This is a genomic window from Enterobacter cloacae complex sp. HYC074_NIDB, from assembly GCF_056673345.1.
Map to the genome: position 1 here is coordinate 803,879 of NZ_CP114214.1, position 115,343 is coordinate 919,221.

General features: G+C 54.9%; 97 protein-coding genes and 4 pseudogenes (2 of these 101 running past the window's edge). 54 read left to right on the plus strand and 47 right to left on the minus strand.

Translation table 11 applies throughout. The features are described 5' to 3' along the window. On the minus strand, nt 1–1,238 hold the 5' portion of the coding sequence (gene sgrR, locus O1724_RS03885; RefSeq protein ID WP_045335533.1) for an HTH-type transcriptional regulator SgrR. The gene continues 418 nt to the left of window position 1, outside the view; the window shows 1,238 of its 1,656 coding nt (coding positions 1–1,238); its start codon is at nt 1,236–1,238; its stop codon lies beyond the left edge, outside the window. A gap of 88 nt (nt 1,239–1,326) precedes the next feature. Between sgrR and sgrT the strand changes: the two genes are divergently transcribed. Continuing rightward, nucleotides 1,327–1,479, plus strand: a complete 153-nt coding sequence (gene sgrT / locus O1724_RS03890; protein ID WP_003856388.1) for a glucose uptake inhibitor SgrT — start codon at nt 1,327–1,329, stop codon at nt 1,477–1,479. 121 nt (nt 1,480–1,600) lie between these two features. Further along, complete coding sequence (locus O1724_RS03895; RefSeq protein WP_003856386.1) at nt 1,601–2,779, plus strand: sugar efflux transporter; 1,179 nt, start codon at nt 1,601–1,603, stop codon at nt 2,777–2,779. 58 nt (nt 2,780–2,837) lie between these two features. Here O1724_RS03895 and leuD read toward each other — a convergent pair whose 3' ends face one another. From leuD to leuL, 5 genes are all read right to left on the minus strand, one after another. Beyond that, complete coding sequence (gene leuD / locus O1724_RS03900) at nt 2,838–3,443, minus strand: 3-isopropylmalate dehydratase small subunit (RefSeq protein WP_023324149.1); 606 nt, start codon at nt 3,441–3,443, stop codon at nt 2,838–2,840. Nucleotides 3,444–3,453: 10 nt separating this feature from the next. Continuing rightward, nucleotides 3,454–4,854 (minus strand): 3-isopropylmalate dehydratase large subunit, encoded by a 1,401-nt coding sequence (leuC, locus tag O1724_RS03905; RefSeq protein ID WP_003856382.1) that lies wholly within the window; start codon nt 4,852–4,854, stop codon nt 3,454–3,456. A gap of 2 nt (nt 4,855–4,856) precedes the next feature. Further along, complete coding sequence (gene leuB, locus O1724_RS03910) at nt 4,857–5,948, minus strand: 3-isopropylmalate dehydrogenase (protein WP_003856380.1); 1,092 nt, start codon at nt 5,946–5,948, stop codon at nt 4,857–4,859. Then, nucleotides 5,948–7,519: a 2-isopropylmalate synthase gene (gene leuA / locus O1724_RS03915; protein WP_023315385.1), complete on the minus strand. Its 1,572-nt coding sequence runs from the start codon at nt 7,517–7,519 to the stop codon at nt 5,948–5,950. Before leuA ends, leuB begins: the two co-directional genes overlap by 1 nt. 91 nt (nt 7,520–7,610) lie before the next feature. Beyond that, entirely contained in the window at nt 7,611–7,697 is an 87-nt protein-coding gene (gene leuL, locus O1724_RS03920; RefSeq protein ID WP_057979999.1) for a leu operon leader peptide, read from the minus strand. A 628-nt stretch (nt 7,698–8,325) separates the two neighbouring features. Here leuL and leuO point away from each other — a divergent pair. From leuO to mutT, 23 genes are all read left to right on the plus strand, one after another. Continuing rightward, on the plus strand, nt 8,326–9,270 hold the full coding sequence (gene leuO / locus O1724_RS03925) for a transcriptional regulator LeuO (protein ID WP_022650390.1): 945 nt from the start codon (nt 8,326–8,328) through the stop codon (nt 9,268–9,270). Nucleotides 9,271–9,646: 376 nt separating this feature from the next. Then, complete coding sequence (gene ilvI / locus O1724_RS03930) at nt 9,647–11,371, plus strand: acetolactate synthase 3 large subunit (protein ID WP_003856373.1); 1,725 nt, start codon at nt 9,647–9,649, stop codon at nt 11,369–11,371. A 1-nt stretch (nt 11,372) separates the two neighbouring features. Beyond that, nucleotides 11,373–11,864, plus strand: coding sequence for an acetolactate synthase small subunit (gene ilvN / locus O1724_RS03935; protein WP_003856371.1), 492 nt, complete (start codon nt 11,373–11,375; stop codon nt 11,862–11,864). 179 nt (nt 11,865–12,043) lie between these two features. Further along, nucleotides 12,044–13,048 (plus strand): catabolite repressor/activator, encoded by a 1,005-nt coding sequence (gene cra / locus O1724_RS03940; RefSeq protein ID WP_003856369.1) that lies wholly within the window; start codon nt 12,044–12,046, stop codon nt 13,046–13,048. Between the two features lie 591 nt (nt 13,049–13,639). Beyond that, a complete protein-coding gene (gene mraZ, locus O1724_RS03945) occupies nt 13,640–14,098 on the plus strand; it encodes a division/cell wall cluster transcriptional repressor MraZ (RefSeq protein ID WP_003856368.1) in 459 nt (152 codons plus the stop codon). 2 nt (nt 14,099–14,100) lie between these two features. Further along, nucleotides 14,101–15,042, plus strand: a complete 942-nt coding sequence (rsmH, locus tag O1724_RS03950; RefSeq protein ID WP_003856366.1) for a 16S rRNA (cytosine(1402)-N(4))-methyltransferase RsmH — start codon at nt 14,101–14,103, stop codon at nt 15,040–15,042. Continuing rightward, nucleotides 15,039–15,404, plus strand: coding sequence for a cell division protein FtsL (ftsL, locus tag O1724_RS03955; protein WP_003856363.1), 366 nt, complete (start codon nt 15,039–15,041; stop codon nt 15,402–15,404). The genes rsmH and ftsL overlap by 4 nt, the downstream gene beginning before the upstream one ends. 15 nt (nt 15,405–15,419) lie before the next feature. Beyond that, nucleotides 15,420–17,186, plus strand: coding sequence for a peptidoglycan glycosyltransferase FtsI (gene ftsI, locus O1724_RS03960; RefSeq protein ID WP_003856361.1), 1,767 nt, complete (start codon nt 15,420–15,422; stop codon nt 17,184–17,186). Next, nucleotides 17,173–18,660 carry a UDP-N-acetylmuramoyl-L-alanyl-D-glutamate--2,6-diaminopimelate ligase gene (gene murE / locus O1724_RS03965; protein ID WP_063944555.1) on the plus strand — a complete coding sequence of 496 codons (1,488 nt, stop codon included), beginning with the start codon at nt 17,173–17,175 and terminating at the stop codon, nt 18,658–18,660. The genes ftsI and murE overlap by 14 nt, the downstream gene beginning before the upstream one ends. Beyond that, nucleotides 18,657–20,015, plus strand: a complete 1,359-nt coding sequence (gene murF / locus O1724_RS03970; protein ID WP_063944554.1) for a UDP-N-acetylmuramoyl-tripeptide--D-alanyl-D-alanine ligase — start codon at nt 18,657–18,659, stop codon at nt 20,013–20,015. The genes murE and murF overlap by 4 nt, the downstream gene beginning before the upstream one ends. Next, nucleotides 20,009–21,091 carry a phospho-N-acetylmuramoyl-pentapeptide-transferase gene (gene mraY, locus O1724_RS03975; protein WP_003856353.1) on the plus strand — a complete coding sequence of 361 codons (1,083 nt, stop codon included), beginning with the start codon at nt 20,009–20,011 and terminating at the stop codon, nt 21,089–21,091. Before murF ends, mraY begins: the two co-directional genes overlap by 7 nt. Before the next feature lie 2 nt (nt 21,092–21,093). Continuing rightward, nucleotides 21,094–22,410: a UDP-N-acetylmuramoyl-L-alanine--D-glutamate ligase gene (murD, locus tag O1724_RS03980; RefSeq protein WP_023315390.1), complete on the plus strand. Its 1,317-nt coding sequence runs from the start codon at nt 21,094–21,096 to the stop codon at nt 22,408–22,410. Continuing rightward, entirely contained in the window at nt 22,410–23,654 is a 1,245-nt protein-coding gene (ftsW, locus tag O1724_RS03985; RefSeq protein WP_006810115.1) for a cell division protein FtsW, read from the plus strand. Before murD ends, ftsW begins: the two co-directional genes overlap by 1 nt. After that, on the plus strand, nt 23,651–24,715 hold the full coding sequence (murG, locus tag O1724_RS03990) for an undecaprenyldiphospho-muramoylpentapeptide beta-N-acetylglucosaminyltransferase (RefSeq protein WP_022650395.1): 1,065 nt from the start codon (nt 23,651–23,653) through the stop codon (nt 24,713–24,715). The genes ftsW and murG overlap by 4 nt, the downstream gene beginning before the upstream one ends. Nucleotides 24,716–24,774: 59 nt before the next feature. Beyond that, nucleotides 24,775–26,250, plus strand: coding sequence for a UDP-N-acetylmuramate--L-alanine ligase (gene murC, locus O1724_RS03995; protein WP_003856345.1), 1,476 nt, complete (start codon nt 24,775–24,777; stop codon nt 26,248–26,250). After that, nucleotides 26,243–27,163: a D-alanine--D-alanine ligase gene (locus O1724_RS04000; protein WP_003856344.1), complete on the plus strand. Its 921-nt coding sequence runs from the start codon at nt 26,243–26,245 to the stop codon at nt 27,161–27,163. Before murC ends, O1724_RS04000 begins: the two co-directional genes overlap by 8 nt. A 1-nt stretch (nt 27,164) precedes the next feature. Continuing rightward, on the plus strand, nt 27,165–28,007 hold the full coding sequence (gene ftsQ, locus O1724_RS04005) for a cell division protein FtsQ (protein WP_003856342.1): 843 nt from the start codon (nt 27,165–27,167) through the stop codon (nt 28,005–28,007). Beyond that, nucleotides 28,004–29,260 (plus strand): cell division protein FtsA, encoded by a 1,257-nt coding sequence (gene ftsA, locus O1724_RS04010; RefSeq protein WP_003856340.1) that lies wholly within the window; start codon nt 28,004–28,006, stop codon nt 29,258–29,260. The genes ftsQ and ftsA overlap by 4 nt, the downstream gene beginning before the upstream one ends. Before the next feature lie 63 nt (nt 29,261–29,323). Beyond that, a complete protein-coding gene (gene ftsZ, locus O1724_RS04015) occupies nt 29,324–30,475 on the plus strand; it encodes a cell division protein FtsZ (RefSeq protein ID WP_003856338.1) in 1,152 nt (383 codons plus the stop codon). Nucleotides 30,476–30,576: 101 nt separating this feature from the next. Continuing rightward, complete coding sequence (gene lpxC / locus O1724_RS04020; protein WP_003856337.1) at nt 30,577–31,494, plus strand: UDP-3-O-acyl-N-acetylglucosamine deacetylase; 918 nt, start codon at nt 30,577–30,579, stop codon at nt 31,492–31,494. A gap of 280 nt (nt 31,495–31,774) precedes the next feature. Next, nucleotides 31,775–32,278, plus strand: coding sequence for a secA translation cis-regulator SecM (gene secM / locus O1724_RS04025; protein WP_032628081.1), 504 nt, complete (start codon nt 31,775–31,777; stop codon nt 32,276–32,278). 58 nt (nt 32,279–32,336) lie between these two features. After that, complete coding sequence (secA, locus tag O1724_RS04030) at nt 32,337–35,042, plus strand: preprotein translocase subunit SecA (RefSeq protein WP_003856335.1); 2,706 nt, start codon at nt 32,337–32,339, stop codon at nt 35,040–35,042. A 57-nt stretch (nt 35,043–35,099) separates the two neighbouring features. Beyond that, nucleotides 35,100–35,492 carry an 8-oxo-dGTP diphosphatase MutT gene (gene mutT, locus O1724_RS04035; RefSeq protein ID WP_003856333.1) on the plus strand — a complete coding sequence of 131 codons (393 nt, stop codon included), beginning with the start codon at nt 35,100–35,102 and terminating at the stop codon, nt 35,490–35,492. A gap of 34 nt (nt 35,493–35,526) precedes the next feature. On the opposite strand, the gene yacG is transcribed toward mutT, so the two are convergent. Genes yacG through coaE form a run of 3 tightly spaced genes read right to left on the minus strand, consistent with a single transcriptional unit; the run spans nt 35,527 to nt 37,094 of the window. After that, nucleotides 35,527–35,721 (minus strand): DNA gyrase inhibitor YacG, encoded by a 195-nt coding sequence (yacG, locus tag O1724_RS04040; RefSeq protein WP_003856332.1) that lies wholly within the window; start codon nt 35,719–35,721, stop codon nt 35,527–35,529. Between the two features lie 9 nt (nt 35,722–35,730). Then, nucleotides 35,731–36,474 (minus strand): cell division protein ZapD, encoded by a 744-nt coding sequence (zapD, locus tag O1724_RS04045; protein ID WP_003856329.1) that lies wholly within the window; start codon nt 36,472–36,474, stop codon nt 35,731–35,733. After that, on the minus strand, nt 36,474–37,094 hold the full coding sequence (gene coaE, locus O1724_RS04050) for a dephospho-CoA kinase (protein ID WP_003856328.1): 621 nt from the start codon (nt 37,092–37,094) through the stop codon (nt 36,474–36,476). Before coaE ends, zapD begins: the two co-directional genes overlap by 1 nt. Before the next feature lie 228 nt (nt 37,095–37,322). On the opposite strand from coaE, the gene O1724_RS04055 reads away from it, so the two are divergent. Further along, complete coding sequence (locus tag O1724_RS04055) at nt 37,323–38,366, plus strand: GMP reductase (RefSeq protein ID WP_126297025.1); 1,044 nt, start codon at nt 37,323–37,325, stop codon at nt 38,364–38,366. 33 nt (nt 38,367–38,399) lie between these two features. Here O1724_RS04055 and hofC read toward each other — a convergent pair whose 3' ends face one another. From hofC to nadC, 4 genes are all read right to left on the minus strand, one after another. Further along, on the minus strand, nt 38,400–39,584 hold the full coding sequence (gene hofC / locus O1724_RS04060) for a protein transport protein HofC (RefSeq protein WP_126297024.1): 1,185 nt from the start codon (nt 39,582–39,584) through the stop codon (nt 38,400–38,402). Further along, nucleotides 39,574–40,953: a type II secretion system protein GspE gene (gene gspE, locus O1724_RS04065; protein WP_126297023.1), complete on the minus strand. Its 1,380-nt coding sequence runs from the start codon at nt 40,951–40,953 to the stop codon at nt 39,574–39,576. The genes hofC and gspE overlap by 11 nt, the downstream gene beginning before the upstream one ends. A 12-nt stretch (nt 40,954–40,965) precedes the next feature. After that, entirely contained in the window at nt 40,966–41,403 is a 438-nt protein-coding gene (gene ppdD / locus O1724_RS04070; RefSeq protein ID WP_023315399.1) for a prepilin peptidase-dependent pilin, read from the minus strand. Nucleotides 41,404–41,576: 173 nt separating this feature from the next. Continuing rightward, complete coding sequence (gene nadC / locus O1724_RS04075) at nt 41,577–42,470, minus strand: carboxylating nicotinate-nucleotide diphosphorylase (protein WP_032608506.1); 894 nt, start codon at nt 42,468–42,470, stop codon at nt 41,577–41,579. Nucleotides 42,471–42,557: 87 nt separating this feature from the next. Between nadC and O1724_RS04080 the strand changes: the two are divergent. Then, nucleotides 42,558–42,803: pseudogene (locus O1724_RS04080) on the plus strand (peptidoglycan recognition protein family protein); the annotation flags it as partial. A gap of 30 nt (nt 42,804–42,833) precedes the next feature. After that, nucleotides 42,834–43,184 (plus strand): annotated as a pseudogene (gene ampE, locus O1724_RS04085) (regulatory signaling modulator protein AmpE); the annotation flags it as partial. An 18-nt stretch (nt 43,185–43,202) separates the two neighbouring features. Here the strand turns inward: ampE and O1724_RS04090 are convergent. From O1724_RS04090 to aroP, 3 genes are all read right to left on the minus strand, one after another. Further along, the gene (locus tag O1724_RS04090; protein WP_126297022.1) at nt 43,203–44,153 is read right to left on the minus strand and encodes a glycoside hydrolase family 43 protein; all 951 of its coding nucleotides are present in this window, start codon (nt 44,151–44,153) and stop codon (nt 43,203–43,205) included. Between the two features lie 10 nt (nt 44,154–44,163). Beyond that, a complete protein-coding gene (locus tag O1724_RS04095; RefSeq protein WP_126297021.1) occupies nt 44,164–45,561 on the minus strand; it encodes a glycoside-pentoside-hexuronide (GPH):cation symporter in 1,398 nt (465 codons plus the stop codon). A gap of 164 nt (nt 45,562–45,725) precedes the next feature. Next, nucleotides 45,726–47,096, minus strand: coding sequence for an aromatic amino acid transporter AroP (gene aroP, locus O1724_RS04100; RefSeq protein ID WP_003856317.1), 1,371 nt, complete (start codon nt 47,094–47,096; stop codon nt 45,726–45,728). Between the two features lie 537 nt (nt 47,097–47,633). On the opposite strand from aroP, the gene pdhR reads away from it, so the two are divergent. The 4 genes from pdhR to lpdA all read left to right on the plus strand — a co-directional run bounded on the left by pdhR (nt 47,634) and on the right by lpdA (nt 54,698). Next, on the plus strand, nt 47,634–48,398 hold the full coding sequence (pdhR, locus tag O1724_RS04105; protein ID WP_006173806.1) for a pyruvate dehydrogenase complex transcriptional repressor PdhR: 765 nt from the start codon (nt 47,634–47,636) through the stop codon (nt 48,396–48,398). Nucleotides 48,399–48,521: 123 nt separating this feature from the next. Beyond that, on the plus strand, nt 48,522–51,185 hold the full coding sequence (aceE, locus tag O1724_RS04110) for a pyruvate dehydrogenase (acetyl-transferring), homodimeric type (RefSeq protein WP_003856315.1): 2,664 nt from the start codon (nt 48,522–48,524) through the stop codon (nt 51,183–51,185). 14 nt (nt 51,186–51,199) lie between these two features. Next, the gene (gene aceF, locus O1724_RS04115) at nt 51,200–53,098 is read left to right on the plus strand and encodes a pyruvate dehydrogenase complex dihydrolipoyllysine-residue acetyltransferase (RefSeq protein WP_023315404.1); all 1,899 of its coding nucleotides are present in this window, start codon (nt 51,200–51,202) and stop codon (nt 53,096–53,098) included. Between the two features lie 175 nt (nt 53,099–53,273). After that, a complete protein-coding gene (gene lpdA / locus O1724_RS04120) occupies nt 53,274–54,698 on the plus strand; it encodes a dihydrolipoyl dehydrogenase (protein ID WP_003856313.1) in 1,425 nt (474 codons plus the stop codon). A 52-nt stretch (nt 54,699–54,750) separates the two neighbouring features. On the opposite strand, the gene O1724_RS04125 is transcribed toward lpdA, so the two are convergent. Beyond that, complete coding sequence (locus O1724_RS04125) at nt 54,751–55,542, minus strand: DUF2950 family protein (RefSeq protein WP_126297020.1); 792 nt, start codon at nt 55,540–55,542, stop codon at nt 54,751–54,753. 10 nt (nt 55,543–55,552) lie between these two features. Beyond that, a complete protein-coding gene (locus tag O1724_RS04130) occupies nt 55,553–57,049 on the minus strand; it encodes a DUF3300 domain-containing protein (protein ID WP_126297019.1) in 1,497 nt (498 codons plus the stop codon). 449 nt (nt 57,050–57,498) lie between these two features. Between O1724_RS04130 and acnB the strand changes: the two genes are divergently transcribed. After that, nucleotides 57,499–60,096, plus strand: coding sequence for a bifunctional aconitate hydratase 2/2-methylisocitrate dehydratase (acnB, locus tag O1724_RS04135; protein WP_479983917.1), 2,598 nt, complete (start codon nt 57,499–57,501; stop codon nt 60,094–60,096). Nucleotides 60,097–60,286: 190 nt separating this feature from the next. Then, entirely contained in the window at nt 60,287–60,649 is a 363-nt protein-coding gene (gene yacL, locus O1724_RS04140) for a protein YacL (protein ID WP_003856309.1), read from the plus strand. A gap of 31 nt (nt 60,650–60,680) precedes the next feature. On the opposite strand, the gene speD is transcribed toward yacL, so the two are convergent. From speD to O1724_RS04155, 3 genes are all read right to left on the minus strand, one after another. Further along, on the minus strand, nt 60,681–61,475 hold the full coding sequence (speD, locus tag O1724_RS04145; RefSeq protein ID WP_126297018.1) for an adenosylmethionine decarboxylase: 795 nt from the start codon (nt 61,473–61,475) through the stop codon (nt 60,681–60,683). After that, nucleotides 61,476–62,345, minus strand: a complete 870-nt coding sequence (gene speE / locus O1724_RS04150; RefSeq protein ID WP_058656383.1) for a polyamine aminopropyltransferase — start codon at nt 62,343–62,345, stop codon at nt 61,476–61,478. 101 nt (nt 62,346–62,446) lie between these two features. Beyond that, on the minus strand, nt 62,447–62,794 hold the full coding sequence (locus O1724_RS04155; protein ID WP_003856306.1) for a YacC family pilotin-like protein: 348 nt from the start codon (nt 62,792–62,794) through the stop codon (nt 62,447–62,449). 145 nt (nt 62,795–62,939) lie between these two features. Between O1724_RS04155 and cueO the strand changes: the two genes are divergently transcribed. Further along, nucleotides 62,940–64,499 (plus strand): multicopper oxidase CueO, encoded by a 1,560-nt coding sequence (gene cueO / locus O1724_RS04160; protein WP_126297017.1) that lies wholly within the window; start codon nt 62,940–62,942, stop codon nt 64,497–64,499. A gap of 87 nt (nt 64,500–64,586) precedes the next feature. Here the strand turns inward: cueO and O1724_RS04165 are convergent, their stop codons facing one another. After that, nucleotides 64,587–66,977, minus strand: coding sequence for a glucose/quinate/shikimate family membrane-bound PQQ-dependent dehydrogenase (locus O1724_RS04165; protein WP_003856304.1), 2,391 nt, complete (start codon nt 66,975–66,977; stop codon nt 64,587–64,589). 206 nt (nt 66,978–67,183) lie between these two features. Between O1724_RS04165 and hpt the strand changes: the two genes are divergently transcribed. Continuing rightward, nucleotides 67,184–67,720 (plus strand): hypoxanthine phosphoribosyltransferase, encoded by a 537-nt coding sequence (gene hpt, locus O1724_RS04170; RefSeq protein ID WP_003856303.1) that lies wholly within the window; start codon nt 67,184–67,186, stop codon nt 67,718–67,720. Between the two features lie 64 nt (nt 67,721–67,784). Here the strand turns inward: hpt and can are convergent, their stop codons facing one another. Continuing rightward, nucleotides 67,785–68,447 carry a carbonate dehydratase gene (gene can, locus O1724_RS04175; RefSeq protein WP_003856301.1) on the minus strand — a complete coding sequence of 221 codons (663 nt, stop codon included), beginning with the start codon at nt 68,445–68,447 and terminating at the stop codon, nt 67,785–67,787. Nucleotides 68,448–68,554: 107 nt separating this feature from the next. On the opposite strand from can, the gene O1724_RS04180 reads away from it, so the two are divergent. The 4 genes from O1724_RS04180 (at nt 68,555) to O1724_RS04195 (ending at nt 72,112) form a co-directional block, all read left to right on the plus strand. Next, nucleotides 68,555–69,481 carry an ABC transporter ATP-binding protein gene (locus O1724_RS04180; protein WP_003856300.1) on the plus strand — a complete coding sequence of 309 codons (927 nt, stop codon included), beginning with the start codon at nt 68,555–68,557 and terminating at the stop codon, nt 69,479–69,481. Then, nucleotides 69,478–70,248 (plus strand): ABC transporter permease, encoded by a 771-nt coding sequence (locus O1724_RS04185; protein WP_003856297.1) that lies wholly within the window; start codon nt 69,478–69,480, stop codon nt 70,246–70,248. Before O1724_RS04180 ends, O1724_RS04185 begins: the two co-directional genes overlap by 4 nt. Nucleotides 70,249–70,360: 112 nt before the next feature. Continuing rightward, nucleotides 70,361–70,801, plus strand: coding sequence for a PTS sugar transporter subunit IIA (locus O1724_RS04190; protein ID WP_479983918.1), 441 nt, complete (start codon nt 70,361–70,363; stop codon nt 70,799–70,801). Between the two features lie 63 nt (nt 70,802–70,864). Continuing rightward, nucleotides 70,865–72,112: a polysaccharide deacetylase family protein gene (locus O1724_RS04195; RefSeq protein WP_032628042.1), complete on the plus strand. Its 1,248-nt coding sequence runs from the start codon at nt 70,865–70,867 to the stop codon at nt 72,110–72,112. 1 nt (nt 72,113) lies between these two features. On the opposite strand, the gene O1724_RS04200 is transcribed toward O1724_RS04195, so the two are convergent. The 16 genes and pseudogenes from O1724_RS04200 to thpR all read right to left on the minus strand — a co-directional run bounded on the left by O1724_RS04200 (nt 72,114) and on the right by thpR (nt 86,329). Beyond that, a complete protein-coding gene (locus O1724_RS04200) occupies nt 72,114–73,187 on the minus strand; it encodes a fimbrial protein StkG (RefSeq protein WP_045336089.1) in 1,074 nt (357 codons plus the stop codon). Between the two features lie 11 nt (nt 73,188–73,198). Then, nucleotides 73,199–73,807 (minus strand): annotated as a pseudogene (locus tag O1724_RS04205) (fimbrial-like protein). Between the two features lie 14 nt (nt 73,808–73,821). Continuing rightward, a complete protein-coding gene (locus O1724_RS04210) occupies nt 73,822–74,385 on the minus strand; it encodes a fimbrial protein (protein ID WP_126297016.1) in 564 nt (187 codons plus the stop codon). Between the two features lie 26 nt (nt 74,386–74,411). Then, the gene (locus O1724_RS04215) at nt 74,412–74,984 is read right to left on the minus strand and encodes a fimbrial protein (protein ID WP_003856288.1); all 573 of its coding nucleotides are present in this window, start codon (nt 74,982–74,984) and stop codon (nt 74,412–74,414) included. A 28-nt stretch (nt 74,985–75,012) separates the two neighbouring features. Continuing rightward, nucleotides 75,013–77,604 (minus strand): annotated as a pseudogene (locus tag O1724_RS04220) (outer membrane usher protein). A 79-nt stretch (nt 77,605–77,683) separates the two neighbouring features. Beyond that, entirely contained in the window at nt 77,684–78,427 is a 744-nt protein-coding gene (locus O1724_RS04225) for a fimbrial chaperone (protein WP_003856286.1), read from the minus strand. Between the two features lie 80 nt (nt 78,428–78,507). Continuing rightward, the gene (locus O1724_RS04230; RefSeq protein ID WP_022650409.1) at nt 78,508–79,116 is read right to left on the minus strand and encodes a fimbrial protein; all 609 of its coding nucleotides are present in this window, start codon (nt 79,114–79,116) and stop codon (nt 78,508–78,510) included. A gap of 276 nt (nt 79,117–79,392) precedes the next feature. Beyond that, nucleotides 79,393–79,773, minus strand: coding sequence for an aspartate 1-decarboxylase (panD, locus tag O1724_RS04235; protein WP_003856284.1), 381 nt, complete (start codon nt 79,771–79,773; stop codon nt 79,393–79,395). A 31-nt stretch (nt 79,774–79,804) separates the two neighbouring features. Further along, nucleotides 79,805–80,656 (minus strand): pantoate--beta-alanine ligase, encoded by an 852-nt coding sequence (gene panC, locus O1724_RS04240; protein ID WP_003856282.1) that lies wholly within the window; start codon nt 80,654–80,656, stop codon nt 79,805–79,807. Between the two features lie 11 nt (nt 80,657–80,667). Continuing rightward, nucleotides 80,668–81,459, minus strand: coding sequence for a 3-methyl-2-oxobutanoate hydroxymethyltransferase (gene panB, locus O1724_RS04245; protein ID WP_126297015.1), 792 nt, complete (start codon nt 81,457–81,459; stop codon nt 80,668–80,670). A gap of 123 nt (nt 81,460–81,582) precedes the next feature. Further along, nucleotides 81,583–82,062 carry a 2-amino-4-hydroxy-6-hydroxymethyldihydropteridine diphosphokinase gene (gene folK, locus O1724_RS04250; protein ID WP_023315424.1) on the minus strand — a complete coding sequence of 160 codons (480 nt, stop codon included), beginning with the start codon at nt 82,060–82,062 and terminating at the stop codon, nt 81,583–81,585. Further along, a complete protein-coding gene (gene pcnB, locus O1724_RS04255; RefSeq protein ID WP_071785222.1) occupies nt 82,059–83,456 on the minus strand; it encodes a polynucleotide adenylyltransferase PcnB in 1,398 nt (465 codons plus the stop codon). The genes folK and pcnB overlap by 4 nt, the downstream gene beginning before the upstream one ends. Nucleotides 83,457–83,498: 42 nt before the next feature. Further along, nucleotides 83,499–84,389, minus strand: coding sequence for a tRNA glutamyl-Q(34) synthetase GluQRS (gluQRS, locus tag O1724_RS04260; protein ID WP_126297014.1), 891 nt, complete (start codon nt 84,387–84,389; stop codon nt 83,499–83,501). A 59-nt stretch (nt 84,390–84,448) separates the two neighbouring features. Beyond that, on the minus strand, nt 84,449–84,904 hold the full coding sequence (gene dksA / locus O1724_RS04265) for an RNA polymerase-binding protein DksA (protein ID WP_001155232.1): 456 nt from the start codon (nt 84,902–84,904) through the stop codon (nt 84,449–84,451). Between the two features lie 176 nt (nt 84,905–85,080). Further along, nucleotides 85,081–85,785 (minus strand): DNA/RNA nuclease SfsA, encoded by a 705-nt coding sequence (sfsA, locus tag O1724_RS04270; RefSeq protein ID WP_126297013.1) that lies wholly within the window; start codon nt 85,783–85,785, stop codon nt 85,081–85,083. Continuing rightward, nucleotides 85,775–86,329 carry an RNA 2',3'-cyclic phosphodiesterase gene (gene thpR, locus O1724_RS04275; RefSeq protein WP_048241380.1) on the minus strand — a complete coding sequence of 185 codons (555 nt, stop codon included), beginning with the start codon at nt 86,327–86,329 and terminating at the stop codon, nt 85,775–85,777. Before thpR ends, sfsA begins: the two co-directional genes overlap by 11 nt. Nucleotides 86,330–86,402: 73 nt before the next feature. On the opposite strand from thpR, the gene hrpB reads away from it, so the two are divergent. From hrpB to fhuB, 6 genes are all read left to right on the plus strand, one after another. Then, entirely contained in the window at nt 86,403–88,832 is a 2,430-nt protein-coding gene (gene hrpB / locus O1724_RS04280) for an ATP-dependent helicase HrpB (RefSeq protein ID WP_479983919.1), read from the plus strand. Nucleotides 88,833–88,976: 144 nt separating this feature from the next. Continuing rightward, entirely contained in the window at nt 88,977–91,502 is a 2,526-nt protein-coding gene (gene mrcB / locus O1724_RS04285) for a bifunctional glycosyl transferase/transpeptidase (protein ID WP_126297011.1), read from the plus strand. Between the two features lie 237 nt (nt 91,503–91,739). After that, entirely contained in the window at nt 91,740–93,989 is a 2,250-nt protein-coding gene (fhuA, locus tag O1724_RS04290) for a ferrichrome porin FhuA (RefSeq protein ID WP_063944548.1), read from the plus strand. Nucleotides 93,990–94,039: 50 nt separating this feature from the next. Next, nucleotides 94,040–94,837: a Fe3+-hydroxamate ABC transporter ATP-binding protein FhuC gene (fhuC, locus tag O1724_RS04295; RefSeq protein WP_003856242.1), complete on the plus strand. Its 798-nt coding sequence runs from the start codon at nt 94,040–94,042 to the stop codon at nt 94,835–94,837. After that, nucleotides 94,837–95,727 carry a Fe(3+)-hydroxamate ABC transporter substrate-binding protein FhuD gene (gene fhuD, locus O1724_RS04300; RefSeq protein ID WP_003856240.1) on the plus strand — a complete coding sequence of 297 codons (891 nt, stop codon included), beginning with the start codon at nt 94,837–94,839 and terminating at the stop codon, nt 95,725–95,727. The genes fhuC and fhuD overlap by 1 nt, the downstream gene beginning before the upstream one ends. Then, entirely contained in the window at nt 95,724–97,706 is a 1,983-nt protein-coding gene (gene fhuB, locus O1724_RS04305) for a Fe(3+)-hydroxamate ABC transporter permease FhuB (protein WP_059356701.1), read from the plus strand. The genes fhuD and fhuB overlap by 4 nt, the downstream gene beginning before the upstream one ends. 93 nt (nt 97,707–97,799) lie before the next feature. On the opposite strand, the gene hemL is transcribed toward fhuB, so the two are convergent. Next, complete coding sequence (gene hemL / locus O1724_RS04310; protein ID WP_003856235.1) at nt 97,800–99,080, minus strand: glutamate-1-semialdehyde 2,1-aminomutase; 1,281 nt, start codon at nt 99,078–99,080, stop codon at nt 97,800–97,802. Between the two features lie 177 nt (nt 99,081–99,257). Here hemL and clcA point away from each other — a divergent pair, with 177 nt between their 5' ends. Beyond that, nucleotides 99,258–100,658, plus strand: a complete 1,401-nt coding sequence (gene clcA, locus O1724_RS04315) for a H(+)/Cl(-) exchange transporter ClcA (RefSeq protein ID WP_045346803.1) — start codon at nt 99,258–99,260, stop codon at nt 100,656–100,658. An 85-nt stretch (nt 100,659–100,743) separates the two neighbouring features. Beyond that, nucleotides 100,744–101,088 (plus strand): iron-sulfur cluster insertion protein ErpA, encoded by a 345-nt coding sequence (erpA, locus tag O1724_RS04320; protein WP_063855427.1) that lies wholly within the window; start codon nt 100,744–100,746, stop codon nt 101,086–101,088. A 58-nt stretch (nt 101,089–101,146) separates the two neighbouring features. On the opposite strand, the gene O1724_RS04325 is transcribed toward erpA, so the two are convergent. The 3 genes from O1724_RS04325 to mtnN are packed head-to-tail and all read right to left on the minus strand — an operon-like array spanning nt 101,147 to nt 103,294. Continuing rightward, the gene (locus tag O1724_RS04325; protein ID WP_003856227.1) at nt 101,147–101,770 is read right to left on the minus strand and encodes a TRIC cation channel family protein; all 624 of its coding nucleotides are present in this window, start codon (nt 101,768–101,770) and stop codon (nt 101,147–101,149) included. Between the two features lie 23 nt (nt 101,771–101,793). Continuing rightward, entirely contained in the window at nt 101,794–102,603 is an 810-nt protein-coding gene (gene btuF / locus O1724_RS04330) for a vitamin B12 ABC transporter substrate-binding protein BtuF (RefSeq protein ID WP_032608538.1), read from the minus strand. After that, nucleotides 102,596–103,294: a 5'-methylthioadenosine/S-adenosylhomocysteine nucleosidase gene (mtnN, locus tag O1724_RS04335; RefSeq protein ID WP_003856223.1), complete on the minus strand. Its 699-nt coding sequence runs from the start codon at nt 103,292–103,294 to the stop codon at nt 102,596–102,598. The genes btuF and mtnN overlap by 8 nt, the downstream gene beginning before the upstream one ends. A gap of 82 nt (nt 103,295–103,376) precedes the next feature. Here mtnN and dgt point away from each other — a divergent pair, with 82 nt between their 5' ends. The 4 genes from dgt to O1724_RS04355 all read left to right on the plus strand — a co-directional run bounded on the left by dgt (nt 103,377) and on the right by O1724_RS04355 (nt 109,050). Continuing rightward, nucleotides 103,377–104,891, plus strand: coding sequence for a dGTPase (gene dgt, locus O1724_RS04340; RefSeq protein ID WP_126297010.1), 1,515 nt, complete (start codon nt 103,377–103,379; stop codon nt 104,889–104,891). A 132-nt stretch (nt 104,892–105,023) separates the two neighbouring features. Next, nucleotides 105,024–106,457, plus strand: coding sequence for a serine endoprotease DegP (degP, locus tag O1724_RS04345; RefSeq protein WP_003856219.1), 1,434 nt, complete (start codon nt 105,024–105,026; stop codon nt 106,455–106,457). A gap of 146 nt (nt 106,458–106,603) precedes the next feature. Then, on the plus strand, nt 106,604–107,761 hold the full coding sequence (locus O1724_RS04350; protein ID WP_003856217.1) for a CdaR family transcriptional regulator: 1,158 nt from the start codon (nt 106,604–106,606) through the stop codon (nt 107,759–107,761). A gap of 197 nt (nt 107,762–107,958) precedes the next feature. Beyond that, nucleotides 107,959–109,050 carry an IS4 family transposase gene (locus tag O1724_RS04355; RefSeq protein ID WP_227661289.1) on the plus strand — a complete coding sequence of 364 codons (1,092 nt, stop codon included), beginning with the start codon at nt 107,959–107,961 and terminating at the stop codon, nt 109,048–109,050. 72 nt (nt 109,051–109,122) lie between these two features. Here O1724_RS04355 and O1724_RS04360 read toward each other — a convergent pair whose 3' ends face one another. The 4 genes from O1724_RS04360 to map form a co-directional block, all read right to left on the minus strand. Continuing rightward, nucleotides 109,123–109,509, minus strand: a complete 387-nt coding sequence (locus tag O1724_RS04360) for a DUF3461 family protein (protein WP_003856216.1) — start codon at nt 109,507–109,509, stop codon at nt 109,123–109,125. 111 nt (nt 109,510–109,620) lie between these two features. Continuing rightward, nucleotides 109,621–110,445, minus strand: coding sequence for a 2,3,4,5-tetrahydropyridine-2,6-dicarboxylate N-succinyltransferase (gene dapD / locus O1724_RS04365; RefSeq protein WP_003856214.1), 825 nt, complete (start codon nt 110,443–110,445; stop codon nt 109,621–109,623). A 32-nt stretch (nt 110,446–110,477) separates the two neighbouring features. Further along, nucleotides 110,478–113,153, minus strand: coding sequence for a bifunctional uridylyltransferase/uridylyl-removing protein GlnD (glnD, locus tag O1724_RS04370; protein WP_003856210.1), 2,676 nt, complete (start codon nt 113,151–113,153; stop codon nt 110,478–110,480). A gap of 62 nt (nt 113,154–113,215) precedes the next feature. After that, entirely contained in the window at nt 113,216–114,010 is a 795-nt protein-coding gene (gene map, locus O1724_RS04375) for a type I methionyl aminopeptidase (protein WP_003856208.1), read from the minus strand. Between the two features lie 321 nt (nt 114,011–114,331). Between map and rpsB the strand changes: the two genes are divergently transcribed. Together rpsB and tsf are read left to right on the plus strand one after the other, a co-directional pair. Beyond that, on the plus strand, nt 114,332–115,057 hold the full coding sequence (rpsB, locus tag O1724_RS04380; protein WP_003856207.1) for a 30S ribosomal protein S2: 726 nt from the start codon (nt 114,332–114,334) through the stop codon (nt 115,055–115,057). A 117-nt stretch (nt 115,058–115,174) separates the two neighbouring features. After that, nucleotides 115,175–115,343: the 5' portion of a translation elongation factor Ts gene (gene tsf, locus O1724_RS04385; RefSeq protein ID WP_003856196.1), read on the plus strand. 683 nt of this gene lie beyond the right edge of the window; the window shows 169 of its 852 coding nt (coding positions 1–169); it begins with the start codon at nt 115,175–115,177; the stop codon falls past the right edge of the window.

The following is a 115,343-nucleotide window of genomic DNA, read 5'->3' on the forward strand; positions in this document are numbered from 1 at the left end:
ATGTGATCGCGATAGTAGCTGAGGGTGATGGTCTCCAGTCCGGCAGGTTTTTCACTGCGCACTGGCTGCGCATGGTGCCAGCGCGGAAGCAGGCCATAGGCCGGGAACCACCAGGTCTGGTATTGCTCCTCTGCGTGATAAATCAGGTTAGCAGGGGCAAGAATATGGCTGATCCACCTGCGTACGTCGTGGTTTGCCCCGCGATGGCTGCGGCTATCAAAGAGCAAGTAGTAGCAGCCCTCCTCCAGGCGGCTTTCGAACGCCTTTTCACCGGCTGTTGGCCCTTCCAGGGTCAGGCCTGCGCTCAGCTCTTCGTTGAGATCCGGTAACACCCAGACGTTCACTTCGTCGATCAACGCCCTGTAGCCAAAGTAATCATCAAAGGCGCGGATCTTCAGCTGATTACTGTTGTTTCGTGTAACGGAGTAGGGGCCCGTACCAATCGGCTGGCTGGAAAAATTGTTCAGGGAGCGCCACTCGGCAGGCAGGATCATTGAGGGGACGTAGCCCAGAAGCCACGGAAGCCATTTGTCCGGCTGCGATAGCTCAATATCCAGCGTCCAGGCCGTTGGGGAGTGGATCCGCGAGATATGCGAATAGAGCGGCAGCGTGCGGGCTCGCTCTAAGGAATCGATAACGTCGCGCATCTCCAGCTCGCGTCCATGGTGGAAATGAATGCCGGGGCGTAAGAAAAAGCGCCAGTGGCGCGGGGAAAGCTGTTGCCAGTGGTGCGCGATATCCGCCTCCAGTTCCCCGTTTTCCTCATTTATTCGCGTCAGGCCGCTGAAGATTTGTCGGGCCATGTGGGTTTCAGAACGCCGTAACGCCGTGCCGGGCAACAGATTTTTCATCGGACGGTAGTAGAGCACCCGCAGAATGTGTCGGCCCTGACGAAAACTGCGTCCGAGATGGGAGACCAGCATTTGGCGCACGGCGGCCTTGTCGCCCACCAGCTGGACCAGCTGATCGATACGGTCCTGCTCCAGCAGATCCTCCGCCCGCTGTTGCTGTAGCGCCAGGCCGGTATAAAGGAAAGTCAGGCGCGAGCGCTTGCCGCGTCCGGCTTCAGCCTCCCAGTTTAGCCAGCCCTGCTGCTGCATGGTGTTGAGGAGGGTACGCATATGACGCCGGGAGCAGTTGAGGAGTTCAGCCAGCTCGTTCAGCGTGGTCTCCTGCGATTGCCCCTCGCAGCACTGCCAGAGGCGGATAAATTGTTGTTGCAGACGACCAGAAGGCATAAAAGGGGAACTCCTGACAAAAAATCAGCAATTTATTAATCCCTATATTAAGCCAATAATCCTTATCGATGAAGCGAGGAGGTAAATTATGAAGAGGTCTACCGCACGTCAGTTTTATCAGCACTATTTTTCAGCGACAAAGGGAGTGTCCTGGCTGGCCCGCCAGTGCGCAGAGCAGCGGCTGAGAATACTGGAAGATCTGATGCAGTGGGACGTTACGAAACCGACCTCTTCTCGCTAACTCGCCTCGATCATGTGTGACTGAGTATTGGTGCTAATCACCCGCCAGCAAAATGTTTTTTGCTGGCTTTTTTCGTTTACTATTTCACCCAATTTCGATTCGCTTTCATAAGGACTTGCGCATGCTCTGGTTGATGACGATGGGGCGACGCCTGAATGGCGTGTACGCCGCTTTTATGCTGGTGGCCTTCATGATGGGCGTAGCCGGCGCGCTACAGGCGCCGACGCTGAGCCTGTTTCTCAGCCGCGAGGTGGGGGCGCAGCCGTTTTGGGTGGGCCTGTTCTACACCGTCAACGCCATTGCCGGGATCCTCGTCAGCCTGTGGCTGGCGAAACGATCCGACAGCCAGGGCGATCGCCGCAAGCTGATCCTCTTTTGTTGCGCAATGGCCGTGGGCAACGCGCTGCTGTTTGCCTTCAACCGCCATTACCTGACGCTCATTACCTGCGGCGTGCTGCTGGCCTCTCTGGCGAACACCGCCATGCCGCAGCTCTTCGCCCTGGCACGGGAGTACGCCGACAACTCGGCGAGGGAAGTGGTGATGTTCAGCTCGGTGATGCGTGCGCAGCTCTCTCTCGCGTGGGTCATCGGTCCCCCGCTGGCGTTCATGCTGGCGCTGAACTACGGCTTCACCACCATGTTTTCCATCGCGGCGGGGATTTTTGTCATCAGCCTGGCGCTGATAGCCTTTGCGCTGCCATCGGTGGCGCGCGTAGAGCAGGTGACGGACAAGCCCATCACGCAGGTGAGCGGCTGGCAGGATAAAAACGTCCGCATGTTGTTTATCGCCTCCACGCTGATGTGGACCTGTAACACCATGTACATCATCGATATGCCGCTGTGGATCAGCAGCGATCTGGGCTTACCGGACAAGCTCGCGGGGATCTTAATGGGCACCGCTGCCGGGCTGGAAATTCCGGCGATGATTCTGGCGGGTTACTACGTCAAACGTTTCGGAAAGCGTCGGATGATGGTTGTCGCCGTGGCGGCTGGGGTGGTGTTCTACGCGGGGCTGATCCTGTTCCATTCGCGTGAAGCTTTGCTGACGTTACAGCTGTTTAACGCGGTATTTATCGGCATCGTTGCCGGGATCGGCATGCTCTGGTTCCAGGATCTTATGCCCGGACGCGCAGGCTCTGCGACCACGCTTTTTACCAACAGTATTTCGACCGGAGTGATCCTGGCGGGGGTGATTCAGGGGGCGCTGGCGCAAAGTTACGGGCATGGCTCAGTTTACTGGGTGATTGCCGCGATTTCGGTGGTTACGCTTGGGCTGACTTGCCGGGTTAAGGATGTCTGATTTTGGAAGGCGGCTTTACGAAACAAATCAATGGCCCGCTTTTTGCGGGCCATTGTCTTTAGCCCATAAACGCAGGCTGTTTTTTCTCGTACGCGGAGATGGCGTCTTCGTGCTGGAGAGTTAAACCAATGCTGTCCAGACCGTTCAGCATGCAGTGGCGACGGAAGGCATCAATGCTGAAGCTGTAGGTTTTATCCCCGGCTTTCACCACCTCCCCTTCCAGATCCACTTCAAACGACATGCCCGGATTTGCCTTAACCAGCGCGAACAATTCATCGACCTGTTCGTCACTCAGCGTCACCGGCAGCAGCTGGTTGTTAAAGCTGTTGCCGTAGAAGATATCCGCGAAGCTTGGGGCGATAACCACCTTAAAGCCGTAGTCGGTCAATGCCCATGGCGCATGTTCACGCGACGATCCGCAGCCAAAGTTTTCCCGCGCCAGCAAAATGGAGGCGCCTTTGTATTCCGGAAAGTTCAGGACGAATTCCGGGTTTGGCACTTCGCCTTTATCGTCGAGGAAGCGCCAGTCGTTGAACAGATGCGCACCAAAACCCGTGCGCGTCACTTTCTGCAAAAACTGCTTAGGAATGATCGCGTCAGTATCGACGTTAGCGGCATCCAGCGGGACAACACGGCCCGTATGTTGGGTAAATTTCTCTGCCATGATTGTCTCCTTATTTCAGGCTGCGAATATCGGCGAAATGACCGGTGACTGCCGCAGCGGCGGCCATTGCCGGGCTGACCAGGTGGGTGCGCCCACCGCGGCCCTGACGGCCTTCAAAGTTACGGTTGCTGGTGGAGGCACATCGCTCGCCCGGATTCAGGCGGTCGTTGTTCATCGCCAGACACATGGAGCAGCCGGGCAGGCGCCATTCGAAGCCTGCTTCGATAAAGATCTTATCCAGACCCTCCGCTTCCGCCTGGGCTTTCACCGGACCGGAGCCCGGCACAACCAGCGCCTGCACGCCCGGCGCCACTTTGCGGCCTTTAGCAATTTCTGCCGCAGCGCGTAAATCTTCAATACGGGAGTTGGTACAGGAGCCGATGAACACTTTATCAATGCTCACGTCGGTCAGCGGTACGCCGGGTTTCAGCCCCATATAGGCCAGCGCCTTTTCCGCACTGGCGCGCTCGACCGGATCGGCGAAGGAAGCCGGGTCAGGAATGCTGTCGTTGACAGAAATCACCTGGCCCGGGTTGGTGCCCCAGGTGACCTGCGGGGCGATCTCTTCCGCCTGTAACGTCACAACGGTATCAAAAATTGCCCCCTCGTCCGTTTTCAGGGTTTTCCAGTACGCTACCGCGTCGTCAAAATTCTGACCTTTCGGCGCATGCAGACGCCCCTTCACATAGTTGAAGGTGGTTTCGTCTGGGGCCACCAGTCCTGCTTTGGCGCCCATCTCAATGGCCATGTTGCACAGGGTCATACGACCTTCCATACTCAGCGCCTGGATAGCATCTCCGCAGAACTCAACGACGTGACCGGTGCCGCCTGCACTGCCGGTTTTGCCGATAATCGCCAGCACGATATCTTTCGCGGTGATACCCGGCGCGGCTTTCCCCTTCACTTCAATCTTCATGGTTTTGGCGCGGCCCTGCTTCAGGGTCTGCGTCGCCAGAACGTGTTCAACTTCAGAGGTCCCAATCCCGAACGCCAGCGCGCCAAATGCGCCGTGGGTTGCGGTATGGGAGTCGCCGCAGACGATGGTCATGCCTGGCAGGGTAATCCCCTGCTCAGGCCCCATTACGTGGACGATACCCTGATAGGGGTGGTTCAGATCGTACAGCTCCACGCCAAACTCGTTACAGTTCTTAATCAGCTCCTGCATCTGGATACGCGCCATCTCGCCAGATGCATTGATGTCTTTGGTCTGGGTGGAAACGTTGTGATCCATCGTGGCAAAGGTTTTACCCGGCTGACGCACCGGGCGCTTGTGCGCGCGCAGGCCGTCAAATGCCTGAGGAGAGGTCACTTCATGTACCAGATGACGGTCGATGTACAACAGTGGGGTTTCGTTTGGTGCTTCGTAGACCACGTGCGCATCAAACAACTTCTCATATAACGTCTTAGCCATGATTACACCCCTTCAGCGACATAGCGGGCAATGATGTCGCCCATTTCATCGGTACTGACTGCCGCCGTGCCGCGTGCTAAATCACCGGTACGGACACCTTCTTCTAACGCCCGGTTAATGGCGTTTTCAATTGCGGTTGCTGCATCGCCTGCATCCAGGCTATAGCGCAGCAGCAGAGCCAGGGAGAGGATCTGCGCAATCGGGTTGGCGATATTTTTGCCTGCGATATCCGGCGCGGAGCCGCCCGCCGGTTCGTACAGGCCAAAGCCTTCTTCGTTCAGGCTGGCCGAGGGCAGCATACCCATGGAGCCGGTGATCATGGCGCATTCATCCGAGAGAATATCGCCGAACAGGTTGGAGCACAGCAGCACGTCAAACTGAGACGGATCTTTGATCAGCTGCATCGTTGCGTTGTCGATATACATATGCGACAGCGCAACGTCCGGGTACTGCTTAGCGACTTCACTGACGATTTCGCGCCACAAAATAGACGACTGGAGCACGTTTGCTTTATCAATAGAGGTTACTTTACGGCGGCGTTTGCGCGCTGACTCAAACGCGATATGGGCGATACGTTCGATTTCAAAACGGTGATAGACCTCGGTATCAAACGCTTTCTCATGCTGACCGCTGCCTTCGCGACCTTTTGGCTGACCGAAGTAGATGCCGCCGGTCAACTCACGCACGCACAGGATGTCGAAACCGTTGGCCGCGATATCCGCGCGCAGCGGGCAAAACTCTTCCAGCCCCGGGTACAGTTTCGCCGGACGCAGGTTGCTGAACAGTTTGAAGTGCTTACGCAACGGCAGCAGCGCACCGCGCTCTGGCTGCTCTGCTGGCGGCAGGTGTTCCCATTTTGGGCCGCCCACGGAGCCAAAAAGAACGGCATCGGCATTTTCGCAGCCTTCTACAGTCCCTTTCGGCAGGGGAGTACCGTGATTATCAATCGCAATACCGCCCACGTCGTAGTGGCTGGTGGTAATTTTCATCGCAAAACGCGAACGAACAGCTTCCAGTACTTTCAGCGCCTGTGCCATCACTTCCGGGCCAATACCGTCACCCGGCAACACAGCAATATGGTAATTCTTCGACATCACACGGTTTCCTTGTTGTTCTCTTTATTCTGAGCTTTGCGTTGCAACTCTTTTTCGACTTCGGCGGCGCGCCAGATGTTGTTCAGGACATGCACCATCGCTTTCGCGGAGGATTCGACGATATCTGTCGCCAGACCCACACCGTGGAAGCGGCGACCGTTGTAGTTGACGACGATATCAACCTGGCCCAGGGCGTCTTTACCGTGCCCTTTTGCCGTCAGGTCGTATTTCACCAGCTCTACGTCGTACTCAGTGACGCGGTTAATCGCCTGGTAAATGGCATCCACAGGGCCGTTACCGTTGGCGGCTTCCGCTTTAATTTCATCGCCGCAGGCCAGCTTGACGGAGGCGGTAGCGATATCGCTTGAGCCTGACTGAACGGTGAAGTAGTCCAGACGGAAGTGTTCTGGCTCTTCCTGCTGTTTATTGATGAATGCCAGTGCTTCCAGGTCGTAATCGAAGACCTGGCCTTTCTTGTCAGCCAGCTTCAGGAATGCGTCGTACAGCTGATCCATGTTGTAATCGCTGTCCTTATAACCCATCTCTTCCATACGGTGTTTTACCGCCGCGCGGCCAGAGCGCGAGGTCAGGTTCAACTGAACCTGGTTCAGACCGATGGATTCCGGAGTCATGATTTCGTAGTTTTCACGGTTCTTCAGCACGCCATCCTGGTGAATACCGGAGGAGTGGGCGAACGCGCCAGCCCCAACAATCGCCTTGTTCGCCGGGATCGGCATGTTGCAAATCTGGCTCACGGTCTGGCTGGTGCGCCAGATCTCGTTGTGATTGATGCGGGTGTGCACGTTCATAATGTCTTTGCGCACCTTGATCGCCATGATCACTTCTTCCAGCGAGCAGTTGCCCGCGCGTTCACCGATACCGTTCATCGCGCCTTCTACCTGACGCGCGCCGGCGTGGACGGCTGCGATGGCATTGCCCACGGCCAGGCCCAAATCGTCATGGGTATGCACGGAGATGATGGCTTTATCAATATTTGGCACGCGATCGTACAGGCCGGTGATGATGTTGGAGAACTCAAACGGCATGGTGTAGCCGACGGTATCCGGGATGTTGATAGTTCTGGCTCCGGCATTAATCGCGGCTTCCACTACCCGGGCCAAATCGTCAATCGGCGTGCGGCCTGCATCTTCACAGGAGAATTCGACGTCATCAGTGTAGTTACGCGCGCGTTTGACCATATACACCGCACGTTCAATCACTTCATCCAGCGTACTGCGCAGCTTGGTCGCAATGTGCATGGGGGAGGTGGCAATGAATGTATGGATACGGAAGGCTTCTGCAACTTTCAGGGATTCCGCGGCCACATCAATATCTTTCTCTACGCAGCGAGCCAGACCGCACACGCGGCTGTTTTTGATGGTGCGGGCGATGGTCTGCACTGACTCGAAATCACCTGGCGAGGAGACGGGAAAGCCGACTTCCATTACGTCTACACCCATGCGTTCGAGGGCCAGAGCAATTTGCAGTTTTTCTTTAACACTCAGGCTCGCCTGTAATGCCTGTTCACCGTCACGTAAAGTAGTATCGAAAATAACGACTTGCTGGCTCATGGGTTAGGTCCTTGTCAGTCTTAGGGCGCCTTGCTACGAGCATAAAAAAACCCGCGCAGTGGCGCGGGTTTTTAGTTTTACTGAAGACGATTCAACGCTGAATTTCGCCCGCCAGTCTACCGCGCACAGTGGATGCGTTTAGTAGTAGTAGACCGGTGAAACGAAGGGTGCGAATCATGAATCGTGCTCCAGGTGAATGCGATATGCTTTTAGTGGTACTGGATACGCCAACTCATGTCAACCCCTCTCAGGCAAAACGGCCACTTAGCACAGGATAAACACATTAGCTAATTGTGCTGGTTTTTGCATGTCTAACCGATTTTATTGTCTATTATTGGACTGGCGATTCATCTCTGGAATAATTTGAATATAATTGGTAGCAATTAAACATACTATTTTTACCAATGTGCTGTGAAATGGAATCTGTTTCATATCATTGATTTATAAATTACATGAATGATTTGCGGGTGAGTAAGTTATCAAAATTGATATCATTTTGTTAATGAAAATGCGATGTATGCCATTAATAGTTTAATAACACTTAAGTCATTATTAATGAGTGCGTTGATTGTGCATTTGTCTGTTATATGGTTTCATGCCCACATTAAAGTTTGAGATATCTTTTGAACGATTTTTAGCTCTTCATTTATGGGATGCGTAAAGTCGCTCGTTGAATGGGGTTTCTTTATATATTCCGAATTTTAAATAATTTCCTTTCGCTTGTTGTATATGCATGGTAAATCATATTTTTCGAAGTTATTACTGTACCTTGGCAAAGGGAATTTAGCGTGACGGTGGAGTCAGAAATGCCAGAAAATAATATTAACCAACCACAGACTTATGATGGGGTTAAGCCTCAGTTGCGCACAGTGGATCTCAATCTGTTAACTGTATTTGATGCAGTTATGCAGGAGCAGAATATTACGCGAGCAGCGCAATCTCTGGGAATGTCTCAACCTGCCGTGAGTAATGCCGTAGCCAGACTTAAGGTGATGTTTAACGACGAGTTATTCGTCCGCTATGGAAGAGGTATCCAGCCCACGGCGCGTGCATTCCAGCTATTCGGTTCGATTCGTCAGGCGCTACAGCTGGTACAAAATGAGCTTCCCGGCTCGGGTTTTGAACCCTTAAGCAGTGAACGGGTTTTCCATCTCTGTGTTTGCAGTCCGTTAGACAATTATTTGACGTCTGTTATATATAATAAAGTTGAACAGATTGCTCCTAATATTCATCTCGTTTTTAAATCATCATTAAATCAAAATACTGAGCACCAGCTTCGTTATCAGGAAACGGAGTTCGTTCTGGGCTATGAAGAGTTTCGCCGTCCAGAGTTTGCCTGTGTTCCGTTGTTTAAAGATGAAATGGTGTTAGTCGCCAGCAAAAAACATCCCCGTATGAATTCTCCGCTGCGTGAAAGCGATGTTTACAGCGAGCAGCATGCCGTGGTTGCTCTGGACAGATATGCCTCATTTAGTCTGCCGTGGTATGACACTGCCGATAAACAAGCCAGCGTGGCCTATCAGGGAATGGCGATGGTCAGCGTATTGAATGTCGTTTCTCAGACGCAGCTAGTCGCTATTGCACCGCGCTGGCTTGCTGAAGAGTTCTCCGATTCGCTGAGCCTGCAAATTTTACCTCTGCCGCTCAAGCTGAATAGCCGTACCTGTTATCTTTCCTGGCATGAAGCGGCGGGGCGGGATAAAGGGCATCAATGGATGGAAGAGCTGCTGATCAATATTTGTCGTCGATAAGACAGGGTGAATAAACCGCATGGTGCCATGCGGTTTATTCTGTGTTTTTTTATGCAAGCAATATTTTGTTCTGTTCGCATTTTTTCAGACACTCAGGGAGGCTTAAAAATAGATGATTTCCTGATCCATCCTCTTTTTAAGAGATGAATTATTAGCGTCTCCCCTCATAGCAGATGAATTCACCATATTCGTGTCTGACAGCTGTTTTTTCTGCTTTTATTGCCCATTCCCGCATTCCGTTTGCTAATTGCCTGGCTCATAACGAGCGGTTAAGGTATCCATCACTCTGCACTTTATAAGATGGGTTTACCCTGTCAGAAGACGGCGCGGAAATGAATTCTGTTGACCGTCTATAACAAAAGCCTGGAGGCAAAGCATGGAGATGTTGTCTGGCGCGGAAATGGTCGTCCGATCGCTTATCGATCAGGGCGTGAAGCAAGTGTTCGGCTATCCTGGAGGTGCGGTTCTTGATATTTATGACGCGCTGCACACGGTAGGCGGTATTGATCATGTTCTGGTTCGTCATGAACAGGCTGCTGTGCATATGGCAGACGGCCTGGCCCGCGCCACGGGCGAGGTGGGTGTTGTGCTCGTCACTTCCGGACCGGGGGCGACCAATGCCATTACCGGCATTGCGACTGCGTATATGGACTCCATTCCCCTGGTCATTCTCTCCGGACAGGTGGCGACGTCACTGATTGGCTATGATGCGTTTCAGGAATGCGACATGGTGGGGATCTCACGCCCCGTGGTGAAGCACAGCTTTCTGGTTAAACAAACGGAAGACATCCCGGGCGTACTGAAAAAAGCCTTCTGGCTGGCCGCCAGCGGTCGTCCTGGGCCAGTGGTTGTCGATCTGCCGAAAGATATTCTCAATCCCGCGAATAAACTGCCTTACCTGTGGCCTGAGTCGGTGAGCATGCGTTCATATAATCCGACGACGCAAGGGCACAAAGGCCAGATTAAGCGTGCGCTGCAAACGCTGCTGGCTGCGAAAAAGCCCGTAGTCTATGTGGGGGGCGGCGCCGTCAATGCAGCCTGTGAAACGCAACTACGCGAACTGATTGAGAAGCTGAATCTTCCTGTCGCGTCATCGCTGATGGGGCTGGGGGCATTCCCGGCTACCCACCGTCAGGCGCTGGGCATGCTGGGTATGCACGGCACCTATGAAGCCAATATGACGATGCACCATTCTGATGTGATTTTTGCCGTCGGCGTGCGTTTTGACGATCGCACCACCAATAATCTGGCGAAATACTGTCCGCATGCGACGGTGCTGCACATTGATATCGATCCGACTTCAATCTCTAAAACGGTGCCGGCGGATGTGCCGATCGTGGGGGACGCACGACAGGTGCTGGATCAAATGTTGGATCTGCTGGCGCAGGAGACCGCGTCTCAACCGCTGGACGAGATCCGCGACTGGTGGCAGCAAATCGAACAGTGGCGTGGCCGTCAGTGCCTTAAGTACGACACACAGAGTGAGAACATCAAGCCGCAGGCGGTGATCGAGACGATCTGGCGTCTGACCAATGGCGATGCGTATGTCACTTCTGACGTGGGCCAACATCAGATGTTCGCTGCGCTGTATTACCCGTTTGATAAACCGCGTCGCTGGATCAACTCTGGCGGGCTCGGCACGATGGGCTTTGGTCTGCCCGCCGCGCTGGGGGTGAAGCTGGCGTTGCCAAACGAAACGGTGATCTGCGTGACGGGTGATGGCAGCATACAGATGAATATTCAGGAGCTTTCTACTGCGCTGCAATATGAGTTGCCAGTGCTGGTGCTGAACCTGAATAACGGTTACCTCGGTATGGTAAAGCAGTGGCAGGATATGATTTATTCTGGCCGTCACTCTCAGTCTTATATGAAGTCACTTCCGGACTTTGTCCGCCTGGCTGAAGCCTATGGTCATATTGGCATGCGGGTAACCGATCCGTCAGAGCTGGAAGCGAAGCTCGGCGAAGCGCTTGAGCACGTTAAAAACAATCGCCTCGTCTTCATGGACGTCATCGTCGACGGCACAGAGCACGTTTATCCGATGCATATCCGTGGCGGCGGTATGGATGAAATGTGGTTAAGCAAAACGGAGAGAACCTGATATGCGCCGGATATTATCTGTATTACTGGAAAATGAGTCGGGCGCACTGTCACGCGTCATTGGGCTTTTTGCGCAGCGCGGCTATAACATTGAAAGCCTGACCGTTGCGCCGACCGATGATCCAACGCTCTCCCGCATGACGATCCAGACTGTCGGCGATGCGAAAGTGCTTGAGCAGATCGAAAAACAGTTGCACAAACTGGTGGACGTGTTGCGCGTCAGCGAGCTGGGGCAGGGGGCTTACGTCGAACGTGAAGTGATGCTGGTGAAAATTCAGGCCAGCGGTTACGGTCGTGAAGAGGTCAAGCGCAACACGGATATCTTCCGTGGGCAGATCATCGACGTCACGCCTTCTATATATACTGTGCAGCTTGCCGGAACGAGCGATAAGCTGGATGCGTTCCTGGCCTCCGTCAGGGATGTAGCAAAAATTGTTGAAGTTGCGCGCTCTGGCGTTGTTGGCCTCTCGCGCGGCGATAAAATCATGCGTTAGTTGCGCAAAAGGTTCGCCTCTTTCAGCCCGGTAGCCAAAGCCGGGCTTTTTTTTGCGTAATCCACCGACAACGCGGACAAAAGCGGTTGCCGTGAAAGCTATTCTGCGTTTAGATGTTAAAATATTTAACCATAACCTTGACAGGGCCATGGACTTTTTTCTTTTTTTGAGGGGCAATTGTGAAACTGGATGAAATCGCCCGGCTCGCCGGCGTGTCGAGAACCACGGCCAGCTATGTGATTAACGGTAAAGCAAAGCAGTATCGTGTCAGCGATAAGACCGTTGAGAAAGTGATGGCAGTCGTTCGTGAGCATAATTACCATCCGAATGCTGTCGCCGCAGGTTTACGTGCCGGGCGCACCCGCTCGATTGGCCTGGTGATCCCGGACCTGGAAAATACCAGCTATACCCGCATCGCCAACTATCTGGAACGTCAGGCTCGTCAGCGGGGCTATCAGCTGTTGATTGCCTGCTCCGAGGATCAGCCTGACAACGAGATGCGCTGCATTGAGCATCTGCTGCAACGTCAGGTTGACGCCATCATCGTGTCGACCTCTTTACCACCAGAGCATCCTTTCTATCAGCGCTGGGCAAACGATCCGTTCCCGATTGTGGCGCTGGATCGTGCGCTGGATCGTGAACATTTCACCAGTGTCGTAGGTGCCGATCAGGACGATGCAGAAATGCTGGCTGCCGAGCTGCGTACCTTCCCGGCTGAAACGGTGCTGTATCTTGGCGCTTTGCCTGAACTTTCCGTAAGCTTCCTGCGTGAACAAGGGTTCCGTACGGCATGGAAAGACGATCCGCGTGACGTTCATTATCTGTATGCCAACAGCTATGAGCGTGAAGCGGCTGCCCAGCTGTTCGAGAAATGGCTGGAAACGCACCCGATGCCGCAGGCGTTGTTTACCACCTCGTTTGCCCTGTTGCAGGGGGTGATGGATGTGACGTTACGTCGCGATGGCAAACTGCCATCCGATCTGGCGATTGCGACCTTCGGCGATAACGAACTGCTCGACTTCCTGCAATGTCCGGTGCTGGCCGTGGCCCAGCGTCACCGCGACGTCGCCGAGCGCGTGCTTGAGATTGTTCTGGCAAGCCTGGATGAACCCCGCAAACCGAAACCCGGGCTTACGCGCATCAAACGTAATCTCTATCGGCGCGGAATTTTGAGCCGCCATTAATATTTCCACAGGGGCGGTAAAACTGCCCCTTTTGAAGCGCATTTATTGCAGGAAATAATTCCCGGATAAAAATTAGGATTTATCTCTAAGATTCATAGCCTGCTATTATTTTGAATCCATTTTGACGTTAAAAAGTGCAATTATAATTTCTAACGGGCATTTCTTTGTATTGTTTTGTTACAAACAGGTGCCAGCCGATGAATATTCAGCCATTTTTTACTCCCCCCTTCAGACCTCAACGCACACGAACGAATCCATCTGGCTTTGAGGTTAATCTGGCGCTGTTATCCCCCGGCGATATGCCTTAAAATGCTGCCCGCGTCGCAAACTGACACTTTATATTTCCCTGCGATGATATTGAGTGAGTCTTTACGCTCGTGTGCATATTCTGTTTTTTTCTTACAAATATTCATAACGTTAATTTTGCCTCGCCAGTTGTGTAGTAATTAGCCAGGTCACGCTTGCTCTGTAAATACGGTGCTTTCGCGCCGGTATAGAGAGAGTCCTGGCTTGACAAGCTTTTCCCTCGCTCCGTAAACTCCTTCAGGTGGGAATTTGTGGGTTAAAGTGGTGAGGAGGGGTGAGACTGGCATGTTCCGTGGAGCAACGTTAGTCAATCTCGACAGCAAAGGGCGTTTATCGGTACCAACCCGATACCGCGACCAGCTGATTGAGAACGCTTCGGGTCAACTGGTTTGCACCATTGACATCAACTCCCCATGCCTGCTGCTTTACCCTTTGCCTGAATGGGAAATCATTGAGCAAAAGCTGTCGCGACTGTCGAGCATGAACCCGCAGGAACGCCGCGTACAGCGGCTGTTATTGGGACATGCCAGTGAATGTCAGATGGATAGCGCCGGGCGATTATTGATTGCGCCTGTGTTGCGGCAACATGCCGGTCTGACTAAAGAAGTGATGCTGGTCGGACAGTTCAACAAGTTTGAACTGTGGGACGAAACGACCTGGTATCAACAGGTCAAGGAAGATATCGACGCTGAGCAGTCTGATTCCGAAACATTATCGGAACGGCTGCGGGACTTGTCTCTATAAATATGATGGAAAATTATAAACATACAACGGTGCTGCTGGATGAGGCCGTTAACGGCCTGAATATTCGTCCAGACGGCATCTATATTGATGGCACTTTTGGTCGCGGTGGTCACTCGCGTTTGATCCTCTCTCAGCTTGGAGCGGAAGGACGCCTGCTGGCAATTGACCGCGATCCGCAGGCGATTGCCGTTGCGCAAACCATCGATGATCCTCGCTTTTCCATCGTGCATGGACCTTTCTCTGCGCTTGCGGATTATGTCGCTGAGCGCGGCCTGACCGGCAAGATCGACGGGATTCTCCTCGATCTTGGAGTCTCTTCACCACAGCTTGATGATGCAGAACGCGGTTTTTCCTTTATGCGTGATGGACCGCTGGATATGCGTATGGACCCTACTCGCGGCCAATCTGCCGCTGAATGGTTACAAACTGCTGACGAAGCGGATATTGCCTGGGTAATCAAAACCTTCGGCGAAGAACGCTTTGGCAAACGTATTGCCCGCGCCATCGTGGAGCGCAACCGCGTTGAGCCAATGACTCGTACCAAAGAACTGGCAGAAGTCATCGCGGCGGCAACGCCGGTGAAGGACAAGCACAAACATCCTGCGACCCGTACCTTCCAGGCGGTTCGTATCTGGGTAAACAGTGAACTGGAGGAAATAGAGCTGGCGCTAAAAAGCTCGCTCGACGTGCTGGCCCCGGGTGGGCGGTTATCCATCATCAGTTTCCATTCGCTGGAAGATCGCATCGTAAAACGCTTCATGCGTGAACAGAGCCGCGGTCCTCAGGTTCCGGCGGGGCTGCCGATGACGGAAGAACAACTCAGAAAGCTGGGCGGCCGTCAGTTGCGAGCATTAGGCAAGTTGATGCCGGGCGAAGAAGAGGTGGCAGAGAATCCACGTGCCCGTAGTTCAGTGCTGCGTATTGCAGAGAGGACGAACGCATGATCAGCAGAGTGACAGAGACCCTAAGCAAAGTTAAGGGATCGTTAGGAAGCAACGAGCGCCATGCCTTGCCTGGCGTGATCGGCGACGATCTTTTGCGGTTTGGGAAGCTGCCACTCTGCTTGTTCATTTGCATCATTGTGACGGCAGTCATGGTGGTCACCACCGCTCACCATACCCGTTTATTAACTGCGCAGCGCGAACAGATGGTACTGGAACGCGATGCGCTGGATATTGAATGGCGAAATCTGATCCTTGAAGAAAACGCGCTCGGCGATCACAGCCGGGTTGAACGGATCGCAACGGAAAAACTGCAATTACAGCATGTTGATCCTTCGCAGGAAAATATCGTAGTACAAAAATAAGGGAAAACGCGACGCATGAAAGCAGCGGCAAAAACGCTAAAACCAAAACGCCAGGAAGAACAGGCCAACTTTGTCAGTTGGCGTTTTGCGTTGCTTTGCGGCTGCATTTTACTGGCGCTGGGTTTCCTGCTGGGACGCGTGGCGTGGCTACAAATCATCGCGCCTGACATGCTGGTGCGCCAGGGTGATATGCGTTCTCTGCGCGTGCAGGAAGTTTCTACCTCTCGTGGGATGATCACCGACCGCTCCGGCCGCCCGCTGGCGGTGAGCGTGCCGGTGAAGGCGATCTGGGCCGATCCGAAAGAGCTGCACGACGCAGGCGGGATCACCCTTGATAACCGCTGGAAGGCGCTCTCAGACGCGTTGAAAATGCCGCTGGATCAGCTGGCGTCACGCGTTAACGCCAACCCGAAAGGGCGCTTCATCTATCTTGCTCGTCAGGTGAACCCTGACATGGCTGACTACATTAAGAAACTGAAGCTGCCGGGCATTCATCTGCGGGAAGAATCCCGCCGTTACTATCCTTCCGGCGAAGTCACCGCGCACCTGATTGGCTTTACCAACGTGGATAGCCAGGGGATTGAGGGCGTTGAAAAAAGCTTCGACAAGTGGCTTACCGGCCAGCCTGGCGAGCGAATCGTGCGTAAAGACCGCTATGGTCGCGTCATTGAAGACATTTCCTCGACAGACAGCCAGGCCGCGCACAACCTGGCCCTGAGTATTGATGAACGCTTGCAGGCGCTGGTCTATCGTGAGCTGAACAACGCCGTCGCGTTTAACAAGGCGGAATCGGGCAGCGCCGTGCTGGTGGATGTGGCGACAGGTGAAGTGCTGGCGATGGCCAGTAGCCCCTCATACAACCCGAATAATTTTGCCGGTACAGCAAAAGATGCAATGCGTAACCGCTCCATCACCGATGTGTTTGAACCCGGTTCGACAGTAAAACCCATGGTGGTGATGACGGCTCTACAGCGAGGCATCGTCAACGAAAATACCGTTCTGAATACGATCCCTTATCGAATTAACGGTCACGAAATCAAAGACGTGGCACGTTACAGCGAACTGACCCTGACCGGGGTCTTACAGAAGTCGAGTAACGTCGGTGTGTCAAAACTGGCGTTAGCGATGCCGTCCTCAGCGTTAGTAGATACTTACTCACGTTTTGGGCTGGGAAAGGCGACCAATTTGGGGTTGGTCGGAGAACGCAGTGGCTTATATCCTCAAAAACAACGGTGGTCTGACATAGAGAGGGCCACCTTCTCTTTCGGCTACGGGCTAATGGTAACTCCCTTACAGTTAGCGCGAGTCTACGCAACGATTGGCAGCTATGGCATTTATCGTCCGCTGTCGATCACCAAAGTTGATCCACCGGTTCCGGGGGAACGTGTTTTCCCGGAATCTATCGTTCGTACCGTCGTGCATATGATGGAAAGCGTCGCGTTACCTGGCGGTGGCGGCGTGAAGGCCGCAATTAAGGGCTATCGTATCGCCATTAAAACCGGTACAGCGAAAAAAGTGGGGCCGGACGGCCGCTATATCAACAAATACATTGCCTATACCGCAGGCGTAGCGCCTGCAAGCAATCCGCGTTTTGCACTGGTGGTCGTCATCAACGATCCGCAGGCGGGTAAATACTACGGCGGCGCCGTCTCCGCGCCTGTGTTCGGGGCTATTATGGGCGGCGTGTTGCGCACCATGAACATTGAACCGGATGCGCTGGCGACGGGCGAAAAAAGTGAATTTGTAATTAATCAAGGCGAGGGAACAGGTGGCAGATCGTAATTTGCGCGACCTTCTTGCTCCGTGGGTGCCTATGCTACCTGCGCGAGCACTGCGAGAGATGGTACTGGACAGCCGCGTAGCGGCTTCTGGCGATCTTTTTGTGGCAGTGGTGGGTCATCAGGCGGACGGGCGTCGTTATATCCCGCAGGCGATTGCGCAAGGTGTTGCTGCCATTATTGCTGAGGCCAAAGATGAGGCAACAGACGGTGAGATCCGTGAAATGCACGGCGTGCCGGTCATCTATCTCAGCCAGCTGAATGAGCGTCTCTCCGCGCTGGCAGGACGTTTTTACAACGAACCTTCCGACCAGTTAAAGCTGGTTGGCGTGACAGGAACCAACGGAAAAACCACCACCACTCAGCTGATGGCGCAGTGGGCGCAGCTGCTGGGCGAAACCGGTGCCGTCATGGGCACGGTGGGGAACGGTCTTCTGGGCAAAGTAAGCCCGACGGAAAACACTACAGGCTCGGCGGTTGACGTGCAGCGTGTGCTGGCGGGCCTCGCTGAGCAGGGGGCGACCTTCGCTGCGATGGAAGTCTCTTCCCATGGTCTGGTACAACATCGCGTGGCGGCCCTGAAATTTGCTGCCTCTGTCTTTACTAACCTGAGCCGCGATCACCTTGATTATCATGGTGATATGGAGCACTACGAAGCGGCGAAATGGCTGCTTTATTCCACTCACCACCACGGGCAGGCGATCATTAACGCCGACGACGAAGTCGGTCGCCGCTGGCTGGAAAAACTGCCAGATGCGGTGGCGGTGTCGATGGAAGATCGCATTAATCCGAACTGCCGCGGCCGCTGGCTGAAGGCGGGCGAGGTGAACTACCACGATAGTGGGGCGACGATCCGCTTCGCTTCCACCTGGGGCGAAGGTGAAATTGAAAGCCGCCTGATGGGGGCCTTTAACGTCAGTAACCTGCTGCTGGCGCTGGCGACGCTGCTGGCGCTGGGTTACCCGATGGCGGATCTGCTGAAAACGGCTGAGCGTTTGCAACCGGTCTGCGGCCGCATGGAAGTGTTTAGCGCGCCGGGCAAGCCGACGGTGGTTGTGGATTACGCCCACACGCCGGATGCGCTGGAAAAAGCGCTGGAAGCGGCGCGTCTGCACTGCGCTGGCAAGCTCTGGTGCGTGTTTGGCTGCGGTGGCGATCGCGACAAGGGCAAACGTCCGCTGATGGGCGCCATCGCTGAGCAGTTCGCGGATATTCCCGTGGTAACCGATGACAACCCGCGTACCGAAGAGCCGCGGGCCATTATCAACGACATTCTGGCGGGCATGCTGGATGCGGGACGTGCGCGCGTGGTCGAAGGCCGTGCGGAGGCCGTGACTAACGCCATTATGCAGGCGCAGGAGAACGATGTGGTTCTGCTGGCCGGTAAAGGTCATGAAGATTATCAGATTGTCGGCAATCGTCGTCTGGATTACTCCGACCGCGTGACGGCAGCGCGTCTGCTGGGAGTGGTGGCATGATTAGCATTACGTTAAGCCAGGCCGCTGCGGTATTGCAGGGGATGCTGCATGGTCAGGATCTGACCATCGAGGCTGTAACCACCGACACCCGTAAGGTGACGGCGGGCTGCCTGTTTGTGGCGTTGAAGGGTGAACGTTTTGACGCCCACGATTTTGCGCAACAGGCTAAAGATAACGGCGCGGGCGCGCTGCTGGTCAGTGGTAAGCTCGATATCGATTTGCCGCAGATTGTGGTGAAAGATACGCGCCTGGCGTTTGGCGAGCTGGCGGCATGGGTTCGCCAGCAGGTGCCAACACGCGTCGTGGCACTGACGGGCTCGTCGGGCAAAACCTCCGTTAAAGAGATGACGGCGGCGATCCTTAGCCAGTGCGGTAACACGCTTTATACGGCGGGCAACCTTAATAATGACATCGGTGTGCCGATGACGCTGCTGCGCCTGACCCACGAGCATGAATATGCGGTGATTGAGTTAGGGGCTAACCATCAGGGCGAAATCGCCTGGACCGTGAGCCTGACCCGTCCGGAAGCGGCGCTGGTGAATAACCTGGCGGCGGCACATCTTGAAGGTTTTGGTTCTCTGGCCGGTGTGGCGAAAGCGAAAGGTGAAATTTATACCGGCCTGCCGGATGACGGCATCGCCATTATGAATGCCGATAACAACGACTGGCTGAACTGGCAGAGCATCATTGGTTCACGTAAAACCTGGCGCTTCTCACCGAATGCGGCAAACAGTGATTTTTCGGCGACCAACATTCATGTGACGTCACACGGCACCGAGTTCACCCTCACAACCCCAACGGGCGACATCGACGTGCTGCTGCCCCTGCCGGGTCGTCATAACATCGCCAATGCGCTTGCTGCGGCAGCGCTCTCAATGGCGGTAGGTGCCTCACACGCGGCGATCAAAGCAGGTCTGGCAAATTTAAAAGCCGTGCCGGGGCGTCTGTTCCCGATCCAGCTGGCTGAAAACAAACTCCTGCTGGATGACTCCTACAACGCTAACGTTGGCTCAATGACGGCGGCCGTACAGGTCTTGTCTGAAATGCCGGGCTATCGCGTGATGGTTGTAGGCGATATGGCCGAGCTGGGTGATGAAAGCGAAGCCTGCCATGTTCAGGTGGGTGAAGCGGCGAAAGCCGCCGGGCTTGACCGCGTATTGAGCGCAGGCCCGCTGAGCAAGGCCATTTCCGATGCCAGTGAAGTTGGCGAACATTTTGCCGATAAATCTGCACTGATCGAACGCCTGAAGGCATTGATTACAGAAAAACAGATTGTGACTGTTTTAGTTAAAGGTTCACGTAGTGCCGCCATGGAAGAGGTTGTGCACGCATTACAGGAGAACGGGACATGTTAGTTTGGCTGGCCGAACATTTGGTCAAATATTACTCAGGCTTTAACGTCTTTTCCTATCTGACGTTTCGTGCCATCGTCAGCCTGCTGACTGCGCTGTTCATCTCGCTGTGGATGGGCCCGCGCATGATTGCCCGTCTGCAAAAACTCTCTTTCGGCCAGGTTGTGCGCAACGACGGTCCGGAATCGCACTTCAGCAAGCGGGGTACGCCGACCATGGGCGGGATCATGATCCTGACCGCGATTGTGGTGTCCGTGCTGCTGTGGGCGTATCCGTCTAACCCCTACGTCTGGTGCGTGTTGACCGTTCTGGTTGGCTACGGGATCATCGGTTTTGTTGATGACTACCGCAAAGTCGTACGCAAAGACACCAAAGGTTTGATCGCCCGCTGGAAGTATTTCTGGATGTCGGTGATTGCGCTGGGCGTGGCCTTTGCCCTTTACCTGGCAGGAAAAGACACCCCGGCTACCGAGCTGGTGGTGCCGTTCTTCAAAGACGTGATGCCGCAGCTGGGGCTGTTCTACATTTTGCTGGCTTACTTTGTGATCGTCGGTACCGGCAACGCCGTCAACCTGACCGATGGTCTGGATGGCCTGGCCATCATGCCAACCGTGTTTGTCGCGGGCGGTTTTGCGCTGGTAGCCTGGGCGACCGGTAACATGAACTTTGCAAATTACCTGCACATTCCGTACCTGCGACACGCGGGGGAACTGGTGATCGTCTGTACGGCGATTGTCGGGGCGGGGCTGGGCTTCCTGTGGTTCAACACCTATCCGGCGCAGGTCTTTATGGGCGACGTCGGTTCACTGGCGCTGGGCGGCGCACTGGGGATTATCGCCGTGCTGCTGCGTCAGGAGTTCCTGCTGGTAATCATGGGCGGTGTGTTTGTGGTTGAGACGCTGTCGGTGATTTTGCAGGTCGGTTCCTTCAAACTGCGCGGTCAGCGCATCTTCCGTATGGCACCGATTCACCACCACTATGAACTGAAAGGCTGGCCGGAGCCGCGCGTCATTGTGCGCTTCTGGATTATTTCGCTGATGCTGGTGCTGATTGGCCTGGCAACGCTGAAGGTACGTTAATCATGGCAGATTACCAGGGCAAAAAAGTCGTTATCATCGGGTTGGGCCTCACCGGCCTCTCCTGCGTGGACTTTTTCCTTGCGCGTGGCGTGACGCCGCGCGTGATGGATACGCGCGTCTCTCCGCCGGGTCTGGACAAGCTGCCGGAGCAGGTTGAACGCCACCTGGGTGGTCTGAATGATGAGTGGCTGCTGGCCGCCGATCTGATTGTTGCCAGCCCCGGTATGGCGCTGGCGCATCCTTCCCTGAGCGCCGCCGCGGATGCAGGCGTTGAGATTGTCGGCGATATCGAACTGTTCTGCCGGGAGGCGCAGGCGCCGATCGTCGCCATTACCGGTTCAAACGGTAAAAGCACCGTCACCACGCTGGTGGGGGAAATGGCGAAGGCGGCGGGCAAAAATGTCGGCGTGGGCGGTAACATTGGTCTGCCCGCTCTGATGCTGCTTGATAAAGGGTGCGAGCTGTTCGTCCTTGAGCTTTCCAGCTTCCAGCTGGAAACCACTTCAAGCCTGCATGCGGCGGCGGCGACGATCCTAAACGTCACCGAAGATCATATGGACAGATACCCGTTCGGCTTGCAGCAATACCGTGCGGCCAAACTGCGCGTTTATGAAAATGCCAAAGTTTGCGTGGTGAATGCCGATGATGCACTCACCATGCCGGTGCGCGGCGCAGACGATCGCTGCATTAGCTTTGGTATTAATATGGGTGACTATCACCTTAACCGTCAGCAGGGCGAAACCTGGCTGCGGGTGAAAGGTGAGAAGGTGCTGAACGTGAAAGAGATGATGCTCTCCGGCCAGCATAACTACACCAATGCCCTGGCGGCGCTGGCGCTGGCGGATGCCGTTGGCCTGCCGCGATCTTCAAGCCTGAAGGCGCTGACCACCTTTACCGGCCTGGCGCACCGGTTCCAGCTTGCGCTGGAGCACAACGGCGTACGCTGGATTAACGATTCCAAAGCGACCAACGTGGGTAGCACCGAGGCGGCATTGAACGGTCTGCACGTTGATGGCACGCTGCACCTGCTGCTGGGCGGCGACGGTAAATCGGCTGACTTCTCCTCGCTGAAGCAGTACCTCAACGGTGATAACGTGCGCCTGTATTGCTTTGGCCGCGATGGTAGCGAGCTGGCGGCGTTGCGTCCTGAGGTCGCCGAGCAAACCGAGACCATGGAGCAGGCGATGCGTCTTATCGCCCCACGCGTGAAGCCCGGCGATATGGTGCTGCTCTCACCAGCCTGTGCCAGCCTCGATCAATTCAAGAATTTCGAACAGCGGGGTGATGTCTTTACCCGCCTGGCGAAGGAGTTAGGCTGATGCGTTTATCTCTCCCTCGCCTGAAAATGCCGCGCCTGCCAGGATTTGGTATCCTGGTATGGCTGTTTACGGCGCTGAAAGGCTGGGTGATGGCTTCACGGGATAAAGATTCCGACAGCCTGATCATGTACGACCGCACGCTGTTCTGGCTCACGCTGGGGCTGGCGGCGATCGGCTTTATTATGGTCACCTCGGCGTCAATGCCTGTCGGACAGCGTCTGGCAAACGACCCCTTCCTGTTTGCCAAGCGTGACGGGCTGTACATCATTCTCGCGTTCTGCCTGGCAATGATCACCTTACGCCTGCCGATGTCGTTCTGGCAGCGGCACAGTACGGCCATGCTCATCGCCTCAATCATTATGCTGTTGATCGTGCTGGTTGTCGGGAGCTCCGTTAACGGGGCATCACGCTGGATTGCCTTTGGCCCACTGCGTATTCAGCCGGCGGAGTTCACCAAACTGTCGTTGTTCTGCTACCTGGCTAACTACCTGGTGCGTAAAGTTGACGAAGTTCGTAACAACCTTCGCGGCTTCTTAAAACCGATGGGCGTGATTTTGGTCCTCGCGATCCTGCTGCTGGCGCAGCCCGACCTCGGTACGGTAGTCGTACTGTTTGTTACTACGCTGGCGATGCTGTTCCTGGCGGGCGCAAAACTGTGGCAGTTCATTGCCATCATCGGGATGGGGATTTCGGCGGTGGTGCTGCTGATCCTCGCCGAACCCTACCGTATCCGCCGTGTGACCTCGTTCTGGAACCCATGGGAAGATCCGTTCGGCAGCGGTTACCAGCTGACGCAGTCGCTGATGGCGTTTGGCCGCGGCGAAGTCTGGGGCCAAGGCCTGGGCAACTCGGTGCAAAAACTGGAGTATTTACCGGAGGCGCACACCGACTTCATCTTCTCCATTATTGGGGAAGAACTGGGTTATATCGGTGTGGTATTGGCGCTATTAATGGTATTCTTCGTCGCTTTCCGCGCCATGTCGATTGGCCGGAAAGCGCTGGAGATCGATCACCGCTTCTCCGGTTTCCTGGCCTGCTCAATTGGTATCTGGTTTAGCTTCCAGGCACTGGTAAACGTTGGGGCGGCAGCGGGTATGTTGCCGACTAAAGGTCTGACGTTACCGTTGATCAGTTATGGTGGTTCGAGTCTGTTGATCATGTCGACGGCCATCATGTTTTTGTTACGCATAGATTATGAAACGCGTCTGGAGAAAGCTCAGGCGTTTACACGAGGTTCACGATGAATCAACCTAAGCGGTTAATGGTGATGGCAGGCGGTACCGGTGGACACGTGTTCCCGGGGCTGGCGGTTGCGCACCATTTAATGGAACAGGGCTGGCAGGTACGCTGGCTGGGAACCGCAGACCGCATGGAAGCCGACCTGGTACCTAAGCACGGTATCGAGATCGACTTTATTCGTATTTCCGGCCTTCGTGGCAAAGGGATCAAGGCGCTGCTGCTGGCGCCGGTGCGCATTTTCAATGCCTGGCGTCAGGCGCGCGCCATCATGAAGCGCTTTAAGCCTGACGTCGTTCTGGGCATGGGCGGTTACGTTTCCGGCCCTGGCGGACTGGCGGCGTGGTCATTAGGGATCCCCGTTGTTCTGCATGAGCAGAACGGTATTGCCGGTTTGACCAACAAATGGCTGGCAAAAATCGCCACCAAAGTTATGCAGGCCTTCCCCGGGGCATTCCCGAAAGCGGATGTCGTAGGGAATCCGGTACGTGTGGACGTGCTGGCGCTGCCGCTGCCAGATACGCGTCTGGCGGGTCGTGAAGGGCCGGTGCGGGTGCTGGTCGTCGGCGGTTCCCAGGGCGCGCGTATTTTAAACCAGACGATGCCGCAGGTTGCGGCAAAACTGGGTGATGCAGTGACCATCTGGCACCAGAGCGGGAAGGGCGCTCAGCAGACCGTTGAGCAGGCCTACGCGCAGGAAGGTCAGCCGCAGCATAAAGTAACTGAATTTATTGATGATATGGCCGCAGCCTATGCATGGGCCGATGTCGTGGTCTGTCGCTCGGGCGCGCTGACGGTGAGCGAAATCGCCGCCGCCGGTTTACCGGCGCTGTTTGTGCCGTTCCAGCACAAAGACCGACAGCAGTACTGGAATGCGCTGCCGCTTGAAAAAGCGGGTGCCGCGAAGATTTTTGAGCAGCCACAATTTACCGCTGATGCGGTCGCCACTACCCTGGCGGGCTGGAACCGGGATGTATTACTGGAGATGGCGCAACGCGCACGCGCGACCGCTATCCCGGATGCAACGGAACGGGTGGCAAAAGAAGTGAGCCTGGCAGCCCAGGCATAATTCTCGCAGCGCGTGTTGCGCTGCACGATTTTTTTGAAGTAGTCGATGGCGTTTAGAGAATGAATACACAACAACTGGCAAAACTGCGTTCTATCGTGCCCGAGATGCGTCGCGTCCGGCACATTCACTTTGTCGGCATCGGTGGTGCTGGCATGGGCGGTATTGCCGAAGTGTTAGCTAACGAAGGCTATCAGATCAGCGGGTCTGACCTGGCGCCAAACCCTGTTACGCAGCAGCTGGCGTCGCTGGGGGCGACTATCTATTTCAATCATCGCCCGGAAAACGTGAGCGATGCGAGCGTGGTTGTGGTGTCCAGCGCTATCTCCGCGGATAACCCGGAAATCGTTGCGGCGCATGAGGCGCGCATTCCGGTGATCCGTCGCGCGGAAATGCTGGCGGAACTGATGCGTTTCCGTCACGGCATTGCGGTGGCCGGCACGCACGGTAAAACCACCACAACAGCGATGGTCTCCAGCATTTATGCTGAAGCGGGTCTCGACCCGACGTTCGTTAACGGTGGTCTGGTGAAAGCCGCTGGCGTGCATGCGCGTCTGGGCCATAGCCGTTATCTGATTGCGGAAGCGGATGAGAGCGACGCGTCGTTCCTGCATCTACAGCCGATGGTGGCGATCGTCACCAACATCGAAGCTGACCATATGGACACTTACCAGGGTGACTTCGAGAACTTAAAGCAGACCTTTATTAACTTCCTGCACAACCTGCCGTTCTATGGCCGTGCGGTGATGTGCGTGGACGATCCGGTTATTCGCGAACTGCTGCCGCGCGTCGGGCGTCAAATTACGACCTACGGCTTCAGCGAAGACGCGGATGTACGCGTAGAAGATTACAAACAGATCGGTGCGCAGGGGCATTTCACCCTCGCGCGTCAGGATAAAGACCTGCTGCATGTCACCCTGAACGCGCCGGGACGTCACAACGCCCTGAATGCGGCGGCGGCGGTGGCTGTTGCGACAGAAGAAGGCATTGACGATGAAGCGATCCTGCGTGCACTGGAGAGCTTCCAGGGGACGGGCCGTCGTTTCGACTTCCTCGGTGAATTCCCACTGGAGCCGGTAAACGGTAAGCCAGGGTCTGCGATGCTGGTGGATGACTACGGTCACCATCCGACGGAAGTGGACGCAACCATCAAAGCGGCACGTGCGGGTTGGCCGGAAAAGAATCTGGTCATGATCTTCCAGCCGCACCGTTACACGCGTACCCGCGATCTGTATGACGATTTTGCCAACGTCCTTTCTCAGGTTGATACCCTGCTGATGCTGGATGTTTATGCTGCGGGTGAAACGCCGATTCCGGGTGCGGACAGTCGTTCTTTATGTCGTACCATCCGTGGACGCGGTAAAGTGGATCCTATTCTTGTTCCCGACCCGGCGCAGGTGGCTGAAATGCTTGCCCCGGTCCTGACGGGTAACGATCTGATCCTGATTCAGGGCGCGGGAAATATCGGCAAAATCGCCCGTACCTTAGCTGAAATCAAACTGAAGCCGCAAACTCAGGAGGACGAGCGTCATGGCTGATAAGATTGCTGTCCTGTTTGGCGGCACTTCCGCCGAACGCGAGGTTTCTCTGAATTCGGGCGCTGCCGTGCTGGCGGGCCTGCGTGAAGGTGGCGTGGACGCGCATCCGGTTGATCCGAAAGAGGTGGACGTCACGCAGCTGAAAGCGATGGGCTTCGATAAAGCCTTCATCGCGTTGCACGGCCGCGGTGGTGAAGACGGCACGTTGCAGGGGCTGCTGGAGCTGATCGGTATACCGTACACCGGCAGCGGCGTGATGGCATCCGCCATCTCCATGGATAAACTGCGCAGCAAACTGCTGTGGCAGGGCGCGGGCCTGCCCGTTGCGCCATGGGTTGCACTGACGCGTCGTGAATATGAATTGGGTCTGTCGGACAGCGTTAATACACGCATTGCGGCACTGGGCTTACCGGTTATTGTTAAGCCGAGCCGTGAAGGGTCGAGCGTGGGAATGTCCAAAGTTGATAAAGCTGTAGATTTGGCTGACGCTTTAGCACTGGCATTTCAACATGATGAAGAAGTTCTGATTGAAAAATGGCTTAGCGGGCCGGAATTTACCGTCGCGATGCTTGGCGAAGAAATTTTACCGTCAATTCGCATCCAACCCGCCGGAGTCTTCTATGATTATGAGGCGAAGTATCTCTCTGATGAGACGCAATATTTCTGCCCAGCGGGTCTTGAAGCAGAGCGTGAAGCCGAATTACAGTCTCTGGTGCTTAAAGCGTGGAATGTTCTGGGATGTCGTGGCTGGGGACGCATTGACGTAATGCTTGACGGTGACGGGCAATTTTATCTGCTGGAAGCAAACACGTCTCCGGGAATGACCAGCCATAGCCTTGTGCCGATGGCGGCGCGTCAGGCGGGAATGAGCTTCTCGCAATTAGTTGTACGTATTTTGGACCAGGCGGGCTGATATGTCTCAGGCTGCATTGAACACGCGCAACCGCGATGACGAAGAAGAATATTCCTCTTCGCGCCGGAGTAATGGAACGCGTCTTGCAGGGATCATCTTCCTGCTCGGGGTGCTGTGCACCGTGTTTATCAGCGGCTGGATGGTGCTGGGCTGGATGGAAGATGCGCAGCGGTTGCCGCTTTCAAAGCTGGTGGTGACCGGGGAGCGACACTACACGCGTAACGATGATATTCGCCAGTCGATTCTGGCGCTTGGGTCGCCTGGCACCTTTATGACGCAGGACGTCAACATTATTCAGAGTCAGATTGAACGTCTGCCGTGGATAAAACAGGCAAGTGTCAGAAAGCAATGGCCTGATGAATTGAAGATTCATCTGGTTGAATATGTGCCGATTGCGCGTTGGAATGATCAGCATATGGTTGATGTAGACGGAAATTCGTTCAGCGTCCCGAGCGATCGTGTCAACAAGCAGAATTTACCGATGTTGTATGGGCCGGAAGGCAGCGAAAACGAAGTATTGCAGGGTTTTCGTGAGATGGGGCAGGTGCTGGCTAAGGATCGCTTTACGTTAAAAGATGCTGCGATGACGGCGCGCCGTTCCTGGCAGTTGACCTTAACGAATGGCATCAAGCTCAACCTTGGCCGCGGCGATACAATGAAACGTCTGGCGCGTTTTGTAGAACTTTACCCGGTTTTACAGCAGCAGGCGCAGACGGATGGCAAACGGATAAGCTACGTTGATTTGCGCTATGACTCAGGCGCAGCAGTCGGTTGGGAGCCGGCTCCGGTCGAGGAACCTAATCAGCAACAAAATCAGGCACAGGTACAGGCAGAACAACAATGATCAAGTCGACGGACAGAAAATTGGTAGTAGGACTGGAGATTGGCACCGCGAAGGTTGCCGCTTTGGTAGGGGAAGTTCTGCCCGACGGTATGGTCAATATCATTGGCGTGGGCAGCTGCCCCTCCCGTGGTATGGATAAAGGTGGGGTAAACGACCTTGAGTCGGTGGTGAAATGCGTTCAGCGCGCCATCGACCAGGCTGAATTGATGGCAGATTGCCAAATTTCCTCTGTCTATCTGGCCCTTTCTGGTAAGCATATCAGCTGCCAGAATGAAATCGGTATGGTGCCGATTTCCGAAGAAGAAGTGACGCAGGAAGACGTTGAGAACGTTGTCCACACGGCGAAATCCGTGCGTGTTCGCGACGAGCACCGTGTGCTGCATGTGATCCCGCAGGAATACGCGATCGACTACCAGGAAGGCATCAAGAATCCGGTCGGTCTGTCGGGCGTGCGTATGCAGGCAAAAGTGCACCTGATCACATGTCACAACGATATGGCGAAGAACATTGTAAAAGCCGTTGAACGTTGTGGCCTGAAAGTTGACCAACTCATTTTCGCCGGACTTGCCGCGAGCTATTCCGTGCTGACCGAAGACGAACGTGAACTGGGCGTCTGTGTGGTCGATATTGGTGGTGGTACAATGGACATGGCTGTCTATACCGGCGGTGCGTTACGCCACACCAAAGTGATCCCGTACGCAGGGAACGTCGTGACCAGCGATATTGCTTACGCTTTTGGTACGCCACCGAGCGATGCAGAGGCGATTAAAGTGCGCCATGGTTGCGCGCTGGGCTCTATCGTCGGCAAAGACGAGAGCGTTGAAGTGCCGAGCGTAGGCGGTCGACCGCCGCGCAGCCTGCAACGCCAGACGCTGGCAGAGGTAATTGAGCCGCGTTATACCGAGCTGCTCAACCTGGTCAACGAAGAGATTTTGCAGTTACAGGAACAGCTTCGCCAGCAGGGTGTGAAACATCATCTCGCGGCGGGGATTGTATTAACCGGCGGGGCAGCGCAAATTGAAGGTCTTGCGGCCTGCGCTCAGCGCGTGTTCCATACGCAGGTGCGTATCGGTGCGCCGCTGAATATCACCGGTTTAACGGATTATGCCCAGGAGCCGTACTATTCAACGGCGGTGGGCCTGCTGCACTACGGGAAAGAGTCCCATTTAAGTGGTGAGGCAGAGGTGGAAAAACGCGTCTCGGTGGGGTCGTGGGTCAAACGACTTAACACCTGGCTGCGAAAAGAATTTTAATTTTTTTAAGAGACCGGAGAGAATTAGCGGTCTCGGGCGACAGGCACAACGGAGAGAGAGATTATGTTTGAACCTATGGAATTAACCAACGACGCGGTGATTAAAGTCATCGGCGTCGGTGGCGGCGGCGGTAACGCCGTAGAGCACATGGTGCGCGAGCGCATCGAAGGTGTTGAATTCTTCGCGGTGAACACCGATGCGCAGGCGCTGCGTAAAACGGCTGTTGGCCAGACGATTCAGATCGGTGGTGGCATCACCAAAGGTCTGGGAGCAGGGGCTAACCCGGAAGTGGGCCGCAACGCGGCTGAAGAAGATCGTGAAGCGCTGCGCGCTGCACTTGACGGTGCAGACATGGTCTTCATCGCAGCGGGTATGGGCGGCGGTACAGGTACCGGTGCAGCACCCGTTGTGGCGGAAGTCGCTAAAGATTTAGGTATTCTGACCGTTGCTGTCGTGACCAAGCCTTTCAACTTTGAAGGTAAGAAGCGTATGGCTTTCGCGGAGCAGGGTATCACCGAGCTGTCCAAGCACGTGGACTCTCTGATTACCATTCCGAACGACAAGCTGCTGAAAGTGCTGGGTCGCGGTATCTCTCTGCTGGATGCCTTTGGCGCGGCAAACGACGTGCTGAAAGGCGCGGTTCAGGGTATCGCTGAATTGATTACCCGTCCTGGCCTGATGAACGTTGACTTTGCAGACGTTCGCACCGTGATGTCCGAGATGGGCTACGCGATGATGGGCTCTGGCGTGGCGAGCGGTGAAGACCGCGCGGAAGAAGCCGCTGAAATGGCGATCTCTTCTCCGCTGCTGGAAGATATCGATCTGTCTGGCGCGCGTGGCGTGCTGGTCAACATTACCGCTGGCTTTGACCTACGTCTGGATGAGTTCGAAACCGTGGGTAACACCATCCGTGCATTCGCCTCTGACAACGCGACCGTCGTTATCGGTACCTCCCTTGATCCGGAAATGAACGACGAACTGCGTGTGACCGTTGTGGCCACCGGTATCGGTATGGACAAGCGTCCTGAGATCACCCTGGTAACCAACAAACAGACTCAGCAGCCGGTTATGGATCGTTACCAGCAGCATGGTATGGCGCCTCTGACTCAGGAGCAAAAACCGGCGGCGAAAGTGGTGAACGACCCGACTCCACAAACGGCAAAAGAGCCAGATTATCTGGATATCCCGGCGTTCCTGCGTAAGCAAGCTGACTAAGAATTGGCTGGAATTTGGGGATTTGCGCTCTTTGTGCTAAACTGGCCCACCGTTAGTGATATACACTCTCGGTTGGATAGTTAATTTGGCGAGATTATACGATGATCAAACAAAGGACACTTAAACGTATCGTTCAGGCGACGGGTGTCGGTTTACATACCGGCAAGAAAGTCACACTGACGTTACGCCCTGCGCCGGCCAATACCGGGGTCATCTATCGTCGCACCGACTTGAATCCACCGGTAGATTTTCCGGCCGATGCCAAATCTGTGCGTGATACTATGCTCTGTACTTGTCTGGTGAACGAGCATGACGTGCGGATTTCTACCGTAGAGCACCTGAACGCCGCCCTGGCGGGTCTGGGTATCGACAACATTATGGTTGAAGTCGATGCGCCAGAAATCCCGATCATGGACGGGAGTGCTGCTCCGTTCGTTTATTTGTTGCTGGATGCCGGCATCGAAGAACTGAACTGCGCGAAGAAATTTGTTCGCATTAAAGAGACCGTTCGCGTCGAAGATGGCGACAAATGGGCTGAATTCAAACCGTACAATGGTTTTTCGTTGGACTTCACCATCGATTTTAACCATCCGGCGATTGACTCCAGCACCCAGCGCTATGCGATGAACTTCTCTGCGGATGCGTTCATGCGCCAGATCAGCCGAGCACGTACCTTCGGCTTTATGCGTGATATCGAATATCTGCAATCCCGCGGCCTGTGCCTGGGCGGCAGCTTCGATTGTGCCATCGTTGTTGACGATTATCGCGTACTGAACGAAGACGGCCTGCGTTTTGAAGATGAATTTGTTCGTCACAAAATGCTGGACGCGATCGGCGACCTCTTCATGTGTGGTCACAACATCATTGGTGCATTTACCGCGTTTAAATCCGGTCATGCACTGAACAACAAACTGTTGCAGGCAGTCCTGGCAAAACAGGAAGCCTGGGAATATGTGACCTTCGAAGACGAAGCTGAACTGCCGCTGGCGTTCAAAGCACCGACTATGGTCCTGGCGTAACGGTTAAACCCGTTTCGTAAGAAAAGCGACTGGTTCACCTGGTACTCTCTCCGACCAGGGAAGCCAGTCGTTTTTATTTCTGCCCTTCTTTAATTTGTCCCTTTCACCCCTGGCCTGTGTCGGGTGCCGAATAACGGTGTGTTCGCTGCATTATTGACCGTTTTTACCTGCTGCAAGGTGTCATTCCTGCTGCTGCGTATTGGCTTTAGTGGTAATATCTGGGCGCTAAAAAAGAATAACTAAACTCAGCCTGCACTGGCGGGCGAACGTGGTGGAGCAAGTGAGCGGAATACTGACGCGCTGGCGACAATTTGGCAGACGTTACTTCTGGCCGCATCTCTTATTGGGGATGGTCGCGGCGAGTCTCGGCTTGCCTGTGCTCAGCAACAGCGCAGACGCGGCAACGCCAGCACGTTCCACGACGACCAAACACGATCTCACCACACGGGTTAACTTCACTAATCTCGCATGGCTTGAAGCCAGCCGTCGTCCCAATTTCTCCGTTGATTACTGGCAGCAGCACGCGATTCGCACGGTTATCCGCCATCTGTCGTTCGCGATGGCGCCGCAGACGATGCCTGTTGCGGAAGAAACGCTGCCGGTCCAGGCTCAGCATCTTGCCCTGCTCGATACGCTTAATGCGCTTCTGACGCAGGACAACCAGCCGCCAGTGACCGTGAATCAGACGGCGAAAACGGATTTTGTTTCCCCTGCATCCTTCTCTGTTTCGACATGGATTAGCCAGGTTCACGGCATCCGTGCCGGGCCTCAACGCCTCAGCTAAATTAACCTTTTTCAATACCTTAATTTATCTGCCCGAGTGGGGCGTTTGAGAATTTATTATGCTAATCAAATTGTTAACCAAAGTTTTTGGTAGTCGTAACGATCGTACCCTGCGCCGCATGCGCAAAGCGGTAAACGTCATCAACGGTATGGAACCGGCGATGGAGAAGCTCTCTGATGATGAACTGAAAGCAAAAACCGCGGAGTTCCGTGCGCGTCTGGAGAAAGGCGAAACCTTAGAAAGCCTGATCCCGGAAGCCTTTGCCGTAGTACGTGAGGCCAGTAAACGCGTGTTCGGCATGCGTCACTTCGACGTGCAGCTGCTGGGCGGGATGGTGCTCAACGAGCGCTGCATCGCGGAAATGCGTACCGGTGAAGGTAAAACCCTGACTGCAACGCTGCCGGCTTACCTGAATGCGCTGACGGGTAAGGGTGTTCACGTTGTTACCGTCAACGACTATCTGGCGCAGCGCGACGCCGAAAACAACCGTCCACTGTTCGAATTCCTCGGCATGACCGTGGGCATTAACATGTCCGGCCTGCCGGCACCTGCCAAGCGTGAAGCCTACAACGCGGACATCACCTACGGCACCAACAACGAATACGGCTTCGACTACCTGCGTGACAACATGGCGTTCAGCCCGGAAGAGCGCGTCCAGCGTAAACTGCACTATGCGCTGGTGGATGAGGTTGACTCCATTCTGATCGATGAAGCGCGTACCCCGCTGATCATCTCCGGCCCGGCCGAAGACAGCTCCGAGATGTACCGTAAAGTCGACAAAATCATTCCTCACCTGCTGCGTCAGGAGAAAGAAGACTCCGATACCTTCCAGGGTGAAGGTCACTTCTCCGTTGATGAAAAAGCGCGTCAGGTCAACCTGACCGAACGCGGCCTGGTGAAAATCGAAGAGCTGCTGGTTGCTGAAGGCATTATGGAAGAGGGCGAGTCTCTGTACTCCCCGAGCAACATCATGCTGATGCACCACGTAACGGCTGCACTGCGCGCGCACGCGCTGTTCACCCGCGACGTTGACTACATCGTTAAAGACGGGGAAGTCATCATCGTCGATGAACACACCGGCCGTACTATGCAGGGACGTCGCTGGTCCGATGGCCTGCACCAGGCCGTGGAAGCCAAAGAAGGCGTGGATATTCAGAACGAAAACCAGACGCTGGCATCCATCACCTTCCAGAACTACTTCCGTCTGTACGAGAAGCTGGCGGGGATGACCGGTACCGCAGATACCGAAGCGTTTGAGTTTAGCTCCATCTATAAGCTGGATACCGTGGTAGTACCTACCAACCGTCCGATGATCCGTAAGGATATGCCGGACCTGGTATACATGACTGAAGCGGAAAAAATTCAGGCGATCATCGAAGATATTCGCGAACGTACCGCGAAGGGCCAGCCGGTACTGGTGGGGACCATCTCCATCGAGAAGTCCGAAGTGGTGTCTAACGAGCTGACTAAAGCAGGCATCAAACACAACGTTCTGAACGCCAAGTTCCACGCTAAAGAAGCAGATATCGTTGCGCAGGCGGGTTACCCGGCAGCCGTAACCATCGCCACCAACATGGCGGGTCGTGGTACCGATATTATGCTCGGCGGTAGCTGGCAGGCTGAAGTGGCGGAGCTGGAAAACCCAACCCCAGAGCAAATCGCGCAGATCAAAGCCGACTGGCAAGTGCGTCACGACGCGGTGCTGGCATCCGGTGGTCTGCACATCATTGGTACCGAGCGTCACGAATCTCGTCGTATCGATAACCAGCTGCGCGGTCGTGCGGGTCGTCAGGGTGATGCCGGTTCTTCCCGCTTCTATCTGTCTATGGAAGATGCGCTGATGCGTATTTTCGCCTCTGACCGTGTGTCCGGCATGATGCGTAAACTGGGCATGAAACCTGGCGAAGCGATCGAGCACCCGTGGGTTACCAAAGCGATTGCCAACGCCCAGCGTAAAGTGGAAAGCCGCAACTTCGATATTCGTAAGCAGCTGCTGGAATATGATGACGTTGCCAACGACCAGCGTCGTGCGATCTACACCCAGCGTAACGAACTGCTGGACGTGTCCGACGTGAGCGAAACCATCAACAGCATTCGCGAAGATGTGTTCAAAGCCACTATCGACGCTCATATTCCACCGCAGTCTCTGGAAGAAATGTGGGATATCGAAGGCTTGCAGGAACGTCTGAAAAACGACTTCGATCTCGAACTGCCAATCAAAGAGTGGCTGGACAAAGAGCCTGAGCTGCACGAAGAGACCCTGCGCGAGCGTATCTACGAAACCGCGCTGGACGTCTACAAGCGTAAGGAAGAAGTGGTTGGCGCAGAGATGATGCGTCACTTCGAGAAAGGCGTAATGTTGCAGACCCTGGACTCCCTGTGGAAAGAGCACCTGGCGGCAATGGACTACCTGCGTCAGGGTATCCACCTGCGAGGTTATGCGCAGAAAGATCCGAAGCAGGAGTACAAGCGTGAATCCTTCTCCATGTTTGCTGCCATGCTGGAGTCGCTGAAGTATGAAGTTATCAGCACTCTGAGCAAAGTTCAGGTGCGTATGCCGGAAGAAGTGGAAGCGATGGAGCAGCAGCGTCGTGAAGAAGCTGAGCGTCTGGCACAGATGCAGCAGTTGAGCCATCAGACCGATGAGAGCGAAGCCGCAGCAGCAATCGCAGCGCAGACTGGCGATCGTAAAGTTGGTCGTAACGATCCGTGCCCATGCGGTTCCGGCAAAAAATACAAGGCGTGCCACGGCCGTCTGAGCTAAGAACATAACAAACTGAAAAGGCGCAGATATCTGCGCCTTTTTTATGGAAGTGACATGATGAAAACACTGCAAATTGCTGTCGGGATCATTCGCAACCCGCAAAACCAGATCTTCATTACCCAACGTGCCGCCGATGCGCACATGGCCAACAAATGGGAATTCCCCGGCGGGAAAATCGAATCAGGTGAAACGCCGGAGCAGGCGCTGGTGCGTGAGCTTCAGGAAGAGGTGGGGATCACCCCGCTTGGCGCAACGCTGTTCGATAAGCTGGAGTACCAGTTTCCGGATCGTCACATCACGCTGTGGTTCTGGCTGGTGGAAAGCTGGGAAGGTGAACCGTGGGGTAAAGAGGGGCAGCCGGGTAACTGGATTGAGCTTCAGGCCAGCGATGCGGAAAAATTCCCGCCCGCCAATGAGCCTGTGATACTCCGGCTGGTTGCACAACCGTAGGCCTGCTAAGCGAAGCGCCAGCAGGCTTTGAACGTTACTGCTGGTTTTCGCTCCAGTCATCGCTATCCGAGAGATCGCCTTCGCTCGGAATGCGTTTCTCTTCCGCCGCCCATTCGCCCAGGTCTATAAGCTGACAGCGCTTGCAGCAGAATGGGCGAAATGGACTCACTTCTCCCCAGACGACAGTTTTCCCACAGGTTGGGCAGTTTACGGTGGTTACGTCAGACATCGGCACTCCTTAACAACAGGCCAGTTCAAAATCGAGGCGTTCCGGCACGGTGCCATGTTCACTGTCCAGCGGCATAAAGCGGATCGCGAAACGGCTTTTATGTCCGGAAATTTGCGGGTAAAGCTGCTCGCTAAGAGACAGATTCAGGCGCAGAAGATCGGCGTCGTCGCCGTTATCCTGATAGAAACCGTTGAGACTGGTTTGTTTGCGGAACGGGGCAGAGTTACGCACAAGATCGAGGATCAAGGATAACGTCTGATTCATCGGCTCCAGGCTGCCCAGCCAGCTGTTCACCTGGCGATCGCGCTGTTCCTGCGGCATGTGCAACCACATATGCAGCGTTGGCAGGTCAAAGCTACAGCAACCGCCCGGTATGCTCAGGCGCTGGCGCACCAGCGCAATCAGACGATCCTCTCGTAAAAACTGGCCAACGCGCGGCGCGGCCATCAGCGTCGTGCTGCTGTTTTTCAGCTGCTGGCGTAAAGCGTCAATTCGACTTTGATCCACGCCCGGTACTTCGGCCCAGGCCTGTAATTTACGCTGCTGGCGCTCCAGCTCTTTCAACAGCTCAGTGCGGACGTCACCGCGTTCAATCACATCCAGCAGATCGCCCACGTTGCGGAAAAAATGCAGCGCGGTGGCGTGATCGTTGACAGGCAGATGTTGTGAAAGCTGTTGAATAAGAAATTCTATGCGTAGCCAGGTACGCATTTTTTCGTTAAGCGGGTGCTCAAAAAGGATATGAGTCGACATTATGGTTTTTCCTGTGCAACGGCCTGCGCGGCGAAGGTCAGATACTGCGCGTGCAGACGAGCTACATCCGATGCAATGGCATCTGGTGCGCCGTTATTATCAATAACATCATCCGCAACGGCGAGGCGCGCTTCGCGCGTGGCCTGTGCGGCAAGAATTTGTTCAGCATGTTCGCGTGAAACATGGTCACGCGCCATGGTTCTCTGGATTTGCGTTTCGCGGGAAACGTCAATCACCAGCGTTCTGTCTGCTTTATTCTGAAGCTGATTTTCCACCAGTAACGGGACGACCCACAACACATAGGGCGAACGGGCTGCGGCAATTTGTCGCTGAGTTTCCTGGTGGATAATGGGGTGGAGCAGGGCATTAAGCCAGGCTTTTTCCGCTGGATCGGAAAATATGCACTCACGCAGCTGCCGACGATTCAGGGTGCCGTCAGCCTGTATCACACGGCGACCAAAATGCGCTTCGATGGCGTTTAAGGCGGGTGTATTGGGTTCTACCACATGACGGGCAATGATATCGGCGTCGATAATCGTGATGCCGAGACGAGCAAACGCGTGCGCAACGGTGCTTTTACCACTACCGATGCCGCCGGTTAATGCGACGATATACCCCATTAAATCAGATCCTGGGAATTATTCAGTTTTAAAATCAGTTGCTTAAAATTCAAACTTACAACAGCCAATGTTTAGCTCTCTTTACCCGCTTTTTACCAGGTAAATTTATAGGATTGTAGCGTAAAAAAAGAGAATTTCGCAGTCTTGCGGAGCAGGTATTAGTGCGTATGATAGCGTCACTGGAGTTGTGCTTTTAATATATTTGCCTCTAACCCCAGGAATCCGCACATGCGTATCGAAGAAGATCTGAAGTTAGGTTTCAAAGACGTTCTTATCCGCCCTAAACGCTCTACACTGAAAAGTCGCTCAGACGTTGAACTCGAACGTCAATTCACCTTTAAGCATTCCGGTCAGACGTGGTCTGGCGTGCCGATTATCGCGGCCAACATGGACACCGTCGGGACCTTCGAGATGGCGACCGCACTGGCGCAATTCGACATCCTTACTGCGGTACACAAACACTACAGCGCTGAAGAGTGGGATGCGTTTGTCGCCTCCGCCTCGTCTGAAGTGGTGAAGCATGTGATGGTCTCGACCGGTACGTCTGATGCAGATTTCGAGAAAACCAAACAGATCCTGAACGCCAATCCGGCGCTGAATTTTGTCTGCATTGACGTGGCAAATGGTTATTCCGAACATTTCGTCCAGTTCGTCAGCAAGGCGCGTGAAGCCTGGCCAACCAAAACCATCATCGCGGGCAATGTGGTGACCGGTGAAATGTGTGAAGAGCTGATCCTCTCCGGAGCCGACATTGTGAAAGTAGGCATTGGCCCGGGCTCCGTTTGCACCACGCGCGTGAAAACCGGTGTGGGTTATCCGCAACTGTCTGCGGTAATTGAATGCGCTGACGCTGCGCACGGTCTGGGCGGCCAGATCATCAGCGACGGTGGCTGCACCATGCCAGGCGATGTCGCGAAAGCCTTCGGCGGCGGCGCGGATTTCGTGATGCTCGGCGGCATGCTGGCAGGCCACGAAGAGAGCGGCGGTACCGTGGTGGAAGAGAACGGCGAGAAATTCATGCTATTCTACGGAATGAGCTCTGAATCCGCGATGACCCGTCACGTGGGTGGTGTCGCGAAATACCGTGCGGCGGAAGGCAAAACCGTTAAGCTACCACTGCGTGGTCCGGTCGAAAACACGGCGCGCGATATCCTCGGCGGACTGCGTTCTGCCTGCACCTACGTTGGGGCTTCCCGCCTGAAAGAGCTGACTAAACGCACGACGTTTATCCGCGTTCAGGAGCAGGAAAACCGCGTTTTCAATAGCCTCTGACGGCTACGGCTGGCGCGCGTCCGTGCGCCAGCGTTACCCCGCGCTCATTGCATCCCCCAGATGGAAAATCGGCAGATACATTGCCACCACCAGCGTGCCAATAATCAGACCTGTCACGACCAGTAGCAAAGGCTCAAGAAGCGCCGCCAGATTGTCTGCCTGCTGAAATGTCTGTTCCGTATGATGGCGGGCCAGATTCATCAGCATGACATCCAGTGAACCCGACACTTCTCCGGTGCGAATGAGCTGAATACACAGTGGCGTAAAAACAGAGGCCTTCTGGAAGGAGCACCACACGGGCATCCCCTGTTCGATATCGCTGCGTATCTCACGGAGTTTCTCCTGCCAGTAGCCACACTCAACGGTCTCCTCCACACTCTCCAGTCCTTGTAAAAAGGCAATTCCGGCCTGCTGGGTTAATGACAGCACGGTAAAAATTTGCCCCAGTTTTTGCCCACGCATCAGCGTGCCCATCACCGGTACATGTAACAGGACGTACTGCCAGCGCGGATGCCGCCGCAGCTTACAGGCGATGACAACCATTGCCACGAGCAGGGCCAAAAGGGTGAGGATATGCGCCTGAATCAAGGCCGCCAGCCCCGTGACTGCCTGCGTGAGCAAAGGGAGCGGGGTGTTGAACGTTTTGTAGATTGCAGCAAACTCAGGCAAAACCAGCGTGACCATCGCCAGCACCACGAAAACGGCCAGCGTCAGGATGATCAGCGGATAGCGCAGCGCTTTCTTCACCTTTGCACTGAGCTGCTGCTGGGATTTTTGTTGCTGCGCAAGCTGACGGCAGCAGGCTTCGAGCTTACCCGTCAGTTCACCCGTCTTCACCATCGAGACATAAAGGGGGCAAAACACCTCTGGCCATTTCTTCATGGCCTCTGACAGAGCGAAACCTTCGCTCAGGTCATCAGCAAGACTGTGCAGCAGCGCCTGCCAGTGCTGCAAAGGATGCTGTTCCGCCAGCATGTGCAGGCTTTGGGACAGCGTGAGTCCGGCCTGTAGCAGCGTGGCGAGCTGGCGAAAAATATCGTAGCAGTGCTGCACCTGCCATCGGTGGCGCTGCTGGCAGCGTTTTAGCGCCAGCGGGTGCAGCTGTTTAAGCACCAGAGCCGTGTAAGCTGCGTTACGGTCGATGGCCCAGAGGGTGCCGGTTTGCACCTCCCCCTCGGTGGTCAGGGCACGCCAGCGCCAGAGCGAATTAGCAGCCATCTGGCATTCCCAGGACGCGCAACAACTCTTCGAGCGTAGTCAGCCCTTGCTCTACGGCCATGCAGCCATGCTCAAACAAAGAGGTCATTCCCGCCTGACGAGCGCTGGACCCAATCACCTCCGTGCTTGCTCCGCTGGCGATGGCCTGCCGCAGCGTGTCGTCGATGACGAGCACTTCAAAAATGGCTACGCGACCATAAAAACCGTGGTAGCAGCGATCGCAGCCGGTGGGTTGCCAGCAAGGAAGCGGCCGGGGCCACAGCGTGCGGGGTAATTCGGTGTGGCGGCTGGCTTCCTGTCGGCAGTACGGGCATAAACGGCGCACCAGCCGCTGGGCAATCACCATCGAGAGCGCCGAAGAGATCATCCAGCGCGCGACGCCCATCTGTTGCAGCCGTACCAGCGTTTCAGTCGTCGAATTAGTATGGAGGGTGGACAGCACCAGATGCCCGGTTTGTGCCGCCTTAATGGCAATTTCTGCCGTTTCGCCGTCACGAATTTCACCTACCATAATGATGTCAGGATCCTGCCTGAGCAGGGCGCGCAGCACGCTCTGGAAGGTCAGCCCCGCACGCGGATTAATCTGCGTCTGGTTTAAGCCTGCAAGCGGGATTTCAACGGGATCTTCCACGCTGCAAATATTAACGTCAGGGGTATTTCGCGCCTGTAACGCGCTGTACAGCGTCACCGTTTTCCCGCTACCGGTCGGGCCGGTGACCAGAATCAACCCCTGAGGGCTGTTAAGCGCCCCGGCAAAACGGGCCTGCTGGTCTGCGCTCATCCCCAGCTGTTCAAGCTCCAGAGCCTGATGTACCTGGTGAAGCAGACGAAGCACGATTTTTTCTCCACCGCTACAGGGAAGGGTTGTGATACGAAAAGAGACGGGGACGCTTGCCAGCTCCACCGTAAACTGACCGTCCTGCGGCAGGCGGCGCTCCGCAATATCCAGTTGACCCAGCACCTTCAGACGTGCGGCAAGCGTCGTCCCGAGGGCGGCAGAGATCGGCGGTTGCGGGTAGAGAACACCGTCGATTCGCAAACGGATCTGGTAACCGTGCTCCGTCGGTTCAATATGGATGTCAGAAGCCCGCTGGTTTACTGCCTGCTGCAAGGTTGTACTGAGCACGTCAGCGGCTGAGTTTGGCGCGATGCCCGGCAGGTGTGATGATGAGAGGGACTGAAGCCGTTTTTCCATCCGTTCAGCCGTCCAGCACTCAATATCAATACGTTTCTGCGTGGCGAAGCGTAACGCTTCCATCAGCTCAGAGGCAGGATTACCCACCACCGCAATGCTGATCATCTCGGTGTCGCTTGCGAGTAGCAGTGCGTGATGGCGCTGACAGAGCGTCATAAGCTGTTCGGTATTCATTGTCCACTCCTGTCAGTTGTTGTCGAAGCGGAAAACATCTTCACAGGCTTGTCTGAGCGCCGTGTCGGACGCAATTTTGCAGTCACGCGTCCAGCCCGTCATACCGTTACCGTCGCTCCAGATCGGTGTCATGAGCACTTCAAGTCCGTTAAGGCTTTCCTGCCCTGTTAACGATACGATCCCCTTCGCCACGCTCATCGCTGAAACGTAACGTGTGGTTGTCGGGGAGGGGATGCCATTGGTGCCTGCGTCGCAGCGATCCACACCACCACGATCCAGGGCGCAAAGCTCAATGGCGGTGCGGTAGGGGATGAACGTTTGCAGCATATCGGTGAGCGCCGCTTTTCGCAGGTAGTTCTGATAGGCCGGGACGCCAATCGCGCTCAGGATGGCAATAATGCCAATGACCACCATTAGCTCAATCAGGGTAAATCCTTGTTGTCTGTTCATGTCTGCTCCTTATGTTAAGTGGCGCTACTGTGGCAGTGACTGCGCGCAGAAACGAGGGGCAAAAGCGTGAACGTGAAGGGGCTTTCAGGGAAATGATTCAGTGTTGCAGAGAAGGACAGCGTAATTGCGAGCGGTTTCGTATTTCCCCTCTCCGGGCGGAGAGGGGGGATAATTTATTTGAAGCGCATCGAGAGGTCGAGGGCGCGGACGTGCTTGGTCAGGGCGCCTACGGAGATGTAATCGACGCCGGTTTCAGCAAATTCGCGGATGGTGTCGAACGTCACGTTGCCGGACACCTCAAGCTGCGCCTGGCCGTTTGTGCGTTTGACCGCTTCACGCATCTGCTCCGTGTCGAAGTTATCGAGCATGATGATGTCAGCCCCCGCTTTAATGGCCTCGTCCAGCTCCTCCAGCGTTTCCACTTCCACTTCGACGGGCACATCCGGATGCAGCCAGAAGGCTTTTTCCACGGCCTGACGCACCGAGCCAGAGGCAATAATGTGGTTCTCTTTGATCAGGAAGGCATCGGATAGCCCCAGACGATGGTTGGCGCCGCCACCGCAGAGTACCGCGTATTTCAGCGCGGTGCGCAGGCCCGGCAGGGTTTTACGGGTATCCAGCAGCTGCGTGCGGGTGCCTGCCAGCAGGTCAACGTAGCGGCGTACTTCACTGGCAACGCCAGAGAGCGTTTGCACAAAATTGAGCGCGGTGCGTTCACCGGTCAGCAAGACGCGGGACGGGCCGTCCAGTTCGAACAGTGGCTGATTCGCCGTGACCGCATCGCCGTCCTCAACGTGCCATGTTACCTGCACCTCGTCGCCCGCCAGCTGGGTAAAGACCTCCTCAACCCAGCGTTTGCCGCAGAAAACCCCTGCTTCACGGGTGATAACCACCGCATGCGAGCGTGTCTCTTTTGGCAACAATTGGGCGGTAATATCGTTATCGGCGCTGACGTCACCGCCGAGGTCTTCTCTCAGGGCATGGGCAACGCTTGCCGGGATATCACTATTAATACGTTCCAGAAGCGCGTCACGTCGGTGGTCGGGGTTATAGCGGCGAGGCGGCATGATAAAACTCCAAATTGGTAACGAATCATAATATTGAAACATGCTACTCTGAACCGAGTAACAGCACCATAGATAAGGAGTTCCAGCATGTTGTTAGAAAACGGATGGCTGGTGGACGCGCGGCATGTACCGTCGCCGCACCACGACTGCCGCCCGGAGGATGAAAAGCCCACACTGCTGGTGGTTCACAATATTAGTCTCCCGCCGGGTGAGTTTGGCGGTCCGTGGATCGATGCGTTATTCACTGGAACGATAGATCCCGATGCCCACCCCTTCTTTGCTGAGATTGCGCATCTGCGCGTATCGGCGCACTGTCTGATCCGTCGTGATGGCGAAGTGGTTCAGTATGTTCCTTTTGATAAGCGCGCCTGGCAGACCTGGCTTGCCCGCTATCTTACGCCGCATGAACGTCTACAGTCCGGCATTGATGCCATCCTGCACGTGCTCGACTGGCTTCCGGTGCGTCTGGTAGGCGTGGTCTATGCCCTCATCGGTCACGGTGAAAAGGCGCTGCCCGCGTGGTTTGTCTCCCTTGCTGACCGTCATACCTCGCAGTATCAGGTTTTAACCCGACTGGCACAGTTCTCGCTGGCGCGTGAGCCGCACACGGACAAAGTCGCAACGCCAAAGGCTGCCGTCTCGATGGCGAAGAAAACGTCGTTTGTGGTGGTGGTGATTGTGGCGCTGCTGACGATTTACGGCACGCTGGTTTAAGCCAGCGCGCCGAAGCCGTTACGGTGTATCTGCGGGCGGGATGCCGAATTCAGGCATCCCGTTTTCGTTCCAGCGGATGAGTTTCAGGCGAGTATGGCGATTGGGATCGTAAAGCGGATCGCCTTCAATTTCAGTGTAGTTTCGCGCGTGGTAGACCAGCACATCTTCGCCTTCCGGCGTCTGCGTAAAGCTGTTATGGCCTGGCCCATACTGACGGTTTTCGTAGCTGGTGACGAACACCGGGCGCGGGGATTTATGCCAGTTAGCCGGGTTTTGCGGATCGGCATTCAGGTCTGCCCACAGTAATCCCATGCAGTAGTTATCGTCGGTGGCGCTGGCGGAATAGCTGATAAACAGCTTATCGCCATGGAACAGCACCGCCGGGCCTTCATTGACCCAGAACCCGCGGCACTCCCAGTCATATTCCGGTTTACTGAGCATCACCGGCTCGCCTTTCAGCGTCCACGGATTTTCCATTTCACACAGGTAAAGATTCGAGTTACCGGAAATATCCGGGGCTTTTTGCGCCCACAGATACCAGCGTTTACCCTGATGAACAAAGGTGGTGGCATCCAGCGCGAAGGTGTCAAACGGGGTTTTGATTTGCCCTTTTTCTACCCACGTACCGGTGAGCGGATCGCGATCTGCGCATTCAATGGCAAACATGCGATGCTGGAACATCCCGAGATGATCGAGCGCCTGGGTATGCGTGGCGGCAAAATAGATGTACCAACTGCCGTCGATATGATGCAGTTCCGGTGCCCAGATCAGCTGGCTCATCGGGCCGGTGTCGGGCTTGCGCCAGACAACCACCTCTTCGGCATCGCGTAAACCTTCCAGCGAGTCCGCGCGGCGGATCGCCAGCCGATCGTACTCCGGTACGGAGGCGATAAAGTAATATTGCCCATCGTGACGCAGGATATACGGGTCGGCGCGTTGTTCAATAAACGGGTTTGGCCAGGTTTGCATTCGGCTTTCCTTATTTAGTCTCAGCGGCTTTGAGTTCCTGATAATCGTTCAGCTCGCGATAGTTGGTGCGACGCTTTTCCAGATCGGACTGGATCTGCTTCATGGTCTCACGGTCCACTTTCAGCAGACGTACTACGCCCGCGGTAATTAAGTATCCAATGCCAGGAATGACGGTAAAGAGCAGCACGATCCCGTTGATGGCATCCGCGCTCTGCGCTTTTGCGCCCGCATCGTAGCCGTACCAGGAGAGCAGGAAACCGACCATTGCCCCGGCAATCGCCAGACCCAGTTTCAGGAAGAAGATGTTGCCGGAGAAGCTGATCCCGGTGATACGTTTCCCGGTTTTCCATTCACCGTAGTCGTCCACGTCGGCCATCAGGGACCAGTGCAGCGGGGATGGGATCTGGTGCAGGATGTTCAGCAGGACGTAAAGCACAACAATGGTTGTCGTCGCTTTCGGGTCGAAGAAGTAGAAGGCGCAGGAGAAAATCGCCAGCGCGATGTTGGTCCAGAAGAAGACCTTCAGCTTACACCAGCGGTCGGTCAGCACTTTCGCCAGCATACTGCCGAACATCATGCCGATCACGCCCAGGCTGATAAACAGCGTGGCGAAATGGGTGCTTTGCCCCATGACCCAGGTAACGTAATACATGGTGGCCGCCATGCGGATAAAGCCAGGGCAGACGTTGCACAGGGTTAACAGCAAGATCCGCACCCACTGGTCGTTCTTCCACACGTCTTTCAGGTCGTTTTTAAGTTCGTCATGGGTTTGCACCGCCGGACGCACGCGCTCGCGCACCGTGGCGAAGCAGAACAGGAACATGCAGGTACCAATCAGCGCCAGCACGGTCATCGCCATCTGGTAGCCTTTGGCTTTGTTATCCCCACCGAACCAGTCGGCCATTGGCAGGAGCGTTAGCGACAGCAGCAGGGTGGCGATACCAACCATAACAAAACGGTAGGACTGGCAGGCAACGCGCTCTTTCTGGTCGTTGGTGATCACGCCGCCGAGCGAGCAGTACGGAATATTGATGGCGGTATAGGTCAGCGACAGCAGGAAGTAGGTGACAAAGGCATAGATAACTTTGCTGTTATAGCTCCACTCTGGCGTGGTGAACATCAGAATGCTGAACAGCGCATAGGGGAAGGCAATCCACAGCAGCCATGGACGAAACCGGCCATATTTGCTGCGGGTACGGTCAGCAATCGCGCCCATGATCGGGTCCGTTACGGCATCAATGACGCGCACGGACAGGAGTAAAACGCCAACCAGTGCAGGAGCCAGACCAAAAATATCCGTATAAAAATAGTTAACAAATAACATGATGGCGCCAAAGATAATGTTGCATCCGGCGTCACCCATGCCATAGCCGATCTTTTCTTTTACTGACAGTTTGTTGTTATTCATCGACAGCTCTCCGGGTTTCGGTATGGAGAGAATTATTCGCTGGCAAACGAATATATGCGTTGCAATATAAAGGCGGTGATATGGAGGATTTTGCTGTTGGCGCGAATTTGTGAGGAAGGTAACAAGACGCTGTACCCGCAACCGCGAGTACAGCGAGAAAACATTTAGTGCGCTTTCACCGTTTTGGCATTTTTCTGTTTCACCATATAACCCACGCCGAGGATCGCAATCCAGACCGGGATCAGGTAGACGGAAATCGCCATGCCTGGGGTGATGAGCATGATGACCAGTACAGCTGCCATGAACAGCAGGCAAACCCAGTTCCCCAGCGGATAGAGCAGGGCAGGGAAGCGCGTGGTTACGCCCTGCTGCTGCTTGGCGCGGCGGAACTTGATGTGCGCGAGACTAATCATTGCCCAGTTAATCACCAGGGCGGAAACCACCAGCGCCATCAGCAGACCGAAGGCTGATTCCGGGGCCAGGTAGTTAATCAGCACGCACAGCGCCGTCACGACCGCCGACACGATGATGGTATTAACCGGTACGCCACGCTTATCAACGGTGAGCAGCGCTTTCGGTGCGTTGCCCTGTTGCGCCAGGCCGAACAGCATACGGCTGTTGCAGTAAACGCAGCTGTTATAAACGGAGAGCGCGGCGGTCAGCACCACGACGTTGAGCGCGTTCGCCACGAAGGTATCGCCCAGCTCGTGGAAGATGAGCACAAACGGGCTGGTATCCGCCGTAACGCGCGTCCATGGCAGCAGCGAGAGCAGCACCGCCAGTGAGCCCACATAGAAGATCAGGATGCGGTAGATAACCTGATTTGTGGCTTTCGGGATGCTCTGTTCCGGGTTGTCGGCTTCCGCGGCGGTGATGCCCACCAGCTCCAGACCGCCGAAGGAGAACATAATGATCGCCATCATCATCACCAGGCCGGTCATGCCGTGAGGCAAGAACCCGCCTTGCTCCCAAAGGTTGCGCACGGTGGCCTGCGGGCCGCCGTTGCCGCTGAACAGCAGCCAGCCGCCGAAGATGATCATCGCTACAACGGCAATCACTTTGATGATGGCAAACCAGAACTCCATCTCACCGAACACTTTTACGTTGGTGAGGTTAATGGCGTTAATCAGGACGAAGAAGGCCGCCGCAGACGCCCAGGTGGGGATCTCCGGGTACCAGAACTGAATGTATTTCCCGACGGCGGTCAGCTCGGCCATGGCAACCAGAACGTACAGAACCCAGTAGTTCCAGCCCGAGGCGAAACCTGCGAAGCTGCCCCAGTATTTATAGGCGAAGTGGCTGAATGAGCCTGCGACCGGCTCCTCAACAACCATTTCCCCTAACTGACGCATAATCAGAAATGCAATGAAACCCGCTATCGCGTACCCCAAAATAATGCCCGGACCGGCCGACTGGATAACCGATGCACTGCCCAGAAACAGGCCAGTACCAATAGCACCGCCCAGGGCGATGAGCTGTATATGGCGGTTTTTAAGGCCGCGCTTTAGCTGATCGCCATGCTGTTGAGCTTCCATTTGAAACCTCGTGTGTGGTTGTTATGTTCACGCTGTGCGTGTGTAATTATGAAAGTCCATATTCTGTATTTATTTCTTTACGGTTAACGATACCGAAAAAAGCGGAGATGGCTTCCGTTAGCGCCAGAATAGTGGTAAGCGCCAGCGAATGCACCTGCTTTATGAAGGGGCGATGACGACTTGAATAAAAAGAAACCAATTGTAAATCGGTACGTTAACCCCTCATACCCCAACCTATAGAATAGAAATGCGTCAGAAGAGGGCGAATTTTCATTTTTTGCCTTGTTGAATCGCTTCAGATTGCAAAAACCCTCGTTTCATTATGGTTAAAACTGCCTCTTTGGTAGTAACCATTTCATTTGTGCAAAGTTACATTCCTGAAACGTTAGTTCTGTAAGGTTGTTAAAATGTGCCGGGTTTACTGATTTCAATCAAAACCAATATGGACAGAAGGTGAATACTTTGTTACTTTAGCGATACGAACATGAAATTGGTAAGACCAATTGACTCCGGGCAAAAAGGCGTAAGACAGGGAATATGGCCTACAGCAAAATTCGCCAACCAAAACTTTCCGATGTGATTGAGCAGCAGCTGGAGTTTTTAATTCTCGAAGGGACACTGCGCCCGGGCGAGAAGCTCCCGCCAGAACGCGAGCTGGCAAAACAGTTCGACGTTTCACGTCCCTCTCTGCGTGAGGCGATTCAACGTCTCGAAGCAAAGGGCCTGTTGCTCCGTCGCCAGGGTGGCGGAACCTTTGTGCAAAACAGCCTGTGGCAGAGCTTCAGCGACCCGCTGGTAGAACTTCTCTCTGACCACCCAGAATCCCAGTTTGATCTGCTTGAGACCCGTCACGCGCTGGAAGGTATCGCGGCCTATTACGCCGCCCTTCGCAGCACTGATGAAGACCGCGTACGTATTCGCGAGCTGCATCAGGCCATTGAACGGGCACAGCAGTCCGGCGATTTAGACGCCGAGTCCAGCGCCGTCGTCCAGTATCAAATTGCCGTCACCGAAGCGGCGCACAACGTGGTGCTCCTCCATCTGCTACGCTGCATGGAGCCGATGCTGGCCCAGAACGTTCGTCAGAATTTTGAATTGTTGTATGCCCGTCGGGAGATGCTCCCGCTGGTAAGCAACCATCGCACCCGAGTATTCGAGGCGATAATGGCCGGGGAACCGGAGCAGGCGCGCGAAGCGTCGCACCGCCATCTGGCTTTCATTGAGGAAATCTTGCTGGACCGCAGCCGTGAACAATCGCGTCGCGAACGTTCATTACGCCGCATACAGCAACGAAAGGATTAAGCGCCAGGTACTTTTAGAGCGCGGCAACTAAACGCAGAACCTGTCTTATTGTGTTTTCTGGCGAAAATACAATGGGACAGGTTCCAGACAAATCAACGTATTAGATAGATAAGGAATACCCCCATGTCAGAACGTCTCCAAAATGACGTGGATCCGATCGAAACTCGCGACTGGCTACAGGCGATCGAATCGGTCATCCGTGAAGAAGGTGTTGAGCGCGCTCAGTATCTGATTGATCAGCTGCTTTCTGAAGCACGCAAAGGCGGCGTGAAAGTGGCTTCAGGTGCAGGGGCTAGCAACTACGTAAACACGATTGCCGTCGAAGACGAACCGGAATACCCGGGCAATCTGGATCTGGAACGCCGTATCCGTTCTGCTATCCGCTGGAACGCCATCATGACCGTTCTGCGCGCATCCAAGAAAGACCTGGAACTGGGTGGCCACATGGCGTCCTTCCAGTCTTCTGCGACCATTTACGAAGTGTGCTTCAACCACTTCTTCCGTGCAGCTAACGAGAAAGACGGCGGCGATCTGGTGTACTTCCAGGGCCACATCTCTCCGGGCATCTATGCACGTGCCTTCCTGGAAGGTCGTCTGACTGAAGAGCAGATGAACAACTTCCGTCAGGAAGTTCACGGTAAGGGTCTGTCTTCTTACCCGCACCCTAAACTGATGCCTGAGTTCTGGCAGTTCCCGACCGTATCTATGGGTCTGGGTCCAATCGGTGCGATCTATCAGGCTAAATTCCTGAAGTACCTGGAACACCGTGGTCTGAAAGACACCTCTGAGCAGACCGTTTACGCCTTCCTGGGCGACGGTGAAATGGATGAGCCAGAATCTAAAGGCGCGATCACCATCGCGACCCGTGAGAAGCTGGACAACCTGTGCTTCATCATCAACTGTAACCTGCAACGTCTGGATGGTCCGGTAACCGGTAACGGCAAGATCATCAACGAACTGGAAGGCATCTTCGCAGGTGCTGGCTGGAACGTGATCAAAGTGATGTGGGGCGGTCGTTGGGATGAACTGCTGCGTAAAGACACCAGCGGTAAACTGATCCAGCTGATGAACGAAACCGTTGACGGCGACTACCAGACCTTCAAATCCAAAGACGGTGCCTACGTTCGTGAGCACTTCTTCGGCAAATATCCTGAAACCGCAGCCCTGGTTGCAGACTGGACTGACGAGCAGATCTGGGCGCTGAACCGCGGTGGTCACGATCCGAAGAAAGTTTACGCTGCACTGAAAAAAGCGCGTGAAACCAAAGGTAAAGCGACTGTGATCCTGGCCCACACCATCAAAGGTTACGGCATGGGTGATACCGCAGAAGGTAAGAACATTGCTCACCAGGTTAAGAAAATGAACATGGACGGCGTGCGTTATATCCGCGACCGTTTCAACGTTCCAGTGACCGATGAGCAGGTAGAAAAACTGTCTTACATCACCTTCCCGGAAGGGTCTGAAGAACACAAGTACCTGCACGAACGTCGTCAGGCGCTGAAAGGCTACCTGCCTGCTCGTCAGCCTAACTTCACCGAGAAGCTGGAACTGCCAGCGCTGGAAGATTTCTCTCAGCTGCTGGAAGAGCAGAACAAAGAGATCTCTACCACTATCGCTTTCGTTCGTGCCCTGAACGTGATGCTGAAGAACAAGTCGATCAAAGATCGTCTGGTTCCAATCATCGCCGACGAAGCGCGTACTTTCGGTATGGAAGGTCTGTTCCGTCAGATCGGTATCTACAGTCCGAACGGCCAGCAGTACACCCCGCAGGACCGTGAGCAGGTTGCATACTACAAAGAAGACGAGAAAGGCCAGATCCTTCAGGAAGGTATCAACGAACTGGGTGCAGGCGCATCCTGGCTGGCTGCTGCGACCTCTTACAGCACCAACAACCTGCCGATGATCCCGTTCTACATCTACTACTCCATGTTCGGGTTCCAGCGTATCGGTGACCTGTGCTGGCAGGCAGGCGATCAGCAGGCTCGCGGCTTCCTGATCGGGGGTACTTCTGGTCGTACGACCCTGAACGGTGAAGGTCTACAGCACGAAGATGGTCATAGCCACATTCAGTCTCTGACTATCCCTAACTGTATCTCTTACGATCCGTCTTACGCGTACGAAGTGGCAGTCATCATGCATGACGGCTTGCAGCGCATGTACGGTGAAGCGCAAGAGAATATTTACTACTACATCACCACCCTGAACGAAAACTACCACATGCCGGCAATGCCAGCAGGTGCCGAGGAAGGTATCCGTAAAGGTATCTACAAACTCGAAACCATCGAAGGTAGCAAAGGTAAAGTTCAGCTGCTGGGCTCCGGTTCTATCCTGCGTCACGTTCGTGAAGCAGCGCAGATCCTGGCGAAAGACTACGGTGTGGGTTCCGATGTGTACTCTGTTACCTCCTTCACTGAACTGGCGCGTGATGGCCAGGATTGTGAGCGCTGGAACATGCTGCACCCAATGGAAACCCCACGCGTTCCGTACATCGCTCAGGTGATGAACGACGCGCCAGCGGTGGCGTCTACTGACTATATGAAACTGTTCGCTGAGCAGGTTCGTACTTACGTTCCAGCTGATGATTATCGCGTACTGGGTACTGACGGCTTCGGTCGTTCTGACAGCCGCGAAAACCTGCGTCACCACTTCGAAGTTGATGCTTCCTACGTGGTTGTAGCAGCACTGGGCGAACTGGCTAAACGTGGCGAAATCGATAAGAAAGTGGTTGCAGACGCAATTACTAAATTCAACATCGATGCAGATAAAGTTAACCCGCGTCTGGCGTAAGAGGTAAAAGAATAATGGCTATCGAAATCAATGTACCGGACATCGGGGCTGATGAAGTTGAAATCACCGAGATCCTGGTCAAAGTGGGCGACAAAGTTGAAGCTGAACAGTCGCTGATCACCGTAGAAGGCGACAAAGCTTCTATGGAAGTCCCGTCTCCTCAGGCTGGCATCGTTAAAGAGATCAAAGTCTCTGTTGGCGATAAAACCGAGACTGGCAAACTGATCATGATTTTCGATTCCGCCGACGGTGCAGCAGCAGCTGCACCTGCGCAGGAAGAGAAGAAAGAAGCCGCTCCTGCTGCTGCTCCAGCAGCGGCCGCGGCAGCGAAAGAAGTGAACGTGCCTGACATCGGCGGTGACGAAGTTGAAGTCACTGAAATCCTGGTGAAAGTGGGCGATACCGTTGCGGCTGAGCAGTCACTGATCACCGTAGAAGGCGATAAAGCCTCTATGGAAGTACCAGCGCCATTCGCCGGTACCGTTAAAGAGATCAAGATCAACACCGGTGACAAAGTGTCTACGGGTTCCCTGATCATGATTTTCGAAGTGGCGGGCTCTGAAGGCGCTGCGGCTCCAGCGAAAGCGGAAGCTGCTCCGGCTCCGGCTGCTGCACCAGCGGCTGCTGGCGGCGTGAAAGACGTTAACGTACCAGACATCGGCGGTGACGAAGTTGAAGTGACCGAAGTGATGGTGAAAGTGGGCGACAAAGTTGCCGCTGAACAGTCACTGATCACCGTTGAAGGCGACAAAGCTTCCATGGAAGTGCCTGCGCCGTTCGCGGGTACCGTTAAAGAGATCAAAATCAGCACCGGCGACAAAGTCTCTACCGGCTCTCTGATCATGGTCTTCGAAGTGGAAGGCGCTGCACCTGCCGCCGCTCCTGCTGCTGCGGCTGCTCCGGCACCGGCTGCTGCACCGGCTCAGGCTGCTAAACCGGCTGCTGCCCCTGCTGCTAAAGCAGAAAAATCTGAGTTCGCTGAAAACGACGCTTACGTCCACGCAACTCCGCTGATCCGTCGCCTGGCGCGCGAATTCGGCGTGAACCTGGCGAAAGTGAAGGGCACCGGCCGTAAAGGTCGTATCCTGCGCGAAGACGTTCAGGCTTACGTGAAAGACGCGGTGAAACGCGCCGAAGCTGCACCTGCGGCAGCCGCTGGCGGCGGTATCCCGGGCATGCTGCCATGGCCGAAAGTGGACTTCAGCAAGTTCGGCGAAATCGAAGAAGTGGAACTGGGCCGCATCCAGAAAATCTCCGGTGCTAACCTGAGCCGTAACTGGGTGATGATCCCGCACGTTACCCACTTCGATAAGACCGATATCACCGATCTGGAAGCGTTCCGTAAACAGCAGAACGCCGAAGCTGAGAAGCGTAAGCTGGACGTGAAGTTCACCCCAGTGGTCTTCATCATGAAAGCGGTTGCGGCGGCGCTGGAACAGATGCCACGCTTCAACAGCTCCCTGTCCGAAGACGGCCAGAAGCTGACGCTGAAGAAATACATCAACATCGGTGTTGCGGTTGATACGCCAAATGGTCTGGTTGTTCCGGTCTTCAAAGACGTGAACAAGAAGAGCGTCACTGAGCTGTCCCGTGAACTGACCACCATCTCCAAGAAAGCCCGTGATGGTAAGCTGACTGCCGGCGAAATGCAGGGCGGCTGCTTCACCATCTCCAGCATCGGCGGCCTGGGTACCACCCACTTCGCGCCGATTGTGAACGCGCCGGAAGTGGCTATCCTCGGTGTGTCCAAGTCCGCGATGGAGCCGGTGTGGAATGGCAAAGAGTTCGTACCGCGTCTGATGATGCCAATCTCTCTGTCCTTCGACCACCGCGTGATCGACGGGGCTGATGGTGCGCGTTTCATCACCATCATTAACAACATGCTGAGCGACATTCGCCGCCTGGTGATGTAATCGAAAAGCCGGCCAATCGGCCGGCTTTTTTCTGATAATCTCATGGGGTTTTTGAGGTTATTGGTGAAAGCGATAATTCGTGAGCCGTTTGTTGTTTCAAAATTGTTAACAATTTTGTAAAATACGGGCGGATAGAACGACCCGGTGGACGACGGGTATACATTAAGAGGTCATGATGAGCACAGAAATCAAAACTCAGGTCGTAGTACTTGGGGCAGGCCCGGCAGGTTACTCCGCAGCATTTCGCGCCGCGGATTTAGGTCTGGAAACCGTCATCGTAGAACGTTACAGCACCCTCGGCGGTGTTTGTCTGAACGTCGGCTGTATCCCTTCTAAAGCGCTGCTGCACGTAGCGAAAGTTATCGAAGAAGCCAAAGCGCTGGCTGAACACGGTATCGTCTTCGGCGAGCCGAAGACCGACATCGACAAAATTCGTACCTGGAAAGAGAAAGTTATCACTCAGCTGACCGGCGGTCTGGCGGGTATGGCCAAAGGCCGTAAAGTGAAAGTGGTAAACGGTCTGGGTAAATTCACCGGTGCGAACACCCTGGAAGTGGAAGGTGAAAACGGTAAAACCGTGATTAACTTCGACAACGCGATCATCGCGGCAGGCTCTCGCCCAATCGAACTGCCATTCATTCCACATGAAGATCCACGCGTGTGGGATTCCACCGATGCGCTGGAGCTGAAAACCGTTCCTAAGCGTCTGCTGGTTATGGGCGGCGGTATCATCGGTCTGGAAATGGGTACCGTGTACCATGCGCTGGGTTCAGAGATCGACGTGGTTGAAATGTTCGACCAGGTTATCCCGGCTGCCGACAAAGACATCGTTAAAGTCTTCACCAAACGCATCAGTAAGAAATTCAACCTGATGCTGGAAACCAAAGTGACTGCCGTTGAAGCGAAAGAAGACGGTATTTACGTTTCCATGGAAGGCAAAAAAGCCCCATCCGAACCACAGCGTTACGACGCCGTACTGGTGGCTATCGGTCGTGTGCCGAACGGTAAAAACCTCGACGCGGGCAAAGCTGGCGTGGAAGTGGACGACCGTGGCTTCATCCGCGTTGACAAACAGCTGCGTACCAACGTGCCGCACATCTTTGCTATCGGCGATATCGTCGGTCAGCCAATGCTGGCGCACAAAGGTGTTCACGAAGGTCACGTTGCCGCTGAAGTTATCGCCGGCATGAAGCACTACTTCGATCCGAAAGTGATCCCATCTATCGCCTACACCGAGCCAGAAGTTGCATGGGTTGGTCTGACTGAGAAAGAAGCGAAAGAGAAAGGCATCAGCTACGAAACCGCCACCTTCCCGTGGGCTGCTTCTGGCCGTGCTATCGCGTCCGACTGCGCAGACGGTATGACCAAACTGATCTTCGACAAAGAAACTCACCGTGTAATCGGTGGTGCGATTGTCGGTACCAACGGCGGCGAGCTGCTGGGTGAAATCGGTCTGGCTATCGAAATGGGCTGTGACGCGGAAGACATCGCGCTGACCATCCACGCTCACCCGACTCTGCACGAGTCCGTGGGCCTGGCGGCAGAAGTGTTTGAAGGTAGCATCACCGACCTGCCAAACGCGAAAGCGAAGAAGAAATAAGTTTCTTCAGATGAAAAAAGCGGCCTCAGGCCGCTTTTTTTATGCACTGCGTTCAGGGGGTGACAGGCTGCCAGGTTTTATCCGGGTGGTATGCAGCGAGCGCCTGCGCTTTCTGCGCCGAATCGTTGCCGAGATTTGCCTGATAAACCTTGTCTTCCTGGTTAACGACAAAGCTCATTACCCCCGTCTGACCATAGCTTACGGGCCAGGCAACCATCGCAAAGCCATTTTTATCCGACAGAATGCGGAACCGATAGCCGTGATAGCCCATACCAGGCTCCGGCGGGCTAAAGGCGGGACCCAGCGGGCTTGGCGCTTCGCCCGGCGAGATGGGCCAGTACAGGCCGCCTTTTAGCCCTGGCGTGCTGACAATCTTCTGCGCATAGCGGTGGTTCATGGCGTAGTAGCTCCGCTGTGCGTCGACGTAGGCGTGCAGCGCTTCGATAGCCGCGAGTTCGTTGCGGCCGATTTCGCGGGTCAGGATCTCATCAGCCGCTTTCTGCATATCAAATTGCCAGCCCTCTTTTTTCTTCACTACCGGTATGGGGAGTTGCCAGCCGTTATCGCCAACTGACAGATGGGCAATATCGCCGCTGATTTCGGTACGATGGTTTATCTTCCAGTCACGCAGGAATCGAGCCACCGCCTCCGGATCAATCCCTTCAGGTGGCAGATAGTCGCGCCAGTTATCCCCCAGCAGGTCGGCCATCGCGCTCTCATTCTGCTCGCTGATGGCCTTCGTCAGGGCATTGGCCGCCTGCTCAGGTGTGGAGAAAGATTGCTGGGCGAAGGCGAAGGTGGATACCATCAACAACAGCATTCCACCGATCGGTTTCATGTTCATAGCGGCTCCCTTAACGACGGTGGAATTCATGGTGTTCGGTATGGTGTTCGGACAGCTGCTGGCGGAAGCTGGCACGCTGCTCACTGTTCAGCGACGCGTGCTGGCGGCTTTGCAGCCCGCGCTGGTGCTGGGCCTGCCAGCTGGCCGAACGGCTGTCGTTGCCGCTCAGGGCGTTTTCCCGCAGCGGCTGATGCTGAACCTGCGTCGGGCGTCTGGTTTGCGCAAGAGTATTATTCATCTGTTGTGCGTGGGGCCGCGCGCTGTCGTAGCCGCGATAGTTGCTGCGCTGAGAGAGCTGCTTCAGTTGCTGCGCGGACGCTGAATGTTGCGGGAAATGCGCGTCGCCATGCTGTAGCTGTGTGAGAGTTTTGCCCGTCGACTGCTGTACCTGCGCCATCGCGGCCTGCCGCTGGCTATCGCGGTTGACCGGCTGCTGCCGGGTAGCGCTCAACCCGCCCGGCACTGAAGTCTGATGATAGCGGCTGGCAAGCTGGCTATTGGCGTAGGGCACGCCGTTGCGGTAGGCCGGATTATGCTGCCAGACCTGGTGATTATCGGTACGGTGCTCGCCGGTGATCTTATTGAAGTTATTAACATTAATATTAATGTTATCGCCGTTATGCGAATAACCGCCGTGGTGATCGTCATCATGATCGTGATGATGATCGTCGTCATCGTCCCAGTCGATGTTACTGAACAGCGCATAGGTGGTGGCTACGCCGAGGCTATAGCCAAAGCCTCTGACAAAACTATTGGTAAACTGCTGGCCGGGAGACGGAGGCAGATACACCGGCGGATAGCTGGCATTTGGCCACGTGCCGTAAACGGTGGAAGGGTTGTAGGTAGGGACATAAACCACCTGTGGATCGGCTGGCTCAATTTTAATCACCGTCGGACTAGCCGACGTTGACGTCGCGGCTGTACTGGCGGAGGCTGGCGCAGATTTTTTCACGGTGGTGACGGTCTGCTGCGGGGTGGATTGCAATGTGCCTGTCTGCTTCGCCAGCAGGCGCAGACGCTGCACGGAATCCATCACATCCTTTGGCTGGGCCAGAAAGGCGTCGCCGAGGCTTTGTACCCACGACGGGTTTTCCCCCATCAGCGACATTAACTGCGGAAAGGCGACCAGCGATTTCACGCTGGCATCCCATGGCTGCCCGCTGACCGCCTGAATGGCGGCATCGCCCTGCATTTTAGGGTTGTCCTTTGACCACTGGGCGGCCTGAATCACGCTCGCCGGATAGGTTGAGGCCATCAGAATTTGCGACAGCAGCGCGTCGGGGTAGAGCGCAATGGGCGCGGTCCACTGATCGATCTGCGCGGCGGTATAGGCAGGGGTGGCCACCGGGGCAGGCTGTGCTGCCGGGTCGGGGAGCTGCGGGGCTACCGGCGCAGGTGCGGGAGCGGGTTCCGTTGCGCGGCTTTTAACGAACATGACGCCCGAGGCGGCAAACAGCCCCGCACTGCAAAGCAGAACAACAAGATGTGGTTTAAAAGGCAACTTCATAGATTGACTCCAACGAGACGAGTGCAGTGCCGTGAGGCGTTGCTGTTGCCGCGAGTATCATTCACCCGTGTTTTACAGTTTTGACTTTTGTTGGGAAAAACTCTGAAGCATCCGGATAAAGAGTGTGAGTATTTATTACACAATTATATCGGATGGCTGAGCAGGCGACGGAAATTCAAAAGGCCGCTCTTGCGAGCGACCAGCAGCGCGTTGCCGGGGGGACGACAGACTTACGGAACTGCTTCCGGGCCCGGTGACGGGGTGCTACATCATGCTTAACGATTCAGCAAATTTTTTAATGTTGCTTTTTTGTAAACAGATTAACACTGTGCAGAAATCCTGCTATGCTGCCCGACGCGGTATCGGGCATTTACCCTACAAACTGCTGTCTCACAGGAGCGTGAAGAGAACGCCCGCCGCATATGACAATGAGAGCGAGGAGAACCGTCGTGCTAGAAGAATACCGTAAGCACGTAGCAGAACGTGCCGCCGAGGGAATTGTACCCAAACCTTTAGATGCAACCCAAATGGCCGCGCTCGTCGAGCTGCTGAAGAACCCGCCTGAGGGCGAAGAAGAATTCCTGTTAGATCTGCTGATCAACCGTGTACCGCCTGGCGTAGATGAAGCTGCCTACGTAAAAGCCGGATTCCTTGCCGCCGTTGCCAAAGGCGAAGCCACCTCCCCACTGGTTACTCCTGAAAAAGCGATTGAACTGCTCGGCACCATGCAGGGTGGCTATAACATTCATCCGCTGATTGACGCGCTGGATAACGACAAGCTGGCACCGATTGCCGCTAAAGCGCTCTCTTCAACGCTGCTGATGTTCGATAACTTCTACGATGTGGAAGAAAAAGCCAAAGCAGGCAACGTCTATGCGAAGCAGGTGATGCAGTCCTGGGCCGATGCCGAATGGTTCCTGAACCGCCCTCAGCTTGCTGAAAAAATTACCGTTACCGTCTTCAAAGTGACCGGTGAAACCAACACCGATGACCTCTCCCCGGCACCGGACGCGTGGTCTCGTCCTGATATCCCTCTGCACGCCCTGGCGATGCTGAAAAACGCCCGTGAAGGCATTGAGCCGGACCAGCCGGGCAGCGTTGGCCCGATTAAACAGATCGAAGCCCTGCAACAAAAAGGTTTCCCGCTGGCTTACGTGGGTGACGTTGTGGGTACCGGCTCTTCCCGTAAGTCCGCCACCAACTCCGTGCTGTGGTTCATGGGCGACGACATTCCGCACGTGCCAAACAAGCGCGGCGGCGGCCTGTGCCTCGGCGGCAAAATTGCGCCAATCTTCTTCAACACCATGGAGGATGCTGGCGCGCTGCCGATCGAAGTGGATGTCTCTAACCTGAACATGGGCGACGTGATTGACGTTTACCCGTATAAAGGCGAAGTGCGTAATCACGAAACTAATGAGCTGCTGGCAAGCTTTGAGCTGAAAACCGACGTGCTGATCGACGAAGTACGTGCTGGTGGCCGCATTCCGCTGATCATCGGCCGTGGCCTGACCACCAAAGCGCGTGAAGCGCTGGGTCTGCCGCACAGCGACGTGTTCCGTCAGGCGAAAGACGTGGCGGAAAGCAACCGTGGCTTCTCGCTGGCACAAAAAATGGTCGGTCGCGCCTGCGGCGTCGCTGGTATCCGTCCTGGCGCGTACTGCGAGCCGAAAATGACCTCCGTCGGCTCTCAGGACACCACCGGTCCGATGACCCGTGATGAGCTGAAAGACCTGGCGTGCCTGGGCTTCTCTTCCGATCTGGTGATGCAGTCCTTCTGCCACACTGCGGCGTATCCGAAGCCGGTTGACGTGACCACGCACCACACGCTGCCAGATTTCATCATGAACCGCGGTGGCGTGTCTCTGCGTCCGGGCGACGGCGTTATCCACTCCTGGCTGAACCGCATGCTGCTGCCGGATACCGTCGGTACCGGCGGTGACTCCCATACCCGTTTCCCAATCGGTATCTCCTTCCCGGCGGGCTCCGGTCTGGTGGCGTTTGCTGCCGCGACCGGCGTGATGCCGCTGGATATGCCGGAATCGGTGCTGGTGCGCTTCAAAGGTAAAATGCAGCCGGGTATTACCCTGCGCGACCTGGTTCACGCGATCCCGCTGTATGCCATCAAACAGGGTCTGCTGACCGTTGAGAAAAAAGGGAAGAAAAACATCTTCTCTGGCTGCATTCTGGAAATTGAAGGTCTGCCGGATCTGAAAGTTGAGCAGGCTTTCGAGCTGACCGATGCCTCCGCTGAGCGTTCGGCTGCGGGCTGTACCATCAAGCTGAACAAAGAGCCGATTATTGAGTATCTGAACTCTAACATCGTGCTGCTGAAGTGGATGATTGCAGAAGGCTACGGCGACCGTCGTACGCTGGAGCGTCGTATCCAGGGCATGGAAAAATGGCTGGCCGATCCGCAGCTGCTGGAAGCCGATGCTGACGCAGAGTACGCGGCGGTGATCGACATCGATTTGGCGGATATCAAAGAGCCAATCCTGTGTGCACCGAACGATCCGGACGACGCGCGTCCGCTGTCCGAAGTTCAGGGCGAGAAGATCGACGAAGTGTTCATCGGTTCGTGCATGACCAACATCGGCCACTTCCGTGCGGCCGGCAAGCTGCTGGATACCCACAAAGGCCAGCTGCCAACCCGTCTGTGGGTGGCGCCGCCAACCCGTATGGACGCGGCTCAGCTGACCGAAGAGGGCTACTACAGCGTGTTTGGTAAGAGCGGCGCGCGTATCGAAATTCCTGGCTGTTCCCTGTGTATGGGCAACCAGGCGCGCGTAGCCGACGGCGCGACGGTGGTCTCCACCTCGACCCGTAACTTCCCGAACCGTTTAGGTACCGGTGCGAACGTCTTCCTGGCCTCTGCGGAGCTGGCGGCGGTTGCGGCGCTGATTGGCAAACTGCCAACGCCGGAAGAGTACCAGACCTTTGTGGCTCAGGTGGATAAGACGGCGGTGGATACCTATCGCTACCTGAACTTCGACCAGCTCTCTCAGTACACCGAGAAGGCAGACGGGGTGATCTTCCAGACGGCGGTATAAACAGCAAAACCGTCTCTACGAGACGGTTTTTAGTGTTTGCACCCTCTCCCGTGGGAGAGGGACGGAGTGAGGGCATCAGGCCGCAGGGTCTTGCTCTCACCTTTTTATTTTCATTCCTCCCACCTCTCCCGCTTTTTTTCTTCCTCGCTGCTGCGATAATTACCTTAATGGCTTTGCAGAGGAAAACACTATGGATTACGAATTTCTGCGCGACATCACCGGCGTGGTGAAAGTGCGAATGTCGATGGGGCACGAAGCCGTTGGACACTGGTTTAACGAAGAGGTGAAAGAGAACCTCGCGCTGCTGGATGAAGTTGAGCAGGCGGCGGAAACGGTGAAAGGCAGTGAACGCTCCTGGCAACGCGCCGGGCACGAATACACCCTGTGGATGGATGGCGAAGAGGTGATGGTGCGCGCCAACCAGCTTGAGTTCTCGGGTGATGAAATGGAAGAGGGGATGAGCTACTACGACGAAGAGAGCCTGTCGCTGTGCGGCGTGGAAGACTTCCTGAGTGTGGTGAATGCCTACCGCGACTTTATGAAACAGAAGTAACTTCCCGAAGCGTCCCTGCTCCGGGTCACGTTTACACGGTCGGAATGTTACGGCCGTAGTAAATTTCGCGCATCTCTTTCCAGAGCAGGTCGGTAATGACCTTTCGCTCTTCCTCACTTAAATCTTCCGGCTTCGTGTGGAACATGTAGTGCTTAAGGTCGAATTCCTTAAGTAACATTTTGGTGTGGAAGATATTCTCCTGATAGACGTTCACATCCATCATGTCGTACAGCGACTTCATGTCCTCGGACATGAAGTTCTGAATGGAGTTGATCTCATGATCAATGAAGTGCTTCATGCCGTTGATATCACGGGTAAAACCGCGTACGCGATAATCAATGGTGACGATGTCCGATTCCAGCTGGTGGATTAAATAATTCAACGCATTCAGCGGTGAAATCACGCCGCAGGTGGACACTTCAATATCCGCGCGGAAGGTACACAGCCCGCCTTCCGGGTGGCTTTCCGGGTAGGTGTGCACGCAGATGTGGCTTTTATCCAGGTGAGCAACCACCACTTCCGGCAGCGGGCCGGGGTGTTCGGTTTTGTCGATAAGCTGTGGGTCAATCGGCTCTTCACTCACCAGAATGGTGACGCTCGCACCCTGAGGCTCATAATCCTGGCGCGCGATATTGAGGATGTTCGCGCCGATAATCGAGCAGGTCTCTGTCAGGATCTCGGTCAGACGGTTGGCGTTGTAGAGTTCATCGATATAGGCGATGTAACCATCGCGCTCTTCTGCTGTTTTGGCGTAGCAGATATCGTAAATACAAAAACTCAGGCTTTTGGTCAGATTGTTAAAGCCATGCAGTTTAAGCTTTTTCAATTAGTTCACCTCCTTTGAGGACAGCGCGTCTTGCAGATATTGAGGCAACGCAAAGGCTGCGGTGTGGATCGCCGGGTTGTAGTATCGGCACTGGAGCCCGGCCTGATGGAAGCGGGCCTGGATAATTTCGGTGGAGAGATGGCGCAGGACGTCGTTATCCGTCGCCCAGGCAAAGGTCATGATCCCGCCGTAGTAAGTGGGGATCGCCGCCTGGTAGAAGCTGACGTCAGCAAAATAGGTGCTCAGCTTACGGTGGCTATCAAGCGCTTCATCCTGTTGCAGGAAGCAAACGCCGTTTTGCGCCACAAAAATTCCGCCAGGCTTCAGGCAGCGCTTGCAGCCTTCGTAAAACGACGAGGTAAACAGCGACGCGCCCGGACCGATAGGGTCGGTACAGTCAGAGATAATGACATCAAACGTTTGCGTGGTCTGGTTAACAAAATTGACACCATCGTCGATAACCAGATTAAACCGCGGATCGTCATAGCTGCCGGCATTATGGTTGGGCAGATACTGGCGGCAGAACGACACGACCCCGGCGTCGATTTCCACCATGGAGATGGTTTCGACATTCTGATGGCGAGAGACTTCACGCAGCATCGCGCCGTCGCCGCCGCCGATAATCAGCACGTCCTTCGCGTGGCCGTGGGCCAGCAGCGGGACGTGGGTCATCATTTCGTGATAGATAAACTCGTCGCGCTCGGTGGTTTGCACCACGCCGTCCAGCGCCATCACGCGGCCAAAAGCGGCGTTTTCGAATATTATCAAATCCTGATGATCGGTTTTCTCATGATAGAGCACGTTATCCACGGCAAAATACTGACCAAACTGGTCGTGCAGCGTTTCTTGCCATACCGTTTTTTCGGTCATGGGGAGCACCTCCTTCGTTAACATCCATTACATCCGGCAGATGGGCGCAACACAACACCGCCGAGAGGCGGTTAGCGGGTCAACAAGGGGCATCGGGAAGGTTACTTCACGTAGGCGAGCAGGCTGAGTGAATCGCGAGCCAGCGCTTTGCATTTTTTAGCAGTGGGAATGCCAATACCGCTTAAATCACGGTAGCTGTCTTCACCGAGCGCCTTCATGTCGAAGCTGTCGTAGTTGCTGAGGTCCCATTGATTCTGCTGGGCAAAAAAGACCAGTGCGCGACGAATTTGCCCATTGGGTAAATTCTGGTAACCACAATCGTTTTTCAGAAAAACAAAAACTGCCGTCAGATCGGCCATATCTTCCGCTTCGTTTTCACTTAGCGCGTAACTGTTCGCACACATCGCCATCAGGCTGGCGAACAAAATTGTTCTGAAAAACGTCTTCATTGCCTTTACCACTGCATCACGGAAAATTAACGTTAGCATACTTGATGCCAGGCCGACGATCTTTATTATTGCCGCCGTGCTTGACCTTCCGGTAAGGGGAGGGTTTATGCTCAAAAGATCGCCTGCTGGAAATAAGGAAATGCACATGCAACGTCGTGATTTTTTAAAATTTTCTGCCGCGCTGGGGGTTGCCAGCGCGATACCTCTCTGGAGCCGCGCCGTTTTTGCCGCCGACAGAACGGCTTTACCCATTCCTGAATTACTCGCCCCAGATGCCCGCAGCCGCATTCAGCTTGTGGTGCAGGCCGGTAAAACCACGTTCGGTCAGCACGCCGCCACGACGTGGGGCTATAACGGCAATCTGCTCGGCCCGGCGTTGCAGTTACGCAAAGGGAAGGCGGTGACGGTAGACATTCATAACACGCTTGCGGAAGAGACCACGCTGCACTGGCACGGGCTGGAAGTCCCGGGCGAAGTGGATGGGGGGCCTCAGGGCGTCATCAGGCCTGGTGGTAAACGCAGCGTAACCTTTACCCCGGAACAACGCGCGGCGACCTGCTGGTTCCACCCGCATCAGCATGGCAAAACGGGCCATCAGGTGGCGATGGGGCTGGCCGGGCTGGTGCTGATTGAAGACGATGAAAGCCGCCTGCTGCGCCTGCCGAAACAGTGGGGTATCGACGATGTCCCGGTGATTGTGCAGGACAAAAAATTCAGCGCTGACGGGCAAATTGACTATCAGCTGGACGTAATGAGCGCGGCGGTAGGCTGGTTTGGCGATACGCTGCTGACCAACGGCGCGATCTACCCGCAGCATGCCGCGCCAAAAGGCTGGCTGCGCTTACGTCTGCTTAACGGCTGTAACGCCCGCTCCCTGAACTTCGCCACCAGCGATAAACGCCCGCTTTATGTAGTGGCAAGCGACGGCGGCCTGCTGCCGGAGCCGGTGAAGGTGAGCGAGCTGCCGATGCTGATGGGCGAGCGCTTCGAGGTGTTGGTGGATATCAGCGATGGCAAAGCGTTTGACCTGGTGACCCTGCCGGTCAGCCAGATGGGGATGGCCGTCGCGCCGTTTGATAAGCCGCATCCGGTCCTGCGCATTCAGCCGCTACAGATCACCGCCTCCGGTACGCTGCTGGAGACCCTCACCACGCTGCCAGCACTCCCGTCGCTGGACGGGCTTACGCAGCGTAAACTTAAGCTTTCCATGGACCCGATGCTCGACATGATGGGCATGCAGGCGCTGATGAAGAAGTACGGCAATCAGGCCATGGCGGGAATGCATCACGGCCAGATGATGGGCCATATGAATATGGACCACGGCAATATGGGCGGCATGAATCACGGCGGCCATGGTTTCGATTTCCACAATGCCAACCGCATCAACGGCAAAGCGTTCGATATGAACACGCCCATGTTCGCCGCCACGAAAAGGCAGTTTGAACGCTGGGTGATTTCAGGCGAAGGCGACATGATGCTGCACCCGTTCCATATCCACGGCACGCAGTTCCGTATTCTGTCTGAAAATGGTAAAGCGCCGGAGGCGCATCGTGCGGGCTGGAAAGATACGGTGAGGGTGGAAGGCGGCGTCAGCGAGGTGCTGGTGAAGTTCGACCACGAGGCGCCGAAAGAGTTTGCCTATATGGCCCACTGTCATCTGCTGGAGCATGAAGATACGGGGATGATGCTCGGTTTTACCGTATAAAAAAAAGCCGGGTGGCGGCTTCGCCTTACCCGGCCTACATAGGGCACCCGTAGGCCCGGTATGCGTTAGCGCCACCGGGCTTTTTCGTTACTTAGCGTCGTCAGGCAGTGCATACGCGACAATATAGTCGCCCATCTTCGTGCCAAACGAACCGTGACCACCCGCAGAGATGACAACGTACTGCTTGCCATTCACTTCATAGGTCATTGGCGTTGCCTGTCCACCGGCTGGCAGACGGCCTTGCCACAGTTTTTCACCGTTGGTCATGTTGTACGCGCGCAGGTAGTTATCTGCGGTTGCCGCGATAAACAGCACGTTACCGGCGGTGGAGATTGGGCCACCCAGCATTGGCATACCCATATTGAACGGCACTGGAACAGGCATCGGGAACGGCATGCTGTCCTGTGGCGTACCAATACGTTTTTTCCAGACGATCTTATTGGTCTTCAGATCCAGACCGGAGATATAACCCCAGGCAGGCTGTTTACACGGCAGACCGAACGGAGAAAGGAACGGATTCAGGGTCACACCATAAGGAACGCCATACTGCGGCTGGATACCGGCTTCGGTACCGCTGCCTTTCGCATCTTTCGGCTGCTCCATTGGGTTACCCGGACCGCGTGGGATCAGACGGGAAACGAACGGCAGCGCCATTGGGTTAGCGATGGCGACCTGACGGTTAGGGTCAACGGAGATCCCACCCCACTCGAACATCCCCAGGTTACCCGGGAAGACCAGCGTGCCCTGCTCTGAAGGCGGCGTGAAGATGCCTTCATAGCGCAGTTGATGGAACATCACGCGGCACACCAGCTGGTCAAACATGGTGGCACCCCACATGTCTGCACCGCTGAGATCTTTCTTCGGACGGAAGCTCAGGTCAGAGAACGGCTGCGTTTTGGTGACGTAGTCGCCTTTGGCCGCGCCCTGCGGAACCGGTTTTTCTGGCGCAGGAACAACCAGCTTACCGTTGCTGCGATCCAGCACGAAGATGTTGCCGGTTTTGGCCGGGGCGTAAATCACCGGAACGGTTTTACCGTTAACGGTAATGTCCGCCAGCGTCGGCTGGGACGGCATATCCATATCCCACAGATCGTGGTGAACGGTCTGGTAGCTCCATGCCAGTTTACCGGTCGTTGCGTTCAGCGCCACGATGGAGCTGGCGTAACGTTCCTGCTCCGGCGTGCGGTTACCGCCCCAGATATCCGGCGTGGTCACGCCCATCGGCAGGTAAACCAGGTCCAGCTTCGCGTCATACGCTGCCGGTGCCCAGGAGTTCGGTGAGTTAAAGGTAAAGGTGTGTTCATCGGATGGGATCGCGTTAGGATCTTTCGCGCCCGGGTCGAAGGCCCACAGCAGTTTACCGGTGTTCACGTCGAAACCACGGATAACGCCGGAGGTTTCGCGGGTAGAGAAGTTATCCGTTACCGAACCGGCAATCACGATGGTTTTATCAGTGATGATTGGCGGGGAGGTCGGCTCATACAGACCCGGCGTAGTGTCCGGCATGTTGGTCTGAAGATTCAGAATGCCTTTGTTAGCGAAGGTTTCGCACAGCTTACCGGTCTCAGCGTTGATGGCAAACAGGCGGCCATCGTTCACCGGCAGCATAATGCGGCGAGGACAGTCGGCAATGACTTCCGGGCTGGCATTATCTGCGCGCGCTTCGTGGTAAGAGACGCCGCGGCAGGTGATGTGCTGGAACGACGGGTTGGAGTTCAGCTGTGGATCAAAGTGCCATTTCTCTTTACCGGTGGCCGCGTCGAGCGCGAACAGGCGCTGGTGCGCCGTACACAGGTAGAGCATGTTGCCCACTTTAATCGGGGTCACTTCGTTGGTCAGCTCACCCGGATCGTTTGGCATCTTCAGGTCGCCGGTACGGAATACCCAGGCTTCCTTAAGGTTTTTCACGTTGTCCGCGTTGATCTGCTTCAGCGGGGAGTAGCGTTGACCTTCCTGGTTACGACCATAAGCAGGCCAGTCACCGTCCGCCACCTGCGAAATAGCCGCAGCCGGCGTGGATTCCGCGTTCAGCGTGCCATTGATCTCCTGCGGGTCGTTAAAACCGGCCCAGGTCAGGATGCCGCCACTAATCAGCAGAGCAACGACCAGACCGGCCACGGCGCCACTGGAAGGGACAATCAGACGACGCCAGACAAACGGCAGGATCAGCCAGATACCGAAGAAGACCAGAATGTCGCTGCGCGGCGTCAGCGCCCAGAAGTCGAACCCGACTTCCCAGACGCCCCAGATCATGGTTGCGAGCAGTAACGCTGCGTACAACCACAGAGCAGATTGTTTTCTGCGTAAAAGCAGGACGGTTACGCCAACCATAACCAGACCCGCAATCGGGTAGTACCAGGAGCCGCCAATCGCGACCAGCCATACGCCACCGATTAACAAATACAGCGCGCAGAATGCGGCAAACGCGGCTGTTAATGTCACCAGTAGACGCGGCTGTTTAGTTTTTGTTTCAGCCATAGAAAAGTACTCGTCAGTTTTGTTAATTATTTGCTAGCAATTAATTATAGGTATTAACAACTGTGATCGGAATCACAAATATTGCTTTTTATAACTCATACGCCAGGCTTATCCATTTACTGGTATAATGGCTGGCTTGCGTATCGATGCCGGAGCGAGAGTCATCCGCATTGAGAGATTTTCACTAAAATCATTTGGTTAGTAATATGAAACATACTGTTGAAGTGATGATCCCGGAAGCCGAGATCAAAGCGCGTATCGCCGAACTGGGTCGTCAAATCACCGAACATTACAAGGACAGCGGCAGCGAAATGGTGCTGGTCGGTTTGTTGCGTGGCTCTTTCATGTTCATGGCAGACCTGTGCCGTGAAGTGCAGGTGCCGCACGAGGTCGATTTTATGACCGCCTCCAGTTACGGCAGCGGCATGTCCACAACCCGTGATGTGAAAATCCTGAAAGATCTGGATGAAGATATTCGTGGCAAAGATGTGTTGATTGTTGAGGACATCATCGACTCCGGCAACACGCTCTCTAAAGTGCGTGAGATCCTGAGCCTGCGTGAACCAAAATCACTGGCGATTTGTACACTGCTGGATAAGCCTGAGCGCCGTGAAGTGCAGGTGCCGGTGGAGTTCGTTGGTTTCTCCATCCCGGACGAATTCGTGGTGGGTTACGGCATTGATTACGCACAGCGTTATCGCCATCTGCCGTATGTTGGGAAAGTGGTGATTCTGGACGAATAATTGCGGGCTGATGCCCTCACCCCAGCCCTCTCCCACAGGGAGAGGGTGAAAACCCCCGGCTTTGTTATTTATGGTTAACGTGCTTAAGCTTGAGGTTGGCAATTCCCGAGCGGTAACGCTGTTCCAGCGTTTCGCGGTTGGTGGCGGTCACTTCCAGATTGCGCAGTAGGCCGTCGTGAATACCGTACGCCCAGCCGTGGATAGAGACCTTCTGCCCGCGTTTCCAGGCAGACTGCATAATCGTCGAATGGCCCAGGTTATACACCTGCTCCATCACGTTCAGCTCACACAGCGTGTCGAGACGGCGCTCCTGCGGCATTTCGCCCAGCAGTGAGCTATGTTTGAACCAGATATCACGAATGTGCAGCAGCCAGTTATCGATTAACCCCAGCTCTGTATTTTCGACCGCCGCCTGCACGCCGCCGCAGCCGTAGTGGCCGCAGATAATAATGTGCTCGACCTCCAGAACATCAACGGCATACTGAACAACCGAAAGGCAGTTGAGATCGGTATGAATAACCAGGTTAGCCACATTGCGGTGAACAAACAGTTCGCCAGGTTCAAGACCAGTCAGACGTTCGGCGGGGACGCGGCTGTCAGAACATCCAATCCAGAGAAAGCGTGGGTTCTGCGCTTGCGCGAGTTTTCCAAAAAATCCGGGGTCTTCCTCCACCAGCATTTTTGACCATAGTGCATTGTTGCTGATGAGTGTATCTATGTCGTTCATGGAGGTTAGCGACCTGTAACCAAGTGATTGCGTTGCGCTACTATAGGGTAACCCGACTTTTAATGAAACCACACAACGTGTGTCAGAACTTAAGGTAAGTTGAATTCATGGCGATTGCACTGGAGCTTGAACAGCTCAAAAAAACCTACCCGGGGGGCGTCCAGGCGCTGCGCGGGATAGATCTTAAAGTCGAAGCGGGAGATTTCTACGCGCTTCTGGGGCCGAACGGGGCAGGGAAATCCACCACCATCGGGATCATCAGTTCACTGGTCAATAAAACCTCGGGCCGCGTCAGCGTGTTTGGCTACGATCTGCAAAAAGATGTGGTCAACGCCAAGCGCCAGTTGGGGCTGGTGCCGCAGGAGTTCAACTTTAACCCGTTTGAGACGGTACAGCAGATTGTTGTTAACCAGGCGGGTTACTATGGCGTGGAGCGCAAAGAGGCGCTTGAGCGCAGCGAAAAGTACCTGAAACAGCTTGATCTGTGGGAGAAACGTAACGAGCGCGCGCGGATGTTGTCCGGAGGGATGAAGCGCCGCCTGATGATTGCCCGCGCGCTGATGCACGAGCCAAAGCTGCTTATCCTTGATGAGCCGACCGCTGGCGTGGATATTGAACTGCGTCGCTCCATGTGGGGTTTCCTGAAAGATCTGAACGACAAAGGCACCACCATCATTCTGACCACGCACTACCTGGAAGAGGCGGAAATGCTGTGCCGCAATATCGGCATCATTCAGCACGGTGAGCTGGTGGAAAACACCTCGATGAAGAATCTGCTCTCCAAGCTCAAATCAGAGACCTTTATCCTCGATCTGGCGGCGAAAAGCGCGCTGCCGAAACTGGAGGGCTACAACTATCGCCTGGTCGATACCTCGACGCTGGAGGTAGAAGTGCTGCGCGAGCAGGGTATTAACAGCGTGTTCTCACAGTTGAGCGCGCAGGGCATTCAGGTATTAAGCATGCGTAACAAAGCAAACCGACTGGAAGAGCTGTTTGTCTCTCTGGTGCACGACAAACAAGGAGACAAGGCATGACGCATCTTTACTGGGTCGCGCTGAAAAGCATCTGGGCGAAAGAGATTAACCGCTTTATGCGTATCTGGGTGCAAACCCTGGTGCCGCCGGTGATCACCATGACGCTCTACTTCATCATTTTCGGCAACCTTATTGGCTCCCGCATTGGTGAGATGCACGGCTTCACCTATATGCAGTTTATCGTGCCGGGCCTGATCATGATGGCGGTGATCACCAACGCTTATGCGAACGTGGCGTCGTCGTTCTTCAGTGCCAAGTTCCAGCGCAACATTGAAGAGCTGCTGGTGGCGCCGGTGCCAACGCACGTCATCATCGCCGGTTACGTGGGTGGCGGCGTGGCGCGCGGGCTGTGCGTGGGTATTCTGGTAACGGCGATTTCGCTGTTCTTCGTCCCGTTCCAGGTGCATTCGTGGCTGTTCGTGGCGCTCACATTATTGCTGACGGCGATCCTGTTCTCACTGGCTGGCTTGCTGAACGCCGTGTTCGCCAAAACGTTCGATGACATCAGCCTGATCCCGACCTTCGTACTGACGCCGCTGACCTATCTGGGCGGGGTGTTTTACTCCCTGACGCTGCTGCCGCCGTTCTGGCAGGCGCTGTCGCACCTGAACCCGATTGTCTACATGATCAGCGGTTTCCGCTTCGGTTTCCTCGGCATCACCGACGTGCCGCTGTTCACCACCGTCGTCGTGCTGGTGGTGTTTATCGTGGCGTTCTACCTGCTGTGTTGGTATTTGATCCAGCGTGGCCGTGGGCTGCGCAGCTAATCCTCTGCCTTCTGCCCGGCGACGTACCGTCTGCCGGGCGCTTTCTTTGACAGTTATCACCGTAAACTAACCTTCACTTCGGTAAACTACTCGCCTGCTAAGGAGAGACGTTATGCTGGGATGGGTGATCACCTGCCACGATGAAGTGGCGCAGGAAATGCTGCTGAAGCTGGAGGCCCGGTTTGGTCCCCTGGCGCAATGCCGTGCTGTAAATTACTGGCGAGGGTTAAGCACCAACATGCTCAGCCGGATGATGTGCGACGCGCTGCATGAAACCGACACCGGTGATGGCGTGATTTTTCTCACCGACAAATCGGGCGCGGCGCCTTACCGTTCAGCAGCGTTAATGAGCCATAAGCATGAAAATTGTGAAGTGATCTCCGGTATCAGCCTGCCTTTACTCGAAGCGATGTATCCGCTGCGCGCAACGTTGAGCAGCGCTGAGTTTCGCCACGCCATTGTGGCGCAGGGCTCCCCGGGCGTGAGCAGCCTGTGGCACCAGCAGCAGAAGAACCCGCCTTTCGTTCTGCTTCACGATCTGTATAAGCATTAAACATTGGTATTGATGTCGCTTTTGCTACAATGGCGACTGATTTTCCGTATCGATTTATATCCCATGCTCATGCGCGTTATCTTTATCCTTCTGCTGCTGGTTTCCGGTGGTGCGTCTGCCAGCCTGACCAGTCAGCAAGGCCTTCCTGCCCAATATATGCAAACCACCGAAGATGCGGCCATCTGGGCGCAGGTGGGAAATGCCGTTGTAAATGTAGGGAATGTTCGCGGCGGGCAGATCCTCGCTGTCTTTCCGGCCGCGGCGGATTACTATGAATTTCGTTTCGGATTCGGTACGGGGTTTATTGATAAAGACCACCTTGAAAAAGTTCAGGGCAAACAACGCGTTGAGGATAGCCTGGGTGACTTGAACAAGCCGCTCAGTAATCAAAACCTCATTACCTGGAAAGACACGCCGGTGTATAACGCCCCCAGCAGCGGAAGCGCGCCCTTTGGCACCTTAAGCGCCAATCTTCGCTATCCGATTCTGAATAAGCTGAAAGACCGCCTGAACCAGACCTGGTTTCAAATTCGCATCGGTAATCGTCTGGCGTGGATCAGCAGCCTCGATGCACAGGAAGATAACGGGCTACCGGTTCTGACTTACCATCATATTTTGCGTGATGAAGAGAACACCCGTTTTCGACATACCTCCACGACGACCAGCGTACGTGCGTTTAATAATCAGATGGCCTGGTTACGCGATCAAGGCTATACCACGCTGACGATGTACCAGCTTGAAGGGTACGTGCGTAACAAGATGAACCTACCCGCGAAAGCAGTGGTGATCACCTTTGATGATGGTCTCAAATCGGTGAGCCGCTACGCGTACCCTGTTCTGAAAGAATATGGCTTCAACGCGACGGCGTTTATAATTTCATCACGTATCAAAGGCCATCCGCAGAAGTGGGATCCAAAATCGCTACAGTTTATGAGCGTTCAGGAAATCAAGGGCATCCAGGATGTGTTCGACATTCAGTCTCACACCCATTTCCTGCATCGCGTGGATGGCTATAAACACCCCATCCTGTTGAGCCGTAGCTATCACGTGATCCTGTTTGATTTTGAACGATCACGTCGTGCACTGGCGCAGTTCAACCCGCGCGTGTTGTATGTGTCGTATCCGTTTGGCGGCTATGACAATAAAGCGATTAAAGCGGCGAACGATGCGGGGTTTCATCTGGCGGTGACCACGGTGAAAGGGAAGGTGAAGCCGGGGGATAATCCGTTCTTACTGAAACGTCTGTATATTTTAAGAACGGATTCGCTGGAGACCATGTCGCGGCTGATCAGTAATCAGCCGCAGGGGTAGGTTATTCGTACGTGGTCTGAATGGTCACGGTGGTGCCGAAAACACCGACGGTTACCGGATCGCTGCCGATCTTAACCAGTTTGGCCCAAATTGATTTGTCTACAATACTCACGGGATCGCCGTACACTTCACCCACCGCGATGACGTGCTTGCTGCCATTCGCTGGCACAGGATAATTATCGTTCTGGCTATCCAGAATCATAACGCCAACGCCACCTGCCGCAGTCACACCACCTGAACTCTCCACGGTATTGGTAAAATATTTCTTATCTGCGGTGGTGTGCGTGGAGGATAGCGTATAGTAAACGCCGATGGTATTCACGCATGTACCCGTCACATGGAACTCGACTTTGCTGGTATTCCCGCTTTCGACCTCCGCGGGATACCAGTCACCAAGGTTTACCGTTGTGGGCGCACGTAAGGCACAGGTCGGGCGATTTAATGGAATACTGAACGACATCTGAGACATATTCACCAGAGGGCGAGGGTGATCTTCTACTGTCGTTCCATTTGGATTACCGAGGATAATTTGACCGATTGGACCACTGCTTGCGGTCAGGAAGTCTTCGTCGTTGGGAACACCGGTGAATCCGTTTGTCTGCCAGAACTCCATACGAACGTGCCAGGTTTTTCCTTTTACAGCATCTTCGTTATCATGATCGTTACCCGTGAGATAAAACTCATTTGGATTGGGTGGGAACCAGGCCGTAACACCATTGCCATCAGGATAGAATGCCAGCGTGTAAACAATCCCGGGGATGTTTGTACGAAAAGTGGCTTTGCCATCGATCTCCCCCCAAAGCATTGCATTGTTCGTCATCTGGTAAACATTTTCACCATCGTCACCAACTTCGCAACTTGATGTTAATGCTGGGGTTGTTTCCATAATAATAGTGTTACTGATCTGCACGGGTGTCGTTACCGTACCAACAGGCAGAGGTGTAATGACCGGCTGTGTGCCCGGAGACATAATGAGCAGCGTATCATTACTGTTAAATTTACATTCTAACGCGGAATGCGCTGCGCCAGACAGCCCGAACGCCGCTAACGCTAATATAGTAAGATATTTTTTCATCCTAAATCCCTTTATTCATAGCTTACGTTAACCAGAACATTACTCATCACAGCGCCGCTGGTGATAGTTCCAACGTTCTGATAACGCGCGTAAAATCCATAATCCTTTATATAGTTCTCGCTACTTCCACTGACATCGTAAATAACGTTTGATGTCCCGTCGCTGTTCAGGACGTTAGTTTTGAACGCATCTGAAAAAATAACGATACCCACATTTTCAGCCGCACCGGCTGTGGCATCGTTTTTAAAGACCTAGTTGTGATTACTCCAGAAACCATTTTGCGGAGCAAAACTAAATTTCAGTTTGTTAATCGTTGCGCCTTCTGTACTGCTCGCGTAGCAGTCATCTACGTGGATCGTAAAAGGCGTTCCTGCTTCATCATCGGTTGGCGATAGACGATCGCTCTTGTCGCTGTTATAAAACCAGTCTCGTGTCACGGTCGGCAAAGTGATCTCTCCGCCGTTTTCGACGCTTAGCCGACAGGTATTATTAACAATATTTGCTGTCAGGTTTACATCCACACCTGAACCTGCCTGGCATATGCCAGGCAGAGTGCTACCAGCCAGACCGATAAGCAACACAAGACCGGGCTGGTGTAAATTAAACGGTGATTGTTGCATGATGGTACCTGGAATTATTGATAGGTGACGGTAAACGTTACCGGAGCGGTAACCGCACCTGTGCCAACATCACTAATCGACATGCCTTGGCCTATGACAATACGAGAGTTCATCGGGAATTCACCCGCGCCGTCAGTAATGGTGACTTCCTGAGCCGCCGGAGGCGTGTTACAGCTCATCAACAAGCCTGTATCGACAGTGCCGGACCAGATTTCAAAGCCCGTTGCTAAGCCGCCAGAGAAAGAGTCACCATTTTTGGCTATACCACTACATTCTCCGCCAGCGCCTTTCGCGGCAGCGACCGTTGCCTTCGTTACCCCAGAACAGTTAGTGAAGCTTATTTTGAGCGGCTCGACGCGGGTTTTATTCACCAGATCCGATTTGTATACATCGCCAAATGCAATTTCAGTGGATGCAGTACCTGCGCCGTTGAGCACTTTTGCTGTACAGGTGCCTGAAACTACCTTTGTTTGAATCGTCATACTGACACTATCGGTGCCTGTAATTGCAGCGCTTACCACTCCAGAGAAGAGAAGGGTAGAAACGGACAGGGCGATTAAAGTTGATTTAAATTTCATAATATTGCTCCGTTTTCCTGCGCCAATTACTCGTAGCTAAACTCGAAAGTTGCCACGGCCTGGAAATCACCAACTGTCATGCTGTTAGCTTTGGTTTCACGCAATGTGGCTACCAATTGAACTTCTTTATTCTGGATTTCTGTAGGGGTCCAGACCAGGCGCTCCGAATCGTCTTTGGAGTTAATGATAAACGGGGCATCCGGTGTGCTGGCTCTGGCAATTTCAACAGCAGAGTAGTCTGCGCCTCCGGCGGTTTTTAATATTGAGTTAACAAGGCCGGAGAATAAATAACCAGAGCGTGTTCCCGATACTGTGGTTTTCAATGAGGTCAGAGATGCCGGGCACTCAACGATCACGATTTTGAAATTGGCATTTGCGGTGCCAGCTTTGACATCGTCAAGGCGCACCTGACCGCCACCGATTTTCAGCGTTTGCTGAGTATCGGAACCCTCACCACCAACCAGTTTCATATCACAAGTGGTTTCACGGATATTAGCCGTGAAGTTAACATCGAGATTCGTGCCCTCGGCGAGCGCTGCACCTGATAACGCCAGCATCGTCATGGCAACGGCTGACAGGCTATAAAGATTTTTTTTCATACAAACTCTCGTCTATTTTCCCGAATAATTACATCTGGCACACTTGATTGCTGAGTACCGTTGTAAGTCCTGCTTTTTGAGCATGTGATGAGACGTTATAATGCACGTCACACTTACTGTCTTTATCGCTTCCCCAGACAACATGAAGCGTGCCTTCATCTTCAACGCCGCGGACATAGGCTTGCCCCGCCTGCCCTACGGTGCCAATTGATTCATTTTTTTCATTTAAAACATCAGCGCCTAAAGGAATAAATCCGTTATCGGTGCGCTTAAGTTCTAAAATTAATGAACGACCTTCATCGGTTACAAAATCAACCAGCACAACGGAACCACTGCGGGGAACCGTAATTTCACTGGTGTTTTTAATTTCAACATCGTTTTCCAGCGTGCTGATATCAAGGTATACGCGGTTTTCACGGTAGGCAGACATATAAGGCAGAATGCCATAGCCGGAACTGCCTATTTCACTGTTACCAAAGCCGATACCGGCACCTTTCGCGCCACTCGCTTTGACCAGCGCCAGCGCATCGTTGTCACCAATACTCCCTGGCGCAAATGCGATGCCCCCTGAATGCAATACCATGCCACCGCTATAGGAGGCAGAATATTGTTTACTGTTGTCATCGCCAAAAGAGGCAGATAAACCCAGCGGGCCATATTCACTGTTATAGGACCCGTAGCCGCTTATCTGATTCAGGTCACCATAATTACCGCTGTTTGACGAGGCGCTAACGGAATAACTCACCTTATTATCTTGCGTATTTCCACCCGCGGACGTGTTAAAGCTTGTGCCGCCTTTAAGGTCGGAACGTAATCCCATGTTAATGTTCGAGAATCCACCAGAATTCCCTCTATCTTTTGAGAATACACTAAATGGAATGCTCAGGCTTAAATAAACGCTGTCGTCTTTCTTGCCGTTCTGATCATAGGTTCGCTGTAATGACAGGCTGTAGCTGCCATAGGTGAAGCTATTGTTATAACCAATATTATAATTGGAAGTTGAGCCCGTAGCGTTCCAGTAATCCTGCTAGGTGCCGCTTACATACAGGGAGCCATAATTGTCCTCTCCGGATGTTAGCGGTTGGTTAAGACTAATTTGCACCTGATTTTTGGTGCGCTGGTAGTCTGCATATAACGCTTCGTTTGAGTCATAGCTACGGTTTGAGTATTTCTGGTGCTTAATACTGTCCTGAAGTTGCGCCGCATCGTTAAGCGTCAGGTAGTCTTCCGTCGAGAAACGATAAGCCGCAACGTTAAAGGAAGTATTCGTCGACTCAATCATTTTACTGTACGTTAAACGATAACTTTGACCGCTTAATTTATCCAGCCCCTCAATATCTGCATATGATTGCGTAACGTCGAATGCAAACGCACCAACAGGGGTATTCATTGCCACGCCGAGAATACCGGCATAAAAATCCATATCGGTATATTGTGCGCCAATATAACCCGTGAACGTATTATTCAGGCCATAGTAAAGGGTACCGTAACCCACTTTAGGCGCATCAATCAGTGAATCGTCATTTAATTCACCTAAACCGACGTCCCAGCGAGAGGCTCCCGGACGGAGCATCTGAGTAACGGATGAAAAGGGTACGGTAAAGGAGCGTTTGCTGCCGTCCGCTTCTTCAATCGTTACCAGTAAATCATTACCGTAACCTGTGGTACTCAGGTCGTTTATTTCAAACGCGCCTGGTGGCACCGAGGTTTCATAGATCTTATTGCCGCTCTGCGTGACGCTGACCTTCGCGTTACTGTTCGCGACACCCCGGATGACAGGAGCGTAGCCTGTGGACCCCATTGGCAACATGCGATCGTCACTGTACATGCGTGCACCGCGAAGGCTCATAGAGTTAAATGCCTCGCCACGCGTGTAAGAGTCGCCGATGACAAACTGGGCGCTCAACGGTGTAATATCGCGCTGCAAATAGACATCCTGACTGGAATATTTTGTGCCACTATCTTTGTCCCAGTTAAAATTGCCACGCGAGCGCAGACGCCATGGCCCCATATTCAGACCATAGCGTAATCCTACATATGCACTTTCTGATGTACTGCCGTTGTTCTCGCTACGCCACCCGTTCATGTCATAAGAGAGCAGAGCGGCAGGGATCCCATTATCCCACAACGATGGATCGACATAGCCTGCCGGGCGTTTCAGCACATAAATCTGCGGAAAATTAAAATCCATTGCCTGCTTGCCACTGTCATAGCTAACCGTAGCGCCAGGGAAGGATTTTTTAATATCGACGCAGGTTTCATTGTCTTCCGGTCCGTCAGGCAATGTGCTGGTGTCGACACCCGATTGTGACAGCAGCAGTTTTGTTATGCACGGTGTCGCACGAGGTGTTCCGTTATCTTTAAACGTGACCTCCACGGTAGACTTCAGTTTACCGTTCAGGTTGATCTTAGTGCGATAGGTCCCCGGTAAAACCGGGTTGCCATGTGAAAAACGATTAATATCAATACTAGCACTGCCATTTAAAAGAAATTGATCGTTAAACTCGACCTCTTCTTCATTATCAGGCAGATCTTTTGCTGGCGTGATATTTTCTGCGCAAGCATAAAAAGGCAATGCTGCGCTTATCGCAAGACATAAAAGAGAACGTTTAAATAACATGGCACATCCACTTAATCAGTGTAGAGAGAACTCTCTACAGAGTTAATGCTATCAATTATTATGTGTATTAAAGCGTGTTCTATTTAAGTCCAGCTTCGTGATGGTCTGTGCCGCCATAATCATTAATGGTATCAAACTCGACTTTACCATTTACGGCAGAAGCTAAGCCTTTCACCGTCATTGTGGTATCACTAAACGGTGGAACGGCCTTATGATCAACGTCGTATGTTTTTTGACTGGCTTTAATGGTGACCGCTGAAACGGAGACGTTATAGGGTGAGTTATTATGGGCAACAAGCTTAACTGCGTTCCCCTCTTTTTTCTGCGTCCATGTCAAATGCTCAGCGGCTTCACCTGCCGAGCCTTTTAACCCGTCTGGTCGGTAAAAGAATTTAATACGCGTTCTGAATGCCAGCTGAAGCTGGTTAAGATTCTCTTTATCCGCAGCTTTTGATTTTGGCGGAATCTCCAGGACATTGAACCAGAAAAGCGATTCACGATCCTGTGGTAAAGGTATACCTGTGTAGGTAATACGTACGGATTGGCCTTTTTTCGGGTCAATGCGGGATACCGGAGGGGTAATGATAAAAGGAAGCTTCAACTCTTCCGGGTTTACGCCATCACGCCCATCATCAAGCCAGGTTTGAACCAAAAGCGGTTTGGTTCCATGGTTATCGAGATTAACGACGACATCCTTCGATGACTGTGGGTAGATAATACGGGTGCCGGAAATAACAATGTCCGCACTTGCATTCGATGCGGCCAAAAAAGCAGTTGCGAGCAATGCGGCTTTAAAATTTTTAATAAAGATTGAATGAGACATTTTTCCACTTCCTTTTGGAATTACACAAGCAATCCCTCATTTATCATGAAGGATTGCTTAATTTAAAGTTTACGAATCTCTTATTCGTAAATCATGGTGAAGGCAACCTGTGCCTGCACGGTACCAGCAGATACTGGGTTGCTTGTTGCATTCCAGCCCTGACCCTGGGTGTATGCTACGCGGTAGTACAGGTTTCCTGCGCCAGAAGTCGCATCAATAGTTGCTTTCTGAGTGTTGTTGGTCTGGTCAATTTTAATCTGATCGGTAGCTGAGTTACCGTCGTTTGACAGCACCAGGTTAACGTTCTTAGCAGAACCCTGTGCATTGCTTGGTGGCACCAGCAGACCGCCTTCTGTAGAAGAAGAACCCGCCCATGAAGAGAACTGGGCAGACGCTTTCTTCGCAGTCTCGGTATCACAACCGGTCAGAGAAAGGGAGAATTTCTTTTCACCCAAGGTGCTGGTGGTACCCAGTGCGGTTGAAAAATCACGTACAAATACAGTGTCCAGGGTTACGTCAAAATCGTTACCGTTTTGATCGATTTTCTGGTCAAGGGAGACCTGGCAAGTATTGTTAGAAACCATGCCGTGGAAAGTAATAGTCCCGGTGTCAGAATCTGCTGCTACCGCTGAACCCGCAGCCAGAACGCTTGCTAGTGCAATTGACAAACCATATTTTTTAGAAATCATTTCAATATCCATATTCGTTGAGTAAATAATAAGTGCCCGTAAAGCTTTTATTTGAAATTAAATTTCGTGGCGAATTATATTGTTAATCTCAATGAAATGTAGATATTGTGCGTGATTTAAACTAAAAGAATAGTTTAGTAAATTTAAAGTTATTTGTTATCAATATGATGTGTTTGTCTGGTGGAGCGGGAAGAGCTGGATATTAATTCAATAAATGCTTTTTAAAGACCCATTCATTTAATAAATGCACAAGAATGGGTCGTGGGATAAATATTATCAGGCAACCTGCACCGGAATCGCCTTCGCGGTACGTTTCATCTCATTATCGCCTTCAAAGTAGGCCACTTTAGGCTGCCAGCGACGTGCTTCTTCGTCAGACATCATCACAAAGCTGGCAATAATGACGATATCGCCTACGTCCGCGCAGTGCGCTGCTGCCCCATTAACGGAGATGATTTTAGATCCGCGTTCAGCGGCAATCGCGTACGTTGAAAAGCGTTTGCCGTTATTAACGTTCCAGATATCAATAGCTTCGTTTTCGAGAATACCCGCCGCGTCGAGAAAATCCTGGTCAATCGCGCAGGAGCCTTCATAGTGCAGGTCGGCCTGGGTGACTTTCACACGGTGAAGCTTACCTTGTAGCATTTTGCGAATCATTACGTTTACCTTTCACTTCCGGGTAGTAAAACTACGCCAGTTCAACCACTTTGTTATCGATAAGGCGGGCCTGGCCGAGCCATGCCGCCACCAGAATTACCGCACGTTTGCTGGTCTCTGTAAGCGCCAGAAGCGTATCGGCATCCCGAATTTGAACGTCGTCAGCACGAAGACCTTTCTCGTTCAGCGCCTGTTCAGCCAGAGCGATAATTTCTTCTGCGGTTAACTCTTTTGCCAGCAGTTGCTCTGCCATGGTATTCATGACTTTGCTTAAACCCGGCGCAATTTTACGCTGTTCGGCGGTCAGATAGCCGTTACGGGAGCTGAGCGCCAGGCCATCTTTCGCACGCACAATCGGTACGCCGACTATCTCAATGTCGTAGCCCATATCGGCAACCATTTTGCGGATCAGCGCCAGCTGCTGAAAATCTTTCTCGCCAAAACAGGCGATGTCCGGCTGCACCAGGTTAAACAGCTTGCTGACGATGGTAGAAACGCCACGGAAATGGCCCGGGCGGCTGGCGCCCTCCAGCATGGTCGAAATACCCGGCACATCGACGTAGGTCGATTCAGTGGTGCCCTGGGGATATACATCTGCGGGGGCCGGAGCGAAGACGATATCCGCATGACGTTTTTTGAGCTTCTCGCAATCTTCCTGCAAGGTACGTGGGTAGCGCGCCAGATCGTCTTCGCGATCGAACTGCATCGGGTTAACGAAGATACTGACTACCACAATATCTGCACGGGCTCTCGCTTCATCGACCAGCTTCATATGGCCGTCGTGCAGGTTGCCCATGGTTGGAACAAGGGCGATACGTTTACCTTCCTGACGTGCACGGCGGATATGCTGGCGCAGCAGCGGCAGAGTTTCTATGATTAGCACACCTGGACTCCTTAATGGAAACTGTGTTCTTCGCCCGGATAAACGCCGGACTCAACCTCGGCAATATACTGCCGCACAGCAGCACGCATGTCGCCTGCTTCTGTCAGGAAATTTTTTGCAAATTTTGGAATGTGGCCGCCGGTGATCCCGAAGGCGTCGTGCATGACCAGAATCTGGCCATCGGTGACGTTGCCCGCGCCGATGCCGATCACCGGAATCGACAGCGCCTCAGTGATACGCTTAGCCAGCTCAACCGGTACACACTCCAGCACCAGCATCTGTGCGCCCGCGGCTTCCAGCGCCACGGCATCATCAAACAGCGTCTGCGCCGCATCGCCTCGGCCCTGCACCTTATATCCGCCAAAGATGTTGACAGACTGCGGCGTTAGCCCCAAATGACCACAAATCGGCACGGCGCGTTCGGTAAGCATTTTTACCGTATCGACCAACCAGGCGCCGCCTTCGATTTTGACCATATTGGCGCCAGCACGCATCACTGTCGCCGCATTTTCAAAGGCCTGTTCCGGGGTGGCATACGCCATAAACGGCAGATCTGAAAGCAGCAGGCAGGCGGGCGCACCCCGGCGCACGGCGCGGGTATGGTAAGCAATATCCTCGACCGTGACCGGCAGAGTGGAATCATGTCCTTGTACCGTCATCCCTAACGAGTCCCCGACCAGCATGACGTTGATCCCTTCTTCGGCAAACAGTTTTGCGAAGCTGTAGTCATACGCGGTGATAGTTGCGAAGCGTTTTTTTTCCTGTTTGCATTTCTGCAATAAGGAGATGGTGGTTGGTTTCATACTGTTTCCTGATGGCCCAAAAGCGAATCTTTGCGCATTCTAACAGTAACATTTGAGGGAACAATGATTTTAGGCAATCGATTAACCGCAAATAAGGAATGGTTAATCGATGCAGAGACGGGATTACCAGCGGGCCGGTTTATCCGCGTTGAGATTTTGCAGAACGGCTTGCAGCGAGGCGCCGTCAGGGAAGGTGAGATCGGGCGCGACTTCAAACAGCGGCCAGAGCATAAACCCGCGGTTTTTCATGTCGTAATGCGGAACGGTGAGGCGTTCGGTGTTAATCACCTCGTGGCCGAAAAGCATAATATCGAGATCGAGGGTGCGCGGTCCCCAGCGTTCGGCTTTGCGGACGCGACCCTGCTGTAGCTCAATACGCTGGGTATTATCCAGCAGCGTTTCTGCGTCAAGGGTCGTTTCCAGCACCACGGCGGCGTTCAGATAATCAGGCTGATCCTGCGGGCCGAGCGGCGGCGTACGGTAAAATGAGGACAGCGCGACGATGCGGCTTTGCGGGATCTCCCCCAGCGCCTGCACGGCAGCGTTAACCTGCTCCAGCGGAGAGGCCAGATTGCTGCCGATGGCGATATACGCAAGGGTCATGCCGTGCCTTCACGACGCGGTGCGCGTTTGCGCGGGCGACGGTGACGACGGCGCGGTGCCGGCTCATCATCGAGATCCGTAAGCATATCTTTCTGCTCTGGTGGTGCAGAGACCTGAAATTCTCCCCACCACTGCGCCAGGCGCTGTAGCTCCTGGTTTCTTTCGACTTCAGCACGCAGAGAGAGCAAATCGAACGCGGCGCGGAACTTAGGATGCTCCATCAGCTTCCAGGCGCGTTTACCCTGACGGCGGGACATACGCAGCTGAAGCTGCCAGATATCACGCACCAGCGTGGTAATACGTTTCGGGATCGCCAGCGTGCGACAGCCTTCGTCCAGCACGTCGTTTGCCGCCAGCGCGAACGCATCATAATAGGCGAGACCGCTCTCCTGAGTGATGCGCTGCGCCGTTTCCAGCAGCGGATACCAGAACATGGCCGCGAACAGGAACGCCGGATTCACGCGCATATCGTTATGAATACGGGTATCCGTGTTCTTCAGCACCTGTGCAATCATCCTCTCCATTGCGCTGTCACCGTTTTCGGTGAAGTAGCGGGTAATGGTCGGGAACAGCGGCTGGAACAGGTTGTATTCACGCAGCAAATTGTAGGTTTCAAACCCGTAGCCTGCCTGGAGCAGCTTTAACGACTCCTCAAACAGACGGGCAGGGGGGACGTCGTTAATCAGCGTCGCCAGGCGCGGGATCGGCTCTGCGGTTTCCGGACTGATACGCATGTTCAGCTTGGCGGCGAAACGCACGGCGCGCAGCATTCGGACCGGATCTTCGCGATAGCGCGTTTCCGGCGTACCGATCAGGCGAATCAGGCCGTCTTTCAGATCCTGCATACCGCCGACGTAATCGCGCACGGTAAAATCCGCCACGCTGTAGTAAAGGCTGTTGATGGTGAAATCGCGACGCTGAGCATCTTCTTCAATAGAGCCGAAGATGTTGTCGCGCAGCAGCATGCCGTTTTGGCCGCGCTGGGAAGTCGTGCGATCGTTGACGCCCGCTTCGTGGTGACCGCGGAAGGTCGCCACTTCAATAATTTCCGGTCCAAACATCACGTGCGCCAGACGGAAACGGCGGCCAACCAGACGGCAGTTGCGGAATAATTTACGCACCTGCTCAGGCGTGGCGCTGGTCGTCACGTCGAAATCTTTTGGTTTTTTGCCCAGCAGTAAATCGCGCACCCCGCCGCCGACGAGATAGGCCTCGTAGCCTGCTTTATTCAGACGATAGAGCACCTTGAGGGCATTTTCACTGATATCTTTGCGGGAAATATTGTGCTGCTCACGCGGAATGACCGACATGTGTGGCTGTGCAATAGCGTCGTTCGCCATGCTCTCTTCGCGGCTCAGCACTTTACGGCAAAAATTAGCGACTCGGGTAAAAATAGTACACCTCGTAGTGTGTTTTGTTATCAAAAAAGCGGCTAATCATAGCTCAGCGCAACGCATTTGAGAATGCTGGATTTTTGGCACGGCGATAAGCGCCCAGTCAGCAATGGCCGTTTTCAGCAATTCATCCAGACTCAGATCCTGCCATGTCTGCGTTACATTCTGGTTGAGAAATCGCAGCGCGTCGATCAAAACCGGGCGCGGATCGCCGTCAGGCAGCGCCGGGGCATGATTCTGTTTCGACAGCTTATTTCCCTGTTCATTGACCGCCAGCGGCAGATGGATGTAATCCGGCACCGTCCAGCCAAACTGCTGGTAAAGCGATATTTGCCGCACGGTAGGCTCAACCAGATCCGCCCCGCGCACGATTTCCGTAACGCCCTGGAAATGGTCATCGACAACCACCGCCAGGTTATAGGCAAACAAACCATCACGACGGTGAATAATAAAATCTTCACGCGCCAGGCGTTCATCCGCCTGAATGGTTCCTGAGAGAACGTCGGTAAACTGCGTCACCGGAGAACGCTGTATCAGCCGTACGGCAGCATTCTCAGGACCGTTGCGCCGCGTACGACAGTGGCCGTCGTAAACGCCACCCACGCTTTGAATTCGCGCCCGCGTGCAGGTGCAGTTATAGGAAAGGCCCTGTTCAGCAAGCCACGCCAGACGTTCACGGTAGGCATCATGGCGTTGAGACTGCCAGAGTACGTCGCCGTCCCAGTGAAGACCGTAATGTTCCAGCTGACGCAGAATAGTTTCTGCTGCACCGGGAACTTCACGCGGAGGATCGATATCTTCAATGCGGACCAGCCATTGACCCTGACGGGCGCGAGCCTGTAGGTAGCTGCCAAGCGCGGCAATTAATGAGCCGAAGTGTAATTCACCGGAGGGAGATGGCGCAAAGCGCCCGATATAGTGAGATTCAGACATATCTACGGTAACAAGGCGGGAGAGACTCCCGCCTTAGCAGAGTAGTGAGAGGGCAGGCGTTAGCCAGCCATCTGTTTTTCGCGGATTTCTGCCAGCGTTTTACAGTCGATGCACAGATCGGCTGTTGGACGCGCTTCCAGGCGACGAATACCGATTTCAACACCGCAGGATTCGCAGTAGCCAAAATCTTCGTCCTCGACCTTCTTCAGCGTTTTTTCGATCTTTTTGATCAGTTTGCGCTCGCGGTCACGGTTACGCAGTTCGAGGCTGAACTCTTCTTCCTGAGCGGCACGGTCGACCGGGTCCGGGAAGTTAGCAGCTTCGTCCTGCATATGTGTAACGGTGCGATCGACTTCATCCCTGAGTTGATTACGCCATGCTTCAAGAATACGCTTGAAGTGCGACAGCTGGGCTTCGTTCATATACTCTTCGCCCGGCTTCTCTTGATACGGCTCCACCCCAGCGATGGCGAGAATACTCAGGGACGATGTTTTACGGTTTTGCCCTTCTTGCATGTTGCTTCTCCTTAACACGCACTATCGATCCCCGTGTTGGGGGAAAAATCAGGTCGCTATAAATAGCAGATGCTTTTCCGTATGGCAATTATCTAAACGTAACACTTGACAACCCTGTGAGGAAAAGCGTATTTGCGCACGCGGCCAGAACACTTATTAGTCAATCGTCTAATCCCTTATAAGACAATGGGAAGAGAGGATCTCAGAGTCATATTATCGGCAGAAAGTTCCGCTTTATAAGCGAAAATCTCTACCCCCTGCTTTTGTGCCTCATTCAACAATTGCGCGTATTTAGGATCAATATGACGGGCCGGGGAAAACCGTTCAATGGCTGAATGCAGAACCGCAAACAGCAACACGGCGCGCTTGCCCGCCGCCGCTACACTCATTAGCTCTCGCAGATGCTTCTGGCCACGTAGCGTTACCGCATCCGGAAAGAAGCCGTTTTCCTGTTCCGCTAACGTCACTGATTTCACTTCAATATAGCACTCAGGGCGGTCTTCCGCCTGTAACATAAAATCAATTCTGCTGCCTTCATCGCCATATTTCACTTCGCTTTTTTGCGTGCCGTAACCTATCAGTTCAGGAAGCATTCCATTTGTCAGAGCTTCCTTAACCAGCTGATTTGCGCGCAGGGTATTAACGCAAATAAATGCCCCGCTTTGCGTCTCGGTCATTTCCCAGGTATGGGGATATTTGCGTTTAGTATTTTCTGATGTGGAATACCAGACCGTGTCACCCGGCGTGGCGCAACCGGTCATGGCGCCGGTGTTAGGGCAGTGCAGCGTGAGCATTTCGCCCACAGGGGTGATCACATCAGCGAGAAAGCGTTTGTAACGCTGGATCAGCGTGGCGGGCTGGAGTGCAGGACTAAACTTCATCAGGATTCCTTAACGTGTCGCCCAGCGTCCAGCGCTGGAGCGGAGTATAGCGGGTGCGTCCTTGTACAAAGGCAGATTCGTACAGCGCAAATTCATTCACCTGAAAGGACCAGTGAAAGCCCGGTGGCGGGATGGCAACGGCCTGACCCGCATCGCGCAGCAGGGTAATGTGGGGATGAAACGGCTGCGGGCTCTGATAACAGCCGCTGCGCGCGGCCTGCGCCCGCAGCATGTTGGCGAGCTGTAGCAGTCCGCGAGGGGGCTGCCGCGTCCCCAGCCAGACCACCCGAGAGCGCAGCCATTGCCCGGCATCGTCAAGATGCAGCGTAAACCCCGGCTGCGAAATGCGTCCGCCCATTGCGCTTAACGCGCGCTGCTTTTCAGCGCTTACTTCACCAAGAAAGGCTAACGTCAGGTGCATATTGGCGGCGACGACGGGGCGGCCCGCTTCCGCGGGGAAGTGGCTGGCGCGCCAGCGAACAATCTGCCGTTGAAGCGTGGTGGGTAATTCAATGGCGAAGAATAGCCGTTTAGACTCAGACATGCGCAAGACTCGGTAATGATATGCGCCGATGCTACAATGTACGCCGATTAATGTTAACCCTCTGGAGCCGTAAGTGTCCTCTTTGCCCGTCGCCGTCGTCCTTCCTGAGCTACTCGCAGCCTTAGAACATGCGCCACAGGTTTTGCTCAGCGCGCCCACCGGAGCGGGTAAATCCACCTGGCTGCCCCTGCAAATTCTGCGCGATGGGAACATCAGCGGGAAAATTATCCTGCTGGAGCCGCGCAGGCTGGCGGCGCGCAATGTGGCGCAGCGCCTGGCGGAACTGCTGAATGAAAAACCGGGTGAGACGGTAGGGTACCGGATGCGCGCCGAAACCTGCGTTGGACCATCCACGCGGCTGGAAGTGGTCACCGAAGGTATTCTTACCCGTATGTTGCAAAACGATCCGGAGCTGGCCGGCGTCGGGCTGGTGATCCTTGATGAATTTCACGAGCGCAGCCTCCAGGCCGATCTGGCCCTTGCGCTGCTGCTCGACGTTCAGCAGGGGCTGCGCGACGACCTTCGGCTGCTGATTATGTCGGCGACGCTGGATAACGAGCGGCTCCGGCAGACGCTCCCTGACGCGCCGATGATCTCCTCTGAAGGGCGTGCGTTCCCGGTCGAGCGCCGCTATCAGCCGCTGCCTGCCCATCAGCGTTTTGACGAAGCGGTTGCCATCGCCACCGCCGAATTGCTCCGCCAGGAGCCCGGCTCGCTGCTGCTGTTTTTACCCGGCGTAGGCGAAATCCAGCGCGTACAGGAGCAGCTGGCATCCCGGGTGAACAGTGACGTTATGCTGTGCCCGCTCTACGGCGCGCTGCCGTTGGCTGACCAGCGCAAGGCGATCCTTCCCGCACCGGCGGGGCAGCGCAAAGTGGTGCTGGCAACGAATATCGCGGAAACCAGTTTGACCATCGAAGGCATTCGCCTGGTGGTGGACAGTACGCTGGAGAGGGTGGCCAGTTTTGATCCGCGTACCGGGCTGACCAGGCTGCTGACGCAGCGCATCAGCCAGGCCTCAATGGTGCAGCGCGCAGGGCGAGCAGGGCGTCTTGAGCCGGGTATTTGCCTGCATTTAACCAGCGCCGAGCAGGCGGAGCGTGCGGCATTCCAGAGCACGCCTGAGATTTTACAAAGCGATCTCTCCGGACTGGTGATGGATCTGATGCAGTGGGGCTGTCCGGACCCTGACCAGCTCACCTGGCTTAATCCTCCGCCTGTCGTCAACCTTTCCGCCGCGTGCAGTCTGCTGACCCAGCTTGGCGCGCTGGAAGGCGAGCGACTGACGGCGCGCGGCCAGAAAATGGCGGCGCTGGGCAACGATCCACGTCTGGCGGCAATGCTGGTGGCAGCACAGGGCGACGATGAAATTGCCACGGCGGCAAAACTGGCGGCTATTCTTGAGGAGCCGCCGCGCGGTGGCGGCAGCGATCTGGGACAGGCCTTTTCACGCCATCAGGGAAACTGGCAACAGCGGGCGCAGCAGCTGTGTAAACGCCTGAATTGCCGGGGCGGTTCGCCTGACAGCGATAAAGTTATCCCTCTGCTGGCCCAGGCCTTCCCGGACAGAATCGCGCGCCGTCGCGGGCTGGATGGTCGCTATCAGCTGGCAAATGGGATGGGCGCGATGCTGGACAGCGATGACGCCCTGACGCGTCATGAATGGCTGATCGCGCCGCTCTTACTCCAGGGCAGCCACTCCCCGGACGCGCGTATTTTACAGGCGGTTGCCGTGGATATTGACGTCCTGACGCGTGCCTGCCCGCAGCTGCTTCAGCAATCTGACATCGTGGAATGGGATGATACCCAGGGCACGCTGAAGGCGTTCCGTCGTAGCCAGATTGGCAAACTGACGCTCGGGACGAAACCGCTGGCGAAGCCGTCGGAGGAAGAGTTACACCAGGCGATGCTGAATGGCATTCGGGAAAAAGGGCTGAGCGTACTGAACTGGACGCCGGAGGCTGAACAATATCGTATACGTCTGCACTGCGCCGCGAAGTGGCTGCCGGAACAGGGGTGGCCAGCGGTGGATGATGAGACGCTGCTCGCGACGCTTGAACAGTGGCTGTTGCCGCAGATGAGCGGCGTACACTCCCTGCGCGCCCTGAAGGCGCTTGATGTTAAGGCAGCGTTACAGAATTTACTGGACTGGTCGTTACGTCAACGTCTGGATAGTGAACTGCCTGGGCATTACACTGTGCCAACCGGGAGCCGGATTGCCATTCGTTATCATGAGGATAATCCGCCGGCGCTGGCGGTTCGGATGCAGGAGATGTTTGGTGAAGCCACCACGCCGTCCATTGCTGAAGGCCGTGTGCTGTTAGTGCTTGAGCTGCTTTCGCCTGCGCATCGTCCCTTGCAGATTACCCGCGACTTGGGGGCGTTCTGGGCGGGGAGCTATCGTGAAGTGCAGAAAGAGATGAAAGGGCGATATCCCAAACACGTCTGGCCGGACGCTCCGGCGAATACCGCGCCGACACGGCGCACGAAAAAATATTCGTAATGGGGAAAGTGCGGGCTGATGCCCTCACCCCGGCCCTCTCCCACAGGGAGAGGGAGAAACAAACTTTGAGAGATTTCTTCTTTCACTGACCTGTGCAAGATAAGAAAATCTGGCCTTTGCGCCTGAATGTTGCGGAGAAAAAGCATGGCGGGGAATGACCGCGAGCCAATAGGACGTAAGGGAAAGCCGACGCGTCCGGCGAAAGAAAAGGTAAGCCGTCGTCGCCTCAGAGATGAGGAGTATGACGATGACTATGAAGACGATTATGAGGATGAAGAACCGATGCCGCGTAAAGGGAAAGGCAAAGGGCGTAAGCCTCGTGGTAAGCGCGGCTGGTTCTGGCTGCTGCTGAAGCTGTTCATTGTTTTTGTTGTCCTGATCGCGATTTACGGCGTTTATCTGGATCAGAAGATCCGCAGCCGTATTGACGGGAAAGTCTGGCAATTGCCTGCGGCAGTATACGGCCGCATGGTGAACCTTGAGCCGGACATGTCCATCAGCAAGAACGAGATGGTGAAGCTGCTGCAAGCCACGCAGTATCGTCAGGTCACGAAAATGACCCGTCCAGGCGAATTTACCGTCCAGGCGAAGAGTATTGAGATGATCCGCCGTCCGTTCGACTTCCCGGACAGTAAAGAAGGGCAGGTGCGCGCGCGTCTGACCTTTGACGGCGATCGTCTGGAAACCATTGAGAACATGGATAACGATCGCCAGTTCGGTTTCTTCCGTCTCGATCCGCGTCTCATCACCATGCTGTCGTCCGCAAACGGCGAACAGCGGCTGTTCGTGGCGCGTAACGGCTTCCCGGATTTGCTGGTGGATACCCTGCTGGCAACCGAAGATCGCCACTTCTACGAGCACGACGGTATCAGCCTTTACTCCATTGGTCGTGCGGTACTGGCGAACCTGACCGCCGGGCGTACGGTGCAGGGGGCGAGTACCCTGACCCAGCAGCTGGTGAAAAACCTGTTCCTCTCCAGCGAGCGCTCTTACTGGCGTAAAGCCAACGAAGCGTACATGGCCGTGCTGATGGATGCGCGCTACAGCAAGGATCGTATTCTTGAGCTGTACATGAACGAGGTGTACCTCGGTCAGAGCGGCGATAACGAGATCCGCGGCTTCCCGCTGGCGAGCCTGTACTACTTTGGCCGTCCGGTAGAAGAGCTGAGCCTTGACCAGCAGGCGCTGCTGGTGGGCATGGTGAAAGGCGCGTCGATCTACAACCCGTGGCGTAACCCGAAACTGGCGCTGGAGCGTCGTAACCTGGTGCTGCGTCTGCTGCAACAACAGCAGGTGATTGACCAGGAGCTGTACGACATGCTGAGCGCACGTCCGCTGGGCGTTCAGCCGCGCGGTGGGGTGATCTCTCCGCAGCCTGCCTTTATGCAGATGGTGCGTCAGGAGTTGCAGTCGAAGCTCGGAGATAAAGTGAAAGATCTCTCAGGCGTGAAGATCTTTACCACCTTTGATTCCGTGGCGCAGGATGCGGCAGAAAAAGCGGCGGTAGAAGGTATTCCGGCGCTGAAAAAGCAGCGTAAGCTGAGCGATCTGGAAACCGCGATGGTAGTGGTTGACCGTAACACCGGCGAAGTTCGTGCCATGGTGGGCGGTGCTGAGCCACAGTATGCGGGCTATAACCGCGCAATGCAGGCGCGTCGTTCGATTGGTTCACTGGCAAAACCGGCGACTTATCTGACCGCGCTGAGCCAGCCGAACCTCTATCGACTGAACACCTGGATTGCCGATGCGCCAATCTCCCTGCGCCAGCCTAACGGCCAGGTATGGTCACCGCAGAACGATGACAGACAGTTCAGCGGTCAGGTGATGCTGGTGGATGCGTTAACCCGCTCGATGAACGTGCCAACGGTTAACCTCGGGATGGCGCTGGGCCTGCCAGCCATCACCGACACCTGGCAGAAGCTGGGCGTACCGAAAGATCAGCTGCACCCTGTGCCAGCGATGATCCTGGGGGCGCTTAACCTGACGCCAATCGAAGTGGCGCAGGCGTTCCAGACCATCGCCAGCGGCGGTAACCGAGCGCCGCTCTCCGCTCTGCGTTCGGTGATTGCCGAAGATGGCTCCGTGCTGTATCAGAGCTTCCCGCAGGCGGAGCGCGCTGTTCCGGCACAGGCGGCCTATATGACGCTGTGGACCATGCAGCAGGTGGTTCAGCGCGGTACCGGTCGTCAGCTGGGGGCGAAGTATCCTGGTCTGCATCTGGCGGGTAAAACCGGGACCACCAACAACAATGTCGATACCTGGTTCGCCGGTATTGATGGTCGTGAAGTGGTCATCACCTGGGTGGGGCGCGATAACAACCAGCCGACCAAACTGTATGGCGCGAGCGGTGCTATGTCGATTTACCAGCGCTACCTCGCGAATCAGTCTCCGGTGCCGCTGAACCTCGTTGCTCCGGAAGATATCGTCGATATGGGCGTGGACAGCTCGGGTAACTTCATTTGCGGCGGTGGCGTGCGTACGCTGCCGGTCTGGACGACCAACCCGGATGCGCTGTGCCAGCAAAGCCAGCCAGAAGCACCGACAGGTAACCCGTTCGATCAGTCTTCTCAACCTCAGCAGCCGCAGCAGCAACAGCCGCAGCAGCAGGAAGAGAAGAAAGACAGTGACGGCGTCGCCGGCTGGATCAAGGATATGTTCGGCGGGAACTAACCCTACTGATACCCCCTTCCCGGGAAGGGGGTATTTTTTCACCTCGGCAACTCATTTCCTTAACCCCATTTTCAACCCTTATTAACGACCCATTTTCCGTTGATTATTTCTTAAACCCTTAATTCTTGTAGGGCCGCATATCGCTTGCTATGCCGTCAGCGTTTCGCATATTATTCTGCGGTCATAATAATAATTCTCGTTTACGTTATCATTCACCTTTTTCATCAGAGATCCATCATGGCGCTTTCCAATACTGCTCAGCCAATTAACACGTCGCTGCGTAAAATCGCAGCCGTCGTAGCCACAGCGGTTGCCGGCATGTCTGCTTACGCACAGGCCGCTGAAACCCCCAAGAAAGAAGAAACCATCACCGTGACTGCCGCACCGGCTGCACAGGAAAGTGCCTGGGGTCCTGCTGCGACTATCGCCGCGCGTCAATCCGCGACCGGAACCAAAACAGACACCCCAATTCAAAAGGTTCCACAGTCTATTTCTGTGGTTACTGCCGAAGAGATGGCACTGCATCAGCCACGTTCCGTTAAAGAAGCGTTGAGCTATACCCCGGGCGTTGCGGTAGGCACCCGTGGTGCTTCAAATACCTATGACTACCTGGTTATTCGCGGTTTCGCGGCCGATGGCCAGAGCCAGAACAACTACCTCGACGGTATGAAGATGCAGGGCAACTTCTATAACGACGCGGTGATTGACCCTTATATGCTGGAGCGTGCTGAAATCATGCGCGGCCCGGTTTCAGTTCTGTACGGAAAAAGCAGCCCTGGTGGCCTGCTGAACATGGTAAGTAAGCGTCCAACAACCGAGCCGCTAAAAGAGATCCAGTTCAAAGCTGGCACCGACAGTCTGTTCCAGACCGGCTTTGACTTCAGCGATGCCATCGACGATGACGGCGATTACTCTTACCGACTGACGGGCGTTGCGCGTTCAAATAATGCGCAGCAGCAAGATAAAGGCGAGCAGCGTTATGCCATCGCGCCATCATTCTCCTGGCGTCCGGATGATAAAACGACTTTCACCTTCCTCTCCTACTTCCAGAACGAGCCTGAAACAGGTTATTACGGCTGGCTGCCAAAAGAGGGAACGGTTGATCCGCTGCCAAACGGCGACCGACTGTCGACGGACTTCAACGAAGGTGCGAGGAACAATACCTATTCCCGTAACCAGAAAATGGTGGGGTATAGCTTCGACCACGAATTTAACGACACCTTTACCGTGCGGCAAAACCTGCGTTTTGCCGAGAACAAAACCTCGCAAAACAGCGTTTACGGCTACGGCGTATGTACCGATCCGGCAAACAGCGGCAGCAAACAGTGTGCTGCGTTAGCTCCTGCCGATAAAGGTCATTATCTGGCCCGTAAGTACGTTGTCGATAATGAAAAACTGCAGAACTTCACCGTGGATACCCAGCTGCAGAGCAAATTTGCGACCGGCCAGGTTGACCACACCCTGCTGACCGGCGTTGACTTTATGCGTATGCGCAACGATATCAACTCCTGGTTTGGCTATGACGACTCTGTACCACTGCTGGATCTCTACAATCCGGTAAACAGCGATTTTGATTTTGGCTCAAAAGATCCGGCAAACTCCGGCGCGTATCAAATCCTCAACCGCCAGAAACAGACCGGTTTGTATGTTCAGGATCAGGCGCAGTGGGATAAAGTGCTGGTGACGCTGGGCGGCCGTTACGACTGGGCCGATCAGGAGTCATACAACCGTGTATTGAATACTACCTCCAAACGTGATGATACTCAGTTTACCTGGCGTGGCGGCGTTAACTATCTGTTCGATAACGGCGTAACCCCTTACTTCAGCTACAGCGAATCCTTTGAACCGTCTTCACAGACCGATGCTCAGGGTAAACTGTTCTCTCCGTCTAAAGGCAAGCAGTACGAAGCGGGCGTGAAATACGTGCCGAACGATCGTCCGATCGTGATCACCGGTGCAGTGTATCAGTTGACCAAAACCAACAACCTGATGGCCGATCCTGCGGGCTCATTCTTCTCCGTTGAAGGCGGTGAGATCCGTGCCCGTGGTGTAGAGCTGGAAGCGAAAGCGGCGCTTTCTGCAAGCGTTAACGTTGTGGGTTCTTATACCTATACCGATGCGGAATACACCACCGACACCAACTACAAAGGCAACACGCCAGCCCAGGTACCAAAGCACATGGCCTCTGTCTGGGGTGACTACACGATGTTTGATGGCCCGCTGTCTGGCCTGACGTTGGGAACCGGCGTTCGTTATACGGGTTCCAGCAAGGGCGATCCGGCGAACTCGTTTACTGTGGGCAGCTATACCCTGGTTGATGCGTTAGTCCGATATGACCTGGCGCGCGTGGGCATGGCGGGTTCAAACGTCGCGCTTCACGTGAACAACCTGTTCGATCGTGAGTACGTTGCCAGCTGCTTCAACACCTATGGTTGCTTCTGGGGCGCTGAACGCCAGGTTGTCGCCACGGCGACCTTCCGCTTCTAATCTCTTTATGGGCACGGTTCGCCGTGCCCATTTTATTTAAGTTGGCTGATATGCAGGATAACAAAACGCAATCCGACTCCACCTTCACGCTCAATAATCTCTCCTTTCGCGTACCCGGGCGCACCTTGCTGCATCCGCTCTCTTTGACGTTTCCCGCAGGTAAAGTGACCGGTTTAATCGGGCACAATGGTTCCGGTAAATCGACGCTGCTGAAGATGCTGGGCCGTCATCAGCCACCGTCCGAGGGCGACATTTTGCTGGATGACCAGCCGCTGGCGAGCTGGAGCAGTAAGGCCTTTGCCCGCAAGGTGGCCTATCTGCCGCAGCAGTTGCCGCAGGCGGAGGGGATGACGGTGCGCGAACTGGTGGCGATTGGACGTTATCCGTGGCACGGTGCGCTCGGGCGTTTTGGCGTTGCTGACAGAGAGAAAGTGGAAGAGGCGATTGCGCTGGTCGGGTTAAAACCGCTGGCGCACCGTCTGGTGGATAGCCTGTCCGGTGGCGAACGTCAGCGCGCGTGGATCGCGATGCTGGTGGCCCAGGACAGCCGCTGCCTGCTGCTCGACGAACCTACCTCCGCGCTGGATATTGCCCACCAGGTGGACGTGCTGGCGCTGGTGCACCGTTTAAGCCAGCAGCGCGGCCTGACGGTGATTGCCGTTCTGCATGATATCAACATGGCGGCACGCTATTGCGACTATCTGGTAGCGCTGCGCGGCGGTGAAATGATCGCTCAGGGTACGCCTGCCGAACTGATGCGTAGCGAAACGCTGGAACATATCTACGGTATTCCTATGGGCATCCTGCCTCACCCGGCCGGGGCTGCACCCGTGAGCTTTGTCTACTGATGCTGGATTCAACATTCATTAGCCGCCGTCGCCTGCTGACGGCCATGGCGCTCTCACCGCTGCTGTTAAAGATGGGCCCGGCCCGCGCTGCCGCTATCGATCCGCACCGCATCGTGGCGCTGGAGTGGTTGCCCGTTGAACTGATGATGGCGCTGGGCGTGACGCCTTACGGTGTGGCCGATATTCCCAACTACACCCTGTGGGTGAATGAGCCAAAACTGCCGGACTCCGTCATCGACATCGGTCTGCGTACGGAGCCGAACCTTGAGCTTCTCACCCAGATGAAACCGTCTTATTTATTCTGGTCTGCGGGGTATGGTCCGTCGGAAGAGACCATGGCGAAGATTGCGCCCGGACGGGGCTTTTCCTTTAGCGACGGTAAAAAGCCGCTGACCATGGCAAAAAATTCCATCCACGAGATGGCGCAGTTCCTCAACCGTGAGGCTCAGGCGAAAAAACACCTCGATGAATTTGATGCGCTGATTGATTCCCTTAAGCCGCGCTTTGCCCACCGTGGCGATCGGCCTTTGCTGATGGTGACCCTGCTGGATGCCCGCCATATGCTGGTCTTTGGAAATAACTGTCTGTTCCAGGAAGTGCTCGACAGCTTTGGCATTCGCAATGCCTGGGAAGGCGAGATGACGTTCTGGGGCAGTACCGCCGTGGGGATTGACCGTCTGGCGGCGTTTCGTGATGTGGACGTGCTGTGCTTTGACCACGGCAATGAGCGCGAGATGCAAACCCTGATGGCGACCCCGCTCTGGCAGGCAATGCCGTTCGTCCGCGAGCAGCGCTTCCTGCGCGCGCCAGCGGTATGGTTCTACGGCGCGACGCTGTCGGCCATGCATTTTGCCCGCGTGCTGGACAATGCACTGGGAGGCAAGGCATGAGCACGCGTATGGCCCGTTTCCCGATGTTACTGTTAGCGCTCATTTTTCTGGCTGCCCTGGCGTTAACCGGCTTTAACCTGACCACGGCGTTGCCGCGCGATCAGTGGGCAGCCGCGTTTGCCGCACCGGATATCGATAATATTCAGCAAATGCTGTTCCACTACAGCCTGCTGCCGCGTCTGGCTATCTCCCTGCTGGTCGGGGCGGGACTGGGACTGGTGGGCGTACTGTTTCAGCAGGTGCTACGTAACCCGCTGGCGGAGCCGACCACGCTGGGCGTGGCGACGGGGGCTCAGTTGGGGATCACCATCACCACTCTCTGGACCCTGCCGGGAGCGTTAACCTCGCAGTTTGCCGCGCTGGCAGGCGCATGCGTGGTCGGTGCGCTGGTCTTTGGCGTGGCCTGGGGAAAACGTCTCTCGCCGGTCACGCTGATCCTCGCGGGGCTGGTCGTCAGCCTCTACTGTGGGGCGATCAACCAGCTGCTGGTGCTGTTTCACCACGACCAGTTGCAAAGCATGTTTATGTGGAGTACCGGCACGCTCACCCAGACCGACTGGAGTATCGTCCAGCGCCTGTGGCCGCAGCTGTTTGGCGGCGTGGTGCTGACACTGCTGCTGCTGCGTCCGCTCACGCTGATGGGCCTGGACGACGGCGTGGCGCGCAATCTCGGGCTGGCGCTGTCGCTGGCGCGTCTGGCGGCCCTGACCCTGGCGATTGTGCTCAGCGCGTTACTGGTTAACGCCGTCGGCATCATCGGCTTTATCGGCCTGTTTGCGCCGCTGCTGGCAAAAATGCTCGGCGCACGCCGTCTGCTGGCGCGCCTGATGCTGGCGCCGCTGATTGGTGCGCTGATCCTCTGGCTTTCCGATCAGCTCATTCTCTGGCTGACGCGCGTCTGGATGGAAGTTTCCACGGGCTCGGTGACGGCCCTGATCGGTGCGCCGCTGCTGCTGTGGCTCTTGCCGCGCCTGCGCAGCATTAGCGCCCCGGCAATGGATGCCGGCGATAAAGTACATGCTGAGCGTCAGTCGGTGGTGTGGTTCAGCCTTGCCGGACTGGCAGTGCTGGTTATCGCCTCGTTTGCCGCACTCTCGCTGGGACGCGACGCCACGGGCTGGCACTGGGCGACGGGGGATTTGTTGCATGAACTCATGCAGTGGCGCTGGCCGCGGATCTTCTCCGCGCTGATTGCGGGCGTCATGCTGGCGGTGGCGGGCTGTATTATCCAGCGTCTCACCGGCAACCCGATGGCAAGCCCGGAAGTATTAGGGATCAGCTCCGGGGCCGCGTTTGGCGTAGTGTTGATGTTGTTCCTCGTGCCGGGAAATGCATTCGGCTGGCTGATGCCTGCCGGGAGTATCGGTGCGGCAGTCACGCTGATGATTATCCTGATCGCCTCCGGGCGAGGTGGTTTCTCACCTCACCGCATGCTGTTGGCCGGGATGGCGCTCAGCACCGCGTTTACCATGCTGCTGATGATGTTGCAGGCGAGCGGCGATCCGCGCATGGCGCAGATCCTGACCTGGATTTCCGGTTCAACATACAACGCCACCGGCAGTCAGGTGGTGCATACCGGGATTGTGATGATCGTGCTGCTGGCGATTGTGCCGCTGTGCCGTCGCTGGATGACCATTCTGCCGCTGGGCGGGGACACCGCGCGCGCGGTTGGGCTGGCGCTAACGCCAACGCGCATCGCCCTGTTGCTGCTGGCCGCGTGCCTGACGGCGACGGCCACCATGACTATCGGCCCGCTCAGTTTTGTCGGATTAATGGCGCCGCATATCGCCCGTATGATGGGCTTCCGCAGGACTTTGCCACATATCGTGATCTCTGCGCTGACGGGCGGGGCGATCCTGGTCTTTGCTGACTGGTGCGGAAGGATGGTGCTGTTCCCGTATCAGATCCCGGCGGGCCTGCTGTCGACCTTTATCGGCGCGCCGTACTTTATATATCTGTTGAGAAAGCAGAGTCGGTAATAAAAGTAAACGGCAATCCTTAGATTGCCGTTTTAGCGTTTGCTCCCTCTCCCTGTAGGAGAGGGCTGGGGTGAGGGCATCAAGCCGCACATTTTACAGCTTCGCAAACACCTTACGCGCTGCGTCGATGGTGTTATTGATATCTTCTTCGCTGTGTGCCACGGACATAAAGCCCGCTTCAAACGCTGACGGGGCCAGATACACGCCTTCTTCCAGCATCAGGTGGAAGAAGCGTTTGAAGCGTTCCACGTCGCATTTCACCACGTCCTGATAGCAGGTCACGGTTTTCGCCTCGGTGAAGAAAATCCCGAACATCCCGCCGACGTGGTTTACCACCAGCGGAATACCCGCGTCTTCTGCGGCTTCCAGCAGACCGTTTGCCAGCTGCGTCGTCCGGTCCGTCAGGGTTTGGTGGATGCCCGGCTGCGCCACTTCGGTCAGACAGGCAAAGCCCGCCGCCATCGCAATCGGGTTACCGGAGAGCGTACCCGCCTGGTAAACCGGACCGGTTGGCGCCAGCGCGTCCATTACGTCCTTACGGCCGCCAAACGCGCCGACAGGCATGCCGCCGCCAATGATCTTGCCGAGGCAGGTCAGATCCGGCTCGACGCCGTAGTATGACTGCGCCCCCGCCAGTGCGACGCGGAAACCGGTCATCACTTCGTCGATGATCAGCAGCGCGCCGAACTCATCGCACAGTGCGCGCAGGCCCGGCAGGAAATCCGGCTGCGGTGGGATACAGTTCATGTTGCCCGCAACTGGCTCAACGATAATGCAGGCGATCTCCTGCGGATACTGCTCGAACGCCGCGCGAACGGTGTCCAGATCGTTATAGGTGCAGGTGAGGGTGTGTTTTGCGAAGTCAGCCGGCACGCCCGGAGAGTTAGGCTGACCGAGCGTCAGCGCGCCGGAACCGGCTTTTACCAGCAGGCAGTCGGCGTGGCCGTGATAACAACCTTCGAACTTGATGATCTTGTCACGACCGGTAAAACCGCGCGCCAGACGAATAGCGCTCATGGTCGCTTCGGTACCGGAGTTCACCATACGCACCATGTCCATCGTTGGCACCAGCTCGGTGACCAGCTCCGCCATTTTGACTTCCATCTCGGTTGGCGCGCCGAAGCTCAGGCCGCGCTGAGCGGCTTCAATCACCGCGTTGCGGATCGCCGGGTGGTTGTGCCCCAGTACCATCGGGCCCCAGGAGCCGACGTAATCGACATAGGCTTTACCATCCACATCATACAGATATGCGCCATCCGCACGTTCGATAAACAGCGGGGTGCCACCCACGCCGGTAAAGGCGCGCACGGGTGAGTTTACGCCGCCTGGGATAAGCTCGCGGGCTGCGCTGTAGAGGTTTTCAGACTTGCTCATGGCGTCGTTCCTGGTTCGTAGAAATAAGTTAAGGCAACTATTCTAAGTGATTCGGAAGAGGTTATAAAATTTTTGCCCCTCAGAAGGCTTAACAATTGTTAAGTATTTTTCAGGGGACGAGGGGATTGTCTCTGGTAGAATCCCTGCGGCCTTTTGTATGACGAAACAGAACAGGTAATGAACGAGAACACGCCTTCTTTTGAACAACAACAGTTTACGCGCGCGAAGCACCGGGTCAGTATCCGGCGGTTGCTCAACCGTGACAAAACCCCGTTAGCCATTCTGCTGGCAGCCGCCGTGGTCGGTACGCTGGCCGGGCTGGTGGGGGTCGCATTCGAGAAAGCGGTCAATGCGGTGCTCAACTGGCGCATAGGTACCGTCGCCAGCTTTGCCGATCGGGAATGGCTGGTCTGGGTGTGGGCCTTTGGCCTGTCGGCGCTGTTTGCCATGGTGGGCTATTTTCTGGTGCGTAAATTCGCACCTGAAGCAGGTGGCTCGGGGATCCCTGAAATTGAGGGGGCGCTGGAGGAGCTACGCCCGGTTCGCTGGTGGCGGGTACTTCCTGTGAAATTTATCGGCGGGATGGGAACGCTCGGGGCGGGCATGGTGCTCGGTCGGGAAGGGCCAACGGTACAGCTGGGCGGTAACGTCGGGCGCATGGTCGGCGATCTGTTCCGTATGCGCAGCGCCGAAGCACGGCATACGTTGCTGGCGACGGGGGCGGCGGCGGGGCTGTCTGCGGCGTTTAACGCGCCGCTGGCGGGTATCCTGTTTATCATTGAAGAGATGCGCGCCCAGTTCCGCTACAACCTGATCTCCATTAAAGCGGTGTTTACCGGCGTGATTATGTCGAGCATTGTCTTTCGCGTCTTTAATGGCGAAGGGGCGGTGATTGAAGTTGGCAAGCTGACCAATGCGCCGGTCAATACTTTGTGGCTGTATCTGGTTCTTGGGATGATTTTTGGCGTCGTTGGCCCGCTTTTTAACACCCTGATTTTACGGGCTCAGGATATGTTTCAGCGCATCCATGGCGGAAATACCACGAAATGGGTGCTGGTGGGGGGCCTGCTTGGCGGCGTGTGCGGGATACTCGGCTTTATCGAACCGAACGCGGCGGGCGGCGGTTTCGGGCTGATTCCCATTGCCGCGGCGGGGAATTTCAGCGTGGGGCTGCTGTTGTTTATGTTTATCTCGCGGGTTATCACGACCGTGCTGTGCTTCTCCTCCGGCGCGCCGGGCGGCATTTTTGCCCCGATGCTGGCGCTGGGAACGCTGCTGGGCACGGCGTTTGGCATGGCGGCAGCGGTTGGCTTCCCGGCCTATCATCTGGATGCGGGGACGTTTGCGGTGGCGGGAATGGGGGCGCTGCTGGCGGCCTCCCTGCGCGCGCCGCTTACCGGGATCGTACTGGTGCTGGAAATGACCGACAATTACCAGCTCATTTTGCCAATGATCATTACCTGTCTCGGCGCGACACTATTAGCCCAATTCCTGGGTGGAAAACCGCTATACTCCACCATTCTTGCCCGTACCCTGGCGAAACAGGAAGCTGAACAGGCCCTGAAGCAGAATACTTGAATGAATTACCAGGGTATTAGATAATGACAAAAAGAATTGGGTGATTTTTGCCCAATAGCAGTCGCAGTATTCATGGGAGCATAAGATGAGTGATAACGTAGCGTTGCCGCTGGAATTTACCGAAGCAGCAGCGAAAAAAGTGAAAACCCTGATTGCCGACGAGGACAATCCGGATCTGAAACTGCGTGTTTATATTACCGGCGGCGGCTGTAGTGGCTTCCAGTATGGTTTTACCTTTGACGACCAGGTTAACGATGGTGATATGACTATCGAGAAACAGGGCGTCGCGCTGGTGGTTGACCCGATGAGCCTGCAATATCTGGTGGGCGGTTCAGTGGACTACACTGAAGGTCTGGAAGGTTCGCGCTTTGTGGTGACTAACCCGAATGCGACCAGCACCTGCGGGTGTGGTTCTTCGTTCAGTATTTAAGCCTGGACGCAGATTGTAGGCCCGGTAAGCGAAGCGCTACCGGGCTTATAAACGACACCTATCTTGAATTTTCATCCAGCGCAAAGGTCGGCAGCTTCAGGTGCCAGCGTATCGCCGCTAAACGGATCACCAGCGTGACCACCATCCCCAGCATCGCCGCATTCTCCAGCGGGACAGCAAAGGTGTAATACGCCGTGGCGTGAACAATCCCCCCGATGATACAGGCCGTCGCGTAGATTTCCGTTCGCAGGATCATCGGGACTTCTCGCGCCAGTATGTCGCGAATAATCCCTCCGCCCACGCCGGTTAACACGCCCATACAGATCGCCACCAGCGGGCCAGTCCCGGCAATAAAGGCTTTGTTCACGCCTATTCCCACAAAGACCGCCAGACCGACGGCATCCAGCACCGGCAATATCCATTTTGGCAGTCTGCGAGGCTGACGAACCAGCACGATGGTTAACAGGCAGGTGACCATCGCCACCACCAGATCCGTGGGATCTTTTACCCAAAATACCGGGCCATTTGCCAACGCCATATCGCGGATCGTTCCGCCTCCCACCGCCGTAACGACGCCGAGTACCAGTACGCCAAAAGGATCCATGCGTAGTTTTCCGGCAAGCAAAACGCCGGAGATAGCAAAAACGGCTGTGCCAAGAATATCCAGCCAATACACGAGCATCGTTAAATCCTCGAAGGGGGTATTTATCTGTTTGAGTGACTCTCTGCCAGTTCGGCGCAGAGTTGTTTTGCGGCGAGGATAATACGCGGGCTGGCGCGTTCAAACCAGTCGCTGTTGAGTGCGATGACCGGAATTTTAAGCTGCCGATGCCAGAATTGTTCTATTTTAGGAATCTCGCTCGCATTTCCGACCACCACAATGGCCTGCGGTTGTCGCGCCAGAACCTGCTCACGACTGACCTGGGGCCAGGGGACCCGGCTTTCGGCAAAGATATTTTCACCTCCACAGGTTTCAAGCACCTGGTTCTGGATCGAACCTTTCCCGGTAGTGAACAGCGGCTGGCTGCCAAATTGCAGAAAAACGCGTTGTTTCGGTTGCGTGCCGTATCGGGCTTTTAGCGCGGCATAGTCGTTGAGCATCTGCTGTGCAGCCTGTCCGGCGCGTTGGGGGGTAGGGCTGAAGGGCGCGAGGTCACGGAGGGTTTGCGCCACCTGTTCGATGCTCACCGCGTCCACCCATTTAACCGTTATTCCCAGCGAAGAGAGCTGGTTTACCTGCCGTTCGGCATTACCGCCGCGCCAGGCGAGTACCAGATCGGGCTTTAGCGCAACGATGCGTTCCAGATTCATTCCCTGCCAGGTGGCAACCTGTTCGATTTGGGCGGCCTGCGGTGGATAATCGGAAAAGCTGCTCACCGCAACGGGCGTGATCCCGGCGGCAAAAGCCAGTTCCGTATTGGCAGGGGAGAGTGTGATCACCCGCGGCGCGGCGATGAGCCAGGCCGGAGCGAACAGAAGCAGGGCGACCAGCGCCCTGAATGACACCTTACCCACGCGCCAGTTTCTGCACCAGGGTTTCCACCATCACGGTGGACTGCTTGGCCGCAACGGCCAGGAACTCGTCGAAGCTGATGTGGGACTGCTGGTCCGCTACGTCAGAGATCGCGCGAACGACCACGAACGGCACGCTGAAGTTATGGCACACGTGCGCAATGGCCGTGGCTTCCATCTCAACGGCCACAGCCTGCGGGAAGTTATGACGGATTTTCGCCAGACCAACAGAGCCGTTGATAAAGGCATCGCCGCTGACGATCAGGCCACGCACCGCATTGAGGTTCAGCTCGTTGATGCAGCTTTCAGCGGCGGCAATCAGCTTATCATCCGCTTTAAACCCGGCCGGGCAGCCCGGAAGCTGACCATATTCGTAGCCGAATGCGGTGACGTCTGCATCGTGGTAACGCGCTTCGTCGGAAACCACGATATCGCCCACTTTCAGCGTCGGCGCCAGACCGCCCGCAGAACCTGTATTAATGATAACGTCAGGCTTGCAGCGCTCAAGCAGCAGGGTCGCGCCCAGTGCCGCTGCAACTTTACCGATGCCTGATTTCAGCAGAGCCACGTCAACACCGTTCAGCTGGCCGGTGTAGATCTCACAGCCACCGAGGGAGAGGGTCTGACGGTTCTCAATTTTGTCACGCAGCAGCGTAACTTCTTCTTCCATTGCACCAATAATGCCGATTTTCATAGATTTACTCGCGATGTGCCTTGTTAAGATGCATAGTCTATCATGCGGTTAAGGGGAAACGCATTCTCACGCGGGGGAGCACATGGCACCAATCGATTTTCGCACCAAAATTAACTGGCACCGACGTTTCCGTTCGCCACAGGGCGATAAGAGCGAACATGAGATCCTGCGCATTTTTGAAAGCGATCGCGGACGCATCATCAATTCGCCCGCCATCCGCCGGTTACAGCAAAAAACCCAGGTGTTCCCGCTGGAGCGTAACGCCGCGGTGCGTACGCGGTTAACGCACTCCATGGAAGTGCAGCAGGTGGGGCGCTACATTGCGAAAGAGATCCTCAGCCGCCTTAAAGAGCAACGTCTGCTGGAAACCTACGGACTGGATGAACTCACCGGCCCGTTCGAAAGCATCGTTGAGATGGCCTGCCTGATGCACGATATCGGCAATCCTCCCTTTGGTCATTTCGGCGAGGCCGCCATCAATGACTGGTTTAAACAGCGGCTTTTTCCCTCTGATGCCATAAGCCAGCCGCTCAGCGATGACCGCTGTGTGGTACGCGATTTACGCCTGAGTGAAGGTGAAGATAGCCTGAACGATCTGCGCCGTAAGGTGCGCCAGGATCTGTGTCATTTCGAAGGTAACGCGCAGGGGATCCGTTTGGTGCACTCCCTGATGCGGATGAATCTGACCTGGGCCCAGGTGGGCTGTATTCTTAAATACACGCGTCCCGCGTGGTGGACCGGAGAAACGCCCGCCACGCATAGCTACCTGATGAAAAAACCGGGCTATTACTTATCGGAAGAAGCATATATCGCGCGGTTGCGTAAAGAACTGTCTCTGACCCCCAATGGCCGTTTTCCATTGACATGGATTATGGAAGCGGCTGATGACATTTCTTATTGCGTGGCCGATCTGGAAGACGCGGTGGAAAAAAGAATATTCAGCGTCGAGGAGCTGTATCAGCATCTTCATGATGCCTGGGGAGAGCATGAAAAAGGTTCTCTGTTTGCGCAGGTCGTCGAGAATGCCTGGGATAAATCGCGTTCAAATTCGCTGAGCCGCAGTACCGAAGATCAGTTCTTTATGTATTTGCGAGTAAACACGCTGAATAAACTGGTGCCGTATGCAGCCGCCCGTTTCATTGATAATTTGCCGATGATATTTAGCGGGGAATTTAATCACGCCCTGCTGGAAGATGAGAGCAGTTTTAGCCAGCTTCTTGAATTATATAAAAACGTGGCTGTCCGCCATGTTTTCAGCCACCCGGATGTCGAGCAGCTGGAGCTGCAAGGATACCGGGTTATCAGCGGGTTGCTGGAGATTTATGGCCCGCTGCTCCAGCTGACGGTCGATGAGTTTTGCGAGCTGGTCGAAAATGAACGTGTTCGCCGCCTGCCGATTGAATCTCGTCTCTATCAGAAGCTTTCAACCCGTCACCGGCTGGCATACATTGAGGCCGTCAGTAAAATAGATCGTCATTCTTCCCAATGGCCAGTCATGGAATATTATTATCGCTGTCGTCTTATCCAGGACTATATCAGCGGGATGACAGATTTGTATGCCTGGGATGAATACCGCAAGCTTATGGCCGTTGAATAAGCCATGAGTTTTGTAAAGACGACCAATAAATTTTTACTTTTTCCATAAACTTAATCCCGGAACTAAGCGGTATAAAACGAATCTGAGTTACACAGCAATTTTGCGTTATCTGGTAAATCGAGATTGAGAAACATGAAAAAAACCACATTAGCAATGAGTGCACTGGCTCTGAGTTTAGGTTTAGCGCTGTCCCCTCTGGCGACGGCGGCCGAGACAGCTTCCTCGGCAGCGACTGCGCAGCAGATGCCAAGCCTGGCCCCGATGCTCGAAAAAGTGATGCCATCGGTGGTGAGTATTAACGTTGAGGGCAGCACAACCGTCAATACGCCGCGTATGCCGCGTAATTTCCAGCAGTTCTTCGGCGACAATTCGCCGTTCTGCCAGGACGGTTCGCCATTCCAGAGCTCCCCGTTCTGTCAGGGCGGCGGTGCAGGGGATGACGGCATGGGCGGCGGCCAGCAGCAGAAATTCATGGCACTCGGCTCGGGCGTGATTATTGATGCAGCCAAAGGCTACGTGGTGACCAATAACCACGTGGTAGATAATGCTAACACCATTAAGGTGCAGATGAGCGATGGCCGTAAATTCGATGCCAAAGTGGTCGGTAAAGACCCGCGTTCCGATATCGCGCTGATTCAAATCCAGGATCCGAAGAACCTGACGGCGATTAAGCTTGCCGACTCTGACGCGCTGCGCGTGGGTGACTACACCGTCGCCATCGGTAACCCGTTTGGTCTGGGCGAAACCGTGACCTCGGGTATCGTCTCGGCGCTGGGACGTAGCGGCCTGAATGCCGAAAACTATGAAAACTTCATCCAGACGGATGCAGCGATCAACCGCGGTAACTCCGGCGGTGCGCTGGTTAACCTGAATGGTGAACTGATCGGTATCAACACCGCTATCCTGGCACCGGACGGTGGCAACATCGGTATCGGCTTTGCTATCCCGAGCAACATGGTGAAAAACCTGACTGCGCAGATGGTGCAATATGGACAGGTGAAACGCGGTGAGCTGGGTATCATGGGTACCGAGCTGAACTCCGAGCTGGCGAAAGCAATGAAAGTAGACGCTCAGCGCGGCGCATTCGTAAGCCAGGTCATGCCGAACTCCTCGGCGGCGAAAGCTGGCATTAAAGCGGGTGACGTGATCACTTCGCTGAACGGTAAACCGATCAGCAGCTTTGCCGCCCTGCGTGCGGAAGTGGGTTCTATGCCAATCGGCAGTAAAGTGACCCTCGGCCTGCTGCGTGAAGGTAAGCCGGTTAACGTGAGCCTGGAACTGCAACAGAGCAGTCAGAATCAGGTGGATTCCAGCACCATCTTCAGCGGTATTGAAGGTGCTGAGATGAGCAACAAAGGGGCAGATAAAGGCGTGGTGGTGAACAACGTGAAAGCAAACTCACCTGCTGCCCGTATCGGCCTGAAAAAAGGTGATGTGATCATGGGCGCTAACCAACAGCCGGTGAAAAACATCGCTGAACTGCGCAAAATTCTCGACAGCAAGCCGTCCGTGCTGGCACTGAATATTCAGCGTGGTGATACTTCTATTTATCTCCTGATGCAGTAATCATCTTAAGCCCCTGTTCGCAGGGGCTTTCTCGTTTCTGTGACCTTTCCCACAACTCCATACATCTCTCTCTGCCTTTGGGCATCTGCACAATGCAGCCTTAGCTGAACTTCCCTATGCTTGAGCTCTGCTCACGGGAGGGTTTTATGGCTGGCTGGCATCTTGATACCAAAATGGCGCAGGATATCGTGGCGCGAACCATGCGCATCATTGATACCAATATCAACGTAATGGATGCCCGTGGGCGCATTATCGGCAGCGGCGATCGTGAGCGTATTGGGGAATTGCACGAAGGGGCGTTGCTGGTGCTCTCTCAGGGGCGCGTGGTCGACATCGATGACGCCGTGGCGAAACATCTGCACGGGGTTCGTCAGGGGATCAACCTGCCGCTGCGTCTGGAAGGAGAGATTGTTGGCGTTATCGGTCTGACCGGCGATCCTGAATCGCTGCGTAAATACGGTGAGCTGGTCTGCATGACGGCGGAGATGATGCTGGAGCAGTCGCGTCTGATGCACCTGCTCGCCCAGGACAGCCGCCTGCGCGAAGAGCTGGTGATGAATTTGATTCAGGCGGAGGAGCATACGCCTGCCCTGAGCGAGTGGGCGCAGCGTCTGGGTATCGACCTGAATCAGCCGCGCGTGGTTGCCGTTATTGAGGTGGATAGCGGCCAGCTTGGCGTGGACAGCGCCATGGTGGAGCTACAGCAGCTGCAAAACATGCTGGCGACGCCGGAGCGTAACAACCTGGTGGCAATCGTCTCTTTAACGGAAATGGTGGTGCTCAAGCCTGCGCTTAATCAGTTTGGCCGCTGGGACGCGGAAGATCATCGTCGCCGCGTTGAGCTGCTCATCGAGCGCATGAAGGAGAACGGACAGCTCCGTTTTCGCGTCGCGCTGGGAAATTACTTTACCGGGCCGGGGAGTATCGCCCGTTCATGGCGAACGGCGCGCACCACCATGATGGTGGGTAAACAGCGCATGCCGGAGAGCCGCAGTTATTTCTATCAGGATCTGATGCTGCCGGTCCTGCTCGACAGCCTGCGCGGTGGCTGGCAGGCCAACGAGCTGGCGCGCCCGCTGGTGCGTCTGAAAGCGATGGACAACAACGGGCTGCTGCGCCGCACGTTGCAGGCGTGGTTCCGGCATAACGTGCAGCCGCTGGCAACGTCAAAAGCGCTGTTTATTCACCGTAATACGCTGGAGTATCGGCTTAACCGGATCTCGGAACTGACGGGGCTGGATTTAGGGAATTTTGACGACCGGCTACTGCTGTATGTGGCGTTGCAGCTGGATGAGCAGAGATAAGGTTGTGTGCGGTTTTCACCCTCTCCCTGTGGGCTGAGGGTTCCCCAGAAAAATGAAAAGCACGATGAAGTGTGATCTACTGGTTGCGCTAACAAATCAGAAGAGACCTCATCGTGCCTTTACAGACAGTCTGCCAGAAATTTTTCTCCGCGTCTTTACCGGACATTCACAGCTTTCGGGTTAATGTCCTTGTTTCCATGGCTGTTGCCCTCACCCACGGCGCCAGACTGACCCTGACCAGCCTGGGACGAACCCTGCCCGGCAGGGCGCACGTCAAAAATAAAATTAAACGGGTTGACCGTGCCCTGGGCAATACCGCTCTCCAGCGTGATATTCCCCGTATTCAGCACCACCTCACACATGCCATCACCTCCGTGATGCCCTTCTGTGTTATCGCTGTCGACTGGACAGGCTGGCATGACAGGAACTGGCATCTTCTGCGGGCAAGCCTGCTCTGTAATGGTCGTTCACTTCCTCTTATGAGTGAGGTGGTTCCCGCAGAGCTGGCGCAGAACAGCGATGTACAGTGTCGCTTCCTTGACCGCCTCCATGATGCCATCCCGAAAGATAAAGCCGTCACCGTCATTACGGATGCCGGCTTCAGAACAGACTGGTTCCGGCATGTCAGCCAGCTGGGCTGGAGCTTTACCGGCAGGGTCAGGGGCTGCATCAGCTTCCGGCTGGACGGAGAAAAAAAGTGGATGAAAATCAGCGAGCTTGAGGCCTCCGGGCAACCGGTCTGCGTGGGGCACGGTGTCCTGTCCCGTAAACCACGTACGCCCTGTTACGGACGGTTTTATCTGCACAGGCGCCCGGAAGCAGGGCGTCATGGAAAGGGCGGAATGCCAAAAACACAGCGGGAACACCGCAGCAGCGCACGGGAGCCGTGGCTGCTGTTCAGTAATGCAGAAGGTCTGGAGCCACACCAGATAATGGCGCTGTACAGCCGCAGAATGCAGATAGAACAAAACTTCCGGGACGACAAGAGTCCGCGCTTCGGGTTCGGTCTGAGGCTGAGCCGGAGCCAGGGAAAAGGACGACTGGAAGTACTGAATATGGTGGCGGCGATGGCAAGTCTGGTGATGTGGCTGGCAGGCTACAGGGCCGAAAGACAGTGCTTACACAGGCACTATCAGGCAAGCAGCGTCAGGCATAAACGGGTTCTGTCCTACCTGAGTCTGGCAGAAGAAGTGATCCGGCATGAGCCTGATAAAGTAAGGCGACTGAATATAGGTAACGAGATGAAAAAGCTGGGAAAAGAGTACAGTAATATGGTCATGGTGGCATGACCATATTACTGGGGATCCCTCAGCCCTGTGGGAGAGGGCCGGGGTGAGGGCATCAGACCGCACCGGAATAACTTATTTCCGCGTCAATTTCTCAAGATCCGCTTCAATCTCGCTGATCTTATTGGTGACTACGCTTTCCAGGTGACGCAGGTCGTCAAGGATCTTACGTTTCAGATCGACTTCGCTGCGATCGCGCTGGCAGATTTGATCGAGTTCGTCGATCACGTAGCGCAGGTTAGGGCTGATTTCCTGTACTTCTTTATATCCCTGACCGATACCGTCAGCGACAACGGTCTTACGCTGGCGAGGGTATTTAAACTTCACGCTTTTGGCGAAGAACTCTCCTTTGTCCTTGTGAAAATAGATTTTCAAAATATCGTTATTGGCTTCCTGGCGAAGACTATAACGATCAATTTCATCAGGATTGGTAATGCCCAGACTTTTCAGATTATCGTACATAGCGGTACCCTTGATCTCAACATAACCTATGAATAATTAACGAAAAAATCTATTTTCGCCACCTTCGGATATAAAAAAAGCGGGGTTGTCCCCGCTTTTTGTTATACCCGATTAATCGATGGTGCGCAGCAGTTCATTGATGCCTACTTTACCGCGCGTTTTCGCGTCCACTTTTTTCACGATGACCGCGCAATACAGGCTGTATTTGCCATCTTTAGACGGCAGGTTGCCGGAAACCACAACGGAACCGGCTGGAACGCGGCCGTAGTGAATTTCACCGGTTTCGCGATCGTAAATACGGGTGCTCTGGCCAATGTACACGCCCATGGAGATCACAGAACCTTCTTCGACGATCACGCCTTCAACCACTTCGGAACGTGCGCCGATGAAGCAGTTGTCTTCGATGATGGTTGGGTTAGCCTGAAGTGGCTCAAGAACGCCACCGATGCCCACGCCGCCGGACAGGTGAACGTTTTTACCGATCTGCGCGCAGGAGCCGACGGTAGCCCAGGTGTCCACCATGGTGCCTTCGTCAACGTAGGCGCCGATGTTCACGTAGGATGGCATCAGCACGGTGTTGCGTGCGATGAATGCCCCCTGACGAACGGCTGCCGGTGGTACTACGCGGAAGCCCTCTTTCTGGAAGCGCGCTTCGTCGTAATCCGCAAATTTCATTGGCACTTTATCGAAGTAGCGGCTTTCTGCTCCGTCGATAACCTGGTTATCGTTGATGCGGAAAGAGAGCAGCACAGCTTTCTTCAGCCATTGATGAGTAACCCACTGACCGTCGATTTTTTCTGCCACGCGCAGCGCGCCGGAATCCAGCAGGGAAATAACCTGGTTTACCGCTTCACGGGTCACGGTATCCACATTTGCCGGAGTGATGTCGGCGCGACGCTCAAAAGCGGACTCAATAACGTTCTGTAACTGCTGCATTGTTTACTCTTTCCATTTCACTAAAAAACACGTCACCCTTTATCGTTTGGATTGAGGGCTGCTGTCAACCGTTGTTGCACTTCAAGTTGCAGGTCATTATTAAGGGCACGCCGGTCGGCCGTCGCGATTATAAATAAATCTTCTACTCGTTCGCCAATCGTTGTAATTCGGGCGCCGTGAAGCGAAATTCCCAGATCGGCAAAAACCTGGCCGACGCGGGCGAGTAGCCCTGGCTGGTCGAGCGCAATCAGCTCAAGGAACGATTTACGGTCGGTATGGGTCGGCAGGAAATTGACCTCGGTATCGACGGTAAAGTGGCGCAGTTTTGCCGCCTGACGGCGCGGCTGCGGAGGTTGCCAGCTGCGCTGCGTAATCGCCTGCTCAAGGCCAAAGCGTATCCCCTCATGCCTGTCCGACGATAGCGGGCTGCCGTCCGGCTCCAGCACAATAAAGGTGTCCATCGCCATGCCGTCGCGGGTGGTAAAAATCTGCGCGTCGTGAACGCTCAGGTTACGCCTGTCCAGCTCGGCACAGACCGCTGCAAACAAATAAGGCCGGTCCGGGCTCCAGATAAAGATCTCCGTCCCGCCGCGTGTGGCCTGCGGGCTAAGCAGAATCATCGGTTTCGTCAGGTCGTGCTTCAGCAGATGCCGGGCGTGCCAGGCAAGCTGGTTTGGGCTGTGGCGTACAAAGTAGTTGGCGCGACAGCGCGCCCAAATCTGATGCAGTGCCTCTTCGTTGATGTTATCCATGCGCAGCAGGGCCAGCGCTTGCAACTGGTGATGGCGCACACGCTCGCGCATGTCCGGGGTATTCTGCATCCCGCGACGCAGCTGTTTTTCGGTAGCGAAATACAGCTCGCGCAGCAGGCTCTGCTTCCAGCTGTTCCACAGGGTTTCGTTGGTGGCGCAGATATCGGCTACCGTCAGGCAGACCAGGTAGCGCAGGCGGTTCTCCGTTTGCACTTCCTCGGCGAACTGCTTGATCACTTCCGGATCCTGAATATCACGACGCTGAGCGGTAACCGACATCAGCAGATGATGGCGAACCAGCCAGGCGATAAGCTGCGTTTCACGCGAGTTCAGGCCGTGCAGCTCGGCAAATTTCAGCACGTCCTGGGCACCGAGTACGGAGTGGTCGCCGCCGCGACCTTTGGCGATATCATGGAACAGAGCAGCGATCAGGATCAGCTCCGGGTGTGCCAGACGTGGCCACAGATCAACGCACAGCGGATGGCGGGATCGCGTCTCTTCTTTAGCGAAACTTTCCAGCTTCAGCATGACGCGGATCGTGTGCTCATCCACCGTATAGGCGTGAAACAGGTCGAACTGCATCTGCCCGACAATATGCGACCACTGAGGCATATAGGCCCACAGCACGCTGTGACGGTGCATTGGCAGCAGTCCGCGGCTGACGGCGCCCGGATGACGAAGCATGCTCAGGAACAACGAGCGCGCCTCCGGGATGTAACACAGCGGCTGCTTCAGATGACGCCGTGCATGGCGCAGATGACGCAGGGTAGTGGAGTAGATCCCGGTGATCGTGCTGTTGCGCACCATGGTATAGAACATTCGCAGGATCGCTTCCGGTTCGCGAATGAACAGCGTTTCGTCGCGCAGATCGATCAGCGTGCCGCGCAGCTGAAATTCGTCATCAATCGGACGCGGTTTTTCGTCAGCCGTCAGCGCGAGGATCGCCTCATCGAACAGCTGTAACAGCATCTGGTTCAGCTCAGAGACGCGGCGGGTGACGCGGAAGAAATCCTTCATCATTTGCTCGACCGGCTCGTTGCCCTCGCCCTGGTAATTCAGGCGCTGCGCCACGCTGAGCTGTCGGTCAAACAGCAGGCGGTTATCGTAGCGGGTGACTTCCAGGTGCAGGGCAAAACGGATGCGCCACAGCAGATGCAGACACTCATTGAGTTCGTTACGTTCGGCTTCGGTCAGAAAACCAAACCCGACCATTTCGTCCAGCGATGTTGCCCCAAAATGGCGACGGGCGACCCATTGCAGCGTGTGGATATCGCGCAGGCCACCGGGGCTGCTTTTAATATCCGGTTCGAGATTATAGCTGGTACCGTGATAGCGCTGGTGGCGCTGGTTTTGTTCTTCGACTTTCGCAGCGAAGAATTTTTCCGAAGGCCAGAAGCCGTCGCTAAAGATGTGCTTTTGCAGTTCGAGGAACAGCGCCACGTCGCCAATCAGGAGGCGGGTTTCAATCAGGTTGGTGGCGACGGTCAGGTCAGATAACCCTTCCAGCAGACACTCTTCCAGCGTGCGTACGCTGTGGCCCACTTCCAGCTTTACGTCCCAGAGCAGGGTCAACAGTTCACCGATTTTCTGCGCCCGATCGTCCGGCAGTTTTTTACGGCTTAAGATCAGCAGGTCGATATCAGAGAGCGGATGCAGTTCACCCCGGCCATAGCCACCAACAGCAACCAGCGCGACGTCGCTCACCTGTCCGAAACCGTAGTCGATCCAGAGACGTTGCAGGAGCTGGTCGATAAATTCGGTGCGCGCTTCAATGAGCTGCTCGGCCGAAACGCCTGCGTCAAATGCGCTTCCCAGCCAGCGATGGAAAACCTCCATGTGGGCTTTGATATGCGCGCAGGTCAGTTCATGCGGTGGCCAGACGCCCGGGTTATCAGGCTGGTCGGGGAGGGTGGGAAGTGCTGTGTTAGCATACTGTTCGGGTAAGAGATTACTCATCGTGCGCCACCCATAAGAAAAAGCTATCGCCATTAAAAAAGCCGGCATTCGCCGGCTTCTTATCACTCAATGTTCGTCAGTATCGCCGGGATGGTGTCATCCTTGCGCAACGTCATAATTTCGCAGCCGTTGTCTGTAACCACAATAGTATGCTCGTACTGTGCAGACAAGCTTCTGTCTTTGGTTTTTACCGTCCAGCCATCTTTCATGGTACGGATGCGGTAATCACCCGCGTTGACCATTGGCTCGATCGTGAAGGTCATGCCCTTTTGCAGCACTACGCCGCCGTCGTCTGCATCGTAGTGCAGAACCTGCGGTTCTTCATGGAACACACGACCAATACCGTGACCGCAATATTCGCGCACCACGGAGAAACCTTCCGCTTCCACAAATTTCTGGATTGCGGCGCCGATGGTGCGCAGGCGGATGCCCGGCTTCACCATTTTCAGCGCCAGGTAGAGGCTCTCTTGCGTTACTTTGCACAGACGCTCGCCCAGAATCGTTGGCTTGCCAACGATGAACATCTTAGAGGTGTCGCCGTGGTAGTCGTCTTTGATGACGGTCACGTCGATGTTGACGATGTCGCCATCTTTCAGCAGCTTCTCGTCATCCGGAATGCCGTGGCAAACCACTTCATTAATAGAGATGCAGACGGATTTCGGGAAACCGTGATAGCCAAGGCAGGCGGAGACCGCGTGCTGTTCGTTGACGATATAGTCGTTACAGATGCGATCCAGTTCGCCAGTGCTGACGCCCGGTTTCACAAACGGCTCAATCATTTCCAGCACGTCCGCGGCCAGACGACCGGCGACGCGCATCTTTTCAATTTCTTCAGGTGTCTTAATAGAGATAGCCATGTAATCTGTCCATCGGTGTCGATTTTTTCGACAATACTAGTGTAAGTGTTGTCAATGGTATCAGTCAGGCGCACCCCGTGCCAAATTGAGAATCATTAACAGCACACTCCGCCAACAATTATTGGTTTCTGGCCGTGTTTTGTGATATAAAGCGCGCCGGACTTCCGATCCATCTCAGATACACAGGCTGGACGGGAGCGACAAATCTCACTTTGTGTAACAACACACACGTATCGGCACATATTCCGGGGTGCCCTTCGGGGTCGGTAATATGGGATACGTGGAGGCATAACCCCAACTTTCAATATAGAGGTTTTAAACATGGCAACTGTTTCCATGCGCGACATGCTCAAGGCTGGTGTTCACTTCGGTCACCAGACCCGTTACTGGAACCCGAAAATGAAGCCTTTCATCTTCGGCGCACGTAACAAAGTTCACATCATCAACCTTGAGAAGACTGTACCAATGTTCAACGAAGCCCTGGCTGAGCTGAACAAGATCTCTTCCCGTAAAGGTAAGATTCTGTTCGTTGGTACTAAGCGCGCTGCAAGCGAAGCTGTGAAAGATGCTGCTAACAGCTGCGACCAGTTCTTCGTGAACCATCGCTGGTTGGGCGGCATGCTGACCAACTGGAAAACTGTTCGTCAGTCCATCAAGCGCCTGAAAGATCTGGAAACCCAGTCTCAGGACGGTACTTTCGATAAGCTGACTAAGAAAGAAGCGCTGATGCGCACTCGTGAACTGGACAAGCTGGAAAACAGCCTGGGCGGTATCAAAGATATGGGCGGCCTGCCAGACGCGCTGTTCGTAATCGATGCAGACCACGAGCACATCGCAATCAAAGAAGCTAACAACCTGGGTATCCCGGTATTCGCTATCGTTGATACCAACTCCGATCCGGACGGTGTTGACTTCGTTATCCCGGGTAACGACGACGCAATCCGTGCTGTTAGCCTGTACCTGAGCGCTGTAGCTGCTACCGTTCGTGAAGGCCGTTCCCAGGATCTGGCTTCTCAGGCGGAAGAAAGCTTCGTAGAAGCTGAATAATAAGGTTTTACCCCTTATTAGTACCGTGTATGAATAGGGGCCCATTATCGGCCCCTTTTTTCAATTTATACTGTTTGGCTCCCGGCCGGGCAGTTCACATCTCCCGAGGATTTAAGAATGGCTGAAATTACCGCATCCCTGGTAAAAGAGCTGCGTGAGCGTACTGGCGCAGGCATGATGGATTGCAAAAAAGCGCTGACCGAAGCGAACGGCGACATCGAGCTGGCAATCGAAAACATGCGTAAATCCGGTGCGATCAAAGCAGCTAAGAAAGCAGGCAACGTTG

What these genes read in the sequence shown, in the direction of transcription:
- secA (WP_003856335.1), top strand. Translation starts at nt 32,337, where the DNA reads ATGCTAATCAAATTGTTAACCAAAGTTTTTGGTAGTCGTAACGATCGT.
- lpxC (WP_003856337.1), top strand. Translation starts at nt 30,577, where the DNA reads ATGATCAAACAAAGGACACTTAAACGTATCGTTCAGGCGACGGGTGTC.
- murF (WP_063944554.1), top strand. Translation starts at nt 18,657, where the DNA reads ATGATTAGCATTACGTTAAGCCAGGCCGCTGCGGTATTGCAGGGGATG.
- nadC (WP_032608506.1), bottom strand. Translation starts at nt 42,470, where the DNA reads ATGCCGCCTCGCCGCTATAACCCCGACCACCGACGTGACGCGCTTCTG.
- aroP (WP_003856317.1), bottom strand. Translation starts at nt 47,096, where the DNA reads ATGGAAGCTCAACAGCATGGCGATCAGCTAAAGCGCGGCCTTAAAAAC.
- murD (WP_023315390.1), top strand. Translation starts at nt 21,094, where the DNA reads ATGGCAGATTACCAGGGCAAAAAAGTCGTTATCATCGGGTTGGGCCTC.
- O1724_RS04125 (WP_126297020.1), bottom strand. Translation starts at nt 55,542, where the DNA reads ATGAACATGAAACCGATCGGTGGAATGCTGTTGTTGATGGTATCCACC.
- O1724_RS04190 (WP_479983918.1), top strand. Translation starts at nt 70,361, where the DNA reads ATGCTGGGATGGGTGATCACCTGCCACGATGAAGTGGCGCAGGAAATG.
- O1724_RS04000 (WP_003856344.1), top strand. Translation starts at nt 26,243, where the DNA reads ATGGCTGATAAGATTGCTGTCCTGTTTGGCGGCACTTCCGCCGAACGC.
- ppdD (WP_023315399.1), bottom strand. Translation starts at nt 41,403, where the DNA reads ATGAACAGACAACAAGGATTTACCCTGATTGAGCTAATGGTGGTCATT.
- O1724_RS04155 (WP_003856306.1), bottom strand. Translation starts at nt 62,794, where the DNA reads ATGAAGACGTTTTTCAGAACAATTTTGTTCGCCAGCCTGATGGCGATG.
- speE (WP_058656383.1), bottom strand. Translation starts at nt 62,345, where the DNA reads ATGACCGAAAAAACGGTATGGCAAGAAACGCTGCACGACCAGTTTGGT.
- O1724_RS04360 (WP_003856216.1), bottom strand. Translation starts at nt 109,509, where the DNA reads ATGTACGATAATCTGAAAAGTCTGGGCATTACCAATCCTGATGAAATT.
- leuL (WP_057979999.1), bottom strand. Translation starts at nt 7,697, where the DNA reads ATGATTCGCACCCTTCGTTTCACCGGTCTACTACTACTAAACGCATCC.
- ftsQ (WP_003856342.1), top strand. Translation starts at nt 27,165, where the DNA reads ATGTCTCAGGCTGCATTGAACACGCGCAACCGCGATGACGAAGAAGAA.
- yacL (WP_003856309.1), top strand. Translation starts at nt 60,287, where the DNA reads ATGGATTACGAATTTCTGCGCGACATCACCGGCGTGGTGAAAGTGCGA.
- sfsA (WP_126297013.1), bottom strand. Translation starts at nt 85,785, where the DNA reads ATGAAGTTTAGTCCTGCACTCCAGCCCGCCACGCTGATCCAGCGTTAC.
- glnD (WP_003856210.1), bottom strand. Translation starts at nt 113,153, where the DNA reads ATGAGTAATCTCTTACCCGAACAGTATGCTAACACAGCACTTCCCACC.
- hpt (WP_003856303.1), top strand. Translation starts at nt 67,184, where the DNA reads ATGAAACATACTGTTGAAGTGATGATCCCGGAAGCCGAGATCAAAGCG.
- yacG (WP_003856332.1), bottom strand. Translation starts at nt 35,721, where the DNA reads ATGTCTGACGTAACCACCGTAAACTGCCCAACCTGTGGGAAAACTGTC.
- mrcB (WP_126297011.1), top strand. Translation starts at nt 88,977, where the DNA reads ATGGCGGGGAATGACCGCGAGCCAATAGGACGTAAGGGAAAGCCGACG.
- O1724_RS03895 (WP_003856386.1), top strand. Translation starts at nt 1,601, where the DNA reads ATGCTCTGGTTGATGACGATGGGGCGACGCCTGAATGGCGTGTACGCC.
- mraZ (WP_003856368.1), top strand. Translation starts at nt 13,640, where the DNA reads ATGTTCCGTGGAGCAACGTTAGTCAATCTCGACAGCAAAGGGCGTTTA.
- degP (WP_003856219.1), top strand. Translation starts at nt 105,024, where the DNA reads ATGAAAAAAACCACATTAGCAATGAGTGCACTGGCTCTGAGTTTAGGT.
- can (WP_003856301.1), bottom strand. Translation starts at nt 68,447, where the DNA reads ATGAACGACATAGATACACTCATCAGCAACAATGCACTATGGTCAAAA.
- leuD (WP_023324149.1), bottom strand. Translation starts at nt 3,443, where the DNA reads ATGGCAGAGAAATTTACCCAACATACGGGCCGTGTTGTCCCGCTGGAT.
- rpsB (WP_003856207.1), top strand. Translation starts at nt 114,332, where the DNA reads ATGGCAACTGTTTCCATGCGCGACATGCTCAAGGCTGGTGTTCACTTC.
- O1724_RS04200 (WP_045336089.1), bottom strand. Translation starts at nt 73,187, where the DNA reads ATGAAAAAATATCTTACTATATTAGCGTTAGCGGCGTTCGGGCTGTCT.
- ilvI (WP_003856373.1), top strand. Translation starts at nt 9,647, where the DNA reads ATGGAGATGTTGTCTGGCGCGGAAATGGTCGTCCGATCGCTTATCGAT.
- pdhR (WP_006173806.1), top strand. Translation starts at nt 47,634, where the DNA reads ATGGCCTACAGCAAAATTCGCCAACCAAAACTTTCCGATGTGATTGAG.
- cueO (WP_126297017.1), top strand. Translation starts at nt 62,940, where the DNA reads ATGCAACGTCGTGATTTTTTAAAATTTTCTGCCGCGCTGGGGGTTGCC.
- aceE (WP_003856315.1), top strand. Translation starts at nt 48,522, where the DNA reads ATGTCAGAACGTCTCCAAAATGACGTGGATCCGATCGAAACTCGCGAC.
- O1724_RS04130 (WP_126297019.1), bottom strand. Translation starts at nt 57,049, where the DNA reads ATGAAGTTGCCTTTTAAACCACATCTTGTTGTTCTGCTTTGCAGTGCG.
- O1724_RS04165 (WP_003856304.1), bottom strand. Translation starts at nt 66,977, where the DNA reads ATGGCTGAAACAAAAACTAAACAGCCGCGTCTACTGGTGACATTAACA.
- gluQRS (WP_126297014.1), bottom strand. Translation starts at nt 84,389, where the DNA reads ATGTCTGAATCTCACTATATCGGGCGCTTTGCGCCATCTCCCTCCGGT.
- rsmH (WP_003856366.1), top strand. Translation starts at nt 14,101, where the DNA reads ATGATGGAAAATTATAAACATACAACGGTGCTGCTGGATGAGGCCGTT.
- gspE (WP_126297023.1), bottom strand. Translation starts at nt 40,953, where the DNA reads ATGAATACCGAACAGCTTATGACGCTCTGTCAGCGCCATCACGCACTG.
- zapD (WP_003856329.1), bottom strand. Translation starts at nt 36,474, where the DNA reads ATGTCGACTCATATCCTTTTTGAGCACCCGCTTAACGAAAAAATGCGT.
- map (WP_003856208.1), bottom strand. Translation starts at nt 114,010, where the DNA reads ATGGCTATCTCTATTAAGACACCTGAAGAAATTGAAAAGATGCGCGTC.
- ftsZ (WP_003856338.1), top strand. Translation starts at nt 29,324, where the DNA reads ATGTTTGAACCTATGGAATTAACCAACGACGCGGTGATTAAAGTCATC.
- leuB (WP_003856380.1), bottom strand. Translation starts at nt 5,948, where the DNA reads ATGTCGAAGAATTACCATATTGCTGTGTTGCCGGGTGACGGTATTGGC.
- O1724_RS04215 (WP_003856288.1), bottom strand. Translation starts at nt 74,984, where the DNA reads ATGAAAAAAAATCTTTATAGCCTGTCAGCCGTTGCCATGACGATGCTG.
- O1724_RS04180 (WP_003856300.1), top strand. Translation starts at nt 68,555, where the DNA reads ATGGCGATTGCACTGGAGCTTGAACAGCTCAAAAAAACCTACCCGGGG.
- mtnN (WP_003856223.1), bottom strand. Translation starts at nt 103,294, where the DNA reads ATGAAAATCGGCATTATTGGTGCAATGGAAGAAGAAGTTACGCTGCTG.
- O1724_RS04055 (WP_126297025.1), top strand. Translation starts at nt 37,323, where the DNA reads ATGCGTATCGAAGAAGATCTGAAGTTAGGTTTCAAAGACGTTCTTATC.
- leuO (WP_022650390.1), top strand. Translation starts at nt 8,326, where the DNA reads ATGCCAGAAAATAATATTAACCAACCACAGACTTATGATGGGGTTAAG.
- dapD (WP_003856214.1), bottom strand. Translation starts at nt 110,445, where the DNA reads ATGCAGCAGTTACAGAACGTTATTGAGTCCGCTTTTGAGCGTCGCGCC.
- ilvN (WP_003856371.1), top strand. Translation starts at nt 11,373, where the DNA reads ATGCGCCGGATATTATCTGTATTACTGGAAAATGAGTCGGGCGCACTG.
- fhuD (WP_003856240.1), top strand. Translation starts at nt 94,837, where the DNA reads ATGCTGGATTCAACATTCATTAGCCGCCGTCGCCTGCTGACGGCCATG.
- hofC (WP_126297024.1), bottom strand. Translation starts at nt 39,584, where the DNA reads ATGGCTGCTAATTCGCTCTGGCGCTGGCGTGCCCTGACCACCGAGGGG.
- O1724_RS04210 (WP_126297016.1), bottom strand. Translation starts at nt 74,385, where the DNA reads ATGAAATTTAAATCAACTTTAATCGCCCTGTCCGTTTCTACCCTTCTC.
- hemL (WP_003856235.1), bottom strand. Translation starts at nt 99,080, where the DNA reads ATGAGCAAGTCTGAAAACCTCTACAGCGCAGCCCGCGAGCTTATCCCA.
- thpR (WP_048241380.1), bottom strand. Translation starts at nt 86,329, where the DNA reads ATGTCTGAGTCTAAACGGCTATTCTTCGCCATTGAATTACCCACCACG.
- ftsW (WP_006810115.1), top strand. Translation starts at nt 22,410, where the DNA reads ATGCGTTTATCTCTCCCTCGCCTGAAAATGCCGCGCCTGCCAGGATTT.
- O1724_RS04195 (WP_032628042.1), top strand. Translation starts at nt 70,865, where the DNA reads ATGCTCATGCGCGTTATCTTTATCCTTCTGCTGCTGGTTTCCGGTGGT.
- erpA (WP_063855427.1), top strand. Translation starts at nt 100,744, where the DNA reads ATGAGTGATAACGTAGCGTTGCCGCTGGAATTTACCGAAGCAGCAGCG.
- mutT (WP_003856333.1), top strand. Translation starts at nt 35,100, where the DNA reads ATGAAAACACTGCAAATTGCTGTCGGGATCATTCGCAACCCGCAAAAC.
- O1724_RS04230 (WP_022650409.1), bottom strand. Translation starts at nt 79,116, where the DNA reads ATGATTTCTAAAAAATATGGTTTGTCAATTGCACTAGCAAGCGTTCTG.
- murG (WP_022650395.1), top strand. Translation starts at nt 23,651, where the DNA reads ATGAATCAACCTAAGCGGTTAATGGTGATGGCAGGCGGTACCGGTGGA.
- lpdA (WP_003856313.1), top strand. Translation starts at nt 53,274, where the DNA reads ATGAGCACAGAAATCAAAACTCAGGTCGTAGTACTTGGGGCAGGCCCG.
- O1724_RS04225 (WP_003856286.1), bottom strand. Translation starts at nt 78,427, where the DNA reads ATGTCTCATTCAATCTTTATTAAAAATTTTAAAGCCGCATTGCTCGCA.
- dksA (WP_001155232.1), bottom strand. Translation starts at nt 84,904, where the DNA reads ATGCAAGAAGGGCAAAACCGTAAAACATCGTCCCTGAGTATTCTCGCC.
- panD (WP_003856284.1), bottom strand. Translation starts at nt 79,773, where the DNA reads ATGATTCGCAAAATGCTACAAGGTAAGCTTCACCGTGTGAAAGTCACC.
- clcA (WP_045346803.1), top strand. Translation starts at nt 99,258, where the DNA reads ATGAACGAGAACACGCCTTCTTTTGAACAACAACAGTTTACGCGCGCG.
- panB (WP_126297015.1), bottom strand. Translation starts at nt 81,459, where the DNA reads ATGAAACCAACCACCATCTCCTTATTGCAGAAATGCAAACAGGAAAAA.
- aceF (WP_023315404.1), top strand. Translation starts at nt 51,200, where the DNA reads ATGGCTATCGAAATCAATGTACCGGACATCGGGGCTGATGAAGTTGAA.
- O1724_RS04185 (WP_003856297.1), top strand. Translation starts at nt 69,478, where the DNA reads ATGACGCATCTTTACTGGGTCGCGCTGAAAAGCATCTGGGCGAAAGAG.
- O1724_RS04355 (WP_227661289.1), top strand. Translation starts at nt 107,959, where the DNA reads ATGGCTGTTGCCCTCACCCACGGCGCCAGACTGACCCTGACCAGCCTG.
- murC (WP_003856345.1), top strand. Translation starts at nt 24,775, where the DNA reads ATGAATACACAACAACTGGCAAAACTGCGTTCTATCGTGCCCGAGATG.
- O1724_RS04095 (WP_126297021.1), bottom strand. Translation starts at nt 45,561, where the DNA reads ATGAATAACAACAAACTGTCAGTAAAAGAAAAGATCGGCTATGGCATG.
- coaE (WP_003856328.1), bottom strand. Translation starts at nt 37,094, where the DNA reads ATGGGGTATATCGTCGCATTAACCGGCGGCATCGGTAGTGGTAAAAGC.
- dgt (WP_126297010.1), top strand. Translation starts at nt 103,377, where the DNA reads ATGGCACCAATCGATTTTCGCACCAAAATTAACTGGCACCGACGTTTC.
- fhuC (WP_003856242.1), top strand. Translation starts at nt 94,040, where the DNA reads ATGCAGGATAACAAAACGCAATCCGACTCCACCTTCACGCTCAATAAT.
- ftsL (WP_003856363.1), top strand. Translation starts at nt 15,039, where the DNA reads ATGATCAGCAGAGTGACAGAGACCCTAAGCAAAGTTAAGGGATCGTTA.
- O1724_RS04325 (WP_003856227.1), bottom strand. Translation starts at nt 101,770, where the DNA reads ATGCTCGTGTATTGGCTGGATATTCTTGGCACAGCCGTTTTTGCTATC.
- folK (WP_023315424.1), bottom strand. Translation starts at nt 82,062, where the DNA reads ATGACCCTTGCGTATATCGCCATCGGCAGCAATCTGGCCTCTCCGCTG.
- leuA (WP_023315385.1), bottom strand. Translation starts at nt 7,519, where the DNA reads ATGAGCCAGCAAGTCGTTATTTTCGATACTACTTTACGTGACGGTGAA.
- O1724_RS04350 (WP_003856217.1), top strand. Translation starts at nt 106,604, where the DNA reads ATGGCTGGCTGGCATCTTGATACCAAAATGGCGCAGGATATCGTGGCG.
- ftsA (WP_003856340.1), top strand. Translation starts at nt 28,004, where the DNA reads ATGATCAAGTCGACGGACAGAAAATTGGTAGTAGGACTGGAGATTGGC.
- mraY (WP_003856353.1), top strand. Translation starts at nt 20,009, where the DNA reads ATGTTAGTTTGGCTGGCCGAACATTTGGTCAAATATTACTCAGGCTTT.
- fhuB (WP_059356701.1), top strand. Translation starts at nt 95,724, where the DNA reads ATGAGCACGCGTATGGCCCGTTTCCCGATGTTACTGTTAGCGCTCATT.
- ftsI (WP_003856361.1), top strand. Translation starts at nt 15,420, where the DNA reads ATGAAAGCAGCGGCAAAAACGCTAAAACCAAAACGCCAGGAAGAACAG.
- leuC (WP_003856382.1), bottom strand. Translation starts at nt 4,854, where the DNA reads ATGGCTAAGACGTTATATGAGAAGTTGTTTGATGCGCACGTGGTCTAC.
- fhuA (WP_063944548.1), top strand. Translation starts at nt 91,740, where the DNA reads ATGGCGCTTTCCAATACTGCTCAGCCAATTAACACGTCGCTGCGTAAA.
- sgrT (WP_003856388.1), top strand. Translation starts at nt 1,327, where the DNA reads ATGAAGAGGTCTACCGCACGTCAGTTTTATCAGCACTATTTTTCAGCG.
- O1724_RS04090 (WP_126297022.1), bottom strand. Translation starts at nt 44,153, where the DNA reads ATGCAAACCTGGCCAAACCCGTTTATTGAACAACGCGCCGACCCGTAT.